Source organism: Herbaspirillum sp. GCM10030257 (assembly GCF_042666555.1).
Taxonomy (GTDB): Bacteria; Pseudomonadota; Gammaproteobacteria; order Burkholderiales; family Burkholderiaceae_D; genus Noviherbaspirillum.
Genome location: NZ_JBHTDH010000007.1, coordinates 172468 through 286810 on the forward strand (window position 1 = coordinate 172468; position 114343 = coordinate 286810).

Sequence of the window (114343 nt, forward strand, 5' to 3'; positions counted from 1 at the left end):
TAATGGCGCAGTCTGTGCAATGAATAGTCGACACGTGGTGCCGTAAACAAAGCCAGAGGCTTCGCTTCACCTGGCAGCGGCTCGTAGGTGCCGTTGGCGATGCCGTCGTCCATTGCTGCCAGATCCGGCAAGTCAAACAGATCACGCATCGCGAGGCGCCGCTCGACACTCATGCTGCCTTCGATGTGGTCATTCTCTGCGAAGGAAAAGTGCACCGGGATCGGCTGACTGCTCGTGCCTATCTCAAGCTGGACATGCTGATTGCGACCATGGTTCTTGAGTAGCAGGTTGAATTGCTCGAGATAATAATTTTCAAATAGATCAGGGCGCGTGATCGTCGTCTGGTACGTACCCGGCCCCGCAACGAAACCATAGGAAAGCCGGGAATCGGCACGCGCGACCGTGTCAGTATGAATGCGGACAAATGGATAATAGGCTCGCACCCGGCTCGCCAGATGCTCACCGTTGATAAATCTTTGCAGATAATCCCTTAAATGGCTGATGTTCTCCTCATAGATAACGCGTGCCTGGGCAAACGCGGCGGCAGGATCGTCAAACAGCATCGAAGAAGTAACTGGAGGCGTGATCAAGAGGACACTCCTGTGCGTAAGAAACGGATAGGTTGTAAAAAGCCAGCAGGTATATTGTAAGGCGCATTTCATCACCGCAGTTCGCCAATGCGAATGGGCGCACCAACCTGTGAACCGGCACACGTTGGTGTGCCAGCCTCGTTCCCAACGCTCAAGAAGTACTTGAGAAATACTCAGGTCAACATGCAGGTCGGCCCGTTTGGCCGCACAAGTTGTGGATCATAAGACTTGAAGCTTGAAGTTTGGCAATTTGCAGACCATACGGAAGCGGAAGTGCTTGTCGGGTCCTGTCGCATCGCGACAGGATGTCGATTGGGTGCGGTTTGACGATGTGAGGCTTGCTTTTGATGAAGACACCCCCCCATGGCGCCACACTTTATTGGGCGCATCAAGCTGTCTTCAACCGGACTCCGAATGATAAATGCATCGGTGTTGCGGTGGCTTATGACATGACCGTTATTGCCAAACACGAAGATCCGTCCGATACCGCCGTAAGGCGACGCTGGAAAAACCAAGAACGATATCGCTCGCTAACCATCTGAGCCACATTGCCTCAAATGTTTGCTCTTATTCCAATCGTGCTCCCGATTGCTTGACGAGCTTTGTATGTTTCTCAAGTTCGGTTTTGAAGAATTGTGTCGCTGCATCCGGCCCGCTGCCAATGACCATAATCCCCTGTGAAGCGAGACTCTCCTGCACCTCATGAGTGGCAAGTGCCGTCCTGGTGTCGTGGTAAAGCCTATTGACCGTTGCTGCAGGCAGGCCCTCGGGACCAACCAAGGCAATCCAGGCATCAAAACTATAGTTCGGCAGGCCCTGTTCGGCTACGGTTGGTACGTCTGGCAAGATGCTGGCGCGCTTGGCGGTCGAGACCGCGATAGCGCGTAACTTACCCGCCTTGATATGTGGTGCGACCGCCGTAACTGAAACGAAACCGAACTGTACCTGACCACCAAGCAAGTCATTGGTAAGCGGTCCGGTGCCTCGATACGGCACATGACGAATGTCGATACCGGCCTCGCTCTTGAACATTTCGGCAGCGAGATGAAGCGAACTGCCATTGCCCGCCGAACCGTAGTTCAATTCGCCCGGTTTGGCTTTCGCAAGCGCTATCAGTTCTTTTAAATTTTTCGCCGGGACGGAGGGATGTGTTACCAGTACCAGTGGAACAGTGCCAATGACGGAAATCGGTACGATGTCCTTGATGGAGTCGAAAGGAATCGATTTGTAGATGCTAGGATTGATCACATGATTGGACGACACCATGCCAATTGTCATCCCATCCTTCGGCGCGCGTACCAGCTGCGCTGTGCCTGTAATGCCGCCCGCGCCAACGAGGTTCTCTACCACTACCGGGTGGCCCATGGATTTCGCATACTGGTTAGCCATGACACGGGCAATTGCGTCGACCGTCGATCCCGCGGCCAATGGCACAATCAGTCGGACTGTCTTTTCACCAAACCCTTGGGCAGATGCAGTAAGAATCGGTGCGGCAAGTGCGGCTGCCATCATCACGCCGACCAGGCGGCGCTTGCTGGAAAAGCTGTGCATATTGTCTCCTTCAATTTCTTGGTAGGTGAATCGTTAACTTGAAAAGCGCTCGCGCAATTCGGCATACGACAAAAGCTCGCCAGCGATGGCACTGGCCGCCACGGTCGGCGGACTGGCAAGCCAGACCTGGCCAGGTCCCGAGCGGCCAGGAAAATTCCGGTTGATGGCACTAATGGTGACTTGTCCGACATCGGTCGACGATCCAGGGCCGCAGTTCGCACAAGCGCCGCAAGCCGGTTGCAGCAATTCCGCACCGACTTGCTCAAAGGCCGCCAGATAACCTTTGCTGATGCAATAGTCACGCACATCGGCCGTGCCAAACTGCAGATACAGTTTTACTCCGGGCGGTACACGCAAGCCCTGCTTTGCGGCCCAAGCCAGCACTTCATGGTAATGGTCGAAATCTTCGCGCTTGCCGGCGGTACAGGAACCACCGTAGGCAATGTCGAATTTCACGCGTTCCTTCAGCGATCCCAATGCAATGCCGTTCCCCGGGTCACCTGGCGCAGCCACCATGGGCGTCACCGTGGCGCAATCAATGCGTATCGTATCGGCATATCGCGCACCTGGGTCGCTGCACATCCATGGCTCGATTTGAAATTCGATATCGCGCCGTTCCTTTAAGTAGCGAACAGTTTCTTTATCGGGGGCGACAATGCCGGTGAAACCGCCAAGTTCCGCAGTCATGTTGGTGAGCGTTGTGCGTTCGTCTGTGGACAGCTGCGAAATGGCGGTGCCACTGAACTCGAATACCTTGCCTACACCCGCGCCAGCCTTGATCTTTGGTTCTGCCAACAGATACAGAATCAGATCTTTCGCTGTCACGCCGGGAGGAATCTCGCCATGCAGATCGATGCGCAATGTTTCGGGAACCGTCATGCGGACCGCGCCCGTCACCATGCTGTTCGCCATGTCGGTGGTACCAACTCCAAACGCGACGCAGCCAAGCGCACCGCTATGCGGCGTATGCGAATCGGTTCCGACGACAACATCGCCGGGTAATGCATACCGTTCCGCCATCATCGCGTGGGATATGCCTTGCGATCCCCCTTCGCGTCCTTCGATGCCATCAAGATATCCATGGCTGCGCACACCGTAATCGGCAACGAAGGCTCGATGGGCGTCGGACAGGTTGCGCACGTCGTTCATCAAGCCATTCGCAATATGCACCGGACTGCGGTGCGAATAGGACAAATGATCCTCGAATGCGATGATCGATTGCGGTTCGTGCAGCGTTACAGGCCTGCCGAAAGCGGCGTGCAGCATATGCGTGCACATGCCAGTGTAGTATTCATGAATGAAGCGCCAGTCGGCACGGACAAACGCGCCGACACCTGGTCGCAGGTCAGCATCCACATCTTCGGTTTTGACCAGATGACGTTCAAGAATTTTTTCGGCAAGCGTGCGTGGCGCGAGGTGTCGCTGCACAACGCCAACCGATATCGTCCGCATGCTTTTCTGACCATAGCGAAGTAATCCGCCGTGGCGCAGGATCGCTGCGGCAAGCTTGTCGCGGGAGGCGACAATTTCTTCGATGTCGATGGGGTCGCCACGCTGCAGACGCTCGATCAGGCCGAAATCGGTGGAGGTAAACAAGCCGACGTTGTCCGCATTCTGGCGGTAGATTCGCTCGAAGCTTTCCGCAATGACAAGGCGAATGCCTGCGGTGCGTTCAGCAACCGGGCTATGTTCGCGTGAGGAACCCTTGCCGAAGCGCTTGCCGGCGACCGTCACGCTAAAGCCGCCGTCCTTGACGGCGTCCTTGCCGATCGGAAGATGTGCGCCCGCCTTGAATCCGACATAGGGATAACGGCCGAGTCGCTCGTCGTAATAGGCAAGCACCGGGATCGGCGTGATCTCGTCCGTCGATACGTCATCCCGCAGCGGTCCTGCCTGCGCTAATAACAGATCATTTCCTTTAAGCTGTGCGGTAACTTTGTCGGGATCGACGCTAAGGAAGAGGATACGTCCGGTCAGGTTCAGTGTAGTCATTGAAATCTCCTGGGAAGGAATCTACACGCCGAACCGGGCAACAAAAAGTGCTGAATAACTACGGCAGGCATCTCGGTTTGTGATGCCTGTGTCTAGTCTGTATGCAAGAATCGATTGGCTTAAGCCGTAATACGCTGTGCGACAACGACGATTCCGTCCTTGTCGGCGTAAAGCCATTGGCCGGGATGGAAGCGCACACCCTGAAAGACCAACGGGATGTCGCGCATGACGGGAATGTATTCCGGCCATTGGGGCCTAGAAGGAATGCTTCCCAAGGCATGAACGCCCAATGGGATATTGCGCAGTGTCGCCACGTCACGCACATAGCCATTGAGGACTATTCCTGACCATCCGTTATCAAGGGCAAGCTGACTCAACTTGTCACCGAGTAACGCCCATTCCGCGGCTTGACCATATCCTTCGACCACGAGCACACGCTGATGCCCGGGTTCGGTCAGCCTGTCGCGCAGACGCAGCGGCGCTCCGTTGCTGGCGGCTACAGTCGTGATTTCGCCGTGGTAAAGCTGCTGTCCGCCGAAAGACATCAGGCCGGGTCTGGCAACCTGCAATTGGCATTCGGGATTGTTTATGCATGCGTCATGCACATCGGAAGTCGAAGGCTGGTTCATTGGTTACTGCAAGCTGGAAAAGTGTGGACTGCCGATGATGGCGCGCCGCAAGGAGGAATGCAAACCTGATTCGACATGGCAGGCATCGCAAAAGGAGATGCCCGCCATGCCCTTTCCAGTCGAGGTGTCAGGGCTGCTGCGCCAGAAAATTGACTAATGTGGCAGCAGTTGCGTTCAGCTGGGCCCTTGCCCGGAACACGATAATGAGTTGGCGAGTGGCCCATACATCACTTAATGGCACGAGGCTGACGTTCAGCGTGTTGATGTACAACTCACCGACTTGGTGAGGAACAACCGCGATACCCAACCCCGCATGCACCATACGGCACAGCGCATCCAGGCTGCCGACGCGGATCTTTACTGCCAGTTCAGCGCCAAGGGCGGCGGCTTCTTGTGCCAGGAGAATGGTAAGCGCACTGTCACCACGGAGGCCGACAAAATTTTCCTGCAGCAGGTCGGAAAATTGTAGTTTGATTGCATCGCTCAGGCGGTGTGACTGTGGAAACATCACCGACAGCCGATCGGTTCTGTAATGTACATGCTCGAACTCTTCAATGCCCGGAATCGCATTGCATATGCCGAAGTCGGCCGCGCGCTCGGCAAGCAGGCGCACGACATCGACGCTGTTATGCTCCTCGATATCGATATTGACTGCGGGGAAAATACGCTGGTAAGCGGCGACATCTTCAGGCAGGAACTGAACAATGGAGGACAGGTTCGCCACAATGCGTACATTTCCTTTTGCGCCGGAAACATATTGAGACAGTTCCGCGCCCAGCGCTTCCAAATTACCAATAATGGCAAGTGCATGACGCAGCACGGTTTCACCAACCGGTGTCACGGTGATGCCTCTCGATTGCCTCTGGATAACAGGAAGGCCGATGACACTCTCGATATCTGCGATGCGACGGCTCACGGCTGAGGGCGCGATGAGTTCACGCTCGGCCGCGCGCGCGATATTTTTTTCCTGGCAAACTGCGACGAACAGCCTCAGGGATGTCAGGTCCAGCTTTCGAAGAAGGTTATCCATGGGTCATGGCTCGATGACAATCTGGATGCCAGTTTACTCCATGCCTCTTTCATGGGTACAAGATCGGCGATTCAGATTGGGTAGCCGGCATTCATGAAGGCATTTTTTCCGGGGCCAGCAAGGGAGGTGTAGTTCGGACGCCCCAATTCATCGTTGAATATGATGCGGCGTTAGCGCGCTTGTCATTTCGAGATCGAAGCTGAGGCCGGATTGAAGGCCGACGGCAAGCGGCCTTCCTGCGATCCGAAGCGCGCTAAGCAGGCTGTGGCCCCTGCCGGGAATCAAGCTTGCCACCACCCGTGGCCCATCTCTCCCTGAGCTTTTAATAAAAGCTTTTAGCGCTTACTCGTGACAGACTGCTTCAATATTGTGACCGTCAGGGTCAAGGACGAAAGCACCGTAATAGTTAGGATGATAATGAGGGCGAATTCCGGGTGGCCCGTTGTCGGTTCCGCCCGCGTCAACCGCTGCCTTGAAAAAGGCGTCGACAAGACTTCTGTTGGAGACGCGAAACGCTACATGCACAGGGGGGTTATTCGGCGTACCGAGATTTATCCAAAATTCCGGCTTCGGCGGCTCACCAAACCCGGCAACATCGGTATGCCCTGTAACCGCGGCGGGAAATTCAGCGAGCAGGCAAAGACCTATCGGTGCAAGTGCTGCCGAGTAGAACTGCTTGCTCTTCTCAAAATCCCTGACGACTACACCGGTGTGATCAATCATAATTCCTCGTAACTATTTAATTTCAGTATTGCTGAAGCGATGACAATCAATAATTATCTTCGACTGCCTCGTCAAATTAGTCGAAGCCAAAGTCGTGACTAGAACGTGATGTGTACGGAGGGGGCGCTGCGATTTGCTTCACCATGGTACACAGCTTCGATGTTATTGCCGTCGGGGTCTAATACAAAAGCCGCGTAGTAGCCCGGATGGTATGCACGCTCCCCGGGCGCGCCATTGTCCTTGCCGCCGTTGGCCAAGGCTGCTTTGTAGAATGCATCCACCATCTCTCGGCTCCGCGCCTGGAATGCGAGGTGATGACGTCCGGTCAAAGCGCCTTGAGCAGCTTTACTGTCGGGCGTCGAAACGAACAACTCGTCCGCCCAAAAAAATCCGTCGCCGGTGCCGCCTATGGGAATACTCAGAACTTCGAAGACGGCTGCGTAAAATGTCTGGGCCGCGGATAGGTCTCGCACTACCAACTGGATGTGATCGATCAATCGCCCGCGATGAAGTTCCTGCGTTTCCATGCTGTGCTCCTTTCGAATAGTTAGATAGTCCCTGCTTACCCTATTTGCTGTATATCCTGGATCTCCGCAACGCGCTGGTTGTCTGAAGAGCAGCGCAATACTTTGCTAATGTACGGCATCAATAAATATCTCATAGGAATCCTTGCCAAACAGTATCGGTCATGCCTGCGGCAAGTTGCCAACCTTTGACCTTATCACGGCTCATCGCAGGCGGCGAATTTCAGCGGCCATAGGGTTCCCGTGACAGGAAACGGGACGTTTGCCGGTTATGGGTGATGAAACCAGCGCTGATGATGTGTATTGCATGCCTATAAGTCTTGGGACTTTGTAAGTTCTCCAACCAGAGCGCGATGTCCAATACCGTCTTGGCCTGTCTGCTCTTAATACCCTTGACCTTTGCTTAACCACTCTCTCGGTGAAACGCCCATCTTCGCAGTAAACGCGCGCGACAGCGCCGGCGGGTTCGCATATCCAAGCTGCTCGGCCAGCAATTTGATTGGTCGCCCCTCGCGCAATCCCATCTGTGCAAGCGTGATGCGGCAACTCATCACGTAATCCGCCGGTGTCTGCCCCATCACCTGCTTAAACACCGTCGCAAAGCTCGTGCGTGACATACCTGCGCAGTCGGCCAGGCGTTCCAGGGTCCATGTTTCGCCAGGCGCTTCATGGAACATTACCAGCGCACGCGCAAGGCGCGAGTCGGAAAGTCCGGTGATCAGACCGGGTTGTATGCCGGCCTCTTCCGGGTGATCCAGCAACCATCGCAGTAACTGGATCAGCACTACTTCAAATAGCCGGTCAGCCAGCACCCGCTGTCCACAGCGCACTCGATCCGTCTCGGCAAACAGCAACTTAAGCGCAGGTTCAAGCCCTTCTACTGCGGCCAGCGGCAACCGGATGAACGCTGGCAGGCTGCGTGCAATGGGATTGCCCGCGCCGCCCTCGAACGTCAACGCCGCGCAGGTGAAGTCGGAACCTTCCTGGGGCGGGTTATGGAAATGGTGGGTAAGCGGCCGGGGATAGAACAGGACAGTAGGTTCGTCCAGTATCAACTTTTTCGGGATACCCGCGACGCCGTAATGGGTCACTTCCATTCGGCCACGGCGAAGCACATGCAAAAAGCCATGGCCGCTGCTGCAGTCGTACTTCTGTAAGCCGCATAAGACGCCCGAGTGAAAAAATTTGACGCGTACACGGAAGCGTTCCAGGAGCACGGACAACCTGTCAACGGGCGGATGAGCATTCATTTGAACGAAATGGTACGAACTTTGAATGAAATGATCCCAATGATACGCCATTGCTCCGCATACTGTACATCACCGGAGCAGTTGGAAACGCTGTCCGGCTGCTTGGAAAGTATCCCTTTTCGTTAAACCGTGCATTTGAAAGGAAAAACAGCATGCCACGCGTTAATATCAATACCGAACTCGTCCCGGAGGCAAGCCAGCCTGTCCTGAAGCAGATCCATAGGGCATTCGGGGCAACGCCAAACATGTTCAAAGCGGTGGCTAACTCCCCTGCGGCACTGAAGAGCATGTGGGGTGCGTTCACCGCGCTGGCCGGCGGCACCATTGGTGCTAAGCTGGGTGAGCAGATCGCGGTTGCGATTGCCAACCGTAACCGTTGTGAGTACTGTCTTGCTGCACACACCATGCTGGGTGAGAAGGCTGGTGCCAGCGCGGACGAGATGGCATCCGCACAGATAGGCCAGGCTGCAGACCATAAAACGGCGGCTGCCCTTGCTTTCGCAATTAAGGTCGTCAACGATCGTGGTGATGTATCGGCCAACGACATCGCGGCAATGCGTGATGCGGGATTCACCGATGAACACATCGTGGAAATCATGGCGCACGTGGCACTGAACCTGTTTACGAACTACGTTAATGTCGGATTCGAAGTACCCCTGGACTTTCCAAAAGTCGCATTGCACAACTAAGAATTCGCCTGATTGCTACGACGGCATATGCCGTTGTAGCTTCCAGTCAACTGGAGGACAACATGCACAATTTTTCTCTGTATCCCGAACTCGATGTCCTCGAGTGGATCAACACCGCACAGCCGATCCGGCTGGCCGACCTGCGCGGCCGCGTGGTAGTACTACATGCGTTTCAAATGTTGTGCCCCGGCTGCGTGTCATACGGCATACCTCAGGCAGAACGCATTGCACGAACGTTCCCTTCCAAAGAGGTGATAGTGCTGGGCCTGCATACGGTGTTCGAGCATCATGATGTGATGACGCCCGCGGCACTGCGCGCATTTGCGAGCGAATATCGGATCCGCATGCCGATCGCGATTGACCGACCGGCCGAGACGGGATCCGTGCCAACGACGATGAGGTTGCTGCAGTTGCAAGGGACGCCTAGCCTGGTATTACTCGACAAGACCGGCAGGATCAGGCACCAGCATCTGGGTGAGGTGGAAGATTTGCGAGTAGGGGCAGAAATCGGTGCCTTGTTAATGGAAACAGCGCAATCCGAACACCCAGTGGGCAGCGATATAAAGACCGGAGCATCACCTGCACGCGGATGTGATGGAGATACGTGTCGCGTGGATCCATCCATGCCTGGACTCGAACGTCGGTACTCGTCGGACGCGCCATGATGGAGATAACGGTGCAAACGCTGCAGGCACTTCCTTATTGATCATACTTTAGCCGATGACTATAACGGTGTTATCAACGCGGCGGAAGTGAGGAGATGAAATCAGATGCCAGGTCGATGACTGCCTGCGGCCGCTCCTTGTGGGGCACGTGGTAGGTGTTTTCCATGATTTCGACCTGCGACGTTCCGCTACAAAGTTGTCCGATCATCTTCGGATGCTGCGTCGATCCATATTCATCGAATACGCCATGAATGGCCAGCACCGGGCAAGTTACTCGGGGCAGGATGTCGTTCAACGACCATGAAGTAAACTGCGGATCGAGCCAGGTTTCGGTCCACGCATCGAGCACCCACTTTGCCTTTTCTCCATGATATTTCTTAAGTCGTTCAAGTTGGCTTTCGTCCTTGAACTGCTGTTTTGCGGCCAGAATTCCCTGCAGTGTCTCTATCGATGCAAATGTTTGCGCAGATTCAGTGATCAAGGCGATGCAATCCGAAGCGTATTCGGCAGCACAATTGACTGCCATGCCCCCGCCGACGCTATGGCCAAAGGCGATGAAATTCCGGAAGCCAAGCCGCCTGCCAATCACCGGGAAGAACGTCTTCGCTTCATCGGCGATGAAATCGAGCGCCAACCTATCCTCCCTTGGATCAGATTTTCCAAACCCAAGCCGGTCATAAGCAATAACCATTCGTCCGGTGGCCGCGCTCAGTAATGCGGGAAAGTCGCGCCATAAATCGACGCACCCCAGTGAATCATGAAGGAGCACGATGGGCGCTTTTTCTTGATGCACGCGCGAATTCTTCCAGGTGCGAGTAAAGATCCGACCACGAGGATGGTCAACGAAAAAGTCGTTGGAAATAATGTCGGCTGCGTCAGATATCATGTTCATGCGCTTGGTTTTTCCTTCAACAAATTACAAACGAAAGCAGGGCGCTACGGTCACAAGAAAACTGCGCATTGCGTCCCCAAAGCCCGTCCATTCAGTTCCAAACTCAGCCACATATAGTTGCATTGTTACTCTTTTGCGGCGCTGTGCTGGCAGCGAGATAATACTTTAAATGCCAGATCTATAACCATCCGCGATTGGCTCCAAGAATGGTGACATTGACGGATACCGACAAAGACATTAGTCTCATCCGACAGACCAAGCTTCTGCAAGGTCGGCGATTGGAGCTGTTTGGGCGGTAACCGACGCCAGTGCTCAACTTCTCAGGAGACACGAATTGACCAGCAAAAACACGATCTGCCTGTGGTACGACGGTGACGCCGTTGAGGCCGCAAAATTCTATGCCAAAACTTTTCCCGACAGCGCCGTCGGTGCCATCCACTACGCACCGGGCGACTATCCCGACGGCAAGCAGGGTGATGTCCTCACGGTCGAGTTCACCGTCGCCGGCATCCCCTGTCTTGGGCTGAACGGCGGCCCGCATTTCAAGCACAACGAGGCCTTTTCCTTTCAAATCGCGACCGACGACCAGGCCGAAACCGACCGCTTGTGGAACGCTATCGTCGGCAATGGCGGTCAGGAAAGCGCCTGCGGCTGGTGCAAGGACCGGTGGGGATTATCATGGCAAATTACCCCTCGCGCCCTCCTCGCAGCGATATCCGACCCCGATCGCGCCGCGGCAAAACGCGCATTCGACGCGATGATGGCCATGAAAAAGATCGACATTGCCGCGATAGAAGCGGCACGACTAGGCTGAAGTTCAGCTGCACTATTAACGTCTGCGGAACAGGCTGAATAGGAACTGTACAGTGCGCACACTCACGCGGCTGTAGCACTTGTTGCATCACCGCTAATGTTTAATGGAAATGATCCAGGCTTGAATTTTTCCATCGACAGGACCAGTGCCGAAACGATTGCGTATCGTATTCGCTGCGATATCGGTGGCTTCAGTCAGCCGTGATGCGCCACGGGCTTCGATCTCAATGCGAAGAGGAGTACCTTGGCAATACGCCAGTGCAGGAATATGTGATGAGTCTGCACGGCTGCGTGCGGATCGCGTTTCCAGCTCGGGAGACGCGGTAAATCCGGCATGCGCAAGGTCCTGCGCGATGACGGCAGGATCATGGTAGCCGTGAGGAATCCTGGCCAGGAATTGCGGCGGGTCGTTCGGAAACAGGGTTTTGAGCGAGTCGGTCACGAGATCGGCAAACTCGTTCTGGTCGATCCGGTCCCACACACTGCATATAAAGCGGCCACCAGGGCGGAGAACACGCCTCGCCTCAGAGAATGCCTTTGCCTTGTCCGGAAAGAACATGACTCCGAACTGGCAGACCACCATGTCGAACACCCCATCCGAAAACGGCAACTGCATGGCATCGGCCTGCCGCCACTCCACAGCGCGGGATGTACCGACTGCGACGGCCTGGTCGAGCATCGGCTGGTTTAAATCCGTTGCGATGATCGAAACCTCGGGCGGCAGGATCTTCGCAAGCTGACGCGTTACGACGCCAGTACCCGCCGCGATCTCGAGCACGTGTGAAGGCTGGAAATGGGTGACCCGCGCAGCGAGGTCTGCCGCGTACGGCTCGAAGATAAGCGGCACCAGATACCGTTCATAGAGCTGCGGAATGGTACCCGCAAATGCGGTATCGACGTCAGGAGAATTCATCATCGCCTTGTCAAATCGGCATGCACACGACTATGCAGCATAGCCTGAAAACAGGCGCTTAACAAAGCTGATGGCACATAGATGCGTCGAGCCTGGGTTACCACGTTGTTTATTGCTCTCTGCCGTTGCAACGGATACGCAGTCGTATAGAATGCTTCGCTTAAGAAACATATTTTTTGATTATGTCCGTAAAAAGCGTCTGCACTTCCCTCATTGTTATTTCGTCTTTATCCTTCCCTCTCTCCCCGGCAAATGCTGAATCTGACAAATCAGCGGTGGCCTTAGCCCGCGCTGCGGAACTGGCTGCGATACGCGCCAAGCATGATCAGGTCGAGCGCGAAGTGGCCGCGACGCTGAAATTGCGGCAGGAAGAATTACGCAAGGAAAAGGGTTTGCGCTCTGCGGACCGCACGCCAAAGGGAAGATCCGCAGGCGATCTGCAAGCTGAACCAGACAGCGCCGGACGGCATGATCACTGGGACTACGATGGCGAAGCAGGGCCTGCCCGCTGGGGCAAGCTCAATCCCGCCTGGACCAAGTGCGAGGTCGGCACGCGGCAATCGCCTATCGATATTCGTGATGGTATTCAGGTCGACCTGGAGACGCCCGTATTTGAATACAAATCATCGGCATTCAATGTTGTTGACAACGGGCATACGGTCCAGGTCAATGTCGGGCCAGGCAACCGCGTAACGCTGACCGGCCGCAGCTATGAACTTGTGCAGTTTCATTTTCACCGCCCATCCGAAGAAAAAATCGCTGGCCGGGGGTTTGATATGGTCGCGCACCTTGTCCACAAGGACAATGATGGCCGCATGCTGATCGTGGCTGTATTGATGGAAAGCGGCAAACCACATTCGCTGGTTCAAACGGTATGGAACAATCTGCCGCTCGAAAAGAATGACCCCTTCGTTCCCACCATCACGATAGACCTGAACCAACTACTGCCGCCGCGAACAGATTACTACACCTATATGGGTTCGCTCACGACACCGCCCTGCACCGAGGGTGTGTTATGGGTAGTGATGAAAGAACCGATTCAGGTTTCGGCGCAGCAGATCGGTATATTTGCAAGGCTATATCCAATGAATGCGCGCCCCGTCCAGGCAAATTCCGGCAGGTTGATCAAAGAATCGAATTAAAGCCTGGCCTAAAGCCGAGTCGAAAGTCGTACTGCATTACGCTTGAATGCCTACTGCTTCAAGCCATTCAAGCCGGCAACTCAAGCCATGCACTCCGGCATCGAGCATCGCTGTTCACAATTGCCGAAGACCTTCAGGCGTGTTGATGTGAGCCACCAGTCGTGGCGCCGCGCCGTTTTCCGTTTTGCGTATGGACACCGGTCCATCGAGACCGATTGCCGCTAGAAGTCTTTCCATGCGTGCGGGGTCCGGATGCAGGACTTCCAGTCTCGCAAGGCTAAGGCCGACATCTTCAAGCCTGGAAGCCGGATGCGTCTCGGCGTGCCACTGGATCAATGCCGGTGCAACCCCGTCACAGGGAACCGAACCATCGGCAGGGATGGTGATCAGCCAGTTCAGCGCCCCACGCGTCATCGGCTCGATCGCCCCGAGCGCTTCGGTACATGCCGCATGGGACGCATGAATGTCTTCGGTGCGTACCACCCAGGTGGTCAACGCCGGAACAGCATTCGCCGATAAGCGGTCCAGATTGAACCAGCGTGGCCTGGAAGGCGATGGTGCTGCGGGATTGGGTGAAATCACTTCAAGGAACAGCGCATCGCCAAGTCGAAGCAGGAGGTTGTGCGTTCCCATGCGTGGATGCTCGCCACCTGCCTGGGGCGCAACACCAAGCGTCTTTAACACATACTCTTCGCCGGCCTTGAGAGTCGGTGAGGTAATCGTAATGTGATCAATGCTGCACGGCTTCACTTTGCCTCCCTTGATGACACGGTTAATGATGCGTTAGTCGATGGACTGCTAATCAGGCCGCTCAGCATCAGTCTACGGCAAACGCAAGGCAGGTGCGCGGATATGAAACAGCCAAGGGTTGTCCCAGGCTCCGGCAACCGACACCAGTTTCATATCGCCAGCGCTGCCGTTGCTGCACACACTTTGCTTCATGCCTGATCCGGACGAGTTTCGCACTTGTTGCGAAACTGATTACCCTGCGACAGCAGGCCGTTTACTACTCGGCACTGGAGGCACGGCTGGAGGTCCACTGTGCTGCCTAAGCATTTCCTGAAACGCTGGCTGCCGCTGCAACAACTCGCTGACACTGCCAACATCCTGGATCTCGCCGTTTGCCATCAGCACCACCTTGTTAAAGTGATGCAGTAGATGCATCCGATGTACCGACGCGATAATGCACGCATCAGGTAACGCCGCGGTGATGCGTGCAAATACGTTTTCCTCGGTGATCGGGTCCAGTGCACTGGTCGGCTCGTCCAGCAATACCATTGAGTTGCCCTGTGCAGCCAGAAGCCCGCGTGCGAGGCAAAGCCGTTGGCGCTGTCCGCCCGAGAGATTGCAGCCTCGCTCCGACAGCGGCGTATTTAAGCCCAGAGACATTTCCGCCATAACGGAGTCGAAAGCGCTGATATGGGCTGCTTTGATAAGGTCAACGTCGTTATGCTCGCCTGACAGTGAGAGATTATCGCGGATTGACGCGTTGAACACATCCGCTTCCTGCGGAATAAGTGTCGCGATGCTGCCGAGGTGAGGCGTCGTCTGGTAATGCTTGCCGTCGACCTCGATACGCTGGCCGTTCGCAATGTACTGCCCCGCCAGTACACGCATCAGTGTGCTTTTTCCTGCACCACTGGGTCCGACAAGCGCGATCCGATCTCCCCGGCCAAGCGTGATGGCGACCCGCTTCAGGCCTGCGCCCGCGGGGCTCACTTTACCTGCACCTGCCGGGGTGGACTCCGTGAGCCCTGCGGCGGTATGGTCGTAATTCAAACCGCTCACCTCGATGCGCCGCCAGTCGTTCGGAATTGGCGCACCGGCGTCGGGCTGATCGGGAGCACTCCAGATCGCTTCCGCACTGGCAAGGTCGGTACGGGCTCGCGCGACGGTCTGGAACTTGTCGGCCAGGGCAAGGACGACAGCCCTTGCCTGGTGCGCATACTGGTGCACCAGAAATACGCTACCGATCAGGATGGTCCCGTCACGTTCGCTTAGCCATACCGCTGCGGCGACGAGCCCCCACGTGAACGCTACGCTGAACAGGTCGGCAACACACCACTTGACCTCCACCACCGTGATGCTCTTTCGTGCCGGCACAAAAACCTGGTCAAGCTTTTCGTCGACCAGGCGCGCCGAACTGCGCTCCATGCGAAAGGACATCACAGTGGCAACATTGCCAAGAAAATCGAGTAACCTCGCCTGGTAGGTGCGTTCAGCAGCGTTTTCTTCTTTGGCAAGGCGCATTAGCGCAACGTCGAACCGGATCATGATGAGGCCAACCAAGCCATATCCGACCACGGCGAACAATCCGAGCACAGGCGAGAACAGCATGATGGCGAATGCCGCTCCAAGAAAATGCACAATGGCTTTGATGTAGTGAAACTGGTTTTGCGTAAAGCTGTGCAGGGCAAGCGAGGACTGGCTGATTCGCTGCTGCACCTCTCCAGAGTGATGACGGTTATGCCAGGCCAGCGGAAGCCGCATCAACTTCGCATATACCGCATTGATGAAGTTCTTGCGAACGAGCAGGGCAATCCGCCGCTCCCCTACTCTTCCCGGTCCATGCAATGCCCATGCGCCAACTGCAGCGGCAATAATGGCGGCTCCATAATATGCCGCAGTGGACAAGGCCTGTGTTCCGTTCTGCTGCAACGCATTAAGCGCTTGCGCACCCAGCCAGGGTGAAAGCAGCTCCATCAGGGCGGCACCAACCAACATGGCCCAGGTCAGAGCCAGCCTGAGTCGCACGCCTCCAGCATAGCGCCACATGTTGACATAAAGACCGCCGGGCCTCGTCCGCACGCAAACGCCATCGTCATTGGCGTTGCAATCGCGTGCCGCTTCGGCACGGGCGGACGGCGAAAACTTGAAATGCATAGGAATGAAACGAACAGGCGGGCAGGTTCAGGACCCTCATCTTGTACAAGGGAGAGTCGAAATCGAAAAAGTCGGAAAGAATAATTTCCTTCAACCAATACTACCATGCAGGTACGCCAGTGTTGACGCGGTGTAGCGCTGATGTCACATGTGATGACACAGCGTCAAGCCCAAGCCGTAGCTGCCTCCGATTCGCAGATACCTTTAACAGAAAAGGATAGGTTGAATGCCGGTCGGCTCCAACGGGGGGGTGGATGCTGCCATTACTAGCAGCATCAGCGTTGGTGTAACGGAGGACATGCAATATTGCCATTCAATGTTGCAATTCTATAAAATGGCGAACATGTCTTTATTGCCATGTGAATTTATTGCCCCGACGAAGTGGGCTTTAGGACTTGAATATTATTGAATACTTGCTGGACGCCTGAAACTTTCAATGCAGTCTGAGCAGCATCTTGTCTCTGTTGCTCGGACTCAAGGAAACCGGTCAGGACGACGATACCTCTGGACGACTCAACGTTAATACCACTTGCATTGCCAATGCCGGCGGTGCGTGCAATGTCCTGTTTGATGCGGCTGTTCAACTGGGCGTCGGGTGACGGTGAAGGTGAAGCGCAAGCGCTTAATAGCAGTGCCGCACTAAGGAAAAAACCAGCAGTTTTCATGACAACTCCTTTCATGGTTGGAGGGTGCCTCATAACCAGTAATGATCTGACACCCACTCCGTAGTCACATTCCTGTTATTAAAGTTCCATCTTTTGGAGAATGCAATGGAACAGGAATCTGATGATTGAGGGCACACGGCGATACAACAATCGCGATACCGTGCCGCGAAGATGGCTGTCAATCAACTATTATTCAATTCGATGTGCTCTGGCAGTTGTTTAGTCAATGCACAAACCAAGTGAACGACATTTGCAAGATTTGGAAGGCCCTTGCTTTCGACAAACCGTGATGAAACGCCGACACTAGTTAGTCTTACCGACGGATGACGCAGAGTGCCTGTCGGTATAGCACTTGTATCAGAACTAAACCAAAGCCTTCCTCGATTTAAGATGCATACGATATACATCTTTGATACAATGCATCGCGCCGGACAGGGAGCACGAACGCTTGAGTAAAGCGGAGCATCTGCCCCTTCGAGGTCTGCGCATTCTTATCGATCTGTCAGATGCGGACAAGGACCGAGTACCCGCAACGGTGGCCGGCACCGGAACATCACTGTGCGGCTTGCAGGGAAAATGGCCCGCCATCTCGGCATCTGAGGCAAGTAGCTTTACGCTCACAGTACGAGCAATTTTTTTAAAACTTATCATGCATAATTAATGCATGTTTTTGAGGAAAGAATGGTTTCTGCAGTAGCCCGCCCCTATATCGATGCCAGCGTTCCGGTTCTGCGCGAACACGGCCTCGCTATTACACGCACGTTTTACCAGAACATGTTCGCGGCGCATCCGGAGCTGACCAACCTGTTCAATATGGGAAACCAGGCGAGCGGAGTGCAGCAACAATCTCTAGCTTCGGCGGTATTCGCCTACGCCGCCAATATCGACAATGCTGCAGCACTTGGCCCAGTCGTCAGCCGCATCGTGCACAAACATGCATCGGTCGGAATCAGGCAGGAACACTATCCCATCGTCGGCCGACATCTGCTCGGTGCAATTCAGGAGGTGCTCGGCGATGCAGCGACACCGCCGCTGATTGCCGCATGGGATGAGGCATATTCAGAACTTGCAGCTGCATTGATCCAGGCCGAAAAAGCATTGTATGCGCAGTCAGGGACGAGCCCTGGCGAATTACGGGCAATGCGTGTGACAGAGACTCGCAACGAATGCGAGAACGTAAAATCGTTCGTCTTGCAAGCGGTTGACGGTTGTGCTGTTCCTGCATTCAAGCCGGGGCAATACCTGAGTGTCTCGGTCAGCTTCGACAACGGAAACACGCAACTGCGCCAGTACAGCTTGTCGGATGCGCCTAACGGTCAGACGTTGCGAATCACGGTCAAACGCGAAAAAGCGGAAGAAAACAAGCCGGCTGGCCACGTGTCGAACTGGTTGCACGACCATACCGTCGTTGGCGACACGATCAGGGTAACGCATCCGTTTGGCGACTTTACACCAGACACTGAATCCGATTCGCCGATCGTCTTGCTTTCCGCCGGTGTTGGCATCACGCCGATGATATCGATACTGAAGCGCATTGCCGAAGCAAACCCCGCGCGCCATGTGGTTTTTGCGCACGCTACGCGTCACAGCGGCCATCATGCGCACCGTGCAGAAATCACCAAGGCAAAAAGCATCATGCCGAATCTTACCGTCGCAACTTTTTATGAACAGGCGTCGACCGAAGAGATCGCTCAAGGCATCGCATTTGCGGGACGCATGGATGTTTCCAGGCTTACTCCCTGGTCGTATGCCGAGGCCAGTGTCTACCTTTGCGGGCCGGTCGAGTTCATGCAGGCGCAATGGCGTAGCCTGATCGATATCGGTGTTCCTGCCAACAAATTGCATCGTGAAGTCTTCGGGCCAGAGTTGCTAAATTATGTAAACTAAGGACGCGTCAGTCGGCCGCTTCATGCATCATGCACAATGTAGGCATTGATATGTGAAGTGGCAGAGCAATTTTCATCTCACACAGGAAAAGCCATGTCGGTCAAATCAATCAACGAATCGTCTATTCGTATCATGGTGGATACCTTCTATGCAGGTGTGCGCGAGGACGCGGTGCTGGCGCCTGTCTTTGAAAAAATGCTGGCCGGGAAATGGGAAACTCACATGCCGCGCATGTACGCGTTCTGGACCAAACTGCTGCTCGGCACCGGAGAATTTCAGGGCAATGTGTTTGGCAAGCACATGGCGCTGGAAGGCATAGAGAAAGAACATTTCATCCACTGGCTGGGCCTGTTCCGCAAGACTGCTGTGGAGATCTTTGGCAAGGACGAGGCGCACGTTGCAATTGAAGTTGCTGAACGTATTGCAGGAAGCTTGCAGCTTGGCTATTTCGGTGAGCAGATCGAGGTATAGATAGCGGGGACTCACCGTTGGACATGCCCTGGAGCGGGTTTCATATTGGTGTGCGGAGCGTCGTGTGGCGGGCCACACAAGCGACAAGCAACGCCGCCCGGCGCTTCAAACGATCATTGCAGCGCACAGTGCTTGCCGGCACCCGATTCCCGTACAGGAATGCAGTTTCAATAGCCTTTGGCGTGTTCTGGAACTAGAATTGCGCAGCACAGACCAGAGGAAAAACCATGAGCCGTAACATTCTCGACGAAGCACATATTCATCCGGCGGTCAGGAGCATCGTGGCCAACAATCATATCAATGTCATCGCCGAAGTTCAGGCAGCCATCGCGTCCAACCCGATAGTCGTCGTCGGTATGGCGCAGAATCCTTTTCCACGGAAGGCACGTCGCGCGCTCGACGAGATCAAGGCTAAGTATGCGTATCTGGAATACGGCAGTTACCTGAGCGGCTGGCGTCCACGCACCACGCTGAAAATGTGGACCGGTTGGCCGACATTCCCGATGATATTCGTGAACGGTATTTTGATTGGCGGGGCAAGTGACCTGCAACGGCTCATTGCAAGCGGCGAACTAACCGGCCTTCTCGCCGGCTAGAGCGTTTTAATCCTGACCGTCACGTACACCTGCGCTCGAGCCCTGAGCCAGTCTGCGCAAAACACCTGTTAGAGCGCCTATCAAAATGCCGCTTGCCGAGTTGCTTGGGGCCGCGGAGGCTCCTAGCCGTACGCCTGTACTGTCTTCGTCGGCGCGCCTGCCATCGTCATTTTGATAGGCGCTCTTATGTGTTTGAAGGTCATGCACGCTCCCCGAACTTCAACAGATTTCCGTGCGGGTCAATGACATAAAGCTCTTTCATTCCCCATGGACGTGTTGCCGGTGCGTCGACGGCAAGTCCTTTTTCCACAAATTCCTCATAGAGCTTCTGGGCGCTGGCTACGCGGACATAACAGGAAGTGTTTTCTGCGATCATACGATCAGAACACAGCCAGAAATGGATTTCCGCGCCGTCACGCATCACCATGGCGTAGTCATCGTACTGGCCGGCTCGTATAAAGCCCAAACGTTCTGTATAGAAGGCGACGGATTCATCCAGGTTCATGGAAGCCAGAACCGGAATCGTGGTTTGAATTTGTATGGTCATAGATATAACGCTTTCAATATGGCCTGCCAGGCTGGAATGCTACCACCGTCACCAAATATCCAAAACGGCGATGCGCGTTATCATGCCATGATGCATTCCACTCTCTCAAATCCGCGTATTGGCCTGATCCAGATCCATGCCGCCGTGCTGCTTGCCGGCGGCGCCGGTCTCTTCGCCAAGTTCGTTCCCGCCAGCCCGATGGTGCTCACTGCCGGCAGAACCGTCTTTGGCAGCCTCGCCCTGCTACTGGTCGCCCTGGCGGCCGGATCGAGCCTTCGACTTCGCAGCGGGAAGGACCTGTTCATACTCGCGCTCTCGGGCGCCATCCTTGCCGCGCACTGGTTCACGTTCTTCCTGTCGATCCAGGTATCTACGGTCGCCATTGGCTTGCTGGCTTTTTCAAGCTTTCCACTGTTTGCAACGTTTCTTGAGCCACTGGTCTTCGGTGAACCGTTACGCCGCCGCGATGTGGTGACCGCAGCCTTTGTCACTATGGGACTGATCCTTGTCACGCCGAGCTTTGATATTGGCAACCACCTGACCCAGGGCCTGCTTTGGGGCGTGGTTTCAGCCCTGGCCTATGCGGTGCTGTCACTACTCAGCCGGGCTTACGCTAACCGATACCCGCCGATTGCCGTATCTTTCTATCAGCAAGGTTTCGCAGCGCTGTGCACCCTGCCTTTGGCATTGCAGTGGAACGGTACGCTTGCAGGCCGAGATTTCTTGACCTTGCTTGTACTGGGCGTCGTCTTTACCGCCCTTGGGCAAGGTCTGGTTGTTTCCAGCCTGCGTCACCTTCGCGCACAAACCACAAGTGTCGTATTTGGTTTGGAACCTGTGTACGGCATTATCCTGGCAGGCGTGCTACTAGGCGAGATTCCCACGTTACGGACTTTGCTTGGCGGCCTACTCATCTGCGGCGCGGTATTGTCGGCCTCGTTTGTGCACGACCACCCGATAAAAAGGAGTGCGTAGCCGGCGACAACGCGGCCAGAGCGGGTTTCATATTGGTGTGCGGAGAAGCGGGTCGATTTGGCGTGCAGGGCAAGGCGCGCGGAGCGCCGTGTGGCGGGCCACACAAGCGACAAGCAACGCCGACCGGCGCGTCAAGGCGGCCCGAGGCGACAGTACATCAATATGACACCCGCTCTAAGCTTTGGCTGACAGGCGATAAGCTTAGCAAGCGGTTCAGTCAGATGTGCGACAGCCCGGCTTTCCTACGCGCAACGGCGGCGCGGTCGCCGGTCAGCGGCACCGTGACCCGGGCACATTTCTCTATCAGGTCGCTGAGCTTATCCAGTTCGCCGTTAGTGACGGATTCCCTGGCAGCCACCATCGAATGGAACAGATCTTCTTGACCTGCCATATCAGGATGAAACTGCGCGCACATATCCCAATCGGTTTCCACGCCGCGCCGGAATGCAGCCCGCACCTCGTCGACCGGGGCAGCATCCTGCTGAACCAACGCGCGTTTGACGTTTTCCTGGATGGCCCATGCGCCTGCCGTGGCCGCAAGTGCAAGTATCAGGAAGGTAAGGCGACGTTTGACGATGAACAGGTAGTATAAAAACCGCATTGCATCGGCCCTTGGTGAGCTGGTTATCCATTTACCCGATGCCTATAGCGTGCCCTGATGCCGTAAAAAAACCTTGATCCTGATCACTTTTTCGTCACTGCTTTTTTATTGCTGGAAGTACAAGAGGCGCAATGCCAGTGTGTAGCCCGCTTCCGTAGCCATCAGGCCGACCAGCACCAGCAGGCAAAGCGGCGGCAACAGGATGGCATAGACCAGTGAAAGACGTTCCCACGCCATATGCATGAACACTGCCACGATCAGACCCGCCTTCAAAAACATGAAGATAAGAATCAGTGTCCATCGCAGGTAGCTTTCGACATGAAAATAGTCGACGAGATAGGACAAGGTACTAAGAAAAAACAGCAAGCCCCAAATCTTGAAGTACAGACCGATGGGATGCTCTTGCCCATGTTCCTGTCCATGCTGTTGTGGACTATGCGCGCTCATGGTTGGCCTTACCATAGATAAAATAACGCAAAGATGAATACCCACACCAGATCGACAAAGTGCCAGTACAGGCCTGCTATCTCGACGATCTGGTAATTGCCGCTGTGCTCATACCGCCCGCGCAGTACACGGGTTGCAACGACCAGCAGATAAATGACCCCGGCGGAGACGTGCAAGCCGTGAAAGCCCGTAATCATGAAGAAGGTCGAACCGAATTGCGCTGCCCCCATTGGATTACCCCAGGGACGAACACCCTCCTCCACTATCAGCTTGGTCCATTCAAAAGCCTGCATGCCGACGAACATGAGGCCAAACGCTGCGGTGACAAACATGAGCAATGCGGTGCGACGCCGGTCGCGACGATAGGCAAAGTTGACTGCCATCGCCATGGTGCCGCTACTGGTGATCAGGACAAAGGTCATGATGGCGATCAAGATCAGTGGAATGTCCGCGCCGCCTATCTGCAATGCAAAGACTTCGCTCGGATTCGGCCATTGCGCAGGGGTTCCCATCCTGACCGTCATATAGCCGGTCAAAAAGCAGCTGAACACGAAAGTGTCCGATAACAGAAAAATCCACATCATCGCCTTGGCCCACGACACTTGAAACGCCTGGCGATCCGATGACCAGTCCGCCACCACACCGCGCCACGCGGTGGCTGGTGTTTCCGGTACCTGCTGCGGTGGCGACAATTGTGCGCTCATGATCTCCTCTCTGTTTCAACCGGTGCCGCAAATGAGGCGAACCGCTTCAGGCGTGAGCCAGCCAAGCGTGCCGAACAGGACCAGCCACACTGCCAGCAAAAAATGCCAGTAGCGTGCGCATAGCTTGATGCGCGTTGCGGCGTGAACGCCAGCAGCGCCCAACCAGACGCTGCGCATCGACGCCGCCCAGGCTATCTGACCGCCTGCGACATGCAGGCCGTGCATTGCGGTCAGCAAGTAGAAGAAGCTGGCGGCCGGATTGCCGGTCATGGAGACACGGTTCGTGAGCAACTGCTGCCATGCCCAAAGCTGCACGCAGATGAAAGCAATGGCGCATACACCGCCTGCAATAAAAAGAACATACGCTTGATGCCAGCTTGCGCTGCTGGCTCTAGCCCCAGCCAAATGCATCAGAATGCTGGCGGCGACCAAAAGCGCTGTACTTAGCCATAACTGCGGTGGCATGGCGATCGGAGACCAGTCCGTCGATTCCATCCGCATCACATAGGCGGTGAGAAACAATGCGAACAAGGAGGTAGCCACACCCATGAATACCCAGAGCGCGATGCCGGCGGCCGATCGCCGTTCCCTGCGATACGCGCCGGAGGTGTCACGCAAGTAATCGTCATTGCCATTGCCGGTCGTGGCTTTCAGCAAAATTGCACTATTCATGCCAATGCCTCCTTGCCGCCGTATGGCGCCGGTTCCGTTCCGCCGTCGTCGGCTGGCGCGTTCTGCGCGATGAAGTCCTGCGGCGCACCCGGCACGCTATAGGCGTAGGCCCAACGATGCGCCACCGGCAAGTTGGGCCCCCAGTTGCCGTGGCCAGGCGGTGTCATCGGCGTATGCCACTCCAGCGACGCCGCGCGCCATGGGTTACCCTCGGCCCGCCTGCCACGGAACACGCACCAGACCAGGTTGAAGACAAAGATCAGTTGCGCAACCGCGACGACCAATGCGAGCACGCTGATGAAGGTATTGAGACTGTGCGCGGACTGCGGGATAAAGTCATACTGCTCGAACGCATAGTATCGGCGCGGCATGCCCAGCACGCCGAGATAATGCATGGGAAAGAAAATCGCATACGTGCCGAGAAAGGTTACCCAGAAATGCAAGCGTCCAAGACGATCGTCGAGCATGCGTCCCGTCACCTTCGGGTACCAGTGATAGATGCCGCCGAAGACGACCAGGATAGGCGCTACGCCCATCACCATATGGAAATGCGCCACCACAAAATAGGTGTTTGACAAAGGAATATCGGCGCTCACGTTGCCGAGAAATAATCCGGTCAACCCACCGATCACGAAGGTACTGATAAAGGCCAGTGCAAAGAGCATTGGCACCGATAGATGGATGTCGCCGCGCCATAAGGTCAGGAGCCAGTTGTACACCTTGATCGCGGTCGGCACGGCGATGATCAGTGTAGTCGTCGCGAAGAAGAACCCGAAATAGGGATTCATTCCGCTGACGAACATGTGATGCGCCCACACCACGACCGACAAAACGCCGATGGCGACGATAGCCCACACCATGTTGCGATAACCGAAGATGCTTTTGCGCGAATGCACGCTGATCAGATCGGACACGATGCCGAACGCTGGCAGTGCCACGATGTAGACTTCCGGATGCCCGAAGAACCAGAACAGGTGCTGAAACAGAAGAGGACTGCCGCCCTTGTAATCAGTCACCTGCCCCATGGATATCAGCGACGGCATGAAGAAGCTGGTGCCGAGCACTTTATCAAGCAGCATCATGACGCCGCTTACGAACAGTGCAGGGAAAGCCAGCAGCGCGAGGATGGTGGCGACAAAGATGCCCCATACCGTCAGGGGCATACGCATCAGTGTCATTCCTTCGGTGCGCGCCTGCAGCACCGTCGTCACATAGTTCAGGCCACCCATCGTAGCGGCGACGATAAAGATCAGCAGGGAAACCAGCATCAGGATAATTCCCCAGTCATAGCCCGGCGTCCCTGCCAGGATGGCTTGCGGTGGATACAGCGTCCAGCCGGCGCCGGTCGGGCCGCCCGGTACGAAGAAACTGGCCATCAGGACCAGTACCGACAGCAGGTAGACCCAGAAGCTCAGCATGTTCAGGAAGGGAAAAACCATGTCGCGCGCACCTATCATCAAGGGGATCAGGTAGTTACCAAACCCGCCGAGGAACAGCGCAGTGAGCAGATAGATCACCATGATCATGCCGTGCATGGTCATGTACTGGTAATAGTGTTCAGCAGTGATGAAAGCAAAACGACCGGGAAAGCCGAGTTGCAATCGCATCAGATTGGACAGGGCGACTCCGACCAGGCCAACGGCAATGGCGACAACCGCGTACTGAATAGCAATGACCTTGTGGTCCTGGCTCCAGACGTATTTTGTCCAGAAGCCCTGCGGTTCGTGGTGCGCATCATGGTCGGCGTAACTCATCGCGTCCTCCCGCTATTTCTGTGCCTTTGCCGGCGGCGGGCTACCCAAGGACTGGATATAGGCGACGATGGCCGCCAGTTCATCGTCGCTGAGCGGAATCTTCGGCATGATGGGCGAAAAGCCTTTCACCGATCGCGCTTGCGGATTGAGGATGAAATCTCTGAGATAGGCTTCATCCACCAGTGCGGTGGTGCCGTCGGCCATGGTTTCGGTCTTGCCGTACAAGCCCTTCCATGTCGGCCCGACACCCGGTGCGCCGTCAACGGTATGGCAGGCGACGCAGCCCTTGGACTGGGTCAGGGACTTCCCTTGCGCAAGGCGTGCTTCGGGCCCGCTGCCGGCAGTCGGCACGCTACCGCCGCCCGGCTTTGCCATCAGGGACGCGAAAGTCGGTTGCGTGCCCAGCCATTTCTGAAAGGCCGCGTCGTCCTCGACCACGACATAGCCGCGCATGTTGTAGTGGCCGACACCACACAGTTGCGCGCATAAAATTTCGTAACGGCCGGCCTTGGTAGGGGTGAACCAGAACGACGTGACCATGCCTGGCACCATGTTCATGCGCGCCCGGAATTGCGGCACATAAAAGTCGTGCAGCACATCATGCGACCGCAATAAGATCTTCACCGGTTTGTTCAGCGGCAAATGCAGCTCGCCACTGACGAGGATGTTGTCATGGCCGGGCGGATCATCGGGGTCCAGGCCGAACGGATTGCCTGCGTTGACATGACGAACATCCGTGAGCCCGAGCTTTCCATCGCGGCCGGGAAACCGGAAGTGCCATTGCCATTGTTGGCCCAGCACTTCGACGACCAATGCCTCTTTTGGCGGCTGCACATATTCGGCGTACACGAACAGGCCGGGTGCCAGCAATGCCATGATCGCCACGGTAGTGGCGATCAGCAGTCGGCGTTCCAGCTTGTTGTTATGCGGCTCATAGGCGGCACGCGAACCATCGCGGTGACGATAGCGCCATACCGCATAAGCGACAAAGAGATTGATGCCGATAAAGAACACACCCGTGACCACCAGCGTAATGCCGAGTGTGTCGTCCATCTGGTTCCAGTTGGAGGCGAGAGGTGTAATCCACCAGGGGCTTGCAAAGTGAAATAGCAATGCGGCAAGGACGATGCCAATGAGCGAGGCAGCCATTACCATGTCTATCCCCTTTTGCGACTGTTTCGCCGCCGTACCGAATCAAGACGGCCAATGTTCCGCAAGCATGGCTGCGCCCGGGTGCGTAGCCGGTATCACGGAAACACGGGAACGTGCGGATCCTCACCACGGAAATTCAGTTCGGGATGGCGTTCCGCGAGCAGTTCCTCGATCTCCTTGACCCGATAGTGCGGCACGTCGGCGATCATCAACACCCTGCCTTTTTCAATTTCCGGAAAAAAGGCTTGAAGCCGTGTGTTCGGAATGGCTGCCGCCACCATGCTCGCTGCCCAGCCTCCAAACAGGATGCCAATGACAGTCGCCGCCGTAGTCACCAAGGCAGGTGAAGTGAGGTCAAAATAATAGACCACCACAAAGCCGAGCAGAATGCCGAGAATCGCACCAGCGATCATACCGTTCTGTGCGCCGTGCACCACATCCGTCTTGTGCATGAAGTTTGCTTCAGGCAGATCAGGCGGTAGGTCCATCTTCGCAAGAAAGTGAACATGCCGCTGTTCAATACGATGCAATAGCAAATCGTCGAGCGTACGCCGGGCGCTGTGAATATCCGGCAACAAATAGTAAAGCCTGTGTCGCATCACTGCCTCCATGGTGGCTTGCCGAGGACAATTCCAGTATATGCAGTGTTAAGAAACATTCAATCCGTGAACCAAGGCTATGGCCGACAAAAGGTGAAAACCCTTGGTCGGCCAATTGAGGAGATTCGGAAACACATCTGAGGGGAAACAAGAGGGAGTGAAAAAATTTTTAAACGCTTATTTAATTAATCGCTTATTTAATATATTATTCAAGTGCGGTTCAACCCATTCAATAACTATTCGGAGACAACAATGCGTCAATGCATCTACGCCCCACTCGTGGCAACTGCTCTGTTTGGATCTGCGGCTGCCTTTGCTCAAGAAACCATCAAAATCGGTCTGGTACAGCCCCTCACCGGCTCTGTCGCTTATAACGGCATTGCCGACGTCAATGGATCAAAGCTCGCCGTAGAGGAACGTAATAAGGCCGGTGGCGTGCTTGGCAAGAAGATCGAACTCATCATTGAAGACGGTCAGTGCAAGCCGGCCAACTCCGTCAATGCCGCCGAAAAACTGATCCAGAAGGACAAGGTTGTCGCGCTCTCAGGTGCATTCTGCAGTTCAGCCACCGCGGCCATCATGCCTATCGCTGAACGCTACAAGATGCCGCTGATCACCGGGGTTTCTTCCAAGGCTGATCTGACCGAAAAAGGAAATAAATATTTCTTCCGGGCAGCGGAAACCGATGCGCTGCTTTCCAGAGCTTTTGCGAAGATCCTTGCCAACGACCTCAAACTGAAGAGTGTCGCCTACGTCGGCGTCAACGACGACTGGGGACGGGGCGGCGTGGAAGAATTCTCGCGTGACCTGAGCGCCGCAGGGGTAAAGACGGCAGCCAAGGAGTATTTCGACCACGGCGCGACGGACTTCTATACGCTCCTGACCAAGTTGCGCGCCTCAGGTGCGGACGCGGTATTCATCGCAGCGGAAACTCAGGACGGATCCATCCTCGTCAAGCAGATTAAAGAGCTCGGTTTGAAGATGAAGGTATTTGGCGTGGGTTCATGGGCGACTGCTGACTTTATTAAACTGACGGGCCCCGCCGCGGAAGGCATCTACGCTGCCGTGCCATACGCTTCCACCCTGCCTAATCCGCGCAATCAGGAATTCGTCAAGAAGTACAGCGAGAAATATAACGAGCAACCCGGGAAGTACGGTAACGCCGGATACAACGCTTTGAATATCCTTATGGATGCCATCCAGCGTGCTGGCAGCACCGATGCGGAAAAGATCCGTGCTTCGCTTGCCCAGACCAATTATGAAGCACCCAACGGCAAGTATCAGTTCACCGACAAGGGACAGGCTTACGGCTTCTCGCTGGCTCTTGTGCAAATCGAGAACAAGACTCCCAAAGTCGTTACCACCACTTCAGTGGATGACCCCAGGTAAGTCAAACATCGAGACGTCCTAAAAAGGAAACCGTATGGATCTCTTTCTCCAGTTCCTCGTAAACGGACTCGTCACCGGGTCCTTCTACGCCCTGTCCGCGCTGGGGCTGACCCTCATCTTCGGGCTGATGCGTGTCGTGAACTTCGCTCATGGCGAGTTCTACATGATGGGCGGCATTCTGGGATGGTTCGTGACATCCCGTCTCGGCCTCGACTTCTTCTCCGGTCTGGTTGTCGTGGCCGTCCTCATGGCGACATTCGGCTGGCTGGTGGACCGCTTCCTGATTGAACGGGTTCGGGATCAGGGGGAAGAACCCGGCATCCTGCTGACCATCGGCCTGTCGATCTTCCTGGCAAATTCGGCGCTGCTCGCCGTCGGCACAGCACCGCAGAAGATCGAGGGTCCGGTGGGCAACGAGTTAGTTGTACTCGGTCCGGTCATCACAACGCAGCTTCGCCTGTTCTCGGTCGCGGTCTGTGCGTTATTGATCATTGGCGTTCACCTGCTTGTGCAGAAGACCAAACTGGGACGTGCCATGCGCGCTACCTTCCAGGATCCGATGGCCGCCAAACTCGCGGGCATAAAAACGGAACGCGTATATGCCTCGACTTTCGCACTGGGGGTGACCCTTGCCGCCATGTCTGGAATGCTGCTCGGCTCGGTCTACTCTGCTCAGGTCGCCATCGGCGGACTGATTAGTCTCAAAGCCTTCGTAGTGGTCATTCTGGGTGGCATGGGCAGTTTTGGTGGCGCCATCCTTGGTGGCCTGATCCTCGGTATCGCAGAATCGATGTGGGGTGGATATGTCTCGACCGGTCTGGTGGACATCATCGGCTTCGCCATCGTCATTATGACGCTGCTGTTCAGACCCTACGGCCTGTTCTCGACCCGCAGCGAAAGGGCATAACATGAAATTTGAACGCAACGGTATCTTCGCATTTCTAGCCATTGCAGCCGTCCTGCCGCTGCTGGTGTCCGATCAGTACCTGCTGCATATCGGCATTCTCATACTGTTCTACGCGGTACTTGCCACCAGTCTGAATCTGGTAGTCGGTTACGTGGGCGAATTTTCGCTGGGTCACACGGCCTTCCTCGGGATCGGCGCCTATACCGCGGCGATTTTGTCGATGAAGGCGGGCTTGCCGATGTGGGCGACCGTGCCGCTGGCCGGACTCATCTCTGCGATATTCGGCACGCTCATCGGTGCCATTACGCTGCGTCTCCAGGGTCCGTTCTTTGTCATCGTCACCCTCGCCTTCGCCGAAGTGCTCCGCCTGATCGCCAACAACTGGATCTGGCTGACCAACGGTCCGATGGGTATCGCCGGTGTGCCCCAGCCGGGCATGCTTGCAGATGCGAGCAATCTGTTCGGCAAACAGGTCTATTTCTACATCGCGCTGGCCATCACCGCCTTCGCACTGTACGTGGCATACCGCTTCGTCTATTCGAACGCGGGCCGGGCGGCGGTAGCCGTCAGGGAAAACCGGTTTGTCGCTCAGTCAATTGGAATCCATCCGTTCACCTATGCGATGCGTGCATTCGTGCTCGGCTCAATGCTGGCAGGCCTGGCAGGCGGTTTCTATGCGCACTACATCTCGTTCGTCGGCACGGACGTATTCGCGTTCTCCTTCATGGCAACCATGATCATCATCGTCCTGGTCGGCGGCAAAGGTACGCTGGTCGGGCCACTGGTCGGCGCCATCCTCATTACGCTGTTGGAGGAGTACCTGCGCGAAGTGAAGGAGCTGCGCTTGTCTATCTTCGGCCTCATTGTCATGGCGATTGTGCTGTTCCTGCCACGCGGCTTGATGGGCTTCCTCGCAGCGCGCAGGGAACACCACACAGGGCAGACCGATGCCGCGGCAACAGGCTCGGAAACACAGGCTGGCAGCCTGATTCAGGAGAGAACCGCATGAACCAGCTTAGAACATCAGGCGAGCCCATATTGAAGGCACGCGGGTTGTGCAAGACCTTTGGCGGCATCAAGGCAGTCAAGGACATTAGCTTTGATCTCATGCCAGGTGAAATTCTCGGCCTGATTGGACCGAACGGTGCCGGCAAGACTACCTGCTTCAATTTAATCACTGGCTTTTACGAGCCGAGCGCTGGCAGTGTGTTCTACCAGGGCAAGGATGTCACCGGCCAGAAGCCGTTCACCGTTGCGCAACAAGGCATCGTGCGCAGCTTTCAGAAGACCAACATTCTCAAAGGTTTGTCGGTGTTCGAAAACGTACTGACGGGCCATTATCTGGAAGCACGTCAGTCGCTGTTCGACACATTCTTCCCGCGTGCTCATGTGCGCAAAACGGAAAAAGCAGTCCGTGACAGCGCTGCCAGCATTATTGAAACCATGGGCCTTTCCAGGCGCATGAACGCCCCGGCTTACCTCCTTTCATGCGGAGAGCTTCGCTTGCTCGAAGTGGCAGTCGCGCTTGCAGCAAAACCGAAAGTGCTGATGCTCGACGAACCCGCGGCCGGTCTGAACAGCCAGGAAGCCCAGAACTTCGGCACAGTGTTGAAGCAACTCCGGCAGGAACACGTGCAATCCATTCTTATTGTGGAGCACAACATGGGACTGGTAATGAAGACATGCGACCGCATCGTCGTCATGAACTTCGGTGAAAAACTGGCAGAAGGAACCCCGGCCGAGATCCAGTCAAATCGGCAGGTGATCGAAGCCTATCTCGGAAAGGCCGCAGCATGACAGCGACAAGCACAAAGGAAACGCTCAAAGTCGAAAAACTGCATGTTGGCTACGGCAAGACGGCCGCCTTGCATGGTGTCGACATGGAGATCAACGCCGGTGAAGTCGTCGCCCTCATCGGTGCCAATGGCGCCGGGAAGAGCACGGTGCTGCGCGCAATTTCCGGCTTGCTCAAGCCTTCTTCCGGGCGCATCACCTGGAATGGCCAATCCATCGGCGCGATGGCGGCTGACCGGATTGTCAGCGCCGGAATTGCTCACTGCCCCGAAGAGCGTCATGTTTGGCCGAATATGACCGTGCAGGAAAACCTGGCGCTGGGCGCCTATCTTTGCCGAGACAAGACGGAAACCGAGCGACGCATCGGAATTGCCTTCCACCGCTTCCCTCGCCTGCGCGAAAGGCACCGGCAACTCGCCGGCACCCTCAGCGGCGGCGAGCAGCAGATGCTTGCCATTGCGCGCGCGCTGATGTCCGAGCCGCGCCTGCTGATGCTTGATGAACCTTCGCTGGGGCTCAGCCCGAAGATGGCCGATGAAGTTTTCGACGTGGTCCGGGAAATCAATCAGCACGGCGTCACCGTCCTGGTTGTGGAGCAGAACGTGCATAACGCCCTGTCGGTTGCGTCCCGTGCTTACGTGGTCGAAACGGGCCGCGTCGCTGCCAGCAAGGACGCGGCGCACCTGTTGAACGACCCGGAATTGCTCAGCGCATATCTCGGGGGTTGAGCATGAAGGGATAGTCCCGCTTGGACAGGAAATGACACAAAACAGGAGAATATGATGGGACGTAAAATTCGGGTGGGCGTGATAGGCGGCGGCATCGGCGGCCTTGCCCTTACGGGCGCGCTGATTCAGCGCGGCATGGAAGTAAAAGTATTCGAACGCGCACCCGCGTTTGGAGAAGTGGGCGCTGGCATCCAGATGACGCCGAACGCCGCCAAGGTATTGCGCGCACTTGGGCTTGCCGACAATCTAAGGCGCGCAGGATTCCTTCCCCAGGCAATCGTCGGACGCAACTGGAATACCGGGCGCGAGACCTTTCGTACGCCGCTGATCGATGCCTGCCCCAAGCTTTATGGTGCGGACTTTTACCATATTCATCGCGCCGATCTGCATGCCATGCTGGTTTCACTGGTGCCGGATTCAGCCGCCACGCTGTCCAGCTCATGCGTATCGGTGCGCAATGATCGCAACACGGCAGTAGCGACGTTTGCCGACGGCAGCCAGTATGAAGCTGACGTGATCGTTGGTGCAGACGGTGTGCGCTCGGTCGTGCGCAACCAGTTATTCGGTGCCGAGGAGCCCCGTTTTACTGGCCATATGTGCTATCGGGCAGTCGTTCCATTCGAAGACCGTCGACCGGATTTCGTGAGCCCCGACGCCTCCTTCTGGATGGGCCCCAAGGGTCACGTCGTCACTTACTACGTTCGAAGCGGCGCCGCCGTCAATATCGTTGCCGTCAACGAAACCGCAAACTGGGTTGAGGAATCCTGGAACGCGCCTAGCAGCCGGGAAGAGTTGCTTGGCGCATTCCAAGGCTGGCACCCTAACCTGATCAAGCTGTTTGAACGAACCGACACCGTATTCAAGTGGGGGCTGTTCGATCGTGACCCGATGAAGACCTGGTCCTCTGGTCGCATCACACTGCTGGGAGATGCCGCTCATCCGATGCTGCCTTTCCTGTCACAGGGAGCGGCCATGGCGATCGAAGACGGTTACGTACTTGCCAAATCACTGCATGTGCATGGCCTGGATTTCGAGTCCGCCTTGCGCGATTATGAAGCCGAGCGTTTGCCCCGGACCAGTCGCGTTCAACTCGAAGCACGCGAACGCGGCAAGACGTATCACCTGCCGTCGCGGTTTGCGCAGATGAAGCGTGACGTGATGTACCAGTTCCAGGCGATGATCAATCCGCATGCATCTGGCATCAAGGCGAATTGGGTATATGAGTACGACGCCACCGCGTTCAACCCGAAGAAAGCCGTTCTCAAGCAAGTCGCATAAGCACTGAAAACCAGATAAAACTACTGAGAAAGATAATGGAAAAATCATATCGGATCGGACAAATTGTCCCCAGTTCCAACACGACCATGGAAACCGAAATCCCGGCGATGCTGCTGGCACGCCAGACCATCCGTCCTGAGCGGTTCACCTTCCATTCGAGCCGCATGCGGATGAAGACTGTCGCCAAGGATGAACTGGCTGCAATGGACGGTGAATCCGACCGCTGCGCAGTCGAACTCAGCGACGCGCGAGTGGACGTTCTCGGTTATGCCTGCCTCGTCGCCATCATGGCCATGGGGAAGGGGTACCATCGCGTTTCCCAGAATCGCCTGCGTGAAAGAGCTGCGGCGAATGGTGCCGATGCCACTGTTATTACCAGCGCCGGAGCCCTGATCGATGCGTTGGGCGTCATCAAGGCAAAACGTATCGCACTGGTTGCACCCTATATGAAACCACTGACGGAACTGGTGGTCGACTATATCCGCCATGAAGGCATTGAAGTCGTCGATTACCGGGCACTGGAAATTGCTGACAACCTGGCGGTCGGCCGTCACGATCCACGCAATCTTCCGGGTATCGTTGCGCAAATGAATACTACCGACGTGGATGCCATCGTGCTGTCAGCCTGTGTGCAAATGCCGTCGCTGGCAGTCGTTCCGAAGGTGGAGGCCATGACAGGCAAGGCAGTCATCACCGCAGCGATCTCAACCACCTACGCGATGCTGAAAGCACTGAACCTGGAACCCGTTGTGCCTGGTGCCGGCGCGCTGTTGTCTGGCGCCTACTGAACGCAGGTCCGCCAGCCCAACCCGTACTGGAACTGAACATGCAAAGCACCTTTCTTTATGGTGGAAACGTCCATGCCAATGGCATCCGACAACATTACCTTCGCTATGGCGGTCACGGACGGAGCGTCGTCATCGTCCCTGGCATCACCAGCCCTGCGGTGACATGGGGCTTCGTGGCGGAACGCTTCGGACGGCACTTTGACACCTACGTCCTTGACGTGCGCGGGCGTGGCTTGTCCGAGGCATCCGAGACGCTTGACTATAGCCTCAATGCCTGCGCTGCAGACATTGCCGGATTTACGGAAGCGCTCGGCCTGCAGAGTTTCGCCCTAGTGGGGCATTCCATGGGCGCCCGCCACGGCATCCGCATGGCGGCGCACTTCGACACCAGGCTGGAAAGGCTAGTGCTGGTCGACCCACCGGTGTCCGGGCCGGGACGCCGACCCTACCCTGCCCAGCTTCCGTGGTACATCGACTCGATTCGATTGATGAAGAAGGGAGCCGACTTCGAGGCACTACGGCCATTTTCCCCGACCTGGAGCGACGCGCAACTGCGGCTTCGATCGGAATGGCTGCATACCTGCGACGAACGGGCGATTCTTGCCAGCTATCACGGCTTTCATGAGGACGATATCCACACCGACCTGCCAAAGCTGGCTGTACCGACTCTGCTGATCGTGGCTGGAAAGGGCAATGTGATCCTGCCGGAAGACGTGGCCGAAATCAGAGAACTCCAGCCAGCCATCCAAGTCGCGCACGTGGAAAGCGCCGGCCACATGATTCCATGGGATGACGAGGAAGGGTTCTACCGGGCGTTTGGAGACTTCCTGGGCCGTCCGCTTTGATTGGAATGAGCCCGTGCTTGTTTGCAAGCAGAAAACACACTTATACAAGGAGGCAAAATGCCCATCAGTGATTCTGAACTGATCAACGCATGGACACAGGTATTGACACTGTCCCAACTCAAAAAGGGTGACAACGTCACCGTGCTGACGAGCGCCAACACCCATCCGCAGACGCTTTCCACGGCAATCACCGCGGCGAGCCTTATGGGTGCCACGGTCAACCGGCTGGACTTGCTCCCGGTGAATGGCGAGAAATCACTCAGCCGCGACAGCCTTGCATATCTGGGCACGACGCCCCTGACCGGCAATCGCTCGGCCATCGCGGCATTGAAGGAAAGCGACCTGGTACTCGACCTGATGACGCTTCTGTTTTCCGCAGAGCAGCATGAGGTGCTCAAGGCGGGCACCAAGATTCTGCTTGCCGTCGAACCACCGGAAGTACTGGTACGGATGGTACCCACTGCGCAAGACAAGGCGCGTGTTGCGCGCGCGGCACGGAAGCTTGAGGACGCCAGAGAAATGCACATTACGTCCGCGGCAGGGACGGATCTGCGCTGCCCACTGGGTGAGTATCCGGCGATCCAGGAATACGGCTTCGTCGACGAACCAGGCAAGTGGGACCACTGGCCAAGCGGATTCATTCTGACCTGGCCCAATGAAGGAAAGGCCAACGGGCGCATCGTGATCGACCAGGGCGACATTCTGCTGCCGCAGAAGTCGTATGCTTCCTCGGCAATCGAGCTGACGGTGGAAGCCGGTTTCGTGACCCGCATCGAGGGAGGACTGGATGCTGAACTGCTGCGGGACTACATGAATTCATTCGATGATCCGGAAGCTTACGCCATCTCTCATATCGGCTGGGGACTGCAGCCGAGGGCGCGCTGGTCCACACTGTCCCTTTATGACCGGGAACAGACCATCGGTATGGATGCCCGCGCATATGAAGGAAATTTCCTGTTTTCCCTCGGACCGAATAACGAGGCGGGAGGCAGCCGGACCACGGCCTGCCATATAGATATCCCACTGCGCGGATGCACGGTACGCCTTGATGGTGAAGCCGTGGTAAAGAATGGCAAGGTTCTCGACAAGGAGATGGCATGAACGGTCAGACAACAATGCTGAAAGTGGAAGACAAAGAACAGGTTTATCGGCGCCAGGGATTTGGCGAGCGGCTGGGGATCAAAGGCAACATCGGTCTCGTGATCGTGGATTTCGTCAATGGATTCGCCGACCCCGCAGTGTTCGGCGGCGGCAATATTGCAGAAGCGATCACCGCAACAACCGTCGTCCTGGCAGAAGCGAGAAAGCGCGGTTGGCCGGTGGCGCATAGCCGTATCGTTTACGCCGATGATGGCAGCGACGCAACGGTGTTTTCGACCAAAGTGCCCGGCATGCAGACCCTCAAGGAGGATGCCGCTATTAGTGCCATCGTGCCGGAACTGACGCCGGCTCCTGGCGAGCTTGTTGTGCGAAAGACCGTTCCGTCGGCATTCTTCGGCACCGGGCTTGCACCTTGGCTGGCGCAGCGTTCAATCAATACCCTGCTCGTCGCAGGAGCTACGACAAGCGGCTGCGTTCGCGCCAGTGTGGTCGATGCCATGTCAAATGGGTTCCGGCCAGTCGTGCTGTCCGACTGTGTCGGTGATCGCGCACTGGCACCGCACGAAGCAAATTTGTTTGACATGGGACAAAAGTATGCCGATGTCCGAAGCTTCGCCGATTTCATTGCTGAACTCCAAGCGATGCAAATCTCTGCCTGAACTACAAAAAGCTCGCCTGGCAGAGGGACGGCAAACCGGCTTTTGCTAGAATCGGAAGGTCGACCCTACAAACCCACAAAATGAAAAAAAAGATGTTGCACGAAAATGTCCTCGAGGCAGAGCCCGCTCCCGAAGGCAAGAAGGACATTGCGCCCCGCAGCGGCCCCGGACGGCCCGAAGGAAAGAACAACAACGTCCGTGAAACGATGCTCGATGCAGCGGAAGTCACTTTTTCCGAACTTGGATATGCCGGAACAACACTACGTGAGGTGGCGCAGAGGGCTAGCGTCACGCAGGCGCTGGTCAGTTATTACTTTGGTTCGAAGTATGGTCTGTTTGAGCAAGTCTTCCTGCGGCGTGGACGTGTGATCTCTGACGCGCGAATGGAAAATCTCAACACGCTCAAAAGTCGTGGGGGAATGATTAAGGTCGCCGACATCGTGCGTGCCTTTCTGACACCGACCCTGGCGTTGCGGGCGACCCCCGAGGGGAGAGCGTTTAGCCGGCTGCAGGCACGCCTGCATACCGAGCCGCCAGAAATTTCCTATAAGCTTAGAAACGAGGCTTATGATGTATCGACCAAGGCTTATGTCGATGCCTTTTCCACCGCGTTGCCGCATCTACCTAAAAAAGACATTTACTGGCGTGTAACCCTCATGGTGGGCGCTTACCTTTATGCGTTTTCCGATACACATCGGCTTGACCAGTTGGCTGGTGGAATCTGTGACGCTAACGACCCGGAGGAAATTCTCACACAAGCTACAGCCTTCCTTGTCGGGGGATTGGCTGCCCCGGCTGCCGGGTAATCACCGCATACGATAAGGTAAATCTCCAGTGAAGTGCTATAGGCCGATACCGATCGGCACCACTTTATCTCCTTGAAGTAAATCGCTCTGTTTTAACCAAAGTAATCGGCATGGACGCCCAGTTCACCTTATTAGCCCAAGACTACCTTTCCCTTTCTGCTAAGAAATCGATCGCATTAAGCTTTGCAATGAGCCTCACTACAGTTGACCGCCTTTTACACTGCGCTATCTGAACGATAAATTTCCGCGAGTTTCTGGCGAACCTGTTCTTGCACCGCAGGATCGCTCAAACCCAATTGATCGCTCGTCTGGATTAAATGCTCTTTACACCAGACGGGCCAGCCAAATGCATCGTCATCGAGCGCAAACCAGTGTGTCGGCTTGCGTCGTTCTACATCAGCCCAGATCTGCATACCGCGTGACATCGTGTCGAACTCGGCTTTGACTATTTTCGGATGCAGAAAAGTGGAGCCAATCACCCGATCCCTCAGCGATGCAGAAAGCTCATGTTTTGCTTCACTGAACCCCAGTTCGCGAACCCAGGTGGTCGACAAGACAATCTTCAGGTCCGGGTACGGTGCGAGCAAGTCGTCGAGAATCGGCATCCATTCGAAAAAACTACGACCGGGCGTCTTGATAGTCATGCCCTTGATGCGATTGCGCAGCACATTGCCGTCATGCAGGACGGCTTCATAGTCGAGGTAACAGATCTTCATCATAAAGTTGGCAGCAAAGGGAAGGATAGTATCGTTAATTTCGGCAAACAGAAACAAGGCGTTGCGATCCCTTTAACCACCGTTTTTCCGTATTTCACTATCGAGCCGCTCATCGCAGCAATGACATATGTCAAGGCTGGCCAGTGGGTCCGGAATAACGTAGCTGAACAGCACGAGACGCTAATATTCAAACAGGGAGCGAGCATATTGCCTTACGAAGGCTTGCGGAGACTTCCATGTCCAGAATATGTTTTCCAATCCGGTATGCACTATGTGCATTCGCGCCCGCGGTGGTTTGTTTGCTTACATCCTGTGGCATTAATGTTGGAGATACCGACACTTCCGTAGAAGTATCCTCTAATCCAGGTCCAAGTGTTACAGGAAACCAATTTCTTACTATCCCAACGCTACTTTATCAACAGCAGATTAATGAGCCGGTTCCGGAATCTGTCGTCGGATTATTAACTTTAATGCACTCTCGGCCTGTTCTCGATGACTCCGGATCGGCGGTCGAGATTCAATACATAGTCAACGGCTTGTCGTCCTCCGTCTCGAGCTTTCAGATTGAATATGCAGATAGCGGCCTGCCAATCGAAGCCGCAGGATGTCAAGTGCTTACGCTTCAGAGTCTTTTAGATTATGGCTTTGTTTGCCAGGGCGATATTCTGGTTGATAAGTCAAATACGGCAATAAGAATCAAACTCCGACTTCAGAACGGTCGAGATGCATACTCTAACAATGTTACGTTGCCGAGTGCCTAGAGCAGACATGGAAAAATCCGGACGTGCAGAGCGCACTAATGCCGGGCTGCGGTCAATCTCCGCCATTCCGATATTCAGTTATATTTAAAGTTATTTAACGCGAGTCCTGGTGAGCCGCCTACTGTGCTGCTTGCCCTCGGAGTTCGCGTTTCGCCTTTTTGGCATGGCATCCTTGCTGTCGCATCTATCGAACGGACGCTGATATGAGAGTGATGAAGATGCTTATGGTGTTTTTCATGTTTGTCTCGACCTGTTACGGCCAAGACGCAGACGAACTGCGCAACTGGTTCAACGATCCTTTCTTTCAGGTGTCCAAGGACGTTCCTGACTGCCCGGTGCCGGCGGGTCCTTTCGTTGATGAACGTGCGATGCGGAATCAGTCTCACCAAAGAGCCGAGAAAGGTACCACCTGCTGGCTTGCCGGTGATTGCGACCGCCAAAATTCATATATGTATGATACCGACATCGCAAAAGAATTCATGTCGGCAACTGGCGAGCGCGGGCCGTTTGTCAATACGACCTTATGGATTACCGTACAAGGCCGAGTGGCCTATATTCAGGGATGCGGAATAAGTGAGTCACAAGTTCCGCAACTCGAGGAATTTGCGAGATCCGTGCGCTACGTGCAGCAAGCATTCGTCGATTTGCGCGTAGACCGCTCTCGGCGCGCTCCGTATCGTTTGCGCGAGCGATGACTTCACAGGGCCCGGCGGCGGCAATCATGGCATTCGCCGCTTCAGATGAATGTGAGTATTCTTTGTACTAAACGCAGTCGTGCTCAACCAAAGCTGCTTAATTAACGGGTGTATGCCCGGGCACTTCATTAAGGCGCTAAAGAGATAAACGAAAACATCTTCCTCAGATCGACATCTGATTTCGTTCTCACGGCCGTTGCCTGCCGGTATTGGGTCATCGCGTAAAAGGCAGCGCAACAACCATTGAGCTTCGTGAACGGAGGTCAATGATTATTACCTTGTCGCAATACGATGCTTGGGTACAATTTTACGACATTATCACTTTGCTGCAATCGCAAACATTCCGTTAATGCAATCACTGTGTCGTCCGTAATCACCATATCGCTTTATGTAATCAGCGAATTGCTGATGATACGCATACTTGTCTTCGAACTAATCGAGCACTTGCATTTCTAACATGTTGTGACTCGGCTTATCTCTGCCTATATCGTCGAACGCTTAAGCAGGGGTATGCCGGATTCAGACTCTAATCTAATAGAGGTCTCAACATTCATTAACCAGGAGTGAACGCGATGGCAGACCAGAATAAGGACGGGACCACCCCGATTGCGAGCGGGCTGCAGCCCGGACCAGGCGAGCACTTGCAGTCGACCCCGACAGCAGGTGCAGCGGGTACATCAACTAGTGCACTAACTAGTCCATCAGCTACCGCAGGCAGCACCAGCGGACCGGCAACCACAGCGACAGGAAGCGGCAGGACCTCGGATACGCAGAGTTCCGGCAGCACTGCTGGCATGAGCTCGGACAAGACTTTTTCGAAGCAGGCTATCAAGGAGAGCGGCACGCGGATTGCGAGCGAGGCCAAGCAGTATGCAGGCGACGTCGCTAACCGCGCAAAGGAAAAAGGCCGCACGGTATTCGAGGAGCAGAAGGAGACGGCTGTCAGTCAGGTCGATAATGTCGCGACTGCCATCCGGAGTACCGCCAGCCACCTGGAAGGGCAAGGTCAGGGTCAGGTCGCACGCTACGTCGGTATGGTTGCAGACCAGCTTGAATCCTTTAGCGGGCGGCTGCGCGAGAAGGACCTCGATTCGCTGATTAATGATACCCAGAATCTCGCACGCCGCGCTCCCGGTACTTTCCTGGTTGGCTCGGTCGTGGCCGGCTTCCTGCTGGCGCGTTTTCTGAAGAGCTCTTCCGAGCATCGCCAGTATCAATCGGGCATGTCCACCTCGGCGACACGCCAGCGGTTTGCAGCGACCGATGACACGGATACCATGTCGACCATGGCGGGTGGACGGCAGCCGATCGGCGCAGATGGCACACCCGACCGCACAACCGATGCGCCGCTGGGCGCCGGTAGCGTCAGTACCGGGACAGTACCTCTGAACGGTTCCAGGTCCGGGGGAGGCTCGTTATGATGATCGACAAGAGTGACAAGTCGCTTGCAGCCCTGCTCTCCGATCTTACGCGCGATATGGTGGACCTGGTGCGCCAGGAAATCGCCCTCGCCCGCGCGGAGATGTCAACCAAGATTGGAAGTGCCCAGGCTGCGTTGACATCCGTTGCCATCGGTGCCGCGATTCTGTTAGCTGGCCTGTTCATCATTCTGCTTGCCGTAGTGAAAGGCGTGGAAATGATATTGCCACCTTCAGTGGCTCCCTGGCTCGCACCGCTTATCGTTGGCGCTGTGGTCGTCGTAATCGGATACGTGATGCTCAAAGGCGGCAGCTCCAAGCTGACTGCAGAGAACCTCATGCCAAACAAAACAATGGACTCGCTCAAGCGGGACAAAATCGTCGCACAGGAGAAGATGCAATGAAAGATACTGATAACCGCAGTCCGGAAGAAATCGAGAGCGACATCGAACGCACACGCGCTGATTTCAGCTCTACCGTCGATGCCATTCAGCGCAAACTTTCCCCAAGCGAAATGATGGATCAGGCGGTCGACTATGCACTATCCACCACGCCCGGTGCCTTTGGCGCCAATCTGGTCAATTCGGTGCGGGATAATCCGATTCCGGTTGCCCTGATTGGTGTCGGCATTGCCTGGCTGATGGCGGCAGGCCGCCAGCAGACCAGCAGCTATTCGTACCCGCGATCCCGCCGTGCCATGCGTCGATCTGTCTATTCGCCCGATGCCCGTGAAATCTATCGCGGCGCGTCTTACGAGAACTATGACGCCGGATATTCCGGCGATACCGAGGGTGGCATGCTGCAGCGTGCGGCGTCGAAGGCGAGCGATACCGCCAGCGGTCTCAAGGAAAAGGTCAGCGACGTGGGCCAGAAGCTTGGCAGCTCTGCTTCCTCGATGACGGATCGCGTGTCCCAGGTCGGGCAGACCGCACGCTCAAGACTTCATGAAACTGCTGAGGAAGCACAGGCACGCATGAGCGATATGAGCAGGCGCTCGCAGGAGCAGTATTATCGTGCGCGAGATCAGTTCGGTCAGTTGCTCGACGAGCAACCGCTTGTAGTCGCCGCGTTGGGCGTTGCTCTTGGTGCCGCAATCGGTGCCGCGGTGCCAGCGACACGCCGTGAAAACGAGCTGATGGGTAGTGTGCGCGACGATCTGCTGGACAAGGCAAAGGAAACAGCAATGAGCCAGGCCGAGACAGTGAAACAGTCGGCACAGCGTGTTGCAGAGGCCGCAAAGCAGGAAGCTGAACGAGTCAAAGGCGGCCTGTCGAACGCGGGAGCCGAGGACAGTGACCGACCAGGTTCGATGTCCGCTACTGAATCCGATGCTGCTCGATTTGGCAGCGTACCCGGACAGTCGAGCATCCACTAACCTGGTTTGCAGTAGTCAACAAGCGAGCAGCGCCCGCAATCCTTATGGTTGCGGGCGCTGTGTGTTTATTCATGTCCCGAGGTATCAGCAGCGCCGCACATAACGCGAAGTGATCTCAGTCCATTCACTGCATGACCGGAAAAATCCGGATTCCCTCGTTCTGGGTCCGCCAGACAAGCACAATCCTTGATTGCGACGTAATGAGATGTGGCTTATCCGAATTGGCAGTCGTGCGTGCAATCTCCTGTTCGCGCCAGTTGTTGCCACCGTCGTCGGACACGCGCGCCATGATCGCCGTGGATTTTCCGTCAAACTGCTTCCACACCACCGCCATCTGCCTGCCCTGCACTGCGACATCGGGATGCGATACCTGGGCGACACCGAGAGACACCGGCTTCGCTAATGCACCGGATGGGCTTGCCATTGCGTAGAATGCGCCGCCACCCTCTTCCTTTCCATTGAACCAGACCTGATGACGCGTTCCATCGGCGCCGAATGCAATTGAAGGTCCATGGTGCGGACACGCATCGATGCGCCAGTCGTCGTAGCTTACCCGCTGCACTGGCCCTGGTTTGCCATCCACACTTAATCTGGCTATGGCGTGGTCGCGGATATTCGGTTCGAATATATGACGCCACATCACAACCGGCGCACCACCCGGATCCAGAGCCATGCCGACACGGCAACATTCACAAGCGTGATCGGCCACCTTGTAGTCTCCTTTGAAGCTTGCGCCGCCGTCGCGGGATACTGCGTAATACAAGGCGGAGCCGGCGTAGCGTTCTTTCTTTGATTTTGCAAGGACCGCATCGCGGCCGTCAATCCAGGTGACGAAGATGCGCCCCTCAGGGTCGACCAGCAGGGTTTCAAAGCTGTGCGTGATGACATCGCGATTAGTGTGCACAGTGACTGGCTCGGAGAAGGTCTTGCCGCCGTCAATGGAGCGCACGAAACGGATGTCGCCGATATGGGGGCGGGCGACCGGCTTGGTGTAGGTAATGTAGATTTCGCCTTTACTGCCAAGGGCGATATGCGGTCTTGCTTCACCACTTGCCGCGACCGGTTCGGGATGCTTCTGTATCCGTTTTGCGGATGACCAGGTTTTCCCCATATCGATCGATGACTGGAGAATGACGTACTGCCCGTCATCGGCCGTCTGCTTGGTAACAGCCCAGATGCGCCCTTCCTTGTCAATCACCGCGGAAGTGCCGAGGTCGGACGCTGCTGTCTTGCCATGGATTTTCCCGCCATGATCGTGTGCAGCGGGTTCTGCCCCTATGCCTGCTGCTGGCACGGTCGACAGCAAGGCAGTACAAAAGAACGTCGACACTGCGCGGACTAATAATTTCATGTTTTCCATGATGATTTAGTTTCCTTTTTCCACTTCAATCAGATCAGGTCAATACACTAAAAATCGTACTTCAGCTCCGCATACAAAGTGCGTTGCGGGAATGGGTGGAACAGGATGTACTTGCGATTGTTCAGATTATCGATCCCGGTGGCGGCACTCCAGTGTCTGTCAAGCTGATACCGAATGCGGAGATCTGCAACGAAATAGCCTTCGAAGCCCTGGTAGGTTGCCGGATTGATGTCCGTATTGTCGACTGTCGCATAGAGTCGGCTGCTATACCTGCCGGCAAGTGTGTAAGACCATTTTTCATCGGGCTTATAGGTTGCGACGGCGGTCGCCCGCCATTCAGGTACATAGGGCGTGCGCTTGCCAACGGATGCTGCGCCGGGTGCCGTCGCAACATAGCCGGCGTTAGCCACGATCCTTGCGTCTACATAGGTCAGGCTGCCGTTGAGCTCCAGGCCTTTGATGAGCACATCTTTCTTTTGCCCTACGAGTTCAATACCACGTTGCCGTGTCTTGTCGACGTTTTGCACAAACGACACGGGAACTGCGACGCCCGGGATCGAAGACGTCTGCGAAATCAGTGCGTCAGATACATGCTCTTCAAACAGCGATACCCGGAGCTTGCTGTCCGATGTCCTGCGTTCCAGTGCCAGCTCGCCAGCCAGTACTTTTTCCGGCTTCAGGAAAGGGTTCGCCTGTGTGAAGCTTTGTCCTGTCTGCACATTCTGATAAAGCTCGCCAACGGTCGGGAAGCGCAACGCCTTGCCGAACGAACCCGTCATGCTCCAGTCGTTAGTGGCTTGCCAGGTCAGCGACAGTTTCGGTGAAAAACCGCTGTCGGACACTTCTGGCTGAGTCACGGGGAAACCCGTGCCGGTGCCCGAGGTCGCAAAGTTAAAACCGTCGTAGGCGCGCCAGCGCTCATATCGGCCACCGATCGTCGCCATGAGATCCGGCGCAATCCGCCAGACGTCCTGCGCCCATAAAGCTTCGGTGCGGGTCCTGCCACGCGAATCGCTGAAGAGGTCGCCTTTGTCGCCGTTGATCCAGTCGCTGGTGTTATAGGTGGGATTGGCCAGCTTGTACTGGTCGGCATGTGCGCCGAAACTGACCGAGTGCTGAGCTCCCCGCCCCTTTTCTCGCCACGTGCCTTTCACATCCAGGGTGGTCCAGCCAGTATCGCTTGCATCGGCAATACGTCCCGGGCCGGCAATCTGTGCGAGCGGATAGGGACCGGTCGACGTCCGTGTAAGGTCATTCCCGTAATTGAAATGCGTCGCAATGACTTCCCAGTTCAGGGGCCCGCTATTCCTCGTCTTCAGTGATAAAGCTTGCATCCAGCGTGCCTGATCGGTGGAGTTGCTGGAGAACAGGCTGCCACCTGTGGCCGTCGTCAAATAGGATTGCGAAGAAGCATCGGCATTGTTTTGCCAATATCCCAGGGTGTAAGCAGCGGTGAGTGCAGGCGAAAAATCATAAGCCAGCTTAAGCTTTGCCGTGTCCTGTACGGTATGGGTCAGGTTGCCGGCGCCAAGCACCAGAATCGGTGCACCGGTGCGATTGCGGTCGGCAATGGCGCCTGTAGGTACAGGAGCGCTGCCCGTGGCGACGGTAGCTGACTGGTTGATGGTGAGATACGTGACTGGCTGGCTGAAGCTGTTCAGATGATTGACGCTGAACCACCACGACAAGGCGCCGGCACGATTCCCGAAGTTAACGCTGGCTTGCGTGGAAGGATAATGGTCCCTGGTGCCGTATTGACTGAAATCCTGGTTTGCGACGGTGACTTTTGCACTGGCCTCGAATTGCCGGGGCATGCGCGTGATGATTTCAGTCACGGCACCGTAGGAATTACCGGGATATGCTGCGGCAAATGGTCCGTACAGAACATCGATCCGGTCGATTTCGTCCGGCGCCACCATGAACCATTGGGGTGAACCGTTCTGGTTATTGTTATTAACGAGCGTAGAAAGCAGGATGCCATCGGCAAAGATCAGGCTGCGCGCGCTTGCATTGATCCCTGTCGTTCTCGTCGCCATTGGAGACTGCGTATCGCCAATGAAGCGCCTGCGTACCAGGACGTTCGGCAGATATTTCAGGGTGTCTTCTACGGTCACCGCGTTGACTGTGTCGGCGACCTGGTCAGCAGTCACGCTTTCCGTCGTCACAGGGTATTGATTCCTGTCTGAAACCGAACGCACCCCTTCGACGGAAACCGCCGGAAGTGTTTGCTCACCGGATTGGGCCAGTACCTGCAGCGGCGCAGCTAGACAGGTAAGAATGGCAGCCGCCATCGGCCGCAATGCACCGTGATTATTTAAAACCTTTTTCATGTTGTTTGAATTTCCTGTCCATTGTTCACCCGAAGAGCGCGAAGCAACAGCCTTAGAGCGGGTTTCATATTGGTGTGCGGAGAAGCGGGTCGATTTGGCGTGCAGGGCAAGGCGCGCGGAGCGCCGTGTGGCGGGCCACACAAGCGACAAGCAACGCCGCCCGGCGCGGCAAGGCGGCCCGAGGCGACAGTACATCAATATGAAACCGCTCTAGGTGTAGGCGATGCTTAAGTCTTGCCACGGCCGCATTGAAGCGCCATCGGCTTGAACAAATGTTGATGAAGAATGGCTAACAGGTTTTTATTTGTTAGCAGTTAAGGGCGCTGGGGCGCTCAGGACAGGAAAGGCGGTGCGCGAGGCTGGGCGGCGGACCACGCAAAAAGCGGTGTGGGCGCATGAAAGAAGAGTGCGGGCCGGACCGTTGCGCTCAGTTGCATCGGAAAGATGATGTGCTCCGCCGGAGGAAGGTCGGCAGAGCCTGTATGGGTCAGGCAAAAGGGGCAGTGCTCAAGGCTCGTTCCATCTGTATGCGTACCGGAACTCTTTTCAACGCGCGCGGTGGATGCGATGGAGGCGTCGACAACATGAAGTCTGGTGCCAGTGACCGAACATACTTCAGTAATGAAACTGAACGTGTTCTGCTTCGCGGGTTTCAACAGGGACAGGGCATGCGACAGGGCAGGCATCAGTGATGTGAGCACAATAGCAATACATGCTATCCATGCGGCGATGTGTCTTTGCTGTCGGATGATCATGCCAAAATTTTATCACGCTACCTGTACGGCATCGACTTCTCTGACTTTACGCCGGCCTGCTGGATGCGGGCTCACCCATGATGACAAAAGTGATATATCCAAAACGAATAAGAGTTATAAATACAGAGCACTACTTTTATATCACTGATGTCCTTATAATTACGGCTTAGTAATTTATTTTCGTTAGGAGGAATACCATGACTACCATAACGATCGGTTCGTCGAGTTCATACACCGAGAACGTCGCCCGTACCGCACGAGATTTTTTCGTCGCTCTTTTTGCATTGAACGTGCCTAAGGCAGCAACGAAAAAACGCAGTGCTCCGATCAATCTAAAGCTGTCCGATGCTTATGCGGACGTATTTAACTTACCGCGGAAATCCTTGATTGCCACTTCCGAAGCACGCTCCAAGCGCAGCTCGGCACTCGTTCCGTATTCCCACTGGTTAACCGGCTGGAACCACGACCAAAACGGAGTGCAGGGGTAATAAACCTGGCAACATGGCGGTGCTGGTCTGACACCAGTCGCCGTGTGTCACGCAAGTCTATTCTTTGAAGTACACCACCTGGTGGCTTGTCGCCAAAAGGGCACCGTCAGGGCTCCATACTTCAGCACTCTGATCAAAAAATCCCTTTCCGAAGTGAAGCGCGCGTGCCACGCCTAATAGCGGCGCGATACCTTGCGCACGCAACTGCTCGGCGTCGGCATGGAAGTACGTTGTAAGTGCCACGGTGCCAATAGGCACCCACTTTGGCCGCCGCACGAAAATACGTGGAAAGAATGCATCGCAGATTGCCGACAGCGACAGGAAGTCAAGCGGTCGCGGTGGCTGGTCACGGATCCATAGTCGCGACTGCGAAGAATGGTTGCCCGTATCGGCTGCGTCCGGCGCACCATCGATAAAGCGCATGTCATAACACGCTGTCCAGGCCGCTCGCGGAATGGCAGGTGCCGGTGCGAGCGTATCAGGCGAAGGAACTTGCGGAAATACGGCATCGGTCGTGCCCCAAGTGTCGCGTCGGATTGCAGTGACCGCAGTGGCAAACGCTGCGACCTGCTCCGATTGAATCAGCTCGACAAACCAGTGCTGTGAAGAGCGATTGGTCCGCATCACCCTTGCATGAACTGTAAAGCGACCGTCCGCTATCGGCGCGGCATAATGCACGGTCAGCGATACCGGGTCCCCCAAAAGAGCCGGATGGCAAAGGATCGCATTGAGCAGCGTCGCCCCAATGGCACCGCCAAATGGTCCAACCATATTGCCGTAGGCAGGATGCGTGTGGCCGGTGTACCGGTCGTCGCCTTCCGGCGCGAGCGCAACGGCGGCATCGAGCACATGCACGGGCGTTTGGTGAGTCTGTACAGTCATCTGTTTCCTTTTCAATTGCCTGCCGATTATCTGCAAATACGGACAGTATCCTGAGGACCTCAGGAAGATTTCTTGACGTGGCGCTGCGACACCGCATCTTGCAGGAAGCGCTTGCTTGCTTCGATGACAGTGCGCTGCATTGTCTCATCCGGCATTGCTCTCGCGACCAGAATGGCACCGACAAGCTGGCAAATGAACGCCCACGCGTGATCGTCGCTGCCCAAGCGCTGGGCAAGGATTTGCTGCCCCTTGAGTAGTTCTTTTTCGTATATTTCCCTGACCGATGCGTCCGCCCGCGCAATTTCGGCGGCAAGCGAAGGTAACGCACAACCCGCTTCCGGGTGCTTGACGTGGGCAAGGTTCAGGTAGCGGTCCAATTCAAAACCGATCCATTCTTCCGCAGTTTCATGTGGATTGCCGGCCCACATTTCACGGCTCGCGAGGAGTTCGTTTTCGATCAGGGCCTTGAACAAATCCGTTTTGGATGAAAAGTGACTGTAAAACGCGCCGCTGGTCACGCCGGCGGCCTGCATCAACGCATCGACTCCTGTCGCAGCAAAGCCGCTCTTCTTGACCAGCCCACCGCTGATCTTCAGCAATTCCCTGCGTTTTTCCTCTTTATGGCCGGGCTTATATCGCATGTATTTTGTCCATGAAGTCGCTTGACACAACGAGAATGGTAGCATAACGTTCGTTATCGTAACGATCGTTATTTCAAAACCAACGAGGGCAAATATGGAAAGCGGAACAACTAAAAGGGCAGCGCTGATCATCGGCGCCGGCGAATCGACCGGCGGTGCCATCGCCAGAAAGTTCGCGAAAGAAGGATTGATCACCTGCGTAACACGGCGCTCCGCAGACAAGCTGCAACCACTTATTGACGAAATTCAGGCAGCCGGTGGACAAGCCTACGGTTTCGGCTCGGATGCGCGCAAGGAAGACGAAGTCGTTAAACTGGTCGATGACATTGAGCGCGATATCGCCCCCATTGAAGTCATGGTATTCAACATCGGCGCCAACGTACCTTCCAGCATCCTGGAAGAGACCGCACGCAAATACTTCAAGATCTGGGAAATGGCCTGCTTCAGCGGTTTCCTTGTCGGCCGCGAAGTCGCGAAACGAATGGTGACACGTGGGCGCGGTACCATCATTTTCACCGGCGCCACTGCCGGCTTGCGTGGATCAGCCAACTTCGCCGCGTTTGCCGGTGCCAAGCACGCATTGCGCGCATTGGCACAAAGTATGGCACGCGAGTTAGGACCGAAGAACATCCACGTCGCGCACGTCGTCGTCGACGGTGCCATTGACACCGCATTCATCCGTGATAACTTTCCTGAACGTTATGACTTAAAGGATCAGGATGGAATCCTCAACCCTGACCACATTGCGGAGAACTACTGGCACTTGCATAAGCAACCACGCGATGCGTGGACCCACGAATTGGACTTGCGTCCCTGGATGGAGCGCTGGTAAGAATCCCGGTAACGCTCACCTCGGTTCATGAGACAGGACAAAGACAGGATAAAAAATGAAAACCATAGAATTTTTCTTCGATGTCGGCAGCCCTTACAGCTACCTCGCCTACCATCAATTGCCGAAAATTGCGCAAGCCAGGAAAGCAAGCATCCTATGGCGTCCCATGCTGCTGGGTGGTGTGTTCCAGGCGACCGGCAATGCCAGCCCGGCTACCGTGCCGCTAAAAGCGGTGTACTCGCAAGTCGATCTTGAGCGGTGGGCAAGGCACTTCAATGTAACGTTCAATCACAATCCGCATTTCCCGATCAATACACTGCAACTGATGCGCGGCGCAGTCGCGATGCAAATGCGTAGCGATGAAGAATTTCATCGTTATCTGTCCGCGATATTCAGCGCGATGTTTGAACACCCACGCAACCTTGGCAACCCGGAGGAAGTAGCCGCAGTCCTGGAAGATGCAGGAATCAGTCCTCTTCTTTTCCTTGAGCTGATCAAGGACGACAAGGTGAAGGCAAAGCTCAAAAGTGACACGGAGGAAGCTGTTGCGCGCGGAGTATTCGGCGCACCAACTTTCTTTGTCGGCTCGGACATGTTCTGGGGACAAGACCGCCTGGATTTTGTTGACATGGCCTTGTCCTGAAAATTATCCATTATTTACGATTAGCCGTGCACAGACCTTAGATCAATACAAAGGACAGGCTCCTTCACATTAGAGCGGGCGTCCGAACAAGAGGCGACGCATTTGGATCGCTGTCCTTTTCTGGCGGCAACGAAAGCCACTTCGGCAACGGCTGCTTGCATGATGCTGAAGAGGCAATCGTTCGCTGCCGGAGTTGAGCAATTCCAGATCGCGCTTGATTTGACGTTGACCTTACCGTCAGCTTTCCATTTGCATCTGGAAGCGACGCCGGCGTTCAGCTTCAATTGCCTCCGGCGTGCTCGCGCCGATTTTTAACAGCACGTTGTTCATGTATTCATTGCGCTGCGCAGGGGTATGCTGCAGTGCCATCACATAACCATCCGTCATCCCTTTCAGGTGCTGCACTTTTCCGGACTGCGTTTCTCCTTTATCAAGGCCTTGACGATAGCCTTGCAGCCGTCCACTGTAATAACCGGCGACGTACACCAGAATTGCGCTAATAATAATGACGAAGACTGTCGTAAGAAGTTGATCACTGCTCATAAAATATTCTCGGTTAGCAATAAGACGATGCTACCGCTTCCGGCCCTATGAGTCATTGCCCTTCTTGACAACTCCGCCAACTAAAATAGGCTCCGAGGAATTCCGCGATGGCAAACAACCAACGCTCCCTGAATGAGTTAGTATCCAGGCATCGCGTCGCAGACCGTCATGAACGGCTAGCGTCAATGCATAAGCGCTTCGACTGTTTCTGCCGGTACGTAATGCGGCCCATCGAAGAGGTAAACCGGGTATCCCTTATAAGCATCGAGCTGTTCACGAATTTCTTCGGGGGTGGCAGGACGAAATTGCCCGCTGGCAGTAGGGCGAAACGCTTCGGCAATTATTTTCACGCGTTTGTTACCCAGGCGCGCAGTAATCACATCAGCGTACTGTCGCGCAACACCGGCGGTGCGTGCGTGCACGCCGACGCCATCCTGAAAGAACACACCGACGTCGGATGGCAGCCATGCGTCCAGCTTCGCAGCAAATTCTTTTGGCCCCACATTAGCGCTGTCATAAGCGCTTACCCAGAGCGGCCTGGGCAACTGGTCGAGAACCACTTTCAGCGCTGCAGCGCCTTCCCACGTCGGGGCGATCTCTACGGAGAAGTACTAACCAACGACAATAAGAGGAAAGGATAACCGGGCAATCTGCTGGAAAATCTCACCCAGCCTGACAAGATCGACACGTGCCGCCGTTTCGTCGAAGCGCCCGGCCAAACCTACAAACACTTCCTGTGCTGAGCGTTGTTCACCAATGTGCTTCCAGTCAGATACCGGCGTTCTCGAAAAAAGCAGTGTCTTCAGCTTGAATTGCTATTAATAGCGTGCAACATGAAATAACTGTTTTCGACAGGAACTTATTTTCTTAAGGAAAATCCTTCTGCTGGAGACGAATTTATGAAGATCTATTTTCTTGCTTTGCTGGCGATGTCACTTGCATACAACTCGCACGCCGCAGACGAACGGACACTTGGCCTAGGTACGATCGCAAACCAGTCATCGTCTGCGCCGCAAGGTGAAGCTGCATTAGATAGCAGCAATCTGGTCAAGGAATTGAGGCGTGGTGGATATATCGTCTATTTTCGACATACGGCAACGGATTTTTCCAAGCTGGATGGCGCAATGAAGAGTTACGAAGACTGTTCAAACCAACGAATGCTATCCGATGAGGGACGTGAAGCGGCACGGAGCATCGGCGAGCACATCCAACGCCTGAAGCTCCCCGTCGGGAGCGTGCTCGCAAGCCCTTATTGCCGGACGATGGAGACCGCTAGGCTCGCGTTCATGCGCGCAGAACCAAAAGTCGAAATTCGCGAAAATAACGGAGATGATTATGCCGGCTTGAAGCGACTATTATCGATGCCAGTGCCGGACAACACCAACGTCTGGGTGGTAGGGCACGGCACGCCGTTTCGGGCGGTCGCCGGGCCACCGCATCTTGCGGAAGGCGAAGCTGCAGTAATCAGGCCGAGCGGAACATCCTGGAAAGTAGTCGCCCGAGTTCCTCACGATGCGTGGCGGACACTACCGGTCCCTTCCGAAGCAAAATAATTTGCCAGACGCGGCAAATACGTTTGCCTTCGTCACGGTGGCTTAGCGTGGTGCTGACTCGTGGTAATGACTCGCCGCTTGGGCTCGCCGGCGTTTATTTGCCCAGCAGAGGACACGGCAATTCCAAGCTGGAACGGATTCCCATGTATTATGGGATCTCAACTTGCGCAGGAACTCCTATGTAATTCAATAGGAAATCTTCCTGAGGCGCTTCGCAGAGAGAATATGCATGGTTTCACAACAAAACAGTATCACCGACGCGTTCTTGTCCAGCGGAATCGCAGGCCTCGACGAGGTGCTGCATGGCGGTTTTACACGTGACCGGCTTTACCTGGTGGAAGGCTCCCCTGGCTCAGGCAAGACGACACTCGCATTACAGTTCCTGTTAGAAGGCGCAAGACAAGGCGAGTCGGTTCTTTACATTACGCTTTCAGAAACGATCATTGAGCTACGCGCCGTCGCAGCGGCACACGGCTGGTCACTGGATGGCATCCATATCGAAGAAGTGATCCCGTCTGAAAGCATTCTTGATCCTGACCAGCAATACAGTATTTTTCATCCGAGCGACGTCGAAACCGGTGCCACGACCAGAGAAATCCTGTCCGTTGTCGAAAGACTGCAACCGACTCGCGTGGTGCTGGATTCGCTGTCGGAGCTGCAGTTACTCGCTTCAACCCCGCTTGCCTATCGACGCCAGGTGCTCGCGTTTAAGCAGTTTTTCGCGAGCCGCTCATGTACGACGATCTTCCTTGACGACCGTACGGCAAGCGATGGGGATCTGCAAGTACGCAGTATTGCCCATGGCGTCGTTTCACTTGAGCGCATGCAAACCGACTACGGTGGCATACGACGTCGGCTGGAAATCCTGAAGTACCGCGGCGTTGCGTTTCGCGAAGGATTGCATGATTACAAGATTCGGCAAGGTGGCATCGTGGTGTATCCGCGCCTGATTGCAGCCGAATCGCGAGAGACCCGAAACCCGCAGCAGTTCTCAAGCGGTTTGCAGGAACTGGACAGTTTATTGGGCGGAGGTATCGAACAAGGCAGCAGTACCTTGATTTCAGGCCCGCCAGGCACAGGCAAATCGACACTTGCGGCGCAATTCGTCTTCTCTTGCCTGCAACAGCAACATCAGGCGGCCATGTTTGTCTTTGAAGAGTCCGCATCCAATTTTCTGAACCGTGCAGATAACGTGGGGATCGGTTTGCGCGCTTATCTTACATCTGGTCAGCTGACGTTAAAACAAGTGGACCCGGCACAATTGACGCCGGGCGAATTTGTGCATCTCGTATGTCGCTCGGCGGACCAAAACGCCCGGGTTATCGTCATTGATAGCCTGAACGGTTTTCTTCAAGCAATGCCGAACGAAAAAATGCTTGCCACCCATATGCACGAGCTGCTGACCTACCTCGGTCAGCGTGGCGTGGTGACGCTTCTCATCGGCGTACAACAGGGAATGTTCGGCGGGAACATGAGCACCAATGTCGATGCCAGCTATCTCGCGGACAACGTGCTTCTGCTGCGATATTTCGAAGCGTTCGGAGAAGTCCAGCAAGCGATTTCCGTGTTCAAAAAGCGCGGAAGCCAGCATGAGCGCACCATACGTCCGATGAGCATTACTTCAGAGGGGATCCAAATCGGCCCGGTACTCAAACATTTTCATGGCGTGCTGACGGGGGTACCCAAACTGGTCGGTGATCCCGAAACCGAAGATAAGAACTTGCAGTCGCATGGCTAATTTTGTCGAACGTCGTATCCTGCTTTGCATGCCCTTTGGCAGGGACACCGAGCTCGCGTCCAATGTCCTGGAAAATGCGGGGCTCGACTGTTTTGTCTGTACCAGTCTCACCGAACTCGTCAGCGAAGTATATAAGGGTGCCGCTGCGATTCTGACTGTCGAAGAAGCGCTGCCCGAAGGTCCGTCAAAACCATTGAGCGCGTATTTTTTTACGCAACCCACCTGGTCTGATCTACCCATACTGGTACTGACTAAACCAGGTGGCGAATCGGCATGGATCAAGGGCGCGTACGAACGTCTGGGTAATCTGACGCTGCTGGAGCGTCCGGTGCGCACATCAACCCTGATCAGTGCCGCACGGTCCGCGTTGCGTGCGCGACTGCGTCAATATGAGGTGCGTATCGCAGATCAGCGAAAGGATGAGTTTTTAGCGATGCTGGCGCATGAACTGCGCAATCCGCTTGCTCCAATCAGTGCCGCGGCAAACCTGCTCGAGCTGGTATCTTCCCAACCCGAGCGGGTACTGCAGACAAGCGAGATCATCGCCCGTCAGGTAGGCCATATGACGACCCTGATCGATGACCTTCTGGACATGGCACGCGTGACACGCGGACTTATCACACTGCAAAAGGAAATGCTCGATGTGCGGGATATTCTGACGGAAGCAGTTGAACAGGTGAGCCCGCTGATCGCCCATCGCAGACATCATCTGGCGCTTCACCTTTCGCCTGATCCGGCTCCCGTAGTGGGCGACCGGAAGCGACTGGTACAGGTGATGGCTAATGTGCTGGGCAACGCATCGAAGTACACGCAGGAAGGTGGCAACATCGTTGTACGTCTACAGATTCACCCGGAGGAAGTTACGCTCGACGTGTCCGATGATGGTATCGGCATGGCGCCGGAAATGGTGTCACGTGTTTTCGAACTGTTTGCCCAGGCCGAACGAACACCAGACCGGTCACAGGGAGGATTGGGACTGGGCCTTGCACTTGTCAAGAACCTCGTCACTTCCCATGGCGGCAAGGTCGGGGCCTACAGCGAGGGACCAGGTAAAGGAAGCACCTTTACCGTTCGCCTGCCGCGTATGCCGATACAATGGGAGGCCGCAATTACACGCGAGGCGACACAGCAACTTGCCCGACATTCCACACAACCGTTACGGATCATGGTGGTGGACGACAACAAAGACGCCGCCAACACGCTGGAGATGTTTCTGGGTGCGACCGGACATGCTGTATCCGTTGAGTACATTGCTGCCGATGCGATAGAGCGTGCCAGGGCAACATTGCCGCATGTCTGCCTGCTTGATCTCGGCCTGCCGGATATGGATGGCCACGAGCTTGCGCGTCGCTTACGCGCCATGCCGGAAACATGTACTTCGGTTTTAATTGCCGTAACCGGCTATAGCCAGGAGCGTGATAAGGAAAAGTCCATTGCCGCAGGATTCGATCATCACTTCGTTAAACCGCTGGACACTGCAAAACTCGCACGTCTGTTGAGCAGTATTGCTATATCGTCGCCACATTCAATACATCCAACGGAGGCAACATGACTCAGGACGAAATACTGGACATCTTCCGCCAGGAGGCGGACAAGATACCCTCCGAAACGGCCCCGCTCAACGACGTTATCCTGGCGCTCGCGCAACTACTGGCTGATTCCCGCGGTAAGCTATCAAAAGAAAACTTTGAAGTGCTCTCGAAAATCGGTGGCGTGTTATACAAGGAGGGCAAGATACAGTTCAATGCGAAATCCGATGTGGACACAATCATGAAATTATCGTCTGATCAACATCGCGCGGAGTAACGCATTGGTTCGTTGTTCTTGAAACGCCCTCGGACAATGACTCTAATTGCTGGCCCCCTCACCCCTGCGTTGTACCCATTGAAACCCTCCATGCTTGCTAATTGATGCAATCTCGATCGGACCACCGACGGTTTTAGGGCGGGAAACCGAATACTTTACAAAGCCGATGGTGGTGTCGACAAGATAACGGGCCAGATCAATCGCATCCTGCATCGGCATGGCTTCGATGAACAATAGCTCATAGAGATCCGGCACAAGCTTTTCCCTGAGCGTCGCTGCATCTTCCGTAGAAAGACCGTGGCGGATGGCCGACTCATTGAACCGGGTTCCCAATCCGAACACCAGCCTGTCCAGCGCCTCATATTCACCATCCCAGCGTAATCCGAATTCCTGTTCATGCTGGATACACGATGGTGGCGGGCAATTTTCACCCATCAGGTTAACTTCCCAAACCTCTGCCAGAGACCGCCCCGCCGAGTAGCCGCACAGGCGAAATTTAGTCCAGGTCGTCGCGCCATGCACCAGAGATTTTTCCTCGAACAAGAACCGGCGTAGCCTCATTGCAATGTTTTCTAGGGTGTAATCGCCCGGATCGATGGTCCAGTCCTTGTGCGCCGGATCGTGTCCGGTAAATCGATGCCGCAAGTCCTTCAACAAAGTATCCATGGATTCGTTACCGATTCCGCCGGCTCCCGTCACCATTGCAGCAAGGGGAAGTCCTTCACGCAGATTCACAATCTTTCGTGAGTTATGATAGATCATGCCGCTGGCAAAAGAACTGGCGCTATCGGTCGCCATTACAATACCGTCATTGATTTTGACGGAAACAAGAACAGTCACGGAGGCCGCTCCAAACGGAAATGTGATGCGAAGTAGGAGAAAATAAAACTGCGGATTACCTTGCATAGCAGTATCGCTTCTGCTTCAGGATGTCAATCTGCTAAATGAGCTTATCGCCTGTCATCGCAAGATGCTTGCGACGCCTCATCAAATAGCGAAATCGTTACCTTGCAAACAGGCGGCACTGGCACAATATGCAAGAGAGTGCGGACTTGCCCGCGAACATATTCTCGCCTGACGATGTGAACGTGAAATACATATTCACCATCTTTTTAAACATCGTCAGTCAATTTAATCCAACAGCGCAGCCATCAGGCGTCAGGCGTCAATATTGGAGTCAGTAGTCATGCAACAAAACCATCATGCCAGCATCAACCGTCAGGCTGGGGCCGACGCCCTCTCCGCAAAAGCAATCGCAATCGGCCAAGAAAAAGGCTTGTCCATTGTTAAGTGCGAATGGGATCTGGGACAAGATTTCGGTCTTCAACATGCTCACCGTCTCGATCTCTTTACTGAAACAAAAACAGTGCGAGTTTATTTTCCGGATCTGGAACTTAGTACAACCGGCAGTGAGTCCAGACTGAAACGAAGCGAAGAGAGATTGCGCAGTGCTGTTGCGCAATTGCTTACTGTACCACCGGCCCCGACCTATTCCTTTCGTTAAGCTGAACATTAGGAATAGTTCAGATCAGCAAGAAGGCATTTAAGAATAAACGCAGAATTGTGTAGGTCAATCCTGCGTTAGTCTGTATAGTAGGCTCTGCACTTGCATCAAGTCGTCGTTATTGTTGGTCTCTTTCCCGTGTTGCTCTTCTCCAGAGCGATCCCTGTTTGACTCCCTTCGGTTACATATCTTGGTTTCCAGTGTGCTGCGGGCATATGCCCCTGTCTATTCAAACTATTCAAACAAGGAAATAACATGAGTACTCAAACTGGTACGGTAAAGTGGTTCAACGATTCCAAAGGTTTTGGCTTCATCACTCCTGATGGCGGCGGCGCTGACCTCTTCGCGCACTTCCAGGACATTCAGAGCAACGGTTTCAAAAGCCTGTCCGAGAACCAGCGCGTGTCATTCGACCGCGGCACTGGCCCCAAAGGCGAAAAGGCGAGCAATATTCGCGTGATCTAAATTTCCTCGCGCAAGTTTATGCGCGGGAAAACCCCGAATTCAACAGCCCTAGAAGATCGCTCTTGCGAATTCAACGGCAAACGGTGCAACCAGAACAGATAAAGATGACACCACGCAGATAGCATGGGTTGTCGGACAATGATGCCAGCGGCACCATGCAGATAGCATGGGTCTTTGGCAGGTGGATGCATCAGTATGAATGGAAGCTCGCTTAGGCGAGCTTTTTTACGTTTACAGTCGGTTGGCATTTTCCGGTGGATAGCGACCAACAAGAAGCTCGTTGAGCGCCGCCGGTCCGTGATTCATTGTGCACTCAGTACTGCATCGCCTACGCCAAGCTTTTTTGCGTCGATACGTACCGGGCACAAAGCCTTAGCTTTCCAGACTTCAAGGATATTGCGCCAGAGACCTTCTTGTGCCAGCATAGATTACGGTCTATCGCAGGTTTCCATACGGGTGCATGCCTATGTTTCTACGAACAGCATTCTCGCTATTCTGGTTGACAGCCGGTTTGTCTGCGGTTTCTTCGTCTATTGCAGCGCCAGTCCCTTCGCCACCAACCCAGATTGAAAACTCACTAGGCATGAAGTTCATGCTGATCCCCGCCGGTGAATTCATGATGGGTAGCGATGAGTCGCCGGAAGCACTCGCCAAGTCCTACCCCCAATACGATCAAAAACGTTTGAAGGACCTGAGCGATGAGGCGCCTGTGCACAAAGTACGGATCACGCATGGGTTTTACCTTGGCCAATACGAAGTAACGGTCAGGCAATTTCGTCGCTTCATCGAACAGTCAGGCTACGTCCCGGAGTCCGAGGCTGACGGTACAGGCGGGTATGGTTACAACCCCGACTATGACTCGGACAAAACGGTACGCGGCGATGCATTTGAGGGGCGTGATCCCAAATACTCATGGCGTGATCCGGGATTCGCACAGAGTGACGATCATCCTGTCGTTAACGTAAGCTGGAACGATGCAGTCGCCATGTGCAAATGGCTTAGCGAAAAGGAACAAGTTACCTATCGCCTGCCAACCGAAGCCGAATGGGAATACGCAGCCCGCGCCGGTACGACCACGCGCTATCACAGTGGCGACGCACCGCAGTCGCTGTTAAAGTCAGCAAACATCTTCGATGCCGACGCGGTGCAGTTCTGGCATAAATGGAAAAGCTATGCGCTTGCAGAATCGGATGGCTATCCATTTACCGCGCCGACTGGCAGCTTTATTCCAAATGCGTTTGGCCTTTACGATGTGCACGGTAACGTATGGGAATGGACGGCTGACTGGTATGACGACGGCTATTATGCGATCTCGCCAGTCAATGATCCAAAAGGGCCGTCTAACGGCTCGGTACGCGTGCGGCGCGGTGGTTCCTGGCACACGTGGCCATTGTATGCGCGAAGCTCATACCGCAACTGGAACTCGCAGAGCACTCGGTACACCCTGGTTGGTATGCGATTGGTACGTGAACTGAAATAAGGTCTGTGCCAGCAGCGCGTAGCAACATCCTCAGATCACTGCAAGGCACCGAATACCTTGCCAATAATCTTGCTGCCGGATCCTAACGGATCACGGCGTATCGCCTTTTCTTCGTCGGCAATCACTGTAAACAAGCCATTAAGCGCACGTTGGGTCACGTAATCCTCAACTGTCGCCTGCTGCGGTGCCAGTCCGACTTTGGCAACTTGGGACATCGTCGCATTGTATTGCGCCGACAGGCCGGAACGGTCGGTCACCTTCTTTACGATCGGTAAAAACGTCACTGCAAGTTGAGAAGATGTCTTATCACGAAAAAAGCTGGTAACCGAGGTTTCTCCTCCGGTAAGAATCTGCTTGGCGTCCGCTACCGACATCGATTTCACGGCGTTGATCAACAGTGGCTTCGCCAGCGGCACTGCCTCTTCCGCTGCGCGGTTCATTGACACCACCAGTTCGTCGAGCTGCTGGCCGCGTCCGGTCATTTTAAGCAGAGGACGCGCCTGCTCCAGTACGGGAGGCAACTGAATTTTCACTTTGTCGTTGTTGAGAAAGCCGTTTGTGACACCAAGTTTGCTTACTGCTGCACTTGCCCCTTTTTCCAGCGCCGCTTTCAGCCCGGCGGTGGCGTCCTGATTCGAGAGATCAGCAATGGAGACGGCCATGGCGCTTGATGCAACGATACACAGCGACAGCAACATTGATTTTTGTAAGGATGGAATAACCATTTCAGAACCTGCTGCGGAAGTTGAGCGGAGAGCATCCCAGTCTACTCCGGTAGGCGCTTCCCACCAAAGCACCGTTAGCCAATGTTTTGACATGATGTCGAGGTGCGCACACATTTCAGAAGGAAGACTTGCCAAGGTGCTTCTGGTCGAATGATTTGCGCCGGGAACGTTGAGCGTTTGATGCGACCAACGGGAAATCTGCGGAAGTCAGGGTGAAGTAAGAAATGCTGGTGCCAGCTGAAGGACTCGAACCCCCTCCCTGCTCATTACATTTGAGCGGCTCTACCTGTTGAGCTAAGCCGGCGACATGCAAAGAATACGGCAAGGGTACGGAGGCATTCTTGAGTTGTCACAAATCCGGGTGGCGTGAATGCAGCTTTCTGTTTATGCCGCGCTACATGTTCGATACCTGGGTGACACCACTTCTGACAACATGAATGCGGCTCTGGTATCCGCGCTCTCCGCCGCGGATACCAGACAACATGGTTTTTGGGCTGAAATCTTTCCTCGTCCTCTGTCGACAACGCATGTACAAGAAAGATGCTTACCGTCCAGCGCTTCTCATTGTTACCGCAGTGAAAACAGCAAACTTGCACCGGTCGGAGATCGCCATCAAACAAATCCTTGTGACCATCCTTGAATTCGTTAACTTGATAAGGACGTCGGCACCGCCAGTTAACGCAGCGTTCTACCCATATGCTTGTCTCCAGATGGAGTTGCAAACGTTCGCCGGTATTTTCCGCTGTTGGTCATCTTCATTATTTCAAGGCAAGATAGGAGCTTCTGTATGGATGGAACAATACATAGCGAACTTGCTGGAGAGGCCGCGCCTTTGGGTACAAACTGGCAACCCTCGCGTACCGCCAAAGTGTTGCTGTGGAAGCCGTTGTATTACTGCCCATGCGAGCGTATAAGTATTAAATTCATCTTAACGCTACGCCCGGAAATCCTCCTTCTATCGCCAAACCGGATCCTGGGCTGTTTCTCGTCGGTGTTCCATACACGACTTCAGGAAGGCCCATCATGTCCTGTTCAGCCGCATCCGAAGCGCGATGTCGCAATCTCCTGCTGGCGACTCTGACCAACGAACAATACGATGCGATCGCACCTCGCTTGCATACCGTCCCGTTGAAAATCAAACAGGTACTTTTCGAGCGAAACCAACCGCCGCAGTATGTTTATTTTCCCTGTACCTGCGTGCTCTCTATATTGGCTTACATGCTCAACGGCTCAGCCGTAGAAGTTGGCACCGTAGGCAACGAAGGCTTTATCGGTATTGAAGTGCTGGCTGGCGGCGAATTCTCTACGGAGACGGGCGTATGCCAGGTCGAGGGCAATACCTTGAGGATGACTGTCAGCGATTTCAAGGAGGCCACGGCCGGCGATACGCCGTTGCGCCGTGTTGCACAACGCTACATGCTGGTGTATCTCAGTCTGGTGTCTCAAGCAGTCGCATGCAATCGTCTTCATACGATTGAAGAACGCTTTGCGCGATGGATACTCATGACGCACGACCGGGTAGAAGGGGATCACTTCTATCTGACACAGGAATTCATTGCTGACATGTTGGGTGTGCATCGTCCCAGTGTCAGCCTGGTTGCCAGCGCCTTCCAGCAGGCAGGACTTATCCGTTACAGCCGTGGACGCATGTCTATCCTGAACCGCCAGGGCCTGGAAGAGCTGGCTTGCGAATGCTACGGTATCGCTCGCGAACAAGTCGACCACTTGCTTGACACACAATAAATAGTCGAACACATTGCTGGCGAAACGATCGCTGCTCTCCGCTATGTGGACGAAATACGGAAACATTTAATATGCCGGCTGTTGCGGCTAGGCACGATAGTCGTTTTGTGCCGTAAAGATCCAGCGATGCGCAGAGTCCGACCAACTACCTGCAATGGCTAACGCATACGCATCACCAGCACTAAAGCTTATGTTCAGTTGCCTGTATGTGCGACGCTATTTAATTGCGCCGATATTTTGGCATCTGGTCGCCGGCTCCTTCCTCTCATAGTGGAAGGAGCCGTGCTGACACATGCTTGCAGATGACGCTACCCATGCCACGCTCAGCAGGCTCATGCGGGCAAAGCCATGCGATTCTCTGAAGGAGTTTGCGCAACAGCACTTGCGGACTCCACTTCAGGATCTTGGGTAAGGGTTCCATTCGGACCAGCGACCCCTGCAATCGTTGGCTCGCTTGCAGGGGTCGCTGCAGGAGCAGGCAGTGGCGTCGATGCTGGCTCGATGGCTGCTGTAGTTATTGTGGGTGTAGCCGCAGGTTCCGCCGTCGCTGTGGTGGGTGTAGCTGCCGGTTCTGCCGTCGCTGTAGTAGGTGTAGCTGCAGGTTCTGCGGTCGCTGTGGTAGGTGTAGCTGCCGGCTCGGCGGTCGTTGTGGTGGGTGTAGCCGCCGGTTCTGCCGTCGCTGTAGTAGGTGTAGCTGCCGGTTCTGCGGTCGCTGTGGTAGGTGTAGCTGCCGGCTCGGCGGTCGTTGTGGTGGGTGTAGCCGCCGGTTCTGCCGTCGCTGTAGTAGGTGTAGCTGCCGGTTCCGCGGTCGCTGTGGTAGGTGTAGCTGCCGGCTCGGCGGTCGTTGTGGTGGGTGTAGCCGCAGGCGGTGTAGCCGCAGGCGGTGTAGTCACCGGTGGCGTTGCTACTGGGGGTGTAACCGGGCTAGGTGCGGCGGGTACCTCAGTAGCCGCGGGTGTAACAGGGTCCACGGTTCTCGTGCCTGCCCAGACGCCGCGGGTACCCCGGTTACCTCTCCATGTTCCGATGAAGGTTCCATCGGACTGAATCGCGCCTGTAATCGTCAGTCCGGCCGCCAGCGAACTCAATGCAATCCTCCCATCGTCTCTGGCCGTACCACTTACAGCCACAGTCGCGGGACCGCCCGTTGTGCCGGCGCCACTCAGGGAACCAGTCACCGTGCCGGTTGCATCCACCGTCATCACCAGGCTGCCTACTGCGGCATCGGGAGCATTCAGATCATTGCCGGTAACGACCGTTGCGGACCACTGTCCGACGAAGTCTGATTCGTTCACGGTAGTAACCGGTGCGGTTATTGTATTCGTCGTACCCTTGCCGAACCGGTCCGACATTGCCGAGGCGCCCTTCCTGAGCGAATTCGGCAAGGTCTTGGCATCGTAGTAAGCCGCCTCCACCGGCGCGGCTTGCGTCTTGTCGAGCGCGGCGCCATCCACCTTGCCGTCAGTCAGGTCTCGTGCAAGCTGCTCGGTGATACCGAGTGCAGGGGGGGGCGCGGCGGGTGTCTCGACCGGCCGTCGTTTGGCTGCTGCCTTGGCCAGCCCGCCGAGCACCGTCGCAGCTACGCCGTAACGATTGGCCGGCAGTGCATTTTCGGCACTGCTGTTGTCAACCGGCGTAGGCAGGCTCTTTACCGAGACCAGTTGCAGCTTTGGCTCGAGTGTTGCATTGACCGCAGTGCGCACTGCTTCATTGGCCGCACGCACCTGCTCCGCAGTCAGACCCGTTAGATCTCCTCGCGGCAACAGGGCAGTCCCGCCCGATGCGACTGACCCGGTAGACGATTTGAAATTATTCAGCGCGTAACGATATGCCGACTCGGTCAGCGGCGACACACCGATATTTTCGTCAAACCGGTCCACCAGCGCGTGCAACACCTGCCCAGGTCCAAAATCTACCATTCGGGCAGCACCTTCATCATAATATTGTGCGCCTGCACGTCCAGTCAGCGTCAGCAGCACCGGTCCGTCCGATGCACGCGGACGAATGGTAACCAGTCCCCGGACCCCGTCAGTCAATGCGGAGCCCAACACTGCGCCGTCGGACAGGCGGGTTACTGTCAGGAGTGCGTTGATGACCTTGCCCTCGCCGCCGCCCGCGCCTGCACCGCCTTCGCCGCCTTCGCCGCCTCCGGAACCGCCGTCGCCCCCGCCTGAGCCACCTGAACCACCATCGCCGCCGCTGCCAGCGCCGCCATTGCCTCCACCCACACCGCCACCGCCTTGGGTTCCGCGACAGAAATTGAACCCGGTCTGCGGGACACCGCCCCAGCCATCGGGATAAACCGCATTGATATCGCCTGCGAAGCCGGTAGTGATGTAACCAAAGCAGGGTAAGGTTTGCGTCGTACCCGGCGCTGCCGGTGCGCCTTGTGCGGTCGTCCCGCTGGTCGGCGTGGGATTTGCGCCAGTGGTTGCCGCCGGCACATTTGCAGACGTCGCGGAATCGTCGCCCCCTCCCCCGCCGCACGCCGTCAAGGCGATAACCAACACGTAGGCAGCAGGTTTGATACAGCGGGAAATTTCGATTTTCATGTTCATGATCGCAGTTCCTTTGTTGCGGGGTTTGGCTTTATTTCTCAGACTTCAGGACTCAATGCGGTATTGTTCGTGATGCCTTTTCCGGCGATTCCACCGATACGTTCGGCCACGCTGTTGTTGACGAAAAACGGGCTGCGACGATCGAGGCTTGATCGCCAAGGCTTTCGCGTTGTCGCAGTGCGAGCACGCGGCCGAGCAGTGCAGGCCGGTAATATTTTTCGCGGTAGCGGGACATCGGGTAATAATCGGCTTGCTCCCCTCCGGCCCGATTGATGGTCAGGCCAATCAGTTCATCAGCGCCTTTGGCTGCATCGAAGTAGCCGTCTTCATTCCACAAAACCCAGCGTCCGTCACGGGTAACGAACAGCGACATCAACATCGCTCCATCTTGTGCCCGGCGCCAACGCAGCGTACCGTCCGCCATCGCGACAACCAGCACGCGTCCATCAGCACTCACGTTGACCGCCCGCGCTTCAGTCGCGAGCGGGATCCGCCAACGCTCACGCCCATCAGGCTCGATGCGCCGCAATGTGCGGCTCGTTGCCAACAGCACCGCGGACTCGTCTGGCAGTACGGCGATGGCGCGAGAAATTTCTGTTGGCGCCATCGGGACCGGGCGGCCCGCGATCGTTACGTCGTAACTGTTTTCCCAAGTACTGACCGGAATACGTTTGCTAACAGTCTTTGCCTGCCTTTTTGCATTACGTTCTTCGCGACGTATATCGCGAGTGTCGACCGAAAAAGAATACCGCTGCTCACCCGGTGCAAAACGCCAGGCAACGGTCTTTGCATCGTCGCTCACCGTTAGCAGGTCCGCCTCATAGAACTGTGCATTTTTGGGGGCTACCATGGTCTTTGCCTCTGGTCCGCGCAGAACTCCCCATGCCGGTTCCACTGTTGAAAACAGCACACGGTTATCCGATAACGGCAGCAAATCTGTAATGGAGTTGGTCGCGGCGCGGGTCTCGCTAACCTCGCCTTGTGGCCAGCTAATCCGTTTGACGATGAAATCGTTGATGCCGCGATAACCTGACCCGGCGGCGTACAAGGCCCGACCATCGCGCTGCCACGCTACGTTGCGTAAATTGCCTTGGGAGATGTCGTCGAATACAAATGACTTCGCCAGTTCCTGCGTCGCCACATCGAACACATCAACCTGCACTTCTCGCGTCGACTTTCGCGATAGATAGCCAACCGCCAGCAGGTCGCCGTCCGGCGAAAACTGCACGCCGCGCGGGTCCGGCAACGCGCCGCGCAACGTGGCCAGCAAGTGGACTTCGCCGGCAATGCCGTACACCCGTACCGTGCCATCCGATACCGGGAGCGCCAGCAGCCCGTTGCGTGACAGGGTGATACTCCAAGCATCCGCGGGTAATCGCTCCTCATGCACCAGTTCGCCTTCGTCATCAAACACACGGAAGGCGGACGCACCGGCATAAGCGGCTGCCAGCAGCATGCCGTCAGGCGACCATTGCAGGGATTTGATATCACCACCACGTGCGTTCACTGATTTAAGGAACGCCATGTTGGTCAGGTCATAAAGGTATATCCGATGGGTACCATTCTGGCTCGCGGTGGTGCCCGCCAGCGCGAGCCGGCCCTGTGGCGAAATTGCCGCCGCGTAAAGCCTGCCAATGTGTTCGGGACCGACTGGCAGGTGCAGTGTGTGCAACAGTCGGCCGCTGGCAATATCCCACACGCGCGCCGTCTTATCATCAGACGCGGTGACCAGTATTTGCTCGGCCGAGTCTACGGCAATCTGGCGTATCGCCGCGGTGTGCGTACCAGGATCGAGCGTCAGCACGGGTGCTTCGCTTAGATCCCGTGCCGCAACGCTGGTGCCTGTGGTCGTTATCAGACACGCAACGATGAACACACTGCGCAGCGTGGTCCAGATCACGGTCAGGAGCCTATCTACAAGCATCATTCGCAATATTTGTTCCTACAATTGGGACGCTCGCCAAGCTACACAACGCATTACCGGGTGGCATGTAGTCATGAGGATGAAGATGACACCTTCTTCCACACTGTCTCGTCCCAACCGTGGTTCCGGTCCGATGAGATGGCAGGGATCGCATCCGCTTCCAGAGCAAGCGATTTACACTTACACATTGCTCCGACGCATAAATGGACGGCGGCAGCGGCAATAGACCGTTGCCACAGACCACTTCAAACCGTTGCCGCGTACCATACTGTCAAAACAGACAACAACAGAGAGTGGACTGCAGAAAACAAAGTGAAGTTCATGAGTCTTACAAAATTGGCATCCGCTACGCTGCCGGAAAGCCGATAGAGGATGCAATGTACGATCTCGATGGGTTGTCGATGAATTGATGCAACGCGGTGACAGGGCCGCATGCATTGGTAGGCGCTTGCAAAGACGAGTAACGTAATATTCCAGCGTGAAAACCTTCAGTCGATAAATACGGATGTGCTGGTAATGCTCGGAAGCATCACCGGCGCATTCTTTACGTTAAACCCGGCTTGCGTATCCAGTTAGGTGAATCGAAAGGCGGAAAAATCCTCGGGCATACGCAAGCTTTTCGCGACATAAACCTGGAGGCTACATATCCCGTCTTACCGAACCGATGATACGAGACGCATGTTTATCCGTACGGCACTGGCATCCCGCTTTATTCCCGCGATGCCACAAGAGGTGTGGAAGCAGAATACAAATTGCGCGAAAGCGAACTCAATTTTCGCCGAACGACCGATTCTATTCCGCAATTGATGTGGATTACCGATGAAAGTGTCCGTGCAATTCCCTTCAATCAGCAATGGCTCATTACACCGGTACACCCGCTGGTACCATGGCTGCGGAACAGGTATCGGAAAATTTTGTCCACCCCGACGACAACGCGCGAATCATCGAGGCGTGGAATAGGCGAAAACGAAAGGGCATGCTCGGAAGACGGCCGAGGTAGCATTGCGGAGCAGCGAAGATCGTTACCGGTAGCTATTTGAATCGTTCGACGAGGGTCTGTATGCGATTGACTAGAACGGCCTGACAAACAGCCCGATAGTCAGCGCTATACCGATGCAGACAATGGCTACGCGAAGAACTTTCTCATTCACCCGATGCAATGCCCACGAGCCAACCAGACCACCCGCCATCGCGCCTGCACCGAGAATAATTGCCTCACGCCAGTGAAGCTCTGGCGACGTCAGGAACAGCACGACCGCGGAGGCATTCATCACGGCGGCCAGCACGTTTTTGGTCGCACCTGCATTGCGCGTCGGCAGGCCGGCCATGGTCAATGCCGCCAGCATCAAAAAGCCGATCCCGCCGCCGAAATAACCGCCATAGATCGCGATCATGAATTGCGCAAAAGCGGTGCTGATCGGGCCAATATGCATACCTGCATCGCCGGTCTTGCGAAAGAATGAACCCCAAGCGAATACCGCCGTGGCAAACAGCACCAGCCACGGCACGAGACGGGCGAATACGGAAGACGGCGTGTTCAGCAGTAACACCCCGCCTACTATGCCACCTAAAATACTGACGACGAATAATGCCCAGAACGGAAGTTGACCGGCACCCGTGACAAGCTTGCGTCCCGCTAGGCCGGAGGTGATCTGTCCTGGAAACAAGGCCACGGTGGAAGTGATATTGGCCGCCAGCGGCGACATGCCCGACATGATCAGGGCCGGCAAAGTGATGAAAGAACCGCCGCCGGCGAGCGCATTTTGCAGGCCGGCCCATAAACCGGCGACGAAAATCAGTGCGAGCAGCATGAATGCCTTAACGGGAGTGTGCGGCTTTCAATGATAGCGAAAGTCGTGCCATCTTGTGTGGATGGGGCCCGCTGAAATCAGGATCCTGCTTGCGCAGATATCTAATATGTTTAACAAGACTGAGCTGAGCAGCTCCACACAGGAGCAATTGGGTTCGCCATCGATGCAGCAAAACTCGACTGTGATTACCTTGATCCCGACAGGTTGCTGGTCACCGCCGACCAAGCGATGTGAGGTGAAGTGCCAAGCGAGGTTATGGTGTCGCACCGCGTTCGGCTAATGCCGTATAGCCAAACGTGGGAATCATAAACAATGGTAAGCAGTGGTGCCTGGCTCTCCTCTTCCTTCGCGCTAAATATTCAACATTCCTCACCAAACACCCACCCTGCGTTCGCCAGTAGCGATAATGACCTCGTCTCCTGCCTTAAAGGCGGCTTAGCCCGGAATCGCCAAATGTTGCGTTCCCGGGCTTCTTTTTTAATCTCAACGATGTCAGCCTGCTATCTCGGCTGGCATTCCGCACTTCAATACACTGGAGCCAGGGCGACACGCAAGCCGTCCATCTGCGCGGTCAGGCGAATCTGGCATGACAGACATGACCGCGTAGTAATCTCGGGCGCTTCGTCGAGCTGCATCTGCTCTTCAGCGTTCATTTTTGGAACGTGGACCGATAAACGGATTCAGGATGGTCTCGCCGGTGCAGCTTACCTCGCCCAGCCCGGACATCAGAATGGTCGGGTTGTGTATGACTTCCGAATGCGCATTCGAATGCGAACGCGCAGAATATCCCAGGCGCCGGCAATGTGCAGCCATCACACCGGCGATTTCGGCGCCGCGCAGGTAAGCGCGCATCGACTGCGACGCCGATATCCAGTCATCGCCTGATGCACCTTCCCTCGTTTCAAAACCCTGATCAATCAGCATGCATACCGCGTACTTGTGATGGGCAGGAATTTCCTTTCCCTCGACCTCATCAGCCTGACGGAACAGTTGCCTCGCAACCTGAAGTCATCTTGCGCTAGCTCATAGGGCCGCGTTGTTGTCGCCTCTACCGGCAGTGAAGATTCAAAGAGGTTTTCCTATACTAACTTCGCGTAGGCGCCGATGCGGTCGCCGCCTAATCATTGCCGGTTCTGCATTCAGTGATGATGAAAGTTGCTCCACACAGACGCCTGCATCGGCGTGCCGTTGAAAGGAGCTAGCATGATCACGCGTACTTACAATTGGCCAGCGCTACTGCTGGCATTTCTCTTTACTACACTCACTACAGCACTCCAAGCCGGCCCGCGCGACGCGCCATTTCGTGCGACCTTGGCCGTACAGGAAACGATCGCGGAGGACAGCTCCTGCCCTTCGGGGCTTGGTGGAACGCTGACCGGTTCGGGGACTGCAACGCATCTCGGCGCGGTCACGATTAGTGCTACGCACTGCGCAACGCCCGGTGGTCGCGGATCAGTGGCGATCAGCCGAGGCGTGATTACATTCACCGCCGCCAACAACGATTTTCTGACCGCGGACTTTATGGGGACGATCTCCCCGTTTCCGGGCGACTTGCAAACAAACACGTTCGTAGGCAGCTTTTTGATCACCGGCGGCACCGGACGGTTTACCAACGCCGAAGGCGACGGTCTATTATCCGGCACCTTTTCCGGCAGCCTGTTGACCCGCATCTTCACGGGGACCATGACCGTTGACGGCCGGATCGGTTACTAGGATAACCTCGCGCTACTGGTCGCTCAGTGAAAACCGAAAGCATTCAGGGAATGACGAGCGATTTATCAAGGCGTTTTTTTACACGCCTTAGTCGCGTTCCAGACATTCTGTTTCCGCAAAGCGGATACCGCACTGTGTGTGCCATATTTTTATGGTTCTGAAGAGACGGTCGATCTCTGCACCTCGGGACGCGACGTCGAATTGGCTACTCGTCTGAACGGGCAGCCAATTCAGAAAACAACGGTTTCGTCAGGGAATACTGTGAACTTCGTGGAAGAAATGAAGGCCATCGGGTTCGTAGATGAAGCATTGCGTAAAAATGGCATCGAAGGCGCGGCAGTAGCCCCATCCGGTTATCCTGCCGTTTAACTCCGTCGTCCATCTGGAGTTCCTTCCGGATTCTATGCGCATTGGCTGGAAACGTGTCCTGGCAGGAGCAATTGTCGATTGCCAATGAACCCGAAGCCATGCCGTTTCTGCCCCCTGGTGCCAGGGTTCTGGGTGCTGGCAACGTGCGCCAGGTACCAATCCACGGCCCGCTTCGTAAGACAGCGGGCCGTTTTCATTTTGCTTTAGTGAAGTGCCTGTGCGGATTGCCCGGTTGCTATGCCAGCGGACGCTGACGAGAACGCCATTCGTGTCGCGGCTGTATCACCGTACTGCTGGAAGCGCTGAAGTTTGCCGTCCCTGTACGTCAGGATGTGCACTATTTCGTTCTCCAGAGGACGCCCTGTCGGTATTGCTTCACCGGCAAAGTAAGCAAGCACCACTGCCTTGCCTTCCTGTACAAAAATATCCCGTATCTCGAATTTCGTTGTCCGCAAACACTGGTTAAAGGTCTGGAAGTAACGTGCGACATCTTGCTTCCCCTTCCATGTCCCGGTAAATGGAGCACCATCAACTTCCGGCAAGATCCATTCGACATCATCGGCACACATATCAATCACTGATTGGATATCGCCCCGCATATAGCAATCATAGCCCTGCTTTACCATATCAATGGTTTCCTGTTCGTTCATGATGTTCTCCTTGCAAAAAGGATTACCCCTTTTCTCCCTGTCTTTCAGAAGCCTGATTGCGGTGGCCACAAATGCTACGCCTAGCCGGCCACAGCAGCGCAAACGGGCAAAGGTGTCGCTTGCGGATGCTCAAACTGACGGTTTGCGCGGTCGAGGGGAGTCAGAACATGTATCCATCGCTGCTGTCACATCGCGAGCCCGATTCCGGTTGCTCCGGCAAGGATCAGACTTGCGCCCCATACCAGGTCAAGGTTAAACCAGGCACGCCGCAGGAAGCGCAAGCCGAGATAGCGATATACAACCCATGCGACACCTGTGCCGGCCAGAATGGTGGCAAGGGTGTGCACCGTTGCCACCAGCACTGCAGTACCTAGATCCGATCGCGCCATATAAGTCATTACGGCGGTATGGCCCATAGTCAAGGCATCCGCTTTCGCGCCGGGTGCCGGCGTCGCACAAAGGCCTAGCATGAACGGCACCAGCATCAATCCTGCTCCATGCGCGGTAGCCATCAAGAACGACCACCATGCAAGCCGGGTCGGAGGAATGCGCGCCAGCAGGCGCGGGTGGCGTCGATTGACCAGTCTGAAAACGCCGAACAGCAGCACGGCCATGCCGGCGCCGATGCGGATGGCACGACTCCATTCTACATACCAGCTGAGCCAGGCAAACGGCACCAGCACGATGGCCATCGCCATGAAATGCCCGCCGCCCAGCGGCAGCAGGGTAGTAAAGACGGAACTGGCGCGCTGGTCCGCCATGCCATTGGCGACCGCTAGCGGCCATCCCATTGCCGGGTTGATGCCATGATAGAAACCAAGCACAACAACTATTAGCCAGAGCGCAGTTGTGTTCAAACTGAGGGATAGCAGAACGAATCGGTTGAGCAGTCACCGCCTTGAAGGCGGATCTGGTGCGCGGCGTAATGGGACCCAAAGTCAACATAAAACGATGGGTCGAGTTCGATGCCACCGCTTTCGCCGACATTGCACATCAGCTGCACGCCCGGTACACCGTCCGGATAAAACTGCGTATCCCAACTGCTGTAGAGCGAGTTGGTGAAATACACGCGCTCGCCATCCCGGCTGATTTCAGTCATCTGCGGGCCGCCGCCGTATGGCCGACCGTTCGGGTGCTTTGCATGCTGCGCGATGCCGCCGATGCGCACGCTGCCTGCCAGCGCCGGTTTCATCGGGTCGGTTACGTCATATTGCCGCAGCTCTCCGGTCCCCCAGCACGCGACATACAGGAAGCGGTCATCGAGAGAAAGGTCGATGTCACTGATCAGCGGCGGCACCGCGCCAAAGCCTTTCAGCAGCGTCGGAAGCTGCCCCGCGTCAGCCGGTTCGGGCGGAATCGTAGCAGTCTTCCTGATCTGGAATTTGCCATTTTCGCGATACCAGGTCCAGATTGATCCTTCCAGATTGGTAGTATCGACAACTACGCCAAGAAAGCCGTATTCCCGTGTGGGATCGTGTGCCGGGCGAATCTCGAGCGCCATCTGGTGATTCGCACCGAGATCGATAGTCTGAAGATGCTTGCGCTCGCGCAGGCTCCAGAAATGCACCGAGTGACCGTATTTGTTGGCCAGCAGGTCTTCCGCAACGATGCCGTTCTCAAACTGCGGCGGCAAGCCCCATTCACTCGACACCATATAGTCACGTGGCAGATTCCACCAGAAATCGTAGTGCAGTTTTTGTGGCCCCCGGTCAATTTCCCAACGTCCAAGGATCTCAAAGGTTTCACAGTCCATGATGAATACACCCGGCGGTCCCTGTGTGCCGTCCATGCCGGCCCCACCCAATGTGCTGATGTATATGCCTTCCGGTCCGCAATGTACGGTGTGGGGACGTGAGTACCCGGTCTTGCGCGTTATCTCGTCGGGTTCAATTGTTTTGACCAGTTTAGGGGCTTTCGGGTCAGGCTGGGTATCTACGATGTAGATGCGTGACGAGCGAATACCGGGAATGATGAGATACCTGCGTTGCAGAAAGGCATGACCTGACATTGGGGAAAGAGCAGAACTGCAGGCATTCCACCCAAAGTGATGAAATTCGTCGCCGGCGTATGGCATCACGAGTTGGTTTGCCACTGAGCCATACGTCTCGCTTTGCGGATTGACGTCGATGACGGCTAAGGCATCCGGCCGCGAACGATCTGGTGACAGAAGCACGGTATAGGCAATATGTTCAGGTTCCGCTTCCATCGCCAACCGCGCCGAAGGATGAAATGTGGGATCGGGACGCAATGTTTGCAGCATGATAGTTCCTTGTGCAAAAGAAGTGCGAAATGCCGAGGGAGCCGAGAGGATAGAGACGAGGAGAACGGCTTCCGGCCAAGCTGGCCGAGCCATATTGAAGCCTGCGCGCCGCGGCCGGTCACTGTCAACGGAGTATGTTTATCCTCATTGATCGGGATCAGAAAAACTTTATCGGCAGGTCACGTCACCCAACTGTGAGCGGGAAGCAGATCCCGCTGCAACATTATCCGTCGGCAAACTTAAACTGCCTGCATTGAGCGCGTAGCCATACGCGCAAAATTTAAAGCCGGCATAAAGCCGGCTTTAGGTGAAAATCTGGACCAGTCAAAAACAGACCAGTGTCAACAGAGCAGGATCATTTGCTTCAGCAGGCTGAGCTGCGCGGTGAATTAGCAGGCACTGACGTGCCAGACGGCAATGCAATGGAGATAATCATCGACCATGTACGACGGAAAGAGAAAAATTTGACCGGCAATCCGGCGACACCGTGTTGAGCTATCTCTGGAATCTGCCTCTGTTAGTGATTAAGCTGATATCGCAACCCGAGTCTAAGGAGCTCACCTGGTTGCAGAAGGTGGATCAGAAAAACGACTAACACAGAAAGAAGAGGTGTGACATGAAACGCAAGCTCATTGGAACGCTGTTTGTAGCTGGTTACCTCTGTACCGGCATGGTAAGCGCGGAGAATGACTCGGGAAGTAATCTTTCTGCCCGCTTAAGTGGAGTTAATGAAGTTCCTCTAGCCATCTTTTCTCCAGGATCCGGACAACTCGATGTCTCAATTAATGAGGGCGCTGGAACAATTCAATACACGCTGTCCTATTCGGGCCTTACAAGTCCGGTAACTCAAGCCCATATTCACTTTGGCAAAAAGCATGTTGCTGGCGGCGTAATCGCATTTCTGTGCTCCAATTTGGGCAACGGCCCTGCCGGTACTCCCGCCTGCCCGGAGGTTGAAGGCACGATTAGCGGCACCATTACTGCGGAGGGTGTCGTGGCACAGGCTCCGCAAAACGTATCGGCTGGTGATTTCACCGCCCTGGTTACCGCCCTGAAGACACATACAGGCTATGGCAATGTTCATTCCACGAAATTTCCCGCCGGTGAAATCCGAGGTCAGCTTTTAACGGCGCGGGAAAGGAATGACAGAAAATAGGAGCGACGCCTCGCCAACGCTTCGGAGTTCATTTTTCTGTAACCAGGCGCCGTTACCGCATATACAAACTGTGAATCTTCATTAGAGTAACGATGTGGTGCAGTAGCTTTATGGTTGGTTTACCTGGAAGCCGTTCCTCCTGATCGACGGTGCCTTGGTAGCGTCCGCCATCCCTGTGTACCCTCTCTCATCGAACTGGATATACAGGTCTCTCACATTCGGCTCTAGGACAGTACATCACGCCTTTATGCACGCCGCACCACACCTACGAGGCAACTAGGCGTACGCGCCCGACGTACCCGTAAAGATGCAAGCGTGGATAAGCCCTGCCTCTGCGCCTTCTGACCATGTACTTTTTTGCGCAGCCATTGCCGTAACCACGTCACCGTGTCAGGAAAAGCGTCCGGCTTGCTCCACTCCCATAACTACCGATCGCGAGCGTGGAGCAAACATCCCAGCCTGCTTGAAACCGTCCATTGCAGTTCAATTCAACACGGGCCGCCCTCAGTAGCACGTAAGAGTTGCGACAGGTACTGCGGAGTGACATCAAGATACGACGCGATGCTCCTCTTAGTGATGCGCGTCTCTAGTCCAGGGTAGTCGTTTCTGAACGCCGTCAGCTTTTCGCGCGCACTTGGGAGTCCGGCGAGGTAGCTGCGGTTCGCCTGCTTGCGCAGGTTGTATTCTGCAACACGCATCAGTAGGTCCAAGGGCAAGCGACCTTCAAGCTCAAGTCTACGCACACGAGCCCAGTCGAATCTGAAGGCCGTCAAGACTTGTTCGGCAACTACAAAGGAAAGCGCTGACAGGCCTTGTTCGGCCCTGAGCAAGTCTTCGTGCGCGCCGGCGATTTCACTTTCAACCGCAAACCGCAGCGTTACTTCCCGACCCGCCGAATTGATGAAGGCGGTTCTTGCCACGCCTTGCGTGATCCAGTAGTAAGACCGCGCCAATTCTCCCTGGCGCTGCAGGAACGCACCTTTGGTGAACGTAACGGGCTCGCCAAGGGTAGCAAGGGACTGCATCGTTCTCTCGAAGCTTGCCGGATCAATCCGGCATCGCTCTAACATTCGCTGCTGCAGCGCCTTGATCTCGGTAGGTGAGTTTTTTCTCATTTCTTCAACTAGTTGAATGTCTGCGGCTAACGGCCATTGTACTGTTTCTGCATTCAGGCCGGTGACATCTGCCCGTCACTTTTGATCATCCGGAAATTTTGGCAAATTTCTCTAACAACATACACATGAAAAAAACAATCTTTGTTACCGGCATTAAACTAACAGTCGTTGCCGCAATGTTCGCCGGAGGGACCGCCTCCTTCGCTGCTGGAGATAACAGGGGGATCAGTGTTGCAGTTGACGAGCGCGTGGCGCGAGTCGAACAACGTGTCATCGGTTGGCGGCGCGATATCCATCAACATCCTGAACTATCAGGCCAAGAGGCTCGGACGGCAGCATTGGTTGCCGCCCATCTGAAGAAACTTGGCATGGAAGTGACCACAGGGATCGGCGGACATGGCGTAGTGGGACTGCTTAAAGGGGAGCAGCCGGGCAAGGTTGTGGCCCTACGAGCCGACATGGATGCACTGCCAATCTTCGAAGCGACGGGTCTGCCGTTCGCGTCCAAGGTAATTGCAAAGCATATGGGCAAGGACAGTCCGGTGATGCACGGGTGCGGACACGACGCACACACCGCAATTCTGATGGGCGTGGCGGAAGTCATGGCTGGAATGAAGGGCCAGATCCGGGGAAGTGTAAAATTTATCTTCCAGCCTGCGGAAGAAGGCTTTTCCCAACTTCCTGAAAAGCAGGGACAGCTTTGGGGAGCCCGGGCGATGATTGCAGACGGTGTGATGGACAAGCCGAAGGTGGACGCAATCTTTGGTCTCCACATATCTTCCTTGATTCCATCGGGCGTGATCGGATGGCGAAGCGGACCGACCATGGCCGGCGCCGACAGCGTGCGCATCCACGTCAACGGCAAGCAGACACACGGCGCCATGCCTTGGGAAGGCGTTGATCCGATTGTGACCTCCGCACAAATGATTAATGCCCTGCAGACGGTGGTAAGCCGACAGCTCAACATCACAACTCAGCCGGCGGTACTATCCATTGGTGCAATCAATGGCGGAAACCGTGAGAACATCGTGCCGGAGTCGGTCGAAATGCTCGGCACCCTGCGCACGTATGACGAAAAAATGCGTGCTGACGCGAAGCAGCGGATTCAGCTCATCGCTCAGTCTACTGCCGCAGCGAACGGCGCGAAAGCTGAAGTCAGCTTCGGCCCGTCCGAATACAGTGTCACGGTCAATGACGCGGCATTGACCGCGGCCATGGTCCCGGTACTCGGCAAAGTCACGCGCACCGTCGAAATACCGCTGGTAACCGGCTCAGAAGATTTCTCAGAGTTTCAGAAAGTGGCACCTGGCTTTTTCTTCATGCTCGGCGGGAAGCCGAAGGATCGAAACGTCGGCCCGAATCATTCACCAATTTTCGATTTTGATGAAGCGGCATTGGCGATTGGTGTCAAGAGTCTCACTCTGCTTGCGCTGGACTATCTTGAAGAGAGGTAACTGCGACAGAGTCGCAACTTTCCTCCTATCGTCTGGCAGACTGACCGGTGAGAATCGGGCTTGACGCACACTATCTGCCAAGGGCACATTGACCGAATGTTTTTAAACCAAGTAAATGTTCGACCGATCGTCTACTTTGGCAGAGAGCACACCGCTTTGCACCCCGCTGTATTGAAGTTGACAGACAGCGAAGCTGTACGACGCGAATAACAAGTTAATCTTACTATGGGCGCTATGCGTCCTTTGGGATGGGCAAGCCTTGCGTTCTAAGAAAGGTAAGCTTATCCCAGTAGCCTCGCTGAAAGACAATCCTCCCGTCCCGGATGTGAAAGAAGCCACATCCTCTTAATCCTAACGGGTCCCGCCATTCAAGTATCGCCCATTCACCATCCTCGAACAGGTTCTCTATCAGGCAAACCATTGTGGCGGAGGCAAAGCCGTCTGCGAACATTTTGCGTATAGCCTCTCTACCTTCAACAGGCGATTCTGCAACCTGATGATTTATTGCGTCTTTACTGTAAAACGAAACCAGGGCATCAACATCCGCACGGTTGAATGCGTCTACCCATGCTGCAACAAGTTCTTTGGGTTTCATAAGAAATTTAACGTCTGCCATCACGCGCGCGCGTCTTCGCACGTCGGGTGCATGGGCTTGTTATACACATTCCTGCATTCATTTTGCTGCCATCTTGATGCGATCCAATACCACCCCGGACAAGTGAGGAGAAACAGGCGCAGGGTCGGCGACAAATCCCAAACTAGATCTAACTTCTGCAGGTAGATCCCAGAGGCCATGCCTCTTTCCCACTATCAGCCGCTTTCCTTGGTTTGCATCAGGCAGCACAGCTTCAAGCAACCATTGCCTATTGAAGCGCGCCGACGGAAGCTTTTTGATCAGCCGCCTGTTCTCAGGCTCCTCACTTATTTTTCTACTCCGGTAGGCACACGCATTGACAATTGCAGCCTTACCGCTAAGTAGCAAATCGGCGTAGTTGATGCCTTGATAGTAGGGAGCCACTTCAGACCAGTCGGCATCAGCGGGCCGCGCAAGCCTGTCGAGATACCGCTGGCTGACAGCGGGACTCGAAAACTCTCGCGATGTTATAGTCGGGTCGTAGCCACCATTTGCTGCTAAGACTATTACCACTGCAGTAGATACGTCGCCGATAAACGCAGGCGGTGGATAGTCAAGATTAAATGTATTGGGTTCGCTTTCAAGCAGCATCCTATCCTCTGGATGCACCCAACCTATCTCAGTCTGTTCTAGATGGCTCCAGTATTCGGATAAGTTCGCGCTGTTCATTGGTTTCGTTCTCAATGCGTATAACGTCTCGGATAACCAGCGGCAAAGCCGCCTGAGTTCATAGCCAAGTTAGGAATGTTCATCACTTGCACTCTTTCATGATTTGATCTGCCAGCATAGTGAATTCCGCTTGATGTACTTTTAATTGAGCTTCGCGCGTTCCAAGATAGGCTTTGCCCGCGATGCTATTCGCGAATTCACTGAACTCTAGCTTTTCGTCTTCTGTTAAGGAGTCGAGCGGCGAAATTTTATGCTCCTCGTACGCAGCCTTTGCACCTACAGCCGGCGACCTATTGGCGATCTTGTCCAAGATTTTCCTGAAACCAGGCTCTAGTGCGTATCTCGTAATTTCAGACACCACCTTTGGATCGGAATAAACTTGCTGATATCCTGCCGATACTCGCTCCAGCACCCGCTCTGGTGTGTACTTTTCATCAAAGCACTGACCTAGTGGGTCTGAAGATTGAATTCCAAATCTAGCCCTCCCGCGTCTTTGAATGTCACCTCGCTGCAGGGAAATGTTTACCATTCGAGGCCACCCCAAAGCGTCCATCATGCGATGGACCTCAACTTCAAGTGTTGAGGATACACTCTCAGTTGTAGCTGCAAATATATTGCCTCCAGCAATGGTGAACACCGTAAAAGTAACAAAGGATAGTAATCCCGTGGGAGTTGGCAAACTTTTCATTAGGTGCCTAACTGGTACTTATATGGCACGCTCTGCTGATATGCACGGCAGCAGGCTGATAAGCACCGGAGCAATTCGCGGCCAACCTATTGTTCTGAAAAGAGTTTTTCAACATAGTCTTAATTATACGGACCCTGCTGGACCACCGAATGTTGGTTTTCAGTAAGGAAAGTGAACTTCAGAGGATGCATAGAGTTTACTGCTCTGGCGTATTACCGCCAATGTCTGCTTTCGATTGCTGCGACAAACTGTCAGATGATCGGAAATGGCCGACATGCGTCCGAGAAGCGACTCTTGGCAATGACGGCTCCGCGGCGGATTGTAGTCGGCCACCGTTCTGGTACTGACCGCGGGAGACGTCCCTTTGCCGACGTCCGTCGTTGCATCCAAAGTTGACATCTATCTGAGCTGATATGACATTCCAACAACATTGAAACTTCGCATGGGCGAAAGACGCCTATATCCTGTGGCAACAACCGCCGACTGCGCGATGCTCGTCAGCGCATCGTCACAAACTCCTCTGCCGCAGTAGGATGGATCGCAACGGTGTCATCCAAGTCCTTCTTGGTAGCGCCCATTTTCAGAGCAACGGCAAAGCCCTGCAAGATTTCGTCCATGCCGTGTCCAATGCCATGAATGCCAACTACACGCTCGGCAGGCCCAACGCATACGAGTTTCATGCTCGCCGGCTGCCGATGCTGCGTGACGGCGGTGTACATGGCGGTGAAGGAGGTCTGATAAACCTTTACGTGTCCATCACCGAAACGCAGGCGAGCTTCCGGTTCACTGAGACCGACAGTTCCGATAGGAGGATGGCTGAATACCACGGTCGGGACGTTCTCATAATCAAGATGTTCATCTGGCTTGTCGTTGAACAGGCGCTCGGACAGGCGTCGGCCGGCAGCAACCGCAACGGGCGTCAGATTCAGCAGTCCAGTGACGTCCCCTACGGCGTAGATGCCGTTGACGCTGGTGTTCTGATACTTGTCCACCACGATGTGGCCGTCGGAATCCAGTGCCACTCCGGCGGCTTCTGGGTGCAGTCCGGCCGTGTCGGGATCGCGGCCGATCGCCCAGACTACGCAATCTACGGTGCGGCTCCGGCCGTTTTCAAGCTCAAGGGTCAGGCTGCCGTCGCTGTTCTTGGTGACAGCCGTCGGAACCGAGTGACGATGTAGCGTCGGACCGTCCGTCTTCATCGCCTGCACCAGGGCCTCGCTCAAGATCGGATCCATGTGGCGAAGCGGCGCCTCGTGGCGCACGAACAAGTCTGTTTCAGAGCCTAGGGCATGAAGCACGCCAGCCAGTTCGACTGCAATGTAGCCACCGCCCACGACAGCGGTGCGCTTTGGCAACGCCGCAAGGGCAAAGAATCCATCGGAATCCAAGCCGTACTCGGCGCCCGGGATATCGGGACGAACAGGACGGGTGCCGGTGGCGATCAGAATGTGATCGGCCGTCATCCGCTGGCCGCCCACGTCGATGGTGCGGGTATCGACAAAGCTGGCAAAGCCCCTGATTACTTCGACCTTGTTGCGCTCCAGGCCGCTCTCATAAGAGGCATGGATGCGTTCGATGTAGGCGCTGCGGTTCTTCACCAGCGTGGACCAGTCGAAACGGTTCACCATGGTATCGAACCCGTAATCCGGGCCATACTGATGAATCGCATCTGCAATGTGAGCGGCATACCACATGACTTTTTTGGGAACACAGCCTACGTTGACGCAAGTACCGCCGATCTCCCCCGCTTCGATCAGGACGCATTTCTTTCCGTACATGGCGGCCCGGTTGACCGAGGCGATGCCGCCACTGCCGCCACCGATGACGATATAGTCGTAATGGTTCATCAGAACTCCCTTAAATACTTTCCCCTTCGGCGCAGCATGAGTCGAGCGCATCGTGAGCACGACCTTCAGCAGCACAATGATACCCGCCACGACGCTTCTTGCCGACAGCGCTCCATCCAAAATGAGCAGGCCAAGCACTGCGCTCAATACTTCATTACTGCAGGTGAATGGCTGGCTATGGCTCGCATACGCCGCACCAGGATTCGGAGACAGTGACAGCTTTGCGCCGCTTTCCTGCCCCTGGTCCCTCATTCCAAACTACCGGACGCTACCCATAGCCGTCTATCCGTTTTCCTGTAAGCAGACGCTGAACGTTTGAATTAATCCTTGCCAAGCAGTGGCGACAGATTAAACGCATTGTCAGGCGTGTGGCCTGCCTCGCCACTTAGTCGTATACGGCAGCGCGAACAGGTATAGGCCGGAAAATAATTGCAGAAAGAGCGGAGGCAACGGCGCGTACGTTATCCACGGCGGCGGCTCGGTCGGCTCCCCTGCCCTTGCCACGAAGTTAACAATTACAGTCACGGTGAAAACGATGGACAGCCAGCGGTGACTCTGTCGCGCCCAGTGTTCCCAGTTCATTGCGGCTCCTGCTTGACCGCAACCTCGATCATTTTCCATCCATTACCGGAAGGGTCCCGAAAGCCTGCGTCCACAGTGCCGTAACGATCCACAGGCTCCTGCGTGAATTCAACGCCACACTTACTCAGACGTTCGTAAGCGGCACGGCAGTCGTCCACCAAGAGCACTAGCGGCGGCATCGCTCCCTTGGCGACGATCTCCTGCAAGGTCTGTGCGGTTGCCGCGTCATGCACTGGCGGCCCCGGTTTACACAATCCAAGCTGGAACGAGGGCTGGTTCGGATGCTGCACCGTCAGCCAGCGATAGTCGCCGTTACGAACGTCGGTGTGGATAAGAAACCCCAGCTTCTCGGCGTAGAACGCAAGCGCTTCATCTTGATCATGCACATACAGACCGACTACATTGACACCTTGGGTCATAGAACCTCCTTAGATAGATTGGAGCTCCAGTTTGTCAGCAGTTTTCAATCGCCGCTTCTCCAAAACTGCGATATTGAGGTCTGGCCGATGTGCATTGCGCATGACGCACTCGGGCATATGGAGCCCCAAATGAGGAACTGAGCGCTCGCGCGCTCGAAGCTCTCCCGGGCTCTCACCGGTGATGTCGCGGAAGATGCGCCCAAAGGTGCCAAGACTGCTCCAGCCGGTTCGGAGCGAGATTTCGGTAATGGAGAGATCGGTGTCGCGGAGCAGCGCTGTCGCACGCTCGATACGACGCGTAAGCAAGTAGCGGTGTGGAGGGATGCCAAAAGCCTTCTTGAACTCGCGAGCGAAGTGTGCGGTAGAGACCGCGCTCACCTGTGCTAACCGGTGAACGGGCCACTCTTCATGAGGTGCCCCGTCCATGCGATCTTTCGCACGCAACAATCGCCGCAGTAGCTTGGGACTCTGACTCATCCTATCTTCTCGCGCAACTGGTTAGTTATGAGTTATATAAAGAGGTATGCCGACATGCACCGCGGCGGTCCGGTCCGCACGGAAGCAACCTTTGCCGACGTTGTTGTTGTTATGAAAAGAGTAGTCGGCATGGCTCAAATTATACGGGCACCGGTTGCAGGGACAGGCTTACCGCAGCCAGCCATGACTCGTAACCCTAACTGGCTGTGGCCGCTACATTGGCCCGCGCCGTATGCATTTTTTTGTAGCTGTCGAGCAGGCGGCGGTGCCTGTCGAGCCCCTCCAGTTTCATACTGGTGGGCGTCAGGCCAAAGAAACGCACGCTGCCGTCCACTGAACCCAGCACAGCATCCATCCGCGGATTGCCATACATCCGGCGGAAATTGACCACGTAATCGTCCAGTTCCAGCTCATCATCGAGCAGCACCTCCAGCACCACGTTCAAGGCTTGATAAAACAATCTGCGCTCGACCGTGTTGTCGTTGTACTGCAAGAAGGCGCCCACCAGTTCGTGCGCCTCTTCAAATTGTTGTAAGGCGAGATGAATGAGCAGTTTCAACTCGAGAACTGTCAGTTGCCCCCAGTCCGTATTCTCGTCAAATTCGATGCCGATCAACGTGGCGATGTCGGAGTATTCATCGAGCTCACTGTTATTCAAACGCTCAAGCAGCGCTTCCAGGCTTGCGTCGTCCAGTCGATGCAGGTTCAGAATATCGGCGCGGAACAACAAGGCCTTGTTGGTGTTATCCCAGATCAGATCTTCGACCGGATAAACTTCCGAATAGCCGGGCACCAAGATCCGGCAAGCGACGGCACCCAACTGGTCATACACCGCCATGTACACCTCTTTGCCCATGTCTTCAAGAATGCCAAGCAAGGTCTCGGCTTCCTCGGCATTGGAATTCTCGCCCTGGCCAGAAAAATCCCACTCGACAAAATCGAAATTCGCTTTGGCGCTGAAAAAGCGCCACGACACCACACCGCTGGAATCGATGAAGTGTTCGACAAAATTGTATGGCTCAGTCACGGCTTCACTTGAAAAGGTAGGCTGAGGCAAATCGTTCAGGCCTTCAAAACTGCGCCCCTGTAGCAATTCTGTCAGACTCCGTTCCAGCGCCACCTCGAAGCTTGGGTGCGCGCCGAACGAAGCAAAGACACCGCCAGTTCGTGGGTTCATCAAGGTCACGCACATCACCGGGTAAATTCCACCCAGCGACGCATCCTTCACCAGCACCGGAAAGCCTTGCTCTTCCAACCCCTGAATGCCGGCTAGAATGCCGGGGTATTTCGCCAGCACTTCGTGCGGCACATCCGGTAAGGCGATTTCACTTTCCAGAATCTCACGCTTTACCGCCCGTTCAAAAATTTCGGACAGGCATTGCACTTGCGCTTCGGCCAGCGTATTACCAGCACTCATGCCATTGCTGACGTAGAGGTTTTCGACCAGGTTGGACGGGAAATACACCACTTTGCCGTCCGACTGCCGCACATACGGTAGCGAACAAATACCGCGCTCCACATTTCCCGAGTTGGTATCGATCAGGTGCGAGCCACGTAACTCGCCATCCGGATTGTAAATAGGCAGGCAGTATTCATCGAGAATCTCAGCCGGCAATGCATCTTCAGGGCCAGGCTTGAACCAGCGCTCGTTCGGGTAATGTACGAACGCCGCATTGGCGATGTCTTCGCCCCAAAACGTACCGGCGTAGAAATGGTTGTTATTGAGCCGCTCGATATACTCTCCCAACGCCGACGCCAGCGCGCTTTCCTTGGTCGCTCCCTTGCCATTGGTAAAACACATCGGCGAGTGCGCATCGCGGATATGCAAGGACCACACATTGGGAACGATATTGCGCCACGAAGCGATTTCAATCTTGATGCCCAAGCCCGCCAAAACGCTCGACATATTGGCGATGGTTTGCTCCAATGGCAGATCCTTGCCGGCAATATAGGTGCTGGCGTCAGAAGCCGGCTTCAACGTCAGCAACGACTGCGCATCGGCATCCAGGTTCTCTACCTCTTCAATCACAAACTCGGGTCCGGCTTGCACTACTTTCTTCACCGTACAACGATCAATGGAGCGCAAAATGCCTTGGCGGTCTTTGTCAGAGATATCGGATGGCAACTCGACCTGTATCTTGAAAATCTGCTGGTAACGGTTTTCCGGGTCAACAATATTGTTCTGCGACAGGCGGATATTTTCTGTTGGAATGTTGCGAGTTACGCAATACAGCTTCACAAAGTAAGCCGCACACAAGGCCGATGAGGCCAGAAAGTAATCGAAGGGGCCGGGCGCCGAGCCGTCGCCCTTATAGCGGATAGGCTGGTCGGCCACGACCGTGAAATCATCGAACTTGGCCTCAAGACGAAGCTTATCGAGAAAGTTGACCTTAATTTCCATGGGGCATTTCCAAAAACGGTGCTCAAAATGATGTGGCCGTTATTATCCGTCACCACGCCGGCGTCATGTAATAAATTGATGCTTACCAGTTTTGTACTCGCGGCACCTCGCGGAGGAAAACGATCAAACATGTCGGTTTCGCTACTAATGGCGCCGTATGAAACTAGTCTGTGTTCCACACGGTCTCTGATTTCGCCTTTTTTACTTAACGGAAGAGTGGATGACTACGATCGCCTAACGTTCCGCGGCAGGATGACAAGGCGGTTTACGCGGTGATGATTAAAGCGCCGATCACGCGCGACCATGGCGATTCACTGCGCATTGTCCAGGGCTAGGTACGGATATGCTGTTCCAGCAGATCTGTTGCGATGCTCATGTCTGTTCTCCTGTGTAGGGTAAATCGAGAGCCGATGGGATGACATGCTCTGATGCAAACCGGGATTGCCGATATGGGTGTTATCCCGGCTTGCAGTTTTTCAGACGGCCGATCCGGCAAGCCTGGTAGTGCGGTGCGCATCCAGGCTAAAGGTACCTGCACCAAATGCCGCCACTTGCAGCAGACCGCCGGCCATTGCGAAGTTCTTCAGCAGGTGGATCATCTGGTTCTGGTCTTCAAATGCGCTATGGAATACCAGCCCCGTCACGATCGAGAATGCTGCTAGCACCAGTGCAGCTAATCGGGTCTGGTAACCAAGCACTAGCAGAACGCCACCGATCAGTTCCACACCGATGGCGGCAGCCAACCCCACGACAGGGAATGGCAGCCCCATCGCTGCGATATAGTCCATGGTGGCGACGGGCGCCGCAAGCTTGCCGGCGCCGCTCATGAGAAAAATCGCAGCGAGGAAAGTACGGCCAACAAAAGGAATGTAAGAAGCTTGCTTGGTTTGATCAGTCATGATGTGTTCCGTTTGCGTTAATCTAAGAAATAAAACTCGATAGGTTAAGTTGCCGCCTAATTTAGGGAATCAGGATGGCTGGTCCGACGAGACGACGAGAGGCGATGTCTTCATGTGCACGCACCACATCGGAAAGCGCATATCGTGTTGCTTCAACCCTGCCGAAGATACCGGCGCGATATGCAGCGAACACGTCATTGCTCGCTTCGTCGAGGCTGCTGCGCTCGCCGACATATTGGGATGTGGTGGGCTGCACATAGCGGATACCGCGCTCTGGCAGTCCCGCCTTGTCAGCAGCAGCAGGCGCTCCGGACGCGTTACCTACATGTGCCAGCGTGCCACCAGAGCGCAGCACAGCTGTCGATAGTGCAAAGGTGGCCTTGCCGACAAACTCGTAGACCACATCCACACCGCGGGACTCGGCAATTGCACTCACCTTCGCCAGAAATTCAGGGTCATTTGTCGTCAGCACATGGTTGATACCGCGATCCCGAACTCCCTGTACTTTGGATGGCGAGCCGACTGTGGCAATAACAGTCGCACCAAGCGATTTTGCCCATTGCGCCACCAGGGAACCGACACCGCCAGCTGCGCCGTGTACCAGGACAATGTCACCTGGTTTGACCTTGTGCACATGCTTGATCAGCATCCAGGCGGTCAGTCCCTTGGTCAGCAACGTTGCGGCCAGATCGCTGCCGATGTCTTCCGGCAGTTTGACCAGTACACTGGCATCGATCAGACGTGCATTGGAATACGCTCCTGGCGTGAAAAAGTAAGCAGCACGGTCTCCGGCCTTCCAGCCTTCAACACCGTTGCCGACCGACGCCACGATGCCGGCGCCTTCGACCCCCATATCGAACGGCAGGGGTACGCCGAACGCGCCGCTGCGGAACAGGGTATCGACGAAGTTGACGCCAATGGCTTCATGGACCAGCTGGACTTGTCCGGTTCCAGGTGTGCCCAGGGCCACTGTCGATGCTTCATATTTCATGACTGACGGTGCACCGTTTTCATAGATTCGAACGCGCGCTTGTTGCATGGTGACTCTCCTTTAATGTCGACGGGCCTCGATATGGATGGCCCTGTCTGGCCAGCGAATTTGTGGGTTTCGCTTTCAACTTTTGATGGGATCAGTCTATAGTCATGAATGAACGTGATAAAGATGCCGAACTGGGCATCAGTGTTCCTGAAATGAGGATAAACTGCCGAAAAGATCGTAAAGGACAGTCGATGGACTACTTCGCCTCAGTGCGCGCGTTTACCCGGGTGGTTGAATCCGGCAGCTTTGTGAAAGCTGCCGCCTCACTGGATTTGCCGCGTAACACGCTCACCAAGCAAGTACAGGCACTCGAGGCACACCTGCGTACGAAGCTGCTTAACCGTACGACGCGGCGTGTTTCGATGACTAATGATGGTGCCGCCTACTACGAGCGTATGTCGCGCATCATGGAGGAATGGGAGGAGGTTGAATCTGAACTCGCGCATGCCCAGGCAAGTCCGCGCGGACGCCTGCGGGTCGATATGGCCTCCGCAACCGCTACGCAACTGGTCATCCCGGCACTGCCGGCGTTTCATGCACGTTATCCTGATGTGCAACTTGACATTGGTGTCAGCGACAGGCCTGCGGATTTGATCAGTGAGCGGGTGGACTGTGTAGTTCGGGCAGGCAAGGTGACCGATCCGTCACTGATCGCGCGCCATGTTGGCGACCTTCCCTTTGTCGCCTGCGCCACACCCGACTATCTGAAGAAACACGGCAAGCCAAGCCACCCTGGAGACTTGGACGATAATTACATGCTGGTGCGTTATTTCTTCTCAGGGTCCGGGCGACAACTGCCGATTGAACTGGCGCGCGACGGGGAACGTGTGACCGTCAAGGGACGGCACTTCATCGCCGTTAATGACGGCAATGCCCTGCTTGCCGCCGCACTAGCCGGGCTTGGTATCGCGCACATGCCGGCATTCATCGTCCAGTCACATATCGATGCCGGGCGGTTGATACCGGTACTTGTCGATTGGACGGCCGACGTCATACCGATTTCGATCGTGTATTCACCGAACCGGCACCTGAGCACGCGGGTGCGCGTGTTTGTGGACTGGATGGTTGAGCTCTTCCGGGCCAGACCGCATACAAGTTGAAATACAAGGCATATTCATATATTGAATTCCAGGATATCCACGGGAATTCAATTGAACATGAAAGACGTCACTCGAAATACTGTGATGCAAAACGAGGGGCAGCTGCGTAGCAGCCGTCGTTCTCGATGCCCGGGTTAGGTCTCTTAGCCTTGTTGCACTTCAAGGTTGAAGCCACCAATGTCCACACCGCTATCGATGGCTGCGCCGATGAGTTTTTCAAATTCCTTCCTCTAACACTACCGACGGGACGCTTTAGCTATTGCGCCGATGGCGCCGATGAAGCTCCCGAACTTGCTCAGCGAGACCTGTGATCGGCCCCTCCACGGCAATGTTCGGCGCGATCTCCTGAATTGGAAAGGTCCGTATCCGGTTCGACGCCGGCACGCCCAGCTCGGCAAGCCAGTTATCCAGTTGTGCGGACGAGCTTACATAAACAATGCGCCCAAGACCGACCAGGCCGTGTGCGGCGGAGCACATCGGACAGTGCTCGCCCGAGGTATAGACAGTCGCCGTCGCTCGCTCCCCGGCGTTCATATTGGTCGCCGCCCAGCGCGCCAATTCGAACTCAGGGTGGCGAGTTAAATCACCCAGGGTCCTTACCCGGTTGCGATCCTCGGCAAGGACGCGCCCATCGGCGGCAACCAGCACAGAACCGAACGGCTCGTCTCCTGCCTCCAGCGCCTCCGTTGCCAGCTCGATGCAGCGGCGCAGATGTCGTAGCTCGGTATCGTTTGTCATGATGAACTCCTAATAAGGGACTTACGGATGCAGGTCAATCCTGCCGAACACGAGAAACCGTATTGAACGACGAGTTAAGAAGTTTCGACTCAACCACTTCAGCCACTCGCGCTTTTATCTTACAAGCGGTCATTTTTAAGCCTGACCTTACATGAAATAGGATGAAGAATATCGCGAATGGGAAAAGCGAGCTATGGATCCATACGGTTCAAGAGTTGCTGAGCCATAACGAGGTGTCCACAACCATGGTGTATGCGTACGTTCTGACGAAAGAGCTTATTCAAAGACGGCGTAAAAGCTTGCGAGCATGATGCATCTGCGGCGCAGACGCTAGCTGTGGTATCGAATCGCGTCGATCACTAGCTTCAATGCCCGAGAGGATTGCCGACGGCTCGGATAATACGCATGCAGTCCCGGAAACGCCGGGCACCAGTTCTCCATCACGCTCAGCAGGCGTCCATCCCGGACGTGAGGCCCGGCCATGTCCTCTGGAATAAAGGCCAGTCCACAGCCGCTGAGGGCTGCATTAAGCATCTGATACGCGCTGTTGCATGTAACCTGGCCGCTGACCCGTGCTTCCAGGTCGCGGTCACCGTCCCTAAGCTCCCACGCGTAAATGCCGCCATTGCCGGACAGGCGAAGCGTGATGCAATTGTGTTTTAACAAATCCCGAGTCGATGTCGGGATAGGTCGCCGGTCGAAATAGCCGGGAGACCCGACAATCATCATGGGGATGTCGGGAGTCAGTCGCACGGCGATCATGTCCTTTTCGACTTGATCCCCGTAGCGCACGCCGATATCGAAGCGTTCGGCGGCAATGTCGACCATGCGGTAGTCGGAGCTGATTTCTATCCGCAGATCCGGGTATTGCGGCAATATCTTCGCCAGGCGCGGCCATAGGACGGTGTCGATCACATGATCGATCGCGGTGATTCGGATGGTCCCGCTGGCCTTGTCTCCAAGCTCGCTCACGGCGGCGATTTCGGCGTCAATCTCTTCCAGACGCGGTGCCACTGTCTCGATCAGCCGTTCGCCGGCCTCAGTGGGGGAGACGCTGCGCGTCGTCCTTGATAATAAACGCACACCCAATCGGGCCTCAAGATCACGAACGATGTGGCTGAGGGCCGACTGGGACATGCCCAGTTTGGCCGCCGCCCGGGTAAAGCTGCGCTCTCTTGCTACCGCGAGGAACACAAGAATGTCATTGATGTTGTCGCGTGGCATTGCAGGCTAATCAAAGATTGCTGTATGCGGAAAAGTTTATCAGGTGAATCAATTCATGACAGATCATAGGGCAATCCCGTCGGGCATTCATGCACCCTATTCATAAGGGTATGCAATTTTCAATAGATTTTCAGTGTTCTTTAGCCGATATCATTTTCGCTTGATGTGGCTACCCGCTCGCCCAGCGCGAAAACTTCCTCGTACTGATTCCGCGACACGCGGCCAACCACGAACAATGTGCACGCAGGAGAGATATGACGACGTCCACAACCGAACTGATCATCTCGGGACGGCAGACATGGAGTGCCGTCGGCGCAATGGCGATGTGCGTGGCGATGCTGATCGCTTCGGAGTTCATGCCAGTCAGTCTGCTGACGCCGATAGCTGACGACCTCAATGCAACAGAAGGCATGGCGGGCCAGGCAATCTCCATTTCCGGTCTTTTCGCCGTCGGCACCAGTTTGATCATACCGACCGTCGCAAGTCACTTCGACAGGCGATCCGTGTTAATGGCGCTAACGGGACTCATGCTGGCCTCTCTGCTCCTGATCGCCGAGGCACCAAACTTCGCCGTGTTGATGGTAGCCCGCGCGCTCCTGGGCTTCACCATTGGCGGCTTCTGGGCGCTTGCCACGGCAACGATCATGCGCCTGGTCCCGAGAGACGACGTGCCCAAGGCGTTAGGGTTGATGTATATGGGAAACGCGGTAGCCACAGCGTTTGCCGCACCGATTGGCAGCTACCTGGGTGGCATCATTGGATGGCGGGGGGTGTTCTGGGCGCTTGCACCCATTGTTGTGTTGAACCTGATCTGGCAATGGGTCAGTCTGCCTCCCATACCGCCGCAAGCAGCGAATTCCTTGGGGAAAGTTCTTGGCTTGCTGAAACGTCGCAATGTGGCCTTTGCCATGTTGGGCGTCATGCTTACCTTTGCCGGCGCATTTGCAACCTTCACTTACCTGAGGCCTTTCCTTGAAACCTACACCCAGGTAACGGTGCCACAGCTCTCCTTGCTGCTCCTGGGGCTCGGTGTTGCCGGGTTTGCCGGTACTTACGGGGCAAGTGCCCTGCTCGGCCGACATTTATACCCGATGCTGAAATGGCTACCCATGGCGCTAAGTATCGTTACGATCATCATGCTGATCACGGGACACGAGCTATGGATGGTGGGACTGACGATGATTGTCTGGGGCGCCATCAACTCGGCCATTCCCGTGGCATGGTCCACCTGGTTGAGCCAAGGTATCCGCGACGACCCGGAAAGCGGCGGCGGATTGATCGTGGCTGCCATTCAACTCTCCATCATGCTTGGAGCAGCATTCGGCGGCTTGCTCCTGGACCATATGTCAATCGCCGCAACGCTGATCGGCGGAGCAATTCTTCTCATGCTGGCGTCCTTCACGGTTGGCGACGGTCAGCGCCTCAAAGGACAGCGTTCCTGATTTGGAGCAAGAAATGAAAAACCTTTCAATCACAGCACTCCCGCTTCTCCTGCTCGCCTGCGCCGGAGTCCATGCAAGCGATGCGGCCACGACAGGTGCCCCCACCTCCGGCGGCGAACAACACAAGACCTCGCAAACCATTACTCGTGCCGGCTCTCAGCCGTCAGCCAAGGGCCCGGCCGAATACTTTACCGGTAACGTGCGCGTCGACCCGCTCTTCCCGGCAAAGGACTCAGCGCCGGTTTCCGGCGGGCGGGTGACATTTGAACCAGGCGCCCGATCCGCGTGGCACACGCACCCCGCTGGGCAACACCTGATCGTTACCGAAGGGGTCGGCTGGACGCAGGAATGGGGAGGACCGGTTGCAGAAATTCGTGCAGGCGACGTTGTCTGGTGCCCGCCGGGCGTCAAACACTGGCACGGTGCGTCCCCTTCCACCTCCATGACGCATGTCGCCATTACCGGAACGGTCAACGGCAAGAACGTGGAGTGGCTGGAAAAGGTCACCGATACCCAATACCGCAAATGAGGATTGTCAGGTATGAACATGAAACGATTTTCCGCACTGGGTCTCGCTCTTGCAACCACAATCTCGCTGATCACCGCCCCGGCACAAGGACAGCAGCCGCAAACGAAACAAGTAGGAAAGACAATAGCACCACGTGGCGACATCGGGGCGGTTGCCCCGGCGCTTGAGAAATACGCGCAAGACCGTCTTTTTGAGGACGTATGGAAGCGCCCGGATTTGTCAGCGCGAGACCGCAGTGTCGTGACGCTGGCAGCGCTGATTGCGCGCAACCAGACGGCGGAGATGAAGTACCACGTCAACCTGGCGCTCGATCACGGCGTCAAGCCGGCCGAAATCTCGGAGATCATTACGCATCTCGCCTTCTACTCCGGATGGGGCAACGCCATGAGCGCAGTCAACGTGACGAAAGAGGTCTTCACGCAGCGCAAGATCGGCGCGAACCAGCTTCCACCTGCTTCGGAAAAGCTTCTCCCGCTTGACGAGGCCGCGGAAACGCAACGCGCCGCACGTGTCGAACAGGATTATGGTGCGGTGGCGCCGGGGGTCGTCCAGTACACCAGCGACGTCCTGTTCCGTGACCTGTGGCTCCGGCCCGCACTTGCATCCCGTGATCGCAGTCTGGTTACCGTCAGCGCCCTCATCGCGTCAGGACAGGTTGCGCAGATTCCGTATCACCTCAACAAGGCAATGGACAACGGCATGACGAAAGCGCAAGCCTCCGAGGTACTGACCCACCTCGCGTTCTACGCCGGATGGCCAAATGTCTTTTCCGCCTTGCCGGTCGCAAAAAGTGTCTTTGAAAAACGTCCCGGCTAGTACTGCTTGTCTGGTGCCGCCTGGCTAGTTCTGCTTAATAACGACGCCCATAACAGGAGCCTTTATGCCAACGATTAACATTAACGGCAAATCCGTCAACCTCAACGTTCCACCTGACATGCCCTTGCTATGGGCACTGCGCGACGTCGCCGGCATGACAGGGACCAAGTTTGGATGCGGCGTGTCCTTGTGCGGTGCGTGTACCGTCCACGTCGACGGAAAACCCATGGCTTCCTGCGTCACGCCTGTGTCCTCCGTTGTCGGCAAGGAAGTCGTGACCATCGAGGCGATCGGGCAGGATCCGGTAGGCCGGCGCGTACAGGATGCGTGGCAACAGATTGATGTGGTGCAGTGTGGCTACTGCCAGTCGGGACAAATCATGGCAGCCACTGCGCTGCTCAAATCAAATCCCCATCCAAGCGATTCCGATATTGATTCCGCAATGGCGGGCAACATCTGTCGCTGCGGCACCTACTCGCGCATTCGTGCCGCCATCAAAGTGGCGGCATCCGGCCCTCAGAAAAAGGATGCGTGACATGAAGCATCCTGGAATCAGCGAAGACACGAACGACGCCGAACCCGCGGGCGCGCCCGACTCGCAATCACGGCGAACGTTTCTGCGAGCGGGAACTGCGCTTGGGGGATCGCTGCTGATCGGCTTCACCCTGCCCGGCCGCGCCGAAGAAAAGAACCGCAACAAGCGCCCGCCAGAGAGTGCGGCAGGCAAGGCAGCAACCAATGCGTCCGACCGGGCTCCGGGCCTCGCGCACAATGCGTTCATCCGCATCGACCAATCAGGGCTGGTCACACTCATCATCCACAAGGTGGAAATGGGACAAGGCACTTTCACATCGATGCCGATGCTGCTTGCCGAAGAACTCGAAGTAGACCTCGGCAAGGTGAGGCTGGAACAGGCACCGGCAAACAACAAGCTGTATGCCGACCCGCTCCTGGGCGGCCAGGTCACCGGCGGCTCGACGTCCGTCCGCGGCGCGTGGGAACCCTTGCGCCAAGCTGGTGCCAAGGCACGCACCGTGCTCGTCGCGGCTGCGGCGCAGCGCTGGAATGTCGATCCCTCCACCTGCAATGCGCGGCTCGGCGTGGTGACCCACGTTCCGACAGGCCGAACGCTGCATTATGGCGAGCTGGTCGACGCTGCTGCAGCATTGCCTATGCCGGAAGAGGTGACGCTCAAGCCCGTGTCCGAATTCAGGCTGATCGGCAAACCGGTGCGGCGTCTCGATTCGCCGGACAAGATCAACGGCAGTGCTAAGTTCGGCATTGATGCAAGGCTGCCGGAAATGCTCGTTGCCACCGTGGCAAGCAGCCCCGTTCCGGGCGGACGACTGAAAGCGTTCGACGAAGCGAAGGCAAAGTCGGTGCCAGGTGTACGACGCATCCTCAAGCTCGACAATGCGGTTGCCGTGGCCGGCGATCATATGTGGGCTGCACGCCAGGGTTTGCAGGCGCTGGCGCCCACTTGGGAAGACGGTGCGCATGCAAGCGCTACCACCAAAACGATCGTCAGGGAGATGGCAGACAAGGCAGCGAAGTTGCCTGGTGCGGTGGCAAGAAACGATGGGCGGGCGGCGCAGGCAATTTCCGCTTCCAAGCGCAGGGTCGAGGCGGTGTATGAGATGCCCTTTCTCGCTCACGCGACGATGGAGCCGATCAACTGCACGGTGAAGGTAGAGGCAAACCGCTGCGACTTGTGGGTCGGAACGCAGGTGCCGGCCACGACGCAGGGCGAGGCGGCAAAGGTCCTGGGCCTTCCGACCGAGATGGTCGCGGTGCACAACCATTACATCGGCGGCGGGTTCGGCCGCCGTCTCGAAACCGATTTTTCGACACAGGCTGTGCAGTTCGCCCGCCAGATGAAGGGTACGCCCATCAAGTTCATCTGGACTCGCGAAGAAGACATCCAGCACGACATGTTCCGGCCTTACTACTACGACCGGATATCGGCGGCACTGGACGACAAGGGGATGCCGGTAGCGTGGATGCACAAGATTACCGGTTCGTCGATCATGTCCCGTTTCGCTCCGGAGGCGATGAAAGACGGCGTGGACTCCGACGCCGTCGAAGGGGCAAAAGACATGCCGTACGCCATCCCGAATGTACGGGTGGAATTCTTGCGTCACGAACCGCCGATAGCAACTGCGTTCTGGCGGGGTGTGGGGGCGACGCACAATATATGGGTGGTCGAAAGCTTCATCGATGAACTGGCTGCGGCAGCGAAGCAGGATCCCGTCGCCTACCGCAAGGTATTGCTTGATAAGGAGCCGCGCATGCGCCGCGTGCTTGAGCTCGCTGCAGCGAAGGCGGACTGGAGCAAGCCCATGCCGGACACCAAGGGCGCCAGAGCTGGACGCGGGGTGTCAGTGCAGTTTGCGTTCGGCAGCTACATGGCGCAAGTGGCGGAAGTTTCAGTCGATGCGGAAGGGCAAGTGCGGGTCCATCGCATTGTCTGCGCAGTGGATTGTGGTCAGGTCGTGAATCCCGACACGGTCGTGGCGCAGATCGAAAGCGGTGTCATCTTCGGCCTCAGCGCGGGGCTCTGGGGCGAGATCACACTCGACAAAGGCCGTGTACAACAATCCAACTTTGGCGATTACCGCGTAATGCGTATCACTGAAGCGCCGCGGGTGGAAGTGCATATCGTGCCGAGCAGCGATAAACCCGGCGGCATTGGCGAACCCGGCACATCGGCTGTCACACCAGCGCTGACGAACGCAATTTTTGCAGCGACAGGAAAGCGCTTGCGGAAATTGCCGGTTGCCGAACAGTTGAAGAAGGCTTGACTCTAGTGGCATCGATGCTTTTTCATTCCGTATGCGCGAAGAAAAACATCTATGCCTGATTGAAAAAGGCGGCGGTCAAATGGCATTGGCCGCAATGATTTCCTGGAAGGAGTTCAACTCCCCTGCCCTGAGGTCGCAGTAAATCTGCTTGCTGTCAGCGCGCGCCTGCCCGGACCAGGATATCTTCTATGGCCTTGAAGCCGCGCCGGCGGGCATGCTGGAGCGATGTGACGCCATTGCCGTCAGCGATGTTGACATCGGCCTTCGCTTCAACCAGCAGTCTCACGACCTCCGTATGGCGTGGTCCGCCGTTTCCCAGGATGATCGCCTCAAGCAATGCTGTCCATTGCAGGTTGTTCACGTGGTTCACATCCACGCCGGCGTCGATCAATATGCGTACGGTGTTGACGAGACCCCGCTCCGCGGCGGGGATGAGTGCCGTGCCGCCATAGCGGTTCGTGCTTTTCAGGTCCGCGCCATGGTCCAGGGTCATCTTCAGGATCTCGTTATGCCCGCGTGCGCCGGCATAAAGATAAGGGCTGTCGTGGATGCCGTCCTTTGCGTTGACGTCGGCACCGGCCTGAATGAGTACTCTGGCGGCGTCCACCTGATTGTTGTGCGTGGCGACCAGCAATGCGGTCGCACCGTTCTCGTCCCGGCCGTCGATTCTGGCTCCCTTGTTGAGCAGAGTATGGAGCATCGCTACATCGCCCTTTCTTGCAGCGGCATGCAGCTGCGTTTCCTGCGCCCAGACGCTGGCCGCGGCGGTCAGCAGCAAGAGGGCAATCATGTACCTGGCGAAGGCGGGCATTTTTTCCAGCGACATTCCTTGACTCCTTTATCTTTACCAAATTGTGAAACCGGTCTTGTATTTTGCACCTACTGCGAAAAGCCTGACTAGCCGCTTTTCAGCAGTTTGCCGGTCAAGTTTTCAGTCTTTACTGCCTGCTCTCATCCTCTTCGGCTGGCTAATCAATGAACTGATGTTTTAATTACCGGATGACTACCTTCGCCGGCAACTCTATAAAATCTTTTGAAGTGAATGGAATAAAACGGCAGCGGTTCCGTATACCCAGTTGTAGGCCTGCAAACTACAACCTATTTTTTCAAAAAGGATCGCCACCATGAAATCCATATTAACCGCTTCTGCCCTGTTGCTGGGCTTGATCGGCAGCGCGATTGCCAGCCCGGCTGAAGATGCTGCAAGGACACATTTTGCTGCCATTGGCTCGGGCGATACCCAGGTATTGCTACGCGGTTATGCCGACAACGCCCAGTTGAACTGGGTGGGTGGACCGCTGGATGGCACCTATACCGGCAAGGACAGCATCCGCGCCGTCTGGGAGAAGTTTGGCAAGGCCGGCCCGCTGAAGGTGACCATCAGCCAGATGGAAGAATCCATCAATCCCAAGGGCTCGACAATTACCTCCAACGTCTTATTTGAAGGCAAGATGCCCATCAAGGTGCGCTACGTATTGACCTACCGCGATGGTCTGCTTGTCAACGAAACCTGGCAAATCGATCCTAAACTGAATGTAGCGTCTGCCTATTGAAGCCCGCCAACGCCAAACCAAGGGTTCCACTTGGTACCCTGGCTCACCCGACGAGGAGATCCGCCATGGAAGCGATGCATCAATTATTGAGTCGATAGACATTGAAGCTTGAACGGGTCACACATGGAAGATAAGAGCGCTCACTTGGTTGCCTGCATTCCCCGGCTGCGCCGTTACGCGCGGGCGCTGCTGGGTAACCGCGCAGCGGCTGATGATCTGGTACAGGACACGATGGAGCGTGGCTGGAGCAAGCTATCTTCGTGGCGGCCCGGCAGCGACATGCGTGCCTGGCTGTTCGGCATCATGCATAACCTCTACATCGACCAGTCCCGCAAGGCGCTCCTTCCGACAGAAGCGCTGGACGAGCAGACGCCGGAGCCGGCCGTCAATGCAACCCAGATGGTTGGTCTGGAAATACGGGACATGGAATCGGCACTACGAATGCTGCCTGCCGAGCAGCGGGAAATCCTGCTGCTCGTCGCACTGGAGGAAATGAGCTACGAAGACATCGGGGCAACATTGGGCATTCCCATTGGAACCGTCATGTCGCGTCTGTCTCGCGGTCGGGAGCGCCTGCGGGCCATCATGGAAGGACGTCCGCTTGTAACGCCATTAAAGGTCGTCAAATGAACCAGAACACCGTTACTGAAGCGGATCTGCATGCATATGTCGACGGTTTGCTGCCGGCATCACGGCGCGCCGACATCGAGGCATATCTCGCCGCACGACCCGGCGAGGCCGAGCGCTTGCAGACATATCGCCGGCAAAAGGAAGAGTTGCGCGCCTTGTTCAATCCCGTACTGGACGAACCGATTCCATCGGCACTGGTCGTCCGGCCTGCATCGATCCGGCATCGCTGGCTGAAAGGAAGCCAGCGGATTGCCGCCGGACTGGCGATCGCCTTCGCTGGTGGGCTGGCAGGCTGGTTTTTACATGCGAACGTGCCCGCCTCGATGCTGGCGCGGGGAACGATGCCTGCGCAGCCGGAAAGCATCAAGGTTTCGGCACTGGCCCGCCAGGCGGCCATCGCACATGTGGTGTACAGCCCGGATGTACGCCATCCGGTCGAGATCGGCGCAGACCAGGAAGACCAGCTGGTTACCTGGTTATCGAAGCGGCTCGGCACGCCAATACGGCCACCCAAGCTCGGCAAGTTGGGTTATGAGTTAATCGGTGGCCGGCTGCTGCCTGGCCAGAGCGGACCGGTAGCGCAGTTCATGTACCACGATGCCGCTGGCCAACGACTCACGCTCTATGTGTCGACCGAACAGGCGCACAACAGCGATACCGGTTTTCGCTTTGCGCAGGAAGGTCCTGTCAACGTGTTCTACTGGATCGACGGCAAGTTCGGGTATGCGTTGTCGGCCGGGATTGGCAAGGCGGAACTGACCCGCATCGCCACTGCGGTGTACGAACAATTGGAGAAAAGCTGATGATCCCCAGGACAAGTGCCATCGCGACTGCGAAAACGCAGCCCGTAGCGCGAACTCTCATGACGATGATCACGCTTGCCATACTGGCGCTGCCTGCCATGGCACAGCAAGCCCAACACATGCAACATCATCACAATCATCATGCCGCACAGTCTCATGCTGCCCAGCCGGTGGCCCCGCCCCCGGCATTCGTCGCCAGCACCGCGAAACCGTTTTCCAGCTTGATCGACGATGCCATGGCAGTGATGGACGACGGCATGAAACGCGCGCCCATGGACGGCGTGGCGGAGCATGACTTCGTGACCATGATGATTCCGCACCATCAGGGCGCCATCGACATGGCAAAGGCCGTGCTGCTCTATTCGACAGCCCCGGAAATGCAAAACCTGGCGCGAGGAATCATCACCGAGCAGCAGAACGAAATCCGCATCATGCAGGCATGGCTGCAGCGCTACCAGGCAAAAAAAGCGAAGCACCGGTAAATCCACCATCAATAGGAAAAACCCATGAACACATTTCCACAATTTGTGGCCATATCCGCCGGCGTGCTGTTTGTTAGTGCTGCGTGGGCGCTGCCCGGCAGCCAGGACAGGGTGTACACCGCCGACCAGAACAGCAACACTATCTCGGTAGTCAATCCTGCCAACAATACGTTGCTGGGTCAGATCAAGCTGGGCAACCAGCGCCCCGATATTCTGTCACCGCTTTACAAAGGCGAAATCAACGTACATGGCCTTGGTTTCTCGCCAGACCACAAGACGCTGATCGCTGTGTCCAATGGCTCCAACTCCGTGACCTTCATCGACACCGGCACCAACAAGGTCAAGGGCATTGCCTATATTGGTCGGTCGCCGCATGAGGGTTTCTTTACCGCGGACGGCAAGGAAGTCTGGGTGGTCGTACGCGGAGAAAATTATATTTCGGTAATCGACCCGAACACGTACAAGGAAACCGGTCGTATCGAGACGGCACCGGGACCGGGCATGGTGCTGTTCCATCCTGACGGCAAACTCGCGTTTGCGGTATCGAGCTTCACTCCTGAAGTCGATGTGATCGACGTCGCTTCCCATCGAATCGTCAAGCGCATTCCCGTGGTGAGCCCGTTCTCACCGTTCCTGCAGTTTACGCCGGACCATAAGGAAGTCTGGATGACACACAAGGATGTCGGCAAGGTGACGCGCATCGATGCCAACACACTCGAGGTCAAGGGCGTGCTCGACACTGGCATGATCACCAATCACCTGGGGTTCGCCAGGACGGCTGCGGGCACGCTCGCCTATGTCACGGTCGGTGGCGAAAACGCCGTCAAGGTGTTTACTACGGAAAATGTGCCGAAACTGTTGACGACGATTCCGGTGGGTGCCTTACCGCATGGCATCTGGGTGTCCGACGATGGCAGCCGCATGTACGTCGGCCTGGAAAACGGCGATGCAGTGGACGTGATCGACACTGCCGCCAATAAAGTGGTTGCGAGAGTGCCCGTCGGCCAGGCGCCGCAGGCGTTAGTGTATGTGTCGAATGCAGCATCCGCAGGTGATGGCACGGCGAAACTGATATCCCGGGTGAACCTCGATCCGGTCAACATCGCATTGAAGCCGGTATCCGGCAGCGGCAAAGGATTCATCGTGGCGCGCAACCTCGGCGTGATCGATTCGCTTGAAGTCTCACTGTTCAACCTCAAGGCCGACACGGTCTACAGCGTCTATGTGAGCGGTCAGACTACGCCGGTGGCCAGTTTCAAGACCAATCCCAAGGGAATGGCCAACGGCACAGCTATCGGTCCGTTGCGTGAAGTCACCACCACACTGTCTTCGAAGGAAGCGCCGCAGAGCCGAATTCTCGTCATGGAGAGCGACGCCGCGGCAGATGCGTCAAAGGCCGTGCTGGTCAACGCGATGTAGAAAAGAAGCAGGAGTCGTCAATCGACAATCTCTACATTGGACGTCCTGTGCCCACTATCAGCCGGGGCTGACAATGCACCACGCGACCGATGCCATTGTATTCCGCACCTGTGTTAATCAAGTGTTGGTACCGACCTTATGATACGGGGATGTCGTGGTCTGGACCAGTTTCAGTGCCGATAATTGGGCGAATCACACGGGGACAAGCGGCTCAAACTAGGAATCCCGGTTGCGTTACTTTCCCCGTGATCTGACGTGCATCTAAAGGTTCACACCGTAGGGCGGTGATGAATTTCAATTGTGGAATGCACGATTTCTTCATGGACTGCAAGATTGTCACGAATCTGACTCGCCGTAAGATTCGCGTCGTGAGTGAGTACACTCAGAGCGCACGAATAAGCCTGCCGGCCAACTCGCCAGACGTGCAAGTCAACCAGCTTCGTCGGTCCATTTTCGACGTTGCTCTCGACTACCTCGCGAATTTCCGCGACAACAGGTGCATCCATCTCGCGGTCCAAAAGCACCTTACCGGCATCCACAATCAGATTCTTCGCCCAGACCGCCACCAGTACGGCGCCGATGATACCCATGACCGGGTCCAGCCATGCCCAGCCGTACAACCAGCCTCCCACGAGTGCGGCAATCGCAAGGACCGACGTAGCGGCATCTGCAATGACATGCACGTAAGCCGATTTGAGATTGAGGTCGTGATGATGATGTCCACCATCGGCGTCGTCATGGTGATGTCCATGGTCGTGACCGCTCCCATGGTGGTGGCCTTGCTCGCCGTGATGATGGTGAGCTCCGCCGAGAATGAACGCACATACGACATTCACTACCAAACCAACCACGGCGATGATAATCGCATCGCGATAGTAGATAGGCTGTGGAGAAAAGATTCTCTCGACAGAACTGAATGCCATCAAAGCGGCAATCCCAAGCAGGAACACGGCGCTGGTATATCCCGCCAATATCTCGATTTTCCAAGTGCCGAACGCAAACCTCGGGTCCTTGGCGTACTTGCGAGCCGCCGAGTAAGCGAAGGCGCTCAGTCCTATAGCAAGGGCATGGGAGCTCATGTGCCAACCGTCGGCAAGAAGCGCCATCGAGTTATACCACCAGCCAGCAATAATTTCGACGACCATCATGACTGCGGTAATCCACATGACGAGCCGCGTGCCGCGTTCGGCCACAGGGCTGCCCTCATCAAAGATGTGGTCATGACTCCAGCCGGAAAACGCGTTGTCGTGATTTCTTGCGTTACTCATATTGTTTCCTCTATCGCAGGCTTGCTCACTTGCATGCCAGCTTTCTTTCGCGACGCGCGCGCTCGTTGAGAATCTGATGACGGCGATGGTCGCTCATCTTTTTCCAGTCTCGTGCCTCAGTGAGTGTTCGAAGACATCCGGTGCAGATTCCGGTTCTGCCATCGAACTTGCACAGTTCAATGCAGGGCGATTTGGCAGCCATAGGGTCAACCTACTTCAGATAAGTCCGGATGACGCCGATCAGTTCGTCGACGCCCTTGGTTCGCTCGGCGTCGCTTTGAATTGCCGGATTGGCCACATGTTCGCGAATATGGTCTTCGATGACCTCAGCCATTAGTCCATTCATTGCGCCACGCGTGGCCGCCAGAAGCTGCAACACTTCTGAACAACCGCTCTCGGCTTCCAGGGCTCGTTCAAGCGCCTCAATTTGGCCGCGAATTCGTCGCACCCGGGCAAGTAACTTAGCCTTTTCTTTGGTCGTGTGAGCCAATGATTTCCCCAATGCAGCATATATACTATAGGGGGGTATAGTATCACGCAAAGCATAATCTATATCTAAGCCGTTGCAACCCAGACTCCAATATCTTGGAGCGCGCCCTACAACGTCGTATAGGGCGCTCTTTCTGCAATAATTCTTGAGAGGTAAGTCCTCAAGAACTAAATCCGCTCAACGCATGTAGTTTTTCGCTCAAAACTGTGTGCGTACACCAAGCACTAGGCTACGGCCTGGACGCGGCGCGACATCTTTCAGAAGCGACGTTGAAAGTCGGATTTCTTCGTTTAATAGATTTCTTGCAATGGCAAACCACGTTACTTGATTTGCACCATAACGCTGGGTATAAGACAGGTTTGCGTCTAACAGGGTATAGCCAGCCGTCGGTGTTGTTTCAAACGACGCCAGGCGGTCTTGCCGCTGAGCTCGCACAAGTGTTGCGCCGCTTCTCCATGCTCCCTGCCTGTGCCCGACATCAACACCTATCCGTGTCGCTGGTTGCAACGGAAGGTTTCCTGCGCCGTCCAATCGTCCATGCGAAGTGTCTGCGAATACACGCCCTGAGAGGCCTTGACCACGCGCGTTATAGCTGAGCTCGGCCTCTGCTCCACGAATGGTAGCGTCTGCCTGGCTATAGATGCGTTCGCTGAACTCGTCGCCAGGATTGCCTTCATCATCGAACAGATTTCCGGTAATCTGCCCGTACACAAAGTTCTTTACGCGGTTCTGGAAAATGTTGGCTTTCCAGCGCACGAGGCCCGAAGTCTTTTGCAATGTCAGTTCAAGGTTACGGGACGTCTCTTTGTTTAGGAGCGCATTACCACGGTCCAATGTCTCGGTAGCGTGGTGAGGCCCGCTCGAATACAGTTCCTCTGTCGAAGGCGCCCGTTGGGCGATTGAAAAGGTCGGTCCGAATTCGAATCCAGGGGCAAATGTCCACAGGCCGCCTATTGAATAGGACGACAGATTGAAGGAGCGGTCTTGCCCGGTGTCTGGCTCTCTCTTGACCTTTTCTAGGCGCAGGCCGGCATTCATTCGTACCGGACCGAACTCCTTTTCTTCAACCAGAAAACCTGCAAAAGACCTGGATTTTGTCGCCGGCACAGTGTTTGGACCGCCATCGGCACTGAGCGCAGAGAAATCAGAATTTTCAGTCTGGAAACCAAAGGTGCCTCGCCATCCCGCAATGGGTTTGTGCGTAAGCTCCCACCGTGAGTCGAAAGCGTCGTTTGAGAAATTGGTTTCTGCAATGCCTTCCAGATCAAACTCGGTATGCTTGTAATCGGTATTGCCGAACTTGACCCGGAAGGTGTCGAAACCAGATAGTGGCTCTTTCACTAATGCGTCTATGTCATAGCGCATCTGCTCCAAGTGAATCTGCGCACCTTCTTCCGTTGGAATGCCATACCGACTATTGAACGCACTCACTGACGCGCCGATATGCCCCCATGTACCAACATGAGAGGCACCGAAGCCGAGACTGTTTTGGCGCGCGTAAGAATTGGGCAAGCGCCCGGATGCCGATGTCGGATCTCCAAGGACCGCGAACCCTGGAATCTTGTAGTCGCTTGCATCGCGTATGCCGCCGTCCACGTGCAAGCCAATCTGGCCGGCTGAACCGTCTACGGAGAACGATAGTGCCTTAGAATTATCGGCTGTTCCATAACGAGCCTCGACCTCGCCAGTCGGGCGCTCTTCAAGACGGGTTGGGATGCGTTCATTGACTACATTCACCAAACCACCAATAGCACCCGACCCGTACAGCAAAGCTGCTGGGCCTCGTAGAATCTCTATTTGACGCGCGGTCGCGGACTCCGTACCAACCGCATGATCTTCGGAGATGGTCGAAATATCCGAGACGCCCATCCCGTTTTCCATAATCCGAACGCGCGGTCCGCCAAGGCCTCGAATAATGGGTCGAGAAGAACCGGCCCCAAAACTGGAGGTCGAAACCCCTAATTCATGCGACAAGGTATCTCCGAGCGAGCCTTCTAGCTTATTGCGCAGTTCATTCCCTGAAAGAACCCGCACGGGGGCGAGAATTTGTGCAGTTTCCGGAGCGTTGAAAGGTGTGGCTGTGACAATGACTTCAGGAAGAGTCTGTTCCTGTTGGGCATAAGATGCGGTTGTTACCCCGGCGAGCGCGGCCAATACCGCCCTAGCCAGCAGAGTGCGTTGCACGTGCATGGTGAGTCCTAAAAATTGATTCAAAAAGTCTGAAGCGGCCTCAATAATGAGGTCGCATAATGTGTTGCTTTACTTTGAAATCAACCTAAAGGCGGTGCACGGGAGTGAAAATGACCAAAAAATACGGCATTCCAAGAAGAATCCGTTGCTCGTGTTTCTCTTGCCTGAGCATAGGTCAGAAGCGCAACTATCGACGTTGCACTGAGCAGTGCTACCCCGAGCGCAGCGGCATCAAACGCATTACATGAATGCGAGACGCTTTTGTCTAGCGCTCCTTTTCCTTCACTCTTTTGAATACTAAGGACGATATCGTCCTGCCCAAGTGTCGAATGCTCAATACGATGTGCAAGCCCAACCCATTGAGCGAACAGGACTCCCCATACCAGAAACATGACGGTATAGAGTCTTATTTGCTGTGGGAACAGTCGTTTATAGGACATGTAGAATTGGACAAGGACGCGCAGGGATACCAATTTATGCAACTCAGTTGCAATATTGTAGCATTTTATCCATTCAAAATATGATCGGTACGTTCATCGCTCTGTTAGTCTTACGGACCTTTGCTCGACCAATTTCGTTGCTCAAAACTTGGGTTCTCCTCTGTGATTCGACCGAGTCACCGATTCGGCTGCCACCGCAAAAAGAGGATTTGCTCGGAATGAGCTACTAGTTCAATGTCTGTATCGTGCCCTCTCCTTATCATCGCCAGCGGCAAATGAACTTAACGTTATTGCGTAGAGTCCTCTGGACAAGAGGGTTACGTGCGTTCGCCGATGGCTACGTCAGCCTGATGTTACCGCTCTACCTGATTTCCCTCGGAATGGGGCCGTTTCAAGTCGGTGTCATTGCTACGGCGACGCTGCTCGGGTCTGGTATTTGCACGCTTCTTGTAGGCCTGTACGCCTGGCGTTTCCAGTATCGAAGCCTGCTTCTGATGGCAGCATTATTGATGGCAGCAACGGGGTTAGGTTTCGCCGCAATCACCAACTTCTGGCCATTGTTGATCGTTGCCGCCGTGGGCACGCTGAATCCGTCAAGCGGCGACGTGAGCGTCTTTCTGCCGCTTGAACATGCGCTCATATCCCAAAGCGTCAATGACAACGAACGGACAGCCGTGTTCGCTCGCTATAGTCTGGTCGGTGCGCTCCTCGCCGCCCTAGGTGCACTATTCGCCGCAGTGCCTGACTACCTTGTTATCTCACATGAGGTGGACAGGAAGGTCGTCATGCAGCTCATGTTTATCCTCTACGGTATTATCGGGCTGGTATGCGGGTTCATTTATCGTAGTGTCCCGCATCGCGTTGAATTAGAAGGTCGTGCACAGCCAGCACCGCTACGCAAATCAAAGCGTATCGTCTACATTCTAGCGGCGTTGTTCAGCCTCGATGCGTTTGGTGGCGGGTTCGTTGTTCAGTCACTGGTTGCACTATGGCTGTTTCAGAAGTTCGAGCTATCCACGGTGGTAGCCGGAACAATCTTCTTCTGGACCGGGGTGCTTTCAGCATTCTCGTATCTCGTCGCCGCAAGGATCTCGAACCGCATTGGCTTGGTGAACACTATGGTGTTCACGCACCTCCCGGCGAACATCCTGTTGGTTCTCGTTCCATTTATGCCAACCCTGGAATGGGCGATTGCTCTGCTACTGGTCAGAAGCGCGCTATCGCAGATGGACGTGCCTACGCGCAGTTCGTACGTGATGGCTGTCGTGAATCCTGAGGAACGTGCAGCCGCTGCAAGTGTAACGGCTGTCCCGCGCAGCCTAGCTTCCGCGGTAAGTCCCATGCTTGCTGGTTATCTACTAGGCGTATCGGTTTTTGGATGGCCACTTGTAATAGCGGGCGGTCTGAAGATTATCTACGACTTGCTATTACTTACTACCTGCCGCAGGTTTCCTCCACCCGAGGACGCTTCAACGCGCAGTTAACGCATCTCGGCCACTCTCCGCTCCTTAGCCGGCGAATACTCGGTGGCCTTGCGTGACAAGCACTCCTGACGTCGCATTACTCACTCATCGGTTTGGCCGGTTACCCGGATCTGGATCATGTCCGCGAGCTGCCCAATGCAAATTAGTTGTTTTCCATATGCCTCATCAAGCATAGCAGCGTCAACACACTACCTCTGCTTAGCTCCCTTGCGCGGCGATCACCTCTCGCAGTCCGCGACGTAGCACCTCTGCAGCCTCGTCCTTGCCTACTTTTTCCGCAAGACTGCCCAAGTCAGTGAACTGGGTAGCACCCAGCGCTTTAGCAGCAGCACGCAGGCCGTGCACGATCGCTGGCGAATAATGATATCGGCCTTTGGTATCGAGCAGTATAAAGAATGGTAGTTTGCCGGCCGTAGGTTTTGATCGCACAAATTGCAAAAGCTCAAACACGGATCCTTCGGCGAAATGCACACCGCAGACAACCGCAGCCACATCGTCGCCAATAGCAGCATATGCCGCTTCAAGCGTATGGCAGAACACCAGATTGAATTCATCTCCAAGAATCGCATGCGCGAGTGGCATGTCTGCTTCTCGAAGTGCAATAACAATTTTTGATTGATTGCGCTGGCTAGTCATGCTCAGAAATAATCCATTGTTTGTCCCGGCTATGCCGTTAAGGCAGGTGCCACGCATCTGCCGTTGTCGACCTCGTCAGCGGAACAATCGATTTGCTGTCCTTTTGCCGAAAGAACGAATATATGCGCCTTGCGCAAGAGTTGCAAATACCATAAACATGAGGAGGGGGTTCGATGACTTCGAAAAGTGATATCTGTTTCGGCAGCGGCGCAATGACGGCACCGATCCGAAACACGGCCAGTGACGACCGAGTACGCATCGGAAATATGTAAGCCGGACAAGAGAATGCCTCCACGGCGCCGAAAACCGAAATAGTCGCACTTCAGGCTGATTAAAGGATTACTCGCATTTGTATAAATCCTTTTCCATGGAGGCACGTGCTTTACTAAATTAGGCCTAGATCGCGAAGGCCAGCTTTTATGATTGATAGTCTTGCCTGGGCATCTTCAGGCTTCTTGATGTCGATGTTAATCGCAAAAAAATACACTCTTTCCGCGCGTTCCAGATAGCCCACAAACCATCCAACTTGAGATACAGTAGGATCACCCATTCCAGCCCAGCCTGACTTTCCGCTAAGTCGATAGTCTGGGGTTTGCTCCAGTACCAGGATATCCTTGACGGTCTGGGTCGTACGTTCGGAAACACCCAGTTTCCCGTCATAGAAGCGTTGTAAGAACTTGATTTGTTCGTCGGCAGAAATCCGCAATCCGCCTCTGAGCCAAAACTGGTCGATTCCACCGGAAATGTTCTGGTTGCCGTAGTCGAAACGGTCCACGTACGACTGCATGCGCTCCGGGCCAATCCGACGGGCAAGTTCCTTGTAATACCAAACCACTGAGCTGGACAACGCTGTTCGTAGCGTGTGGTCTTGTGCCCATACCGGAGGCCACCAGGACTGTCGAGGGACAAGCATGCTATCCCATTTAAGGGAAAAATCCGCACCTGTAGCCACCCCGGTTTCCAGAGCGATTATAGAATTGGGGATCTTATAGGTCGAGGCCGGCAAAAAGCGTGTCCGGGCCCGTTCTGGGTTGTAGCGCAAGGTTTTTCCGGACTGCGCATCCAAAAGTACAAAGGTCCCCTGCACATTGGCCTTCTGAAATAGAGGCGAAAAATCATAGCGTTCGATGCGAGCATCGACAGCGTGAGCGACGTTGGCGGCTATCAAGGCGATACAGGAGATCGTCATCCCCCATGACAGGCGAGCGAGTGTTTTCATAGTATGTCCTCTGCAAATATATTCGAATGATGTTGTAGTTGAGCCCAACGTGAGCGGAATCTTAGGCTGCAAACCATAATCCGCCAATCAACAAACCGTAACCTCTGTAACATCTCGGGATTGCCTCAAAGCTCACATGACGACATCGATGCCATGACATCCACTACCACGACAATCGAAATCGACATCGCTCCACCGTATCGGGTAAACGGGCACACGGTCCGGTTTCAATCGCTCTGGTTGCTTCTGCGCGTCTACTACGCCGAGCAGACCGACGGAGGTAGCATAACGGTCTCTGTGGTACAGGCGCGCTTCCCCGGCAACGCAAACTTACGCATGATGATTTCGCGGGCCTTCACGGATTTTGCCAAGTGGGGCGTCATTGTCGGATGGGGGCGTGACCGCTCGTCTCCTCCCGAGTTGTTGAGCCCGATGCGGCGCAGCCATGGACCGTTCTGGATAGCCCCAGCCAATGCGGCGCGCCTGCAGATCCGCGCCCAGGGTGTTAGCGTGGACATGGAAACGTTGTCACATTTTCTTGGGTTGGGCTCCACTGAATTGCTTCGCCGTGACCCTGTCAAGTATGTGATGCAGGACGTCACCTATTGGAACCAACTCACGCAGGCAATGCGCGTGGCGCAGGACGGATTTCCGCTTGCATCGGATACAAACGTGGCGGAAAGCTTCCTTGCCGCACAGCGCTCGGCACAAGACAATTTTCAGGCCGCCTTGTCCGTATTGAAAGAATGTCTGGCATGGCGCAAACATGGTCATCTGGAGCGCAGTCAGGATGCCCTGAAACGGCTTGTCCGGCTTCCCAAGCCGTGCGGCGAGACTTCCGTGCCGACCTTCTCAGCGATGGCATTCATTGCACGTGCCTGGAATCACTATGCGCGGGGCGAACAGGTAGCCGCTCACGCCGAACTCGAGCGTCTCGCCGGCGACGTTAACCTGCATCCGGTCATTCGTTATAACCCGCGCGTACGTTTTGAGTATCTCAACCTCCGGGCTCTCGTGCATAAGGCGATGGCCATGAACCTTAAAGGTCTAACACTTGCTGAGCGGATGCATGCAGCATCGCAGGCGATCACCGACTTTTCTGAGGCATTGCAGGCAGCTTATGAAGCCGATTCGATTGATGCAGCGCAGGATGTTGCGGCTAACATCGGCTTGACGCTGTGGCTGTGCTGGAAGAACGGCATGATTGATCCGGCGCGCGAGCAGAGTGAGCAATCGGTGCAGACCCAGGCATTGCGCTGGATCGGCCTCTCTGAGTGGATATGTGATCGCTTCGGCGTAGGCGGAGGTTCGGCATGGAATACCATCTTCCTACTGCGTATCGTACGCGGTCGATGCCGTGGCGCCAATGCCGAAGGGCTTTTTCGTGCACAATCTCCACTGACGGTGAAACAGGTATTAGATGCAACCCGGCCCTTTCATGCACCATTCTCGCAAGCCAAGGGCTATACCAATTGGTCCAGTGTCGCCGCCTATGCTTTAGAAGAACATGACGCGGGCCGCGCCCACTATGGGCCACTCCAGCTTGCTAATCTGTTGTTGGAGTCTGCCTGGTTTTGTACTCATGAACGAGGATTGTCCAAGGACGCTTATTCTGCTGTTGAGCGGCTTACACGACTGATGTCGACACTCCGGGCGAAGGAACGGCGTTTTTTCCGTGAAAGCTTGAAGGACTTTCCAGAGACGTTACAGATAGCCGCAAAGGAATCGATGAAGCATTGACCCGTCATGGCGCGTCAATCGCATCGCGCAAGGTTTCCCTGAATTCCGGCGTGCCCGGCTATGCAAGGTCATAGCCTGCGACATTCATCCGATCAACTTTCTGCGGGTCTTGAAATACCTCCCAATCTGCGATACGGGACGGCGGTATCAAAAGGGCAGCGGCGCCTCCCTTTCGATGCCTGAGCTGTCATTGTCCCCATTTGACTGCCCTGCCCATCCCTTCCGTCTGTGTTGTGTTTGAAATCCTACACACATAATTGCTGTTCGCTCCCGCCGCGGCATCGCGGACCTTTTGGATAAGGATGGCAGCATGCCGGAGAGAGCTTGCGTCATGTTCTGCGCTGCTGCTGTATCCAGGAATAATGCATTCAACCATTATAGTGGCCACCTTTAACAATTCTTGAGGCTACTTGAAGAATCGATACTATGAGCAAGGTATTTCACTAGCTTTTCAGCGGATGTGCGACACGGTAATAGATATGACATGCAAAAAGAGCATGAAATAGTGATTTTTAATTTCTATTCAAACATGTATTTCTACTCAGCCACAACTTGGCATTCATGATTGACCTTTTACCCTTGTTGGGAGGTTTATGGTGAAAGGTGAGCATTACAGGAACGCTTCACCTTTCATCGCTTGCTTCCATAACCGTCGGAATATGACCTGTAGGTCATTGCGGATGAAGAGATTCTGAGAGTGAGCTATACGGGAACAGCTCACCCTTTTTTTGTGGTGAGCTCTACAGGAACACTCTGGCTCGCTCACAAACTACCTATTTCAATTATGGAACTTTTTATAAAAATAAAGGCTTGGTTCCTGATAGTGGCGATCACCGGTGAGCCTAGCAGGAACGTATTCACCTTTTGTAAGGTGAGTTTGACGGGAACACCCTCACCTTTTGCCCGGATTCCCGTCTATAAGGAGGACGATTTGGGGTGGCGCTCGAAGAAAGTACACACTTACTTACCTTGGAAGCCTGTTGACTATGTGAAAGGTCTTTCAAGACGAAGATAAGTGCTCCAACCTTGGCTTGCTAAGGTGAGCCCGACGGGAACATGAAGCTCAGCGTTCCTGCACAACTCACCTTAAGCACGCGCTATTTCTGCCACGAGCAGCTTTTTGCAAGCTGGTTGGCGTCCTCATGTTCCTGTGTAGCTCACCTTTGAACGAAGAAAGTCGATATTTCGTTGAGAAAACAGACTCAAAGATTTACCCGCCCGGTGCCACAGCGCTAAATGTTTTCAACCGTCGCTGACCTAGACCGATGCCTTGGAAGGGTTGTTCCTGTAGAGCTCACCGTTCACGATGCGGATGAACATCCCCGCGTCGCCTGCCAGCGGATTCCTTAGCGTGAAGGACCGCTGGTTGTTAAAGGGGTGACTGATACCGCCATCTGCTTAAGTAACCGTGAAGTTTGCTTGTTTTCCTATTGCTCGCGTATTGAGGGTTTTTTGATAGTAAACCCTTGTAAACCTTGTAAACCATTAAGGATCCCCGCAAACCCGCATCCAGTAAGGCTTGTAGCTGGTTTGGGTGAGAGCATCCGTAACTCTGGTGAGGTCATACAGGAACAGAAGTGAGTGGACTCGGTATCATTTCCTGAATAGGTGAGTACTTTAGGGAACACGAGTGAGTGGACTCGGTAAAGGTCTCATCATATCGGTGAGCGCTACAGGAACAATCTATTGGTGAGCGCTACGGGAACACAAAGGTGAAATCGGTATTACGCCAATCCAAACGTGAAAAAAAGGTTGATTGGAAATCACCTTACATGCATAGTACCGATTTTCACCTCTACTCGAACCATGGCGCCGAGAAGTAAAAAACCGAATGCAGTGATTCCGGTAGTTAGTGAAGAGGATAATGGTCCGGACTCGATCGTCGAGTTTCGGAAGGCGAATGATTCAATCGGTTTACGCGTGGTAGAGGGGCAATTTAGTCTTCTATCCCGAAAGCTCTACAACGTGTTCATCTCGGCGGCCCAGCAGCAGCAGCGCCCTGGAGTCAATGCCCCTGTCGATGAACCTTCGGCCGAATCCTATTTCTGGATATCGATGCAGGATGTCGTCAAGGACACCAGATACAACAGTAACGACTATGAAACGCTCAAGGAACACGCGAATGAGCTGCAAAACATTCGCGTAGAGGCAGAGAGCACGAAGATGTGGACAAGCGAACGGCTTTTGTCCGGTGTGAAGATCTACAACTCCAAGGGCTTGAAAAGTAAAGGCGGAACAGTCTGGCTGGGATTTTCCTTCCCTCCCGAAGTTTTGCAGATGGTGCTGGCACCGAGCATCTACACGAAGATGAGCTTGTGGTATCAGACACAGCTGCGTACAGCTTCCAGCCTGGCCTTGTACGAGGTCTGCCGCCGGTACGCTTCCAGCCCTTCCCATCTTACAAACCGGGAAAAGTGGGAAAGCTGGTACTACAGAGTGACCGGGACATCGATCAACGATACCAATCTTCCGGAATATAAATACTTTAAGCGGGATCACGTCCTCAAGTCCGTGGCTGAAATAAATGCGATCACGGATATCGAAGTAGAGCTTCTTGAATTCAGGGAGGGCCGCCGTGTAGCGGATCTTCAGTTCAAGGTATATCTCAAAGCCCAGGCGTCATTTGAGCTGCCCTCGATCCCCATCATCAATACCAAAGTCGTGGATAGGATCATTGCCTTTGGCATTTCAAAAGACGAGGCTATTCAAATCTATACGTCCTACGATGAGAACGTTGTGCTGGCACATATAGACCTCGTTGAGAGCCGGCTCAAAAACGCTCGGGCAGCGCCCGTTGACTCCGCGGCGGCTTACTTTCGGACGGCGATAAAGAAAGGATATGCCAACGGCAAAGTATTGGAAGTTGCCGAGGCACCGCCAGCAGCGCCAAAGAAAAAGAAAAATCTTCGCGAGCGGTTTCTGGTTGCACGCGCCAAGGATGCGATGGTCCACTATGGCAAGCTTGTCACTGATGAGCAGAAAAGATTTTTTACCGCCTTCTCCAAAAAGGCAGATAAAAGCATCAAGCCGTATCTGAAGAAGGGGCTGGAAATGGCCCTTGTGCGGAATGCATTCGCTGACTGGCTCGCAACCGAACTGTGGGGAGCACCGACGGATAGCCAGATCCTGGATTTTCTCGAGTCGGAAGGTGGCGAGTAACTAATAGCGAACGCTGCCGCGTTCCTCAACGTTGATGGCGGCAATAGCGACCATGATGGATCTACGCACTTCACCGATATGGTTTCATTTACAAGAGTTTTAACTCGGTGTGGTGGTTTTATCTTTAAATGCGTGACAGTATCAATGGTCTCGAATTCGTAGTCATCGTACGACTCTCTCCCCTCCGGTTACGCACGTGTCAGACAGTAGATTGCACGGCGAGCGTAAATGGCGGTATCGAACACCCATTAAAACTAAGGCGCATGCGGTCATGGCTGTGGAATCAATTGACCCGGTTTTCCGTTCACTTATTCACCAGGATGGAGCGCTATCGAGAATGCGTACAAGTCAACCTGGCTACTAACTATGTAGCTCTGACGCCGTATATAGGTACAGTTTTTCATTTTAAGACGAGAGGTTTGCCGCTTATCGATCGTTTTATTGCATAACGAGCTTTTCGTTTACGTTTACAGCTTGTTAACGGTATGATCTGGCAATTCCATGCTTTGCCTAAAAAATAGGATAAGCATGGAATTCTTAAGAGAGGTAGGCATGAGCGTTAAACCGTTGACACTGAAACGTAAAAAAATTGATGTTGTGAGGCTGAACAGCATCGCAGACCGAGCTGGCGGCGCTCTCACAGAACTCCGTAACATTCTGCTTGAGCCATGGCCTCGCAAAATGGCACCTATCGTCTCCGGCCCACGTGTCGCAAAGCTTTCCGGTGTAACGCTCGAGAAACTGAATTACCTCGTCAAAAAAGGTGAAATCGAACCCGGTACCGTCAAAGGAAATGGTCGGAGCCGGGAGTACTCCCTTGCACAAGCGCAGGCGATCGTGCGGAAAATTGGCGGTAAAAAATATCGGTCGCCTGGTACTGGCGCGGTGTCAATCAGCGTCGGAAATTTCAAAGGCGGGGTCGGCAAGACGACGAATGCGGTCGCAATTGCTCAGGGCTTCACCCTCCGTGGCTACAAGGTGCTGCTGATGGACCTTGACCCTCAGGCATCAAGTACAACAATGATGGGCTATATTCCGGATGCGGAAGTGCCAGAAGAAATGACGGTGATGCCGGCTGTATATGGCGAGGAGACCGATCTTCGCTACGCAGTCCAGGAAACGTACTGGCATAACCTGTTTTTCATTCCAGCTTCGCCATCTCTGTTTGGTGCAGATTTCTATCTGCCAAACAAACAGTCCCAAGACCCCAGTTTTGAGTTCTGGCGTGTGTTGGAGCTGGCGCTTGACCCGCTCCGTCAAGAATACGACATCATCGTCATTGATACCCCCCCTACCCTCTCATACTTAGCGATCGCTTCGTTTATGGCGACTGACGGACTGGTTGTGCCGGTTCCGCCGGAAACCTTGGATTACGCGTCCAGTACGCAGTTCTTCCGGCAGTTTGCAGAAC

112 protein-coding genes and 1 tRNA gene (2 of these 113 running past the window's edge) are annotated in these 114343 nt (G+C 55.3%); 53 read left to right on the forward strand and 60 right to left on the reverse strand.

Annotated elements, in window-relative coordinates; genetic code table 11:
- The 8 genes from ACFQUU_RS13130 to ACFQUU_RS13165 all read right to left on the reverse strand — a co-directional run.
- On the reverse strand, nt 1–563 hold the beginning of the coding sequence (locus ACFQUU_RS13130; RefSeq protein ID WP_382247992.1) for an AMP nucleosidase. 925 nt of this gene lie to the left of the window's left edge; the window shows 563 of its 1488 coding nt (coding positions 1–563); the start codon lies at nt 561–563; the stop codon falls past the left edge of the window.
- A gap of 594 nt (nt 564–1157) precedes the next feature.
- Nucleotides 1158–2141, reverse strand: coding sequence for a Bug family tripartite tricarboxylate transporter substrate binding protein (locus tag ACFQUU_RS13135; RefSeq protein ID WP_382247751.1), 984 nt, complete (start codon nt 2139–2141; stop codon nt 1158–1160).
- Nucleotides 2142–2174: 33 nt separating this feature from the next.
- On the reverse strand, nt 2175–4133 hold the full coding sequence (locus ACFQUU_RS13140) for an aconitase family protein (protein ID WP_382247753.1): 1959 nt from the start codon (nt 4131–4133) through the stop codon (nt 2175–2177).
- Between the two features lie 119 nt (nt 4134–4252).
- Nucleotides 4253–4762 (reverse strand): ribonuclease E activity regulator RraA, encoded by a 510-nt coding sequence (rraA, locus tag ACFQUU_RS13145; protein WP_382247755.1) that lies wholly within the window; start codon nt 4760–4762, stop codon nt 4253–4255.
- A gap of 127 nt (nt 4763–4889) precedes the next feature.
- On the reverse strand, nt 4890–5792 hold the full coding sequence (locus ACFQUU_RS13150) for a LysR family transcriptional regulator (protein WP_382247757.1): 903 nt from the start codon (nt 5790–5792) through the stop codon (nt 4890–4892).
- A gap of 342 nt (nt 5793–6134) precedes the next feature.
- Entirely contained in the window at nt 6135–6515 is a 381-nt protein-coding gene (locus tag ACFQUU_RS13155) for a VOC family protein (protein ID WP_382247759.1), read from the reverse strand.
- A gap of 98 nt (nt 6516–6613) precedes the next feature.
- The gene (locus tag ACFQUU_RS13160; RefSeq protein WP_382247761.1) at nt 6614–7042 is read right to left on the reverse strand and encodes a VOC family protein; all 429 of its coding nucleotides are present in this window, start codon (nt 7040–7042) and stop codon (nt 6614–6616) included.
- Between the two features lie 380 nt (nt 7043–7422).
- Nucleotides 7423–8340, reverse strand: a complete 918-nt coding sequence (locus ACFQUU_RS13165; protein WP_382247763.1) for an AraC family transcriptional regulator — start codon at nt 8338–8340, stop codon at nt 7423–7425.
- A 101-nt stretch (nt 8341–8441) separates the two neighbouring features.
- On the opposite strand from ACFQUU_RS13165, the gene ACFQUU_RS13170 reads away from it, so the two are divergent.
- Nucleotides 8442–8978 (forward strand): carboxymuconolactone decarboxylase family protein, encoded by a 537-nt coding sequence (locus ACFQUU_RS13170; RefSeq protein ID WP_382247765.1) that lies wholly within the window; start codon nt 8442–8444, stop codon nt 8976–8978.
- Nucleotides 8979–9040: 62 nt separating this feature from the next.
- Entirely contained in the window at nt 9041–9643 is a 603-nt protein-coding gene (locus tag ACFQUU_RS13175) for a redoxin domain-containing protein (RefSeq protein WP_382247767.1), read from the forward strand.
- Nucleotides 9644–9716: 73 nt separating this feature from the next.
- Here the strand turns inward: ACFQUU_RS13175 and ACFQUU_RS13180 are convergent, their stop codons facing one another.
- Nucleotides 9717–10529, reverse strand: a complete 813-nt coding sequence (locus ACFQUU_RS13180) for an alpha/beta fold hydrolase (RefSeq protein ID WP_382247993.1) — start codon at nt 10527–10529, stop codon at nt 9717–9719.
- A 340-nt stretch (nt 10530–10869) separates the two neighbouring features.
- Here ACFQUU_RS13180 and ACFQUU_RS13185 point away from each other — a divergent pair, with 340 nt between their 5' ends.
- Nucleotides 10870–11349, forward strand: a complete 480-nt coding sequence (locus tag ACFQUU_RS13185; protein ID WP_382247769.1) for a VOC family protein — start codon at nt 10870–10872, stop codon at nt 11347–11349.
- Between the two features lie 93 nt (nt 11350–11442).
- On the opposite strand, the gene ACFQUU_RS13190 is transcribed toward ACFQUU_RS13185, so the two are convergent.
- Complete coding sequence (locus ACFQUU_RS13190) at nt 11443–12261, reverse strand: class I SAM-dependent methyltransferase (protein ID WP_382247995.1); 819 nt, start codon at nt 12259–12261, stop codon at nt 11443–11445.
- Nucleotides 12262–12536: 275 nt separating this feature from the next.
- On the opposite strand from ACFQUU_RS13190, the gene ACFQUU_RS13195 reads away from it, so the two are divergent.
- On the forward strand, nt 12537–13403 hold the full coding sequence (locus tag ACFQUU_RS13195) for a carbonic anhydrase (RefSeq protein WP_382247771.1): 867 nt from the start codon (nt 12537–12539) through the stop codon (nt 13401–13403).
- 114 nt (nt 13404–13517) lie between these two features.
- Here ACFQUU_RS13195 and ACFQUU_RS13200 read toward each other — a convergent pair whose 3' ends face one another.
- The 3 genes from ACFQUU_RS13200 to ACFQUU_RS13210 all read right to left on the reverse strand — a co-directional run bounded on the left by ACFQUU_RS13200 (nt 13518) and on the right by ACFQUU_RS13210 (nt 16951).
- On the reverse strand, nt 13518–14153 hold the full coding sequence (locus ACFQUU_RS13200; protein ID WP_382247773.1) for a VOC family protein: 636 nt from the start codon (nt 14151–14153) through the stop codon (nt 13518–13520).
- 231 nt (nt 14154–14384) lie between these two features.
- Complete coding sequence (locus ACFQUU_RS13205; RefSeq protein ID WP_382247775.1) at nt 14385–16286, reverse strand: ATP-binding cassette domain-containing protein; 1902 nt, start codon at nt 16284–16286, stop codon at nt 14385–14387.
- Nucleotides 16287–16651: 365 nt separating this feature from the next.
- Nucleotides 16652–16951 carry a BON domain-containing protein gene (locus tag ACFQUU_RS13210; RefSeq protein ID WP_382247777.1) on the reverse strand — a complete coding sequence of 100 codons (300 nt, stop codon included), beginning with the start codon at nt 16949–16951 and terminating at the stop codon, nt 16652–16654.
- 681 nt (nt 16952–17632) lie between these two features.
- Between ACFQUU_RS13210 and hmpA the strand changes: the two genes are divergently transcribed.
- From hmpA to ACFQUU_RS13225, 3 genes are all read left to right on the forward strand, one after another.
- Nucleotides 17633–18838, forward strand: a complete 1206-nt coding sequence (hmpA, locus tag ACFQUU_RS13215) for an NO-inducible flavohemoprotein (RefSeq protein WP_382247779.1) — start codon at nt 17633–17635, stop codon at nt 18836–18838.
- Between the two features lie 57 nt (nt 18839–18895).
- On the forward strand, nt 18896–19309 hold the full coding sequence (locus tag ACFQUU_RS13220; RefSeq protein WP_382247781.1) for a group III truncated hemoglobin: 414 nt from the start codon (nt 18896–18898) through the stop codon (nt 19307–19309).
- A 227-nt stretch (nt 19310–19536) separates the two neighbouring features.
- Nucleotides 19537–19905 (forward strand): glutaredoxin domain-containing protein, encoded by a 369-nt coding sequence (locus ACFQUU_RS13225; RefSeq protein ID WP_382247783.1) that lies wholly within the window; start codon nt 19537–19539, stop codon nt 19903–19905.
- Between the two features lie 199 nt (nt 19906–20104).
- On the opposite strand, the gene ACFQUU_RS13230 is transcribed toward ACFQUU_RS13225, so the two are convergent.
- Nucleotides 20105–20452, reverse strand: a complete 348-nt coding sequence (locus tag ACFQUU_RS13230) for a bleomycin resistance protein (protein WP_382247785.1) — start codon at nt 20450–20452, stop codon at nt 20105–20107.
- Nucleotides 20453–20539: 87 nt separating this feature from the next.
- On the opposite strand from ACFQUU_RS13230, the gene ACFQUU_RS13235 reads away from it, so the two are divergent.
- Entirely contained in the window at nt 20540–21427 is an 888-nt protein-coding gene (locus ACFQUU_RS13235; protein WP_382247787.1) for a DMT family transporter, read from the forward strand.
- 217 nt (nt 21428–21644) lie between these two features.
- Here ACFQUU_RS13235 and ACFQUU_RS13240 read toward each other — a convergent pair whose 3' ends face one another.
- The 7 genes from ACFQUU_RS13240 to ACFQUU_RS13270 form a co-directional block, all read right to left on the reverse strand.
- Nucleotides 21645–22028 (reverse strand): hypothetical protein, encoded by a 384-nt coding sequence (locus ACFQUU_RS13240; RefSeq protein WP_382247789.1) that lies wholly within the window; start codon nt 22026–22028, stop codon nt 21645–21647.
- Nucleotides 22029–22133: 105 nt separating this feature from the next.
- Entirely contained in the window at nt 22134–22475 is a 342-nt protein-coding gene (locus tag ACFQUU_RS13245; protein WP_382247791.1) for a cytochrome C oxidase subunit IV family protein, read from the reverse strand.
- A gap of 8 nt (nt 22476–22483) precedes the next feature.
- Complete coding sequence (locus ACFQUU_RS13250) at nt 22484–23179, reverse strand: heme-copper oxidase subunit III family protein (protein WP_382247793.1); 696 nt, start codon at nt 23177–23179, stop codon at nt 22484–22486.
- Nucleotides 23180–23194: 15 nt separating this feature from the next.
- The gene (locus ACFQUU_RS13255) at nt 23195–23851 is read right to left on the reverse strand and encodes a bb3-type cytochrome oxidase subunit III (RefSeq protein WP_382247795.1); all 657 of its coding nucleotides are present in this window, start codon (nt 23849–23851) and stop codon (nt 23195–23197) included.
- The gene (ctaD, locus tag ACFQUU_RS13260) at nt 23848–25605 is read right to left on the reverse strand and encodes a cytochrome c oxidase subunit I (protein WP_382247797.1); all 1758 of its coding nucleotides are present in this window, start codon (nt 25603–25605) and stop codon (nt 23848–23850) included. Before ctaD ends, ACFQUU_RS13255 begins: the two co-directional genes overlap by 4 nt.
- Nucleotides 25606–25617: 12 nt before the next feature.
- A complete protein-coding gene (locus tag ACFQUU_RS13265) occupies nt 25618–26760 on the reverse strand; it encodes a c-type cytochrome (protein WP_382247799.1) in 1143 nt (380 codons plus the stop codon).
- Nucleotides 26761–26852: 92 nt separating this feature from the next.
- Entirely contained in the window at nt 26853–27356 is a 504-nt protein-coding gene (locus ACFQUU_RS13270; RefSeq protein ID WP_382247801.1) for a DUF1269 domain-containing protein, read from the reverse strand.
- Nucleotides 27357–27608: 252 nt separating this feature from the next.
- Between ACFQUU_RS13270 and ACFQUU_RS13275 the strand changes: the two genes are divergently transcribed.
- The 11 genes from ACFQUU_RS13275 (at nt 27609) to ACFQUU_RS13325 (ending at nt 37651) form a co-directional block, all read left to right on the forward strand.
- On the forward strand, nt 27609–28745 hold the full coding sequence (locus tag ACFQUU_RS13275; protein ID WP_382247803.1) for an ABC transporter substrate-binding protein: 1137 nt from the start codon (nt 27609–27611) through the stop codon (nt 28743–28745).
- 34 nt (nt 28746–28779) lie between these two features.
- Nucleotides 28780–29652, forward strand: a complete 873-nt coding sequence (locus tag ACFQUU_RS13280; protein ID WP_382247805.1) for a branched-chain amino acid ABC transporter permease — start codon at nt 28780–28782, stop codon at nt 29650–29652.
- Between the two features lies 1 nt (nt 29653).
- On the forward strand, nt 29654–30661 hold the full coding sequence (locus ACFQUU_RS13285) for a branched-chain amino acid ABC transporter permease (protein WP_382247807.1): 1008 nt from the start codon (nt 29654–29656) through the stop codon (nt 30659–30661).
- Nucleotides 30658–31449 (forward strand): ABC transporter ATP-binding protein, encoded by a 792-nt coding sequence (locus tag ACFQUU_RS13290; protein WP_382247809.1) that lies wholly within the window; start codon nt 30658–30660, stop codon nt 31447–31449. Before ACFQUU_RS13285 ends, ACFQUU_RS13290 begins: the two co-directional genes overlap by 4 nt.
- Nucleotides 31446–32174: an ABC transporter ATP-binding protein gene (locus ACFQUU_RS13295; RefSeq protein WP_382247811.1), complete on the forward strand. Its 729-nt coding sequence runs from the start codon at nt 31446–31448 to the stop codon at nt 32172–32174. The genes ACFQUU_RS13290 and ACFQUU_RS13295 overlap by 4 nt, the downstream gene beginning before the upstream one ends.
- A 54-nt stretch (nt 32175–32228) precedes the next feature.
- Entirely contained in the window at nt 32229–33452 is a 1224-nt protein-coding gene (locus tag ACFQUU_RS13300; RefSeq protein ID WP_382247997.1) for an FAD-dependent monooxygenase, read from the forward strand.
- Nucleotides 33453–33487: 35 nt separating this feature from the next.
- A complete protein-coding gene (locus ACFQUU_RS13305; protein ID WP_382247813.1) occupies nt 33488–34240 on the forward strand; it encodes an Asp/Glu racemase in 753 nt (250 codons plus the stop codon).
- Nucleotides 34241–34278: 38 nt separating this feature from the next.
- Nucleotides 34279–35085 (forward strand): alpha/beta fold hydrolase, encoded by an 807-nt coding sequence (locus tag ACFQUU_RS13310; protein ID WP_382247815.1) that lies wholly within the window; start codon nt 34279–34281, stop codon nt 35083–35085.
- Nucleotides 35086–35142: 57 nt separating this feature from the next.
- Nucleotides 35143–36186, forward strand: a complete 1044-nt coding sequence (locus tag ACFQUU_RS13315; protein WP_382247817.1) for a 2,5-dihydroxypyridine 5,6-dioxygenase — start codon at nt 35143–35145, stop codon at nt 36184–36186.
- Nucleotides 36183–36845 carry an isochorismatase family protein gene (locus ACFQUU_RS13320; RefSeq protein ID WP_382247818.1) on the forward strand — a complete coding sequence of 221 codons (663 nt, stop codon included), beginning with the start codon at nt 36183–36185 and terminating at the stop codon, nt 36843–36845. The genes ACFQUU_RS13315 and ACFQUU_RS13320 overlap by 4 nt, the downstream gene beginning before the upstream one ends.
- A 92-nt stretch (nt 36846–36937) precedes the next feature.
- Complete coding sequence (locus ACFQUU_RS13325; RefSeq protein ID WP_382247820.1) at nt 36938–37651, forward strand: TetR/AcrR family transcriptional regulator; 714 nt, start codon at nt 36938–36940, stop codon at nt 37649–37651.
- A 215-nt stretch (nt 37652–37866) separates the two neighbouring features.
- Here ACFQUU_RS13325 and ACFQUU_RS13330 read toward each other — a convergent pair whose 3' ends face one another.
- Nucleotides 37867–38370 (reverse strand): HAD domain-containing protein, encoded by a 504-nt coding sequence (locus ACFQUU_RS13330; protein ID WP_382247822.1) that lies wholly within the window; start codon nt 38368–38370, stop codon nt 37867–37869.
- A gap of 970 nt (nt 38371–39340) precedes the next feature.
- Between ACFQUU_RS13330 and ACFQUU_RS13335 the strand changes: the two genes are divergently transcribed.
- The 4 genes from ACFQUU_RS13335 (at nt 39341) to ACFQUU_RS13350 (ending at nt 42616) form a co-directional block, all read left to right on the forward strand.
- The gene (locus ACFQUU_RS13335) at nt 39341–39823 is read left to right on the forward strand and encodes a BON domain-containing protein (protein WP_382247824.1); all 483 of its coding nucleotides are present in this window, start codon (nt 39341–39343) and stop codon (nt 39821–39823) included.
- Between the two features lie 572 nt (nt 39824–40395).
- Nucleotides 40396–41244: a hypothetical protein gene (locus ACFQUU_RS13340; RefSeq protein WP_382247826.1), complete on the forward strand. Its 849-nt coding sequence runs from the start codon at nt 40396–40398 to the stop codon at nt 41242–41244.
- Nucleotides 41241–41645: a phage holin family protein gene (locus ACFQUU_RS13345; protein WP_200960956.1), complete on the forward strand. Its 405-nt coding sequence runs from the start codon at nt 41241–41243 to the stop codon at nt 41643–41645. The genes ACFQUU_RS13340 and ACFQUU_RS13345 overlap by 4 nt, the downstream gene beginning before the upstream one ends.
- Entirely contained in the window at nt 41642–42616 is a 975-nt protein-coding gene (locus ACFQUU_RS13350; RefSeq protein ID WP_382247829.1) for a DUF3618 domain-containing protein, read from the forward strand. Before ACFQUU_RS13345 ends, ACFQUU_RS13350 begins: the two co-directional genes overlap by 4 nt.
- 124 nt (nt 42617–42740) lie before the next feature.
- Here the strand turns inward: ACFQUU_RS13350 and ACFQUU_RS13355 are convergent, their stop codons facing one another.
- From ACFQUU_RS13355 to ACFQUU_RS13365, 3 genes are all read right to left on the reverse strand, one after another.
- Complete coding sequence (locus ACFQUU_RS13355; RefSeq protein WP_382247831.1) at nt 42741–43967, reverse strand: sialidase family protein; 1227 nt, start codon at nt 43965–43967, stop codon at nt 42741–42743.
- 56 nt (nt 43968–44023) lie between these two features.
- Nucleotides 44024–46306: a TonB-dependent receptor gene (locus ACFQUU_RS13360; protein ID WP_382247833.1), complete on the reverse strand. Its 2283-nt coding sequence runs from the start codon at nt 46304–46306 to the stop codon at nt 44024–44026.
- Between the two features lie 332 nt (nt 46307–46638).
- The gene (locus ACFQUU_RS13365; RefSeq protein ID WP_382247835.1) at nt 46639–47061 is read right to left on the reverse strand and encodes a DUF2946 domain-containing protein; all 423 of its coding nucleotides are present in this window, start codon (nt 47059–47061) and stop codon (nt 46639–46641) included.
- 197 nt (nt 47062–47258) lie between these two features.
- Between ACFQUU_RS13365 and ACFQUU_RS13370 the strand changes: the two genes are divergently transcribed.
- Nucleotides 47259–47549, forward strand: a complete 291-nt coding sequence (locus ACFQUU_RS13370) for a hypothetical protein (RefSeq protein ID WP_382247837.1) — start codon at nt 47259–47261, stop codon at nt 47547–47549.
- A gap of 57 nt (nt 47550–47606) precedes the next feature.
- Here the strand turns inward: ACFQUU_RS13370 and ACFQUU_RS13375 are convergent, their stop codons facing one another.
- Together ACFQUU_RS13375 and ACFQUU_RS13380 are read right to left on the reverse strand one after the other, a co-directional pair.
- Entirely contained in the window at nt 47607–48431 is an 825-nt protein-coding gene (locus ACFQUU_RS13375; RefSeq protein WP_382247839.1) for an acyl-CoA thioesterase, read from the reverse strand.
- A gap of 59 nt (nt 48432–48490) precedes the next feature.
- Complete coding sequence (locus ACFQUU_RS13380) at nt 48491–49072, reverse strand: TetR/AcrR family transcriptional regulator (RefSeq protein WP_382247841.1); 582 nt, start codon at nt 49070–49072, stop codon at nt 48491–48493.
- A 94-nt stretch (nt 49073–49166) separates the two neighbouring features.
- Between ACFQUU_RS13380 and ACFQUU_RS13385 the strand changes: the two genes are divergently transcribed.
- Both ACFQUU_RS13385 and ACFQUU_RS13390 read left to right on the forward strand, forming a co-directional pair.
- Complete coding sequence (locus ACFQUU_RS13385) at nt 49167–49904, forward strand: SDR family oxidoreductase (RefSeq protein ID WP_382247843.1); 738 nt, start codon at nt 49167–49169, stop codon at nt 49902–49904.
- 55 nt (nt 49905–49959) lie between these two features.
- Nucleotides 49960–50547 (forward strand): 2-hydroxychromene-2-carboxylate isomerase, encoded by a 588-nt coding sequence (locus ACFQUU_RS13390; protein ID WP_382247845.1) that lies wholly within the window; start codon nt 49960–49962, stop codon nt 50545–50547.
- Between the two features lie 237 nt (nt 50548–50784).
- Here ACFQUU_RS13390 and ACFQUU_RS13395 read toward each other — a convergent pair whose 3' ends face one another.
- Nucleotides 50785–51090 (reverse strand): hypothetical protein, encoded by a 306-nt coding sequence (locus tag ACFQUU_RS13395; RefSeq protein WP_382247847.1) that lies wholly within the window; start codon nt 51088–51090, stop codon nt 50785–50787.
- Nucleotides 51091–51272: 182 nt separating this feature from the next.
- The gene (locus ACFQUU_RS13400) at nt 51273–51650 is read right to left on the reverse strand and encodes a hypothetical protein (protein WP_382247849.1); all 378 of its coding nucleotides are present in this window, start codon (nt 51648–51650) and stop codon (nt 51273–51275) included.
- 339 nt (nt 51651–51989) lie between these two features.
- Between ACFQUU_RS13400 and ACFQUU_RS13405 the strand changes: the two genes are divergently transcribed.
- The 4 genes from ACFQUU_RS13405 (at nt 51990) to ACFQUU_RS13420 (ending at nt 56187) form a co-directional block, all read left to right on the forward strand.
- Nucleotides 51990–52643, forward strand: a complete 654-nt coding sequence (locus tag ACFQUU_RS13405) for a histidine phosphatase family protein (protein ID WP_382247851.1) — start codon at nt 51990–51992, stop codon at nt 52641–52643.
- 229 nt (nt 52644–52872) lie between these two features.
- Nucleotides 52873–54381 (forward strand): ATPase domain-containing protein, encoded by a 1509-nt coding sequence (locus ACFQUU_RS13410; protein ID WP_382247853.1) that lies wholly within the window; start codon nt 52873–52875, stop codon nt 54379–54381.
- Nucleotides 54374–55933 (forward strand): ATP-binding protein, encoded by a 1560-nt coding sequence (locus tag ACFQUU_RS13415; RefSeq protein ID WP_382247855.1) that lies wholly within the window; start codon nt 54374–54376, stop codon nt 55931–55933. The genes ACFQUU_RS13410 and ACFQUU_RS13415 overlap by 8 nt, the downstream gene beginning before the upstream one ends.
- On the forward strand, nt 55930–56187 hold the full coding sequence (locus tag ACFQUU_RS13420; RefSeq protein WP_057291951.1) for a hypothetical protein: 258 nt from the start codon (nt 55930–55932) through the stop codon (nt 56185–56187). The genes ACFQUU_RS13415 and ACFQUU_RS13420 overlap by 4 nt, the downstream gene beginning before the upstream one ends.
- 42 nt (nt 56188–56229) lie before the next feature.
- Here the strand turns inward: ACFQUU_RS13420 and ACFQUU_RS13425 are convergent, their stop codons facing one another.
- On the reverse strand, nt 56230–57027 hold the full coding sequence (locus tag ACFQUU_RS13425; RefSeq protein ID WP_382247858.1) for a hypothetical protein: 798 nt from the start codon (nt 57025–57027) through the stop codon (nt 56230–56232).
- A 346-nt stretch (nt 57028–57373) separates the two neighbouring features.
- On the opposite strand from ACFQUU_RS13425, the gene ACFQUU_RS13430 reads away from it, so the two are divergent.
- The 3 genes from ACFQUU_RS13430 (at nt 57374) to ACFQUU_RS13440 (ending at nt 59636) form a co-directional block, all read left to right on the forward strand.
- Nucleotides 57374–57691 carry a hypothetical protein gene (locus ACFQUU_RS13430; RefSeq protein ID WP_382247860.1) on the forward strand — a complete coding sequence of 106 codons (318 nt, stop codon included), beginning with the start codon at nt 57374–57376 and terminating at the stop codon, nt 57689–57691.
- 255 nt (nt 57692–57946) lie between these two features.
- Nucleotides 57947–58156, forward strand: a complete 210-nt coding sequence (locus ACFQUU_RS13435; protein WP_057291949.1) for a cold-shock protein — start codon at nt 57947–57949, stop codon at nt 58154–58156.
- A gap of 466 nt (nt 58157–58622) precedes the next feature.
- Nucleotides 58623–59636: a formylglycine-generating enzyme family protein gene (locus tag ACFQUU_RS13440; RefSeq protein WP_382247862.1), complete on the forward strand. Its 1014-nt coding sequence runs from the start codon at nt 58623–58625 to the stop codon at nt 59634–59636.
- Between the two features lie 35 nt (nt 59637–59671).
- Here the strand turns inward: ACFQUU_RS13440 and ACFQUU_RS13445 are convergent, their stop codons facing one another.
- Both ACFQUU_RS13445 and ACFQUU_RS13450 read right to left on the reverse strand, forming a co-directional pair.
- Nucleotides 59672–60361 (reverse strand): DUF4197 domain-containing protein, encoded by a 690-nt coding sequence (locus tag ACFQUU_RS13445; protein WP_382247999.1) that lies wholly within the window; start codon nt 60359–60361, stop codon nt 59672–59674.
- A 228-nt stretch (nt 60362–60589) separates the two neighbouring features.
- Nucleotides 60590–60665 (reverse strand) — tRNA-Thr (locus tag ACFQUU_RS13450).
- A gap of 719 nt (nt 60666–61384) precedes the next feature.
- On the opposite strand from ACFQUU_RS13450, the gene ACFQUU_RS13455 reads away from it, so the two are divergent.
- Nucleotides 61385–62104, forward strand: coding sequence for a Crp/Fnr family transcriptional regulator (locus ACFQUU_RS13455; protein ID WP_382247864.1), 720 nt, complete (start codon nt 61385–61387; stop codon nt 62102–62104).
- Nucleotides 62105–62436: 332 nt separating this feature from the next.
- Here ACFQUU_RS13455 and ACFQUU_RS13460 read toward each other — a convergent pair whose 3' ends face one another.
- The 5 genes from ACFQUU_RS13460 to ACFQUU_RS13480 all read right to left on the reverse strand — a co-directional run bounded on the left by ACFQUU_RS13460 (nt 62437) and on the right by ACFQUU_RS13480 (nt 69321).
- Nucleotides 62437–64662, reverse strand: coding sequence for a hypothetical protein (locus ACFQUU_RS13460; RefSeq protein ID WP_382247866.1), 2226 nt, complete (start codon nt 64660–64662; stop codon nt 62437–62439).
- Between the two features lie 52 nt (nt 64663–64714).
- On the reverse strand, nt 64715–66589 hold the full coding sequence (locus tag ACFQUU_RS13465; RefSeq protein ID WP_382247868.1) for a WD40 repeat domain-containing protein: 1875 nt from the start codon (nt 66587–66589) through the stop codon (nt 64715–64717).
- A 1067-nt stretch (nt 66590–67656) separates the two neighbouring features.
- A complete protein-coding gene (locus ACFQUU_RS13470; protein ID WP_382248001.1) occupies nt 67657–68394 on the reverse strand; it encodes a sulfite exporter TauE/SafE family protein in 738 nt (245 codons plus the stop codon).
- A gap of 527 nt (nt 68395–68921) precedes the next feature.
- The gene (locus ACFQUU_RS13475; protein WP_382247870.1) at nt 68922–69050 is read right to left on the reverse strand and encodes a hypothetical protein; all 129 of its coding nucleotides are present in this window, start codon (nt 69048–69050) and stop codon (nt 68922–68924) included.
- Nucleotides 69040–69321, reverse strand: coding sequence for a hypothetical protein (locus ACFQUU_RS13480; RefSeq protein ID WP_382247872.1), 282 nt, complete (start codon nt 69319–69321; stop codon nt 69040–69042). The genes ACFQUU_RS13475 and ACFQUU_RS13480 overlap by 11 nt, the downstream gene beginning before the upstream one ends.
- Nucleotides 69322–69600: 279 nt before the next feature.
- On the opposite strand from ACFQUU_RS13480, the gene ACFQUU_RS13485 reads away from it, so the two are divergent.
- Together ACFQUU_RS13485 and ACFQUU_RS13490 are read left to right on the forward strand one after the other, a co-directional pair.
- Nucleotides 69601–70110 (forward strand): hypothetical protein, encoded by a 510-nt coding sequence (locus tag ACFQUU_RS13485; protein WP_382247874.1) that lies wholly within the window; start codon nt 69601–69603, stop codon nt 70108–70110.
- Nucleotides 70111–70248: 138 nt separating this feature from the next.
- On the forward strand, nt 70249–70479 hold the full coding sequence (locus ACFQUU_RS13490) for a hypothetical protein (RefSeq protein ID WP_382247876.1): 231 nt from the start codon (nt 70249–70251) through the stop codon (nt 70477–70479).
- Nucleotides 70480–70682: 203 nt separating this feature from the next.
- On the opposite strand, the gene ACFQUU_RS13495 is transcribed toward ACFQUU_RS13490, so the two are convergent.
- The 3 genes from ACFQUU_RS13495 to ACFQUU_RS13505 form a co-directional block, all read right to left on the reverse strand.
- The gene (locus ACFQUU_RS13495; RefSeq protein ID WP_382247878.1) at nt 70683–71129 is read right to left on the reverse strand and encodes a nuclear transport factor 2 family protein; all 447 of its coding nucleotides are present in this window, start codon (nt 71127–71129) and stop codon (nt 70683–70685) included.
- Between the two features lie 185 nt (nt 71130–71314).
- Complete coding sequence (locus ACFQUU_RS13500; RefSeq protein ID WP_382247880.1) at nt 71315–71920, reverse strand: hypothetical protein; 606 nt, start codon at nt 71918–71920, stop codon at nt 71315–71317.
- 62 nt (nt 71921–71982) lie between these two features.
- Entirely contained in the window at nt 71983–73389 is a 1407-nt protein-coding gene (locus ACFQUU_RS13505; RefSeq protein ID WP_382247882.1) for a selenium-binding protein SBP56-related protein, read from the reverse strand.
- Nucleotides 73390–74005: 616 nt separating this feature from the next.
- Between ACFQUU_RS13505 and ACFQUU_RS13510 the strand changes: the two genes are divergently transcribed.
- A complete protein-coding gene (locus ACFQUU_RS13510) occupies nt 74006–74545 on the forward strand; it encodes a CHRD domain-containing protein (protein WP_382247884.1) in 540 nt (179 codons plus the stop codon).
- 488 nt (nt 74546–75033) lie between these two features.
- Here the strand turns inward: ACFQUU_RS13510 and ACFQUU_RS13515 are convergent, their stop codons facing one another.
- Complete coding sequence (locus tag ACFQUU_RS13515) at nt 75034–75570, reverse strand: Crp/Fnr family transcriptional regulator (protein WP_382247886.1); 537 nt, start codon at nt 75568–75570, stop codon at nt 75034–75036.
- A 215-nt stretch (nt 75571–75785) separates the two neighbouring features.
- Here ACFQUU_RS13515 and ACFQUU_RS13520 point away from each other — a divergent pair, with 215 nt between their 5' ends.
- Nucleotides 75786–77114: an amidohydrolase gene (locus ACFQUU_RS13520; RefSeq protein ID WP_382247888.1), complete on the forward strand. Its 1329-nt coding sequence runs from the start codon at nt 75786–75788 to the stop codon at nt 77112–77114.
- A 232-nt stretch (nt 77115–77346) separates the two neighbouring features.
- On the opposite strand, the gene ACFQUU_RS13525 is transcribed toward ACFQUU_RS13520, so the two are convergent.
- The 9 genes from ACFQUU_RS13525 to ACFQUU_RS13565 form a co-directional block, all read right to left on the reverse strand.
- The gene (locus ACFQUU_RS13525) at nt 77347–77709 is read right to left on the reverse strand and encodes a nuclear transport factor 2 family protein (RefSeq protein WP_382248003.1); all 363 of its coding nucleotides are present in this window, start codon (nt 77707–77709) and stop codon (nt 77347–77349) included.
- A 78-nt stretch (nt 77710–77787) separates the two neighbouring features.
- Entirely contained in the window at nt 77788–78417 is a 630-nt protein-coding gene (locus ACFQUU_RS13530) for a hypothetical protein (protein WP_382247890.1), read from the reverse strand.
- An 82-nt stretch (nt 78418–78499) separates the two neighbouring features.
- Complete coding sequence (locus ACFQUU_RS13535; RefSeq protein ID WP_382247892.1) at nt 78500–79105, reverse strand: hypothetical protein; 606 nt, start codon at nt 79103–79105, stop codon at nt 78500–78502.
- 497 nt (nt 79106–79602) lie between these two features.
- Nucleotides 79603–80952: a glutathione-disulfide reductase gene (gene gorA, locus ACFQUU_RS13540; RefSeq protein WP_382248005.1), complete on the reverse strand. Its 1350-nt coding sequence runs from the start codon at nt 80950–80952 to the stop codon at nt 79603–79605.
- Nucleotides 80953–81530: 578 nt separating this feature from the next.
- Complete coding sequence (locus tag ACFQUU_RS13545) at nt 81531–81953, reverse strand: VOC family protein (protein WP_382247894.1); 423 nt, start codon at nt 81951–81953, stop codon at nt 81531–81533.
- Nucleotides 81954–81962: 9 nt separating this feature from the next.
- The gene (locus tag ACFQUU_RS13550) at nt 81963–82430 is read right to left on the reverse strand and encodes a helix-turn-helix domain-containing protein (RefSeq protein WP_382247896.1); all 468 of its coding nucleotides are present in this window, start codon (nt 82428–82430) and stop codon (nt 81963–81965) included.
- A 196-nt stretch (nt 82431–82626) separates the two neighbouring features.
- Nucleotides 82627–84831: an OsmC domain/YcaO domain-containing protein gene (locus ACFQUU_RS13555; RefSeq protein ID WP_382247897.1), complete on the reverse strand. Its 2205-nt coding sequence runs from the start codon at nt 84829–84831 to the stop codon at nt 82627–82629.
- A 476-nt stretch (nt 84832–85307) separates the two neighbouring features.
- Nucleotides 85308–85730 (reverse strand): DoxX family protein, encoded by a 423-nt coding sequence (locus tag ACFQUU_RS13560; RefSeq protein WP_382247898.1) that lies wholly within the window; start codon nt 85728–85730, stop codon nt 85308–85310.
- A 61-nt stretch (nt 85731–85791) separates the two neighbouring features.
- On the reverse strand, nt 85792–86769 hold the full coding sequence (locus ACFQUU_RS13565; RefSeq protein WP_382247900.1) for a quinone oxidoreductase family protein: 978 nt from the start codon (nt 86767–86769) through the stop codon (nt 85792–85794).
- Between the two features lie 191 nt (nt 86770–86960).
- Here ACFQUU_RS13565 and ACFQUU_RS13570 point away from each other — a divergent pair, with 191 nt between their 5' ends.
- Nucleotides 86961–87869 carry a LysR substrate-binding domain-containing protein gene (locus tag ACFQUU_RS13570; protein WP_382247902.1) on the forward strand — a complete coding sequence of 303 codons (909 nt, stop codon included), beginning with the start codon at nt 86961–86963 and terminating at the stop codon, nt 87867–87869.
- A gap of 252 nt (nt 87870–88121) precedes the next feature.
- Here the strand turns inward: ACFQUU_RS13570 and ACFQUU_RS13575 are convergent, their stop codons facing one another.
- Nucleotides 88122–88607, reverse strand: a complete 486-nt coding sequence (locus ACFQUU_RS13575) for a nucleoside deaminase (RefSeq protein ID WP_382247903.1) — start codon at nt 88605–88607, stop codon at nt 88122–88124.
- A gap of 330 nt (nt 88608–88937) precedes the next feature.
- Nucleotides 88938–89831 (reverse strand): LysR family transcriptional regulator, encoded by an 894-nt coding sequence (locus ACFQUU_RS13580; protein ID WP_382247905.1) that lies wholly within the window; start codon nt 89829–89831, stop codon nt 88938–88940.
- Nucleotides 89832–90085: 254 nt separating this feature from the next.
- On the opposite strand from ACFQUU_RS13580, the gene ACFQUU_RS13585 reads away from it, so the two are divergent.
- The 5 genes from ACFQUU_RS13585 (at nt 90086) to ACFQUU_RS13605 (ending at nt 95419) form a co-directional block, all read left to right on the forward strand.
- A complete protein-coding gene (locus ACFQUU_RS13585; RefSeq protein ID WP_382247907.1) occupies nt 90086–91273 on the forward strand; it encodes an MFS transporter in 1188 nt (395 codons plus the stop codon).
- 13 nt (nt 91274–91286) lie between these two features.
- Nucleotides 91287–91802, forward strand: coding sequence for a cupin domain-containing protein (locus ACFQUU_RS13590; RefSeq protein WP_382247909.1), 516 nt, complete (start codon nt 91287–91289; stop codon nt 91800–91802).
- 18 nt (nt 91803–91820) lie between these two features.
- Nucleotides 91821–92618: a carboxymuconolactone decarboxylase family protein gene (locus tag ACFQUU_RS13595; protein WP_382247911.1), complete on the forward strand. Its 798-nt coding sequence runs from the start codon at nt 91821–91823 to the stop codon at nt 92616–92618.
- Between the two features lie 64 nt (nt 92619–92682).
- A complete protein-coding gene (locus tag ACFQUU_RS13600; protein ID WP_382247913.1) occupies nt 92683–93153 on the forward strand; it encodes a (2Fe-2S)-binding protein in 471 nt (156 codons plus the stop codon).
- A 16-nt stretch (nt 93154–93169) separates the two neighbouring features.
- Nucleotides 93170–95419 carry a molybdopterin cofactor-binding domain-containing protein gene (locus tag ACFQUU_RS13605; protein WP_382248007.1) on the forward strand — a complete coding sequence of 750 codons (2250 nt, stop codon included), beginning with the start codon at nt 93170–93172 and terminating at the stop codon, nt 95417–95419.
- A gap of 154 nt (nt 95420–95573) precedes the next feature.
- Here the strand turns inward: ACFQUU_RS13605 and ACFQUU_RS13610 are convergent, their stop codons facing one another.
- Nucleotides 95574–96245, reverse strand: a complete 672-nt coding sequence (locus ACFQUU_RS13610; RefSeq protein WP_382247915.1) for an ankyrin repeat domain-containing protein — start codon at nt 96243–96245, stop codon at nt 95574–95576.
- Between the two features lie 298 nt (nt 96246–96543).
- On the opposite strand from ACFQUU_RS13610, the gene ACFQUU_RS13615 reads away from it, so the two are divergent.
- The 5 genes from ACFQUU_RS13615 to ACFQUU_RS13635 all read left to right on the forward strand — a co-directional run bounded on the left by ACFQUU_RS13615 (nt 96544) and on the right by ACFQUU_RS13635 (nt 100306).
- Nucleotides 96544–96972: a nuclear transport factor 2 family protein gene (locus ACFQUU_RS13615; protein ID WP_382247917.1), complete on the forward strand. Its 429-nt coding sequence runs from the start codon at nt 96544–96546 to the stop codon at nt 96970–96972.
- Nucleotides 96973–97095: 123 nt separating this feature from the next.
- Entirely contained in the window at nt 97096–97602 is a 507-nt protein-coding gene (locus ACFQUU_RS13620) for an RNA polymerase sigma factor (RefSeq protein WP_382247919.1), read from the forward strand.
- Nucleotides 97599–98405, forward strand: coding sequence for an anti-sigma factor family protein (locus ACFQUU_RS13625; protein WP_382247921.1), 807 nt, complete (start codon nt 97599–97601; stop codon nt 98403–98405). Before ACFQUU_RS13620 ends, ACFQUU_RS13625 begins: the two co-directional genes overlap by 4 nt.
- A 119-nt stretch (nt 98406–98524) precedes the next feature.
- Entirely contained in the window at nt 98525–98887 is a 363-nt protein-coding gene (locus ACFQUU_RS13630; protein ID WP_382248009.1) for a DUF305 domain-containing protein, read from the forward strand.
- A gap of 24 nt (nt 98888–98911) precedes the next feature.
- On the forward strand, nt 98912–100306 hold the full coding sequence (locus ACFQUU_RS13635) for a hypothetical protein (protein ID WP_382247923.1): 1395 nt from the start codon (nt 98912–98914) through the stop codon (nt 100304–100306).
- A 269-nt stretch (nt 100307–100575) separates the two neighbouring features.
- On the opposite strand, the gene dmeF is transcribed toward ACFQUU_RS13635, so the two are convergent.
- From dmeF to ACFQUU_RS13660, 5 genes are all read right to left on the reverse strand, one after another.
- Entirely contained in the window at nt 100576–101574 is a 999-nt protein-coding gene (dmeF, locus tag ACFQUU_RS13640) for a CDF family Co(II)/Ni(II) efflux transporter DmeF (protein ID WP_382247925.1), read from the reverse strand.
- A 25-nt stretch (nt 101575–101599) separates the two neighbouring features.
- Nucleotides 101600–101776 (reverse strand): DUF1289 domain-containing protein, encoded by a 177-nt coding sequence (locus ACFQUU_RS13645; protein WP_382247927.1) that lies wholly within the window; start codon nt 101774–101776, stop codon nt 101600–101602.
- A gap of 9 nt (nt 101777–101785) precedes the next feature.
- On the reverse strand, nt 101786–102064 hold the full coding sequence (locus tag ACFQUU_RS13650; RefSeq protein WP_382247929.1) for a metal/formaldehyde-sensitive transcriptional repressor: 279 nt from the start codon (nt 102062–102064) through the stop codon (nt 101786–101788).
- A 198-nt stretch (nt 102065–102262) separates the two neighbouring features.
- Entirely contained in the window at nt 102263–104254 is a 1992-nt protein-coding gene (locus ACFQUU_RS13655; protein ID WP_382247933.1) for a TonB-dependent receptor, read from the reverse strand.
- 80 nt (nt 104255–104334) lie between these two features.
- Complete coding sequence (locus ACFQUU_RS13660) at nt 104335–104694, reverse strand: hypothetical protein (protein WP_382247935.1); 360 nt, start codon at nt 104692–104694, stop codon at nt 104335–104337.
- A 275-nt stretch (nt 104695–104969) separates the two neighbouring features.
- Here ACFQUU_RS13660 and ACFQUU_RS13665 point away from each other — a divergent pair, with 275 nt between their 5' ends.
- On the forward strand, nt 104970–106178 hold the full coding sequence (locus tag ACFQUU_RS13665; protein WP_382247937.1) for an MFS transporter: 1209 nt from the start codon (nt 104970–104972) through the stop codon (nt 106176–106178).
- A 198-nt stretch (nt 106179–106376) separates the two neighbouring features.
- On the opposite strand, the gene ACFQUU_RS13670 is transcribed toward ACFQUU_RS13665, so the two are convergent.
- Both ACFQUU_RS13670 and blaOXA read right to left on the reverse strand, forming a co-directional pair.
- Nucleotides 106377–106760 (reverse strand): hypothetical protein, encoded by a 384-nt coding sequence (locus ACFQUU_RS13670; protein WP_382247939.1) that lies wholly within the window; start codon nt 106758–106760, stop codon nt 106377–106379.
- Nucleotides 106761–107199: 439 nt separating this feature from the next.
- Complete coding sequence (blaOXA, locus tag ACFQUU_RS13675; RefSeq protein ID WP_382247941.1) at nt 107200–108033, reverse strand: class D beta-lactamase; 834 nt, start codon at nt 108031–108033, stop codon at nt 107200–107202.
- Between the two features lie 153 nt (nt 108034–108186).
- On the opposite strand from blaOXA, the gene ACFQUU_RS13680 reads away from it, so the two are divergent.
- The 3 genes from ACFQUU_RS13680 to ACFQUU_RS13690 form a co-directional block, all read left to right on the forward strand.
- Nucleotides 108187–109773: a hypothetical protein gene (locus ACFQUU_RS13680; RefSeq protein WP_382247943.1), complete on the forward strand. Its 1587-nt coding sequence runs from the start codon at nt 108187–108189 to the stop codon at nt 109771–109773.
- Nucleotides 109774–111579: 1806 nt separating this feature from the next.
- Nucleotides 111580–112932, forward strand: coding sequence for a replication initiation protein (locus tag ACFQUU_RS13685; RefSeq protein WP_057293058.1), 1353 nt, complete (start codon nt 111580–111582; stop codon nt 112930–112932).
- A 528-nt stretch (nt 112933–113460) separates the two neighbouring features.
- Nucleotides 113461–114343, forward strand: the 5' portion of a protein-coding gene (locus tag ACFQUU_RS13690; RefSeq protein ID WP_382247946.1) for an AAA family ATPase. The gene runs 371 nt beyond the window's last position; only the first 883 of its 1254 coding nucleotides appear in the window; its start codon is at nt 113461–113463; the stop codon falls past the right edge of the window.

Coding starts and splice junctions, on each gene's coding strand:
- ACFQUU_RS13365 (WP_382247835.1), bottom strand. CDS start 47,061: ATGATCATCCGACAGCAAAGACACATCGCCGCATGGATAGCATGTATT.
- ACFQUU_RS13565 (WP_382247900.1), bottom strand. CDS start 86,769: ATGCAACAAGCGCGCGTTCGAATCTATGAAAACGGTGCACCGTCAGTC.
- ACFQUU_RS13190 (WP_382247995.1), bottom strand. CDS start 12,261: ATGAATTCTCCTGACGTCGATACCGCATTTGCGGGTACCATTCCGCAG.
- ACFQUU_RS13315 (WP_382247817.1), top strand. CDS start 35,143: ATGCCCATCAGTGATTCTGAACTGATCAACGCATGGACACAGGTATTG.
- ACFQUU_RS13655 (WP_382247933.1), bottom strand. CDS start 104,254: ATGCACGTGCAACGCACTCTGCTGGCTAGGGCGGTATTGGCCGCGCTC.
- ACFQUU_RS13460 (WP_382247866.1), bottom strand. CDS start 64,662: ATGAACATGAAAATCGAAATTTCCCGCTGTATCAAACCTGCTGCCTAC.
- ACFQUU_RS13180 (WP_382247993.1), bottom strand. CDS start 10,529: ATGATATCTGACGCAGCCGACATTATTTCCAACGACTTTTTCGTTGAC.
- ACFQUU_RS13150 (WP_382247757.1), bottom strand. CDS start 5,792: ATGGATAACCTTCTTCGAAAGCTGGACCTGACATCCCTGAGGCTGTTC.
- ACFQUU_RS13375 (WP_382247839.1), bottom strand. CDS start 48,431: ATGACTGTACAGACTCACCAAACGCCCGTGCATGTGCTCGATGCCGCC.
- ACFQUU_RS13355 (WP_382247831.1), bottom strand. CDS start 43,967: ATGAAATTATTAGTCCGCGCAGTGTCGACGTTCTTTTGTACTGCCTTG.
- ACFQUU_RS13585 (WP_382247907.1), top strand. CDS start 90,086: ATGACGACGTCCACAACCGAACTGATCATCTCGGGACGGCAGACATGG.
- ACFQUU_RS13665 (WP_382247937.1), top strand. CDS start 104,970: ATGAACTTAACGTTATTGCGTAGAGTCCTCTGGACAAGAGGGTTACGT.
- ACFQUU_RS13300 (WP_382247997.1), top strand. CDS start 32,229: ATGGGACGTAAAATTCGGGTGGGCGTGATAGGCGGCGGCATCGGCGGC.
- ACFQUU_RS13415 (WP_382247855.1), top strand. CDS start 54,374: ATGGCTAATTTTGTCGAACGTCGTATCCTGCTTTGCATGCCCTTTGGC.
- ACFQUU_RS13265 (WP_382247799.1), bottom strand. CDS start 26,760: ATGGTAATGGCTGCCTCGCTCATTGGCATCGTCCTTGCCGCATTGCTA.
- ACFQUU_RS13500 (WP_382247880.1), bottom strand. CDS start 71,920: ATGGGATGGCCGCTAGCGGTCGCCAATGGCATGGCGGACCAGCGCGCC.
- ACFQUU_RS13340 (WP_382247826.1), top strand. CDS start 40,396: ATGGCAGACCAGAATAAGGACGGGACCACCCCGATTGCGAGCGGGCTG.
- ACFQUU_RS13285 (WP_382247807.1), top strand. CDS start 29,654: ATGAAATTTGAACGCAACGGTATCTTCGCATTTCTAGCCATTGCAGCC.
- ACFQUU_RS13410 (WP_382247853.1), top strand. CDS start 52,873: ATGGTTTCACAACAAAACAGTATCACCGACGCGTTCTTGTCCAGCGGA.
- ACFQUU_RS13580 (WP_382247905.1), bottom strand. CDS start 89,831: ATGCCACGCGACAACATCAATGACATTCTTGTGTTCCTCGCGGTAGCA.
- ACFQUU_RS13570 (WP_382247902.1), top strand. CDS start 86,961: ATGGACTACTTCGCCTCAGTGCGCGCGTTTACCCGGGTGGTTGAATCC.
- ACFQUU_RS13520 (WP_382247888.1), top strand. CDS start 75,786: ATGAAAAAAACAATCTTTGTTACCGGCATTAAACTAACAGTCGTTGCC.
- ACFQUU_RS13320 (WP_382247818.1), top strand. CDS start 36,183: ATGAACGGTCAGACAACAATGCTGAAAGTGGAAGACAAAGAACAGGTT.
- ACFQUU_RS13290 (WP_382247809.1), top strand. CDS start 30,658: ATGAACCAGCTTAGAACATCAGGCGAGCCCATATTGAAGGCACGCGGG.
- ACFQUU_RS13235 (WP_382247787.1), top strand. CDS start 20,540: ATGATGCATTCCACTCTCTCAAATCCGCGTATTGGCCTGATCCAGATC.
- hmpA (WP_382247779.1), top strand. CDS start 17,633: ATGGTTTCTGCAGTAGCCCGCCCCTATATCGATGCCAGCGTTCCGGTT.
- ACFQUU_RS13210 (WP_382247777.1), bottom strand. CDS start 16,951: ATGAAAACTGCTGGTTTTTTCCTTAGTGCGGCACTGCTATTAAGCGCT.
- ACFQUU_RS13635 (WP_382247923.1), top strand. CDS start 98,912: ATGAACACATTTCCACAATTTGTGGCCATATCCGCCGGCGTGCTGTTT.
- ACFQUU_RS13445 (WP_382247999.1), bottom strand. CDS start 60,361: ATGGTTATTCCATCCTTACAAAAATCAATGTTGCTGTCGCTGTGTATC.
- ACFQUU_RS13465 (WP_382247868.1), bottom strand. CDS start 66,589: ATGATGCTTGTAGATAGGCTCCTGACCGTGATCTGGACCACGCTGCGC.
- ACFQUU_RS13440 (WP_382247862.1), top strand. CDS start 58,623: ATGTTTCTACGAACAGCATTCTCGCTATTCTGGTTGACAGCCGGTTTG.
- ACFQUU_RS13600 (WP_382247913.1), top strand. CDS start 92,683: ATGCCAACGATTAACATTAACGGCAAATCCGTCAACCTCAACGTTCCA.
- ACFQUU_RS13475 (WP_382247870.1), bottom strand. CDS start 69,050: ATGAACGCTGAAGAGCAGATGCAGCTCGACGAAGCGCCCGAGATTACT.
- ACFQUU_RS13670 (WP_382247939.1), bottom strand. CDS start 106,760: ATGCCACTCGCGCATGCGATTCTTGGAGATGAATTCAATCTGGTGTTC.
- ACFQUU_RS13390 (WP_382247845.1), top strand. CDS start 49,960: ATGAAAACCATAGAATTTTTCTTCGATGTCGGCAGCCCTTACAGCTAC.
- ACFQUU_RS13555 (WP_382247897.1), bottom strand. CDS start 84,831: ATGGAAATTAAGGTCAACTTTCTCGATAAGCTTCGTCTTGAGGCCAAG.
- ACFQUU_RS13225 (WP_382247783.1), top strand. CDS start 19,537: ATGAGCCGTAACATTCTCGACGAAGCACATATTCATCCGGCGGTCAGG.
- dmeF (WP_382247925.1), bottom strand. CDS start 101,574: ATGAGTAACGCAAGAAATCACGACAACGCGTTTTCCGGCTGGAGTCAT.
- ACFQUU_RS13305 (WP_382247813.1), top strand. CDS start 33,488: ATGGAAAAATCATATCGGATCGGACAAATTGTCCCCAGTTCCAACACG.
- ACFQUU_RS13140 (WP_382247753.1), bottom strand. CDS start 4,133: ATGACTACACTGAACCTGACCGGACGTATCCTCTTCCTTAGCGTCGAT.
- ACFQUU_RS13505 (WP_382247882.1), bottom strand. CDS start 73,389: ATGCTGCAAACATTGCGTCCCGATCCCACATTTCATCCTTCGGCGCGG.
- ACFQUU_RS13135 (WP_382247751.1), bottom strand. CDS start 2,141: ATGCACAGCTTTTCCAGCAAGCGCCGCCTGGTCGGCGTGATGATGGCA.
- ACFQUU_RS13310 (WP_382247815.1), top strand. CDS start 34,279: ATGCAAAGCACCTTTCTTTATGGTGGAAACGTCCATGCCAATGGCATC.
- ACFQUU_RS13485 (WP_382247874.1), top strand. CDS start 69,601: ATGATCACGCGTACTTACAATTGGCCAGCGCTACTGCTGGCATTTCTC.
- ACFQUU_RS13240 (WP_382247789.1), bottom strand. CDS start 22,028: ATGCGGTTTTTATACTACCTGTTCATCGTCAAACGTCGCCTTACCTTC.
- ACFQUU_RS13480 (WP_382247872.1), bottom strand. CDS start 69,321: ATGCTGATTGATCAGGGTTTTGAAACGAGGGAAGGTGCATCAGGCGAT.
- ACFQUU_RS13155 (WP_382247759.1), bottom strand. CDS start 6,515: ATGATTGATCACACCGGTGTAGTCGTCAGGGATTTTGAGAAGAGCAAG.
- ACFQUU_RS13275 (WP_382247803.1), top strand. CDS start 27,609: ATGCGTCAATGCATCTACGCCCCACTCGTGGCAACTGCTCTGTTTGGA.
- ctaD (WP_382247797.1), bottom strand. CDS start 25,605: ATGAGTTACGCCGACCATGATGCGCACCACGAACCGCAGGGCTTCTGG.
- ACFQUU_RS13395 (WP_382247847.1), bottom strand. CDS start 51,090: ATGAGCAGTGATCAACTTCTTACGACAGTCTTCGTCATTATTATTAGC.
- ACFQUU_RS13590 (WP_382247909.1), top strand. CDS start 91,287: ATGAAAAACCTTTCAATCACAGCACTCCCGCTTCTCCTGCTCGCCTGC.
- ACFQUU_RS13385 (WP_382247843.1), top strand. CDS start 49,167: ATGGAAAGCGGAACAACTAAAAGGGCAGCGCTGATCATCGGCGCCGGC.
- ACFQUU_RS13455 (WP_382247864.1), top strand. CDS start 61,385: ATGTCCTGTTCAGCCGCATCCGAAGCGCGATGTCGCAATCTCCTGCTG.
- ACFQUU_RS13420 (WP_057291951.1), top strand. CDS start 55,930: ATGACTCAGGACGAAATACTGGACATCTTCCGCCAGGAGGCGGACAAG.
- ACFQUU_RS13660 (WP_382247935.1), bottom strand. CDS start 104,694: ATGTCCTATAAACGACTGTTCCCACAGCAAATAAGACTCTATACCGTC.
- ACFQUU_RS13370 (WP_382247837.1), top strand. CDS start 47,259: ATGACTACCATAACGATCGGTTCGTCGAGTTCATACACCGAGAACGTC.
- ACFQUU_RS13295 (WP_382247811.1), top strand. CDS start 31,446: ATGACAGCGACAAGCACAAAGGAAACGCTCAAAGTCGAAAAACTGCAT.
- ACFQUU_RS13630 (WP_382248009.1), top strand. CDS start 98,525: ATGCAACATCATCACAATCATCATGCCGCACAGTCTCATGCTGCCCAG.
- ACFQUU_RS13510 (WP_382247884.1), top strand. CDS start 74,006: ATGAAACGCAAGCTCATTGGAACGCTGTTTGTAGCTGGTTACCTCTGT.
- ACFQUU_RS13530 (WP_382247890.1), bottom strand. CDS start 78,417: ATGAACAGCGCGAACTTATCCGAATACTGGAGCCATCTAGAACAGACT.
- ACFQUU_RS13280 (WP_382247805.1), top strand. CDS start 28,780: ATGGATCTCTTTCTCCAGTTCCTCGTAAACGGACTCGTCACCGGGTCC.
- ACFQUU_RS13165 (WP_382247763.1), bottom strand. CDS start 8,340: ATGGCGTATCATTGGGATCATTTCATTCAAAGTTCGTACCATTTCGTT.
- ACFQUU_RS13350 (WP_382247829.1), top strand. CDS start 41,642: ATGAAAGATACTGATAACCGCAGTCCGGAAGAAATCGAGAGCGACATC.
- ACFQUU_RS13495 (WP_382247878.1), bottom strand. CDS start 71,129: ATGAACGAACAGGAAACCATTGATATGGTAAAGCAGGGCTATGATTGC.
- ACFQUU_RS13380 (WP_382247841.1), bottom strand. CDS start 49,072: ATGCGATATAAGCCCGGCCATAAAGAGGAAAAACGCAGGGAATTGCTG.
- ACFQUU_RS13330 (WP_382247822.1), bottom strand. CDS start 38,370: ATGATGAAGATCTGTTACCTCGACTATGAAGCCGTCCTGCATGACGGC.
- ACFQUU_RS13360 (WP_382247833.1), bottom strand. CDS start 46,306: ATGAAAAAGGTTTTAAATAATCACGGTGCATTGCGGCCGATGGCGGCT.
- ACFQUU_RS13335 (WP_382247824.1), top strand. CDS start 39,341: ATGAAGATGCTTATGGTGTTTTTCATGTTTGTCTCGACCTGTTACGGC.
- ACFQUU_RS13575 (WP_382247903.1), bottom strand. CDS start 88,607: ATGACAAACGATACCGAGCTACGACATCTGCGCCGCTGCATCGAGCTG.
- ACFQUU_RS13615 (WP_382247917.1), top strand. CDS start 96,544: ATGAAATCCATATTAACCGCTTCTGCCCTGTTGCTGGGCTTGATCGGC.
- ACFQUU_RS13525 (WP_382248003.1), bottom strand. CDS start 77,709: ATGAAACCCAAAGAACTTGTTGCAGCATGGGTAGACGCATTCAACCGT.
- ACFQUU_RS13205 (WP_382247775.1), bottom strand. CDS start 16,286: ATGCATTTCAAGTTTTCGCCGTCCGCCCGTGCCGAAGCGGCACGCGAT.
- ACFQUU_RS13435 (WP_057291949.1), top strand. CDS start 57,947: ATGAGTACTCAAACTGGTACGGTAAAGTGGTTCAACGATTCCAAAGGT.
- ACFQUU_RS13645 (WP_382247927.1), bottom strand. CDS start 101,776: ATGGCTGCCAAATCGCCCTGCATTGAACTGTGCAAGTTCGATGGCAGA.
- ACFQUU_RS13230 (WP_382247785.1), bottom strand. CDS start 20,452: ATGACCATACAAATTCAAACCACGATTCCGGTTCTGGCTTCCATGAAC.
- ACFQUU_RS13170 (WP_382247765.1), top strand. CDS start 8,442: ATGCCACGCGTTAATATCAATACCGAACTCGTCCCGGAGGCAAGCCAG.
- ACFQUU_RS13535 (WP_382247892.1), bottom strand. CDS start 79,105: ATGAAAAGTTTGCCAACTCCCACGGGATTACTATCCTTTGTTACTTTT.
- ACFQUU_RS13160 (WP_382247761.1), bottom strand. CDS start 7,042: ATGGAAACGCAGGAACTTCATCGCGGGCGATTGATCGATCACATCCAG.
- ACFQUU_RS13270 (WP_382247801.1), bottom strand. CDS start 27,356: ATGCGACACAGGCTTTACTATTTGTTGCCGGATATTCACAGCGCCCGG.
- blaOXA (WP_382247941.1), bottom strand. CDS start 108,033: ATGAAAACACTCGCTCGCCTGTCATGGGGGATGACGATCTCCTGTATC.
- ACFQUU_RS13405 (WP_382247851.1), top strand. CDS start 51,990: ATGAAGATCTATTTTCTTGCTTTGCTGGCGATGTCACTTGCATACAAC.
- ACFQUU_RS13255 (WP_382247795.1), bottom strand. CDS start 23,851: ATGAATAGTGCAATTTTGCTGAAAGCCACGACCGGCAATGGCAATGAC.
- ACFQUU_RS13175 (WP_382247767.1), top strand. CDS start 9,041: ATGCACAATTTTTCTCTGTATCCCGAACTCGATGTCCTCGAGTGGATC.
- ACFQUU_RS13545 (WP_382247894.1), bottom strand. CDS start 81,953: ATGACCCAAGGTGTCAATGTAGTCGGTCTGTATGTGCATGATCAAGAT.
- ACFQUU_RS13325 (WP_382247820.1), top strand. CDS start 36,938: ATGTTGCACGAAAATGTCCTCGAGGCAGAGCCCGCTCCCGAAGGCAAG.
- ACFQUU_RS13250 (WP_382247793.1), bottom strand. CDS start 23,179: ATGAGCGCACAATTGTCGCCACCGCAGCAGGTACCGGAAACACCAGCC.
- ACFQUU_RS13620 (WP_382247919.1), top strand. CDS start 97,096: ATGGAAGATAAGAGCGCTCACTTGGTTGCCTGCATTCCCCGGCTGCGC.
- ACFQUU_RS13560 (WP_382247898.1), bottom strand. CDS start 85,730: ATGACTGATCAAACCAAGCAAGCTTCTTACATTCCTTTTGTTGGCCGT.
- ACFQUU_RS13595 (WP_382247911.1), top strand. CDS start 91,821: ATGAAACGATTTTCCGCACTGGGTCTCGCTCTTGCAACCACAATCTCG.
- rraA (WP_382247755.1), bottom strand. CDS start 4,762: ATGAACCAGCCTTCGACTTCCGATGTGCATGACGCATGCATAAACAAT.
- ACFQUU_RS13245 (WP_382247791.1), bottom strand. CDS start 22,475: ATGAGCGCGCATAGTCCACAACAGCATGGACAGGAACATGGGCAAGAG.
- ACFQUU_RS13680 (WP_382247943.1), top strand. CDS start 108,187: ATGACATCCACTACCACGACAATCGAAATCGACATCGCTCCACCGTAT.
- ACFQUU_RS13430 (WP_382247860.1), top strand. CDS start 57,374: ATGCAACAAAACCATCATGCCAGCATCAACCGTCAGGCTGGGGCCGAC.
- gorA (WP_382248005.1), bottom strand. CDS start 80,952: ATGAACCATTACGACTATATCGTCATCGGTGGCGGCAGTGGCGGCATC.
- ACFQUU_RS13685 (WP_057293058.1), top strand. CDS start 111,580: ATGGCGCCGAGAAGTAAAAAACCGAATGCAGTGATTCCGGTAGTTAGT.
- ACFQUU_RS13515 (WP_382247886.1), bottom strand. CDS start 75,570: ATGCAGTCCCTTGCTACCCTTGGCGAGCCCGTTACGTTCACCAAAGGT.
- ACFQUU_RS13625 (WP_382247921.1), top strand. CDS start 97,599: ATGAACCAGAACACCGTTACTGAAGCGGATCTGCATGCATATGTCGAC.
- ACFQUU_RS13550 (WP_382247896.1), bottom strand. CDS start 82,430: ATGAGTCAGAGTCCCAAGCTACTGCGGCGATTGTTGCGTGCGAAAGAT.
- ACFQUU_RS13610 (WP_382247915.1), bottom strand. CDS start 96,245: ATGTCGCTGGAAAAAATGCCCGCCTTCGCCAGGTACATGATTGCCCTC.
- ACFQUU_RS13345 (WP_200960956.1), top strand. CDS start 41,241: ATGATGATCGACAAGAGTGACAAGTCGCTTGCAGCCCTGCTCTCCGAT.